The following is a 115,343-nucleotide window of genomic DNA, read 5'->3' as shown; positions in this document are numbered from 1 at the left end:
GCTCGACGTTCCGGTAACGCTGCTTCAGGTCTTGGACAGAGACGCGTCGCCCGACGCACGGCCTGACCCCATCGAGTGCAATCTTCGTCGCCGCGAGGCCATGCGGGTGCTCGATCGTTGTGCTGCGACGATCGAACCGTCCTCATCTCAAACGACCATTGAGCTCGCAGAAGGACCGGCGGCGGAGGAAATCTGCCGGTACGTGCGGGAGTGTGACGAAGGGATGGTCGTGCTGGGCAGGCGCGGACGAAAGGAAGCCGGCCGCGACGGCGTCGGGGGCACAGTCCACAAGGTGCTGTCCCAGGCACCAGGCCCTGTCCTGCTTGTTCCGGTGGAAGCGCCCGTCCCGGGTTCGGCCTATCGACGGATCGTGGTGCCGCTCGATGGCTCGCGCTGGGCCGAAAGCGTGCTGCCCCTTGCGGTGCGCCTCGCGAAGGCAGCCGACGCTGAGCTGCTGCTCGTTCATGTCGTCCCCACGCCCGAAATGATCCAGGCGCGACCCCTGGAAACCGAAGACGAGACGCTGCGCGAAAACCTGATCGAACGCAACGAGCAGGCCGCGCGCAGCTATCTGGATCGGACCAGGTCCAATCTTTCGGCGATGGGCCTTCGCGCTCGCGCGATTGTCATCCGTGGCGGCGACGTTCGCGACACGCTTTGCGCGTTGATCGATCGCGAAGCGGCTGATCTCGCGGTGATGTCCGCACGCGGGCACGGGCATCAGCATGTCAGGGACGTCCCGTACGGAACGGTTGCCTCCTATCTGATGGCCCATTGCAGTGTCCCGATGCTCGTCCTGCCTTCGGCGAGTCGCAAGGCGCAAATGACTTCGCCTGCCGCCAGCCAGAGCGTGAGATTGCCAACGGCCATTCAGGTCTGATTGATGGCCGATTATGAGGAGCGCGATCCGCTCGCCGGGGCGGCGGAGGAGGTCGCCGACCGTCATCGCCTGACAGGACTGCTCGGCAAGTCGGTGCCGCTGCCCGCATGGGCGCATCTCGAGGAGATGAAGACCTGGCTGAGGCAGGCCCGACAGGCGGCCGCCAAGGCCGACAAGCGCGCAGGCGCCGCGGCTGAATGGCTGCTCGACAACGATTATCAGATACAACGCGCCATCCTGCAGATCCGCGAGGATCTTCCCGGAGAGTTCTACGCGAAACTTCCGGCGATCTCCGGGGACGGGCTCGGTCGCCCTCGCGTGCATCAGCTTGCCCATGCCTTGCTGCAGGCTTCTCACCTGCAGGTCTCGCTGAATGGCGCGGTGCTGTTCGTAGAGCAATATCAAAAGAAGATGCCGCTCAGCATCGCCGAGACCTGGGCCTTCCCGACCATGCTGCGCATAGTCTGCCTGGAATTGCTCATCGGAGGTTTCAGCCACCTCTTCCCGGAGGTCGAGCCGCCCTTTGAGATCGTCGAGACGCCCGACACGGCGATGGTTGGTTTTGACGATACGGAATGCGTCGCGCGCGCAATCGCGAACCTTGGCGTGATCGCGACGATTCAATGGAACGACTTCTTCGATCGAACGAGCCAGGTCGAAGCCATCCTCCGGCGCGACCCGGCAGGCGTCTATCCACATATGGACTTCGATACGCGCGATCGATATCGCCATGCGGTCGAGCAGCTTGCCGACCAGTCGGGACTCCCGGAATGGGATGTCGCCGAGCGTGCCTTGCGCCAGTGCTATAGCAGCGACGAAGCGCCATCGGGCCATGTAGGCTTCTGGCTCATCGATATCGGACGGCCTGCCTTTGCCGACGCGATCGATCCTCGTCCATGGACGCCGGGCTCGATATTGCGACGCGCGCTGCGTTATCCAGGCCTGCTTTATGCAGCCGCCTTGCTGCTCGCGGGCCTTGCGGGCTTTGCTCTACCCGCAGCCTATCTGGTTTCCACCGGCGCCACCGCCGGATCCTGGCTTCTAGGGATCGCGCTCACCCTGCTACCCGCATCGATCCTGAGCATCACCTTCGTCAATTGGCTCGTGACCCACATCGTTCGGCCGAACGTACTCCCCAAGCTCGATTTCAAGGACGGCATCCCCGAAAGTTCGGCGACGGCAGTCGTGATGCCTGTCTTGGTCGCGCGATTGTCGGATATCGCGCCGCTGCTTCGGCGCCTGGAGGCACACCGCCTTTCCAATCCCGATGCCGCGCTCGAATTCGTGCTGCTCAGCGATTTCGCCGATGCGTCACAGGAAAGTGTCTCGGTCGATGCCGATATCGTTCGCGCGCTGACCAGCGGGATCGAGGAACTCAACGCGCGCTTTGCCAATGCCAAGGGACATGGGCCGTTCCATTTGCTGCATCGGCCACGACGGTTCAACGCGGCCCAGGGCTGCTGGATGGGCTGGGAGCGAAAGCGCGGAAAGCTTGAGCAGTTCAACGCCTTCATCCTGAACGGAGATGCGTCCCCCTTCAATGTGACCGTCGGTAGCATCGAACGGTTGCGGCGATGCCGTTTCGTGATGACGGCCGATGCCGATACCAGGTTGTCGGCCGGCATCGTCCGGCGACTGGTGGGGACGCTATCTCATCCCCTTAACCGCGCCCACTTCAACGCTGCGACCGGCGCGGTCGAACGAGGATATACGGTTCTTCAGCCGCGCGTTGAGCTGGCGCCGGAAGCGACCGGCCAATCCTTGTTTTCGCGCCTCTATGGCGGTGACACGACCATCGATATCTATTCGCGCGCCGTATCCGACGTCTATCAGGATCTGCTCGGCACAGGCGTCTACGTGGGCAAGGGCCTCTATGATGTGGCGGCCTTTCATCGGAGCCTCGAAGGGCGCGTTCCCGAGAATACACTTCTCAGCCATGACCTGTTCGAAGGACTGCACGGGCGAGCGGCGCTGGTCAGCGATGCGATCGTTTATGAGAGCTTCCCGACCAGCTATCTCGACTTCACCTGGCGCTGGCACAGATGGGTCCGTGGGGACTGGCAGATCCTGCCATGGCTCTTTCCCTTCGTGCCCGGCGGCGATGGCCGATGGCTGCGCAACCGGCTCGGCTGGTTCGATCGGCTGAAGATATTCGACAATTTGCGGCGCAGCATAATTCCAGCGAGTATTGTGGCGCTGCTGGTGGGTGGATGGTTTCTTCTCCATGGGCAGCCCTGGGTCTGGACCTTGCTTGCCGTCATCGCGCCCGGTGCATATCTCTTTACGGACCTCGTGACCGGCCTCGCGCAGGGCCGCCGCCGCGGCGTCATGCAGAACCTGCTGCGACGTCTGGCGGATCACGCGGGTCGCTGGTTTCTCGCTATCGTCTTTCTCGTCAGTGACGCGATGATAGCGCTGCATGCCATTGCCATCACCCTATGGCGTCTCCATTCGGGCCAAAGAAAGCTCGAATGGACGTCGGCCGCCCACATGGCGACGCGCAACGCGGCGCGACATCCGCGACTGGCGGCATGGCGTGACATGGCCGCCTCTCCGGTGTTCGCGCTGATCATCGGCGCGGGTCTGTTCCTTGCGGCGCCCGCTTCCCTGCCTGTCGCGGCTCCCCTGCTGCTGCTCTGGTTCATTGCGCCTGAGATCGCGATCCGGATCAGCCGTCCGATTGAGCCGGCAAAGGACACGCTGTCCGAAAACGATCGAAAGTTCCTGAGACTGATGGCGCGGCGCACCTGGCTCTTTTTCGAGACCTTTGTGCGCCCCGAGGACAACTGGCTGCCACCCGATAACTATCAGGAGCCGCCCGACGAGGAAATCGCGCACCGAACCTCGCCGACCAACATCGGAATGATGATGGTATCGGTCCTCACTGCCTGGCGCCTCGGACATATCGGCCTCAACGAGGTTGCGACACGGCTTCACAACACGCTCGATACGTTGGATCGCCTGGACCGCTACCGCGGCCATATTCTCAACTGGTACGAGACGAGAACGCTCGCGGCCCTGGAGCCCCGATATGTTTCGACCGTCGACAGCGGAAATCTCGCGGTCAGTCTGATCACCGTCGCGCGAGCCCTTCAGGAAGCCAGAAGCTTGCCACCGGTCGCCACGGATTTGTGGCGAGGGTTTGACGACAATATCGAGTTGCTCGCCGAAGCGATTGCGACGATCGACCTCGAAGCGGCCTCCGCCGCCGGCTCGATCCTTGAGGCTATGCGGGAAACCGCCCGCAGGATTGAGGAAGGGAGGCAAGACTGGGCCGAGAGGATCGACGATCTCCTGTCGATCGATCTTCCTCGCCTGCGCGAGCAGATTACCCTGATGGCCGAAAGCGTCGGCGAGGATGAAATCGCCTCCCTGCGGAATGTCCAAGCCTGGCTGGAGCGGCTCGAACATCATCTGTCCGGCATGCGGCGAGACCTTCGGCTGTTCTCGCCCTGGTGGGAGACGCTCGCGGCGCATCCGGCAGAGTGTTCGAACGTCGCGGCAAAAGTCGCCGACCTGTTGGCGAACGACCGGCTGCCGTCCACGCACGCGGGCGCCGCGGCAGCAATTGGCGTCCTCAATGCGGCGAGAGACCAGCTACCGGCGGAAAGCCGGCAATGGGCGCACGATCTCCAGGCGGCGATCGAGGAAGGCCAGGCGGCCCGGCAAGCGCTTCATGACCGCCTCGATGACCTCTCCAGTCGCGCTAACGCCGCCGCGCACGCCATGGACTTCTCGTTCCTGTTCGATGCCGGCAGCCGGCTCTTTCATATCGGCTACAATGTGAGCGCCGATCGAATAGATCCGCACCACTACGATCTGCTCGCCAGCGAAGCACGCCTCGCCAGCTTTTTCGCCATCGCGAAGGGCGACATAGAGCCTCTGCACTGGTTCCATCTCGGGCGGCCCATCACCAAGCAGCACGCAGGCCTGGCGTTGATATCGTGGAACGGCTCGATGTTCGAATATCTGATGCCGAACATCTTCCTGCAGAGCGATCCCCAAACCCTGCTCGGAATGAGTGACCGGACCGCGATTGCTATCCAGATCGCATTCGGGCGGTCACATGATATGCCTTGGGGTATTTCGGAGTCGTCCTTCGCATCGATGGGCGAGGACCGCGTCTACCGATATCACGCATTCGGCGTCCCTGCGCTCGGCCTCCAGCGAGGTCTGGGGCGCGATCTGGTTATCAGCCCCTATGCGACGGCGCTGGCGCTGACGATCCGGCCCGCGCTGGCGACGCGCAACCTTCAAACTCTGGCGGATCTTGGCCTCATCGGCCGATACGGATTTTTCGAAGCGGTCGACTTCACGCCCGAGCGGGCGCCTGACGGTGAACGCTTTGCCGTCGTGCGCTCCTACATGGCTCATCATCATGGCATGAGCCTTGCCGCGCTCGGAAACGCGTTGTGCGATGACATGCTCGTGCGCTGGTTCCACACCGATCCTCATATCCGCACCGTCGACCTGCTCCTTAACGAAAGGATTCCATGGGAGCTGCCGCCCGAGATCGCGCGGCTTGAGGTTCGTGAGCCACAGCCGGAACCCGACGAACTGATTCCGGGCCTTTACGGCTGGGCACCCACTCGGCGCCGTGGGGAGCACGCGTGGCAGATTCTCGGCAATGGCCGGCTTTCGAGCCGCATTCGGACAGACGGTGCAGGTGGGCTGAGCTGGAACCAGCATGCCCTGACCCGTGGGGACGCAGGTTTCTGGATCTATCTGCACGACCGGGATGCAGATGTTACCTGGTCGGCAACGGGCGGCCCCTTTTCTCGACCCGAAGACGCGCCGGAGGTGATCTTCCAAGCGCATCAGGTGGAGTTCCACCAGCGCGCCCACGGCTTGTCGGTCACGACAACGATCAATGTCGCCAATGCCGACGACCTGGAGATCCGGCGTGTCGCTCTTGTCAATGATAGCGATAAGCCCCGGACCATCGAAGTCACGGGCTACGCGCAGATCGTTCTGGCTCCGGCCCAGGACGCGGCGCGCCACCCTGCCTTCAGCAAGCTGTTCGTGGGGGCGGAAGCCTTGCCTGGCAATGACGGCCTGCTTTTCACGCGGCGGCCGCGCAGTTCGGCGGAACGTCCGCCCGTCCTGCTGACCCGTGTGATCGGGGATGAAGATGGCGTTACCCTGCTCGGTCTCGAAGCCGATCGCAGCGCTTTCATCGGACGATATGGGTGCCCCAGGCGGCCCGCATTGTTGACCGGGGAACTGCCTGGTGGCCCGCTCGGCTGGACGCTTGATCCGATCTGCGCGATCAGGATGACGGTGGAACTGCCTCCGCGCGCGCGACGTGAATTCGCCTTCGTCACCATTGCGGCTGGATCCCGGCAATCGGCCCTCGAACTTGCCGAGCGCTTTACCACCCTGCCGTCACTCGACTGGGCTGTGAGCGATACGGCAAGTGCGGCGGCGCGCGAGATGCACAAGCTGGGCCTGCAGCCGCACATCGTGCCGCAGGCGCAGGCGTTGCTGTCCACTCTTCTCACCAGAGCGGCAGAGCCGGGATCGGCCGGCGCGCGCACATTTCGGCGCGGGGACCTTTGGGCGCTCGGGATATCGGGCGACCATCCTATTTTGATGCTGCGTTCCGGAACCGCGGAGCAGCAGGACCTGCTTCGACAGCTTCTCTCCTTCCACAAGCTCATGCGGCAGCGTGGTATGCCGATCGACCTGGTGGTGACGCATGAAGGAACGTCGGGCTATATCGAGCCCGTCCGCGAGCGTCTTCTGGAAGTGCTGAAGGATGCCGGGCTACAGGATCGCCTTGGCACCCATGCCGGGATACACCTCGTCGGCATCGGTCCATCCGATGGCGAGCGGGCGGCGCTTCTCGATCAGGTTGCCCGCCTCATCCTTGACGAAGCCGGCGGCAGCCTAGTCGACCAGCTTGCGCGATACGACCAGCCGCCGCATCCGGGCCCGCTGTTCGCGCCGGTCGGGGCGAACTCCGGTACAATCATGACGGCGCCCGTACCGCGCCCGGCTGATCTGCAATTCGATAATGGGTGGGGAGGCTTCGATCCGGATACGGGCGACTATACTATCTATCTGGAACCCGGTGCGCCGACCCCTGCGCCCTGGGCCAACGTCCTCGCCAACGACGGCTTCGGGACGATCGTGACCGAGGGCGGTCTGGGCTTCACCTGGGCGATAAACAGTGGTGAAAACCGTCTCACGCCGTGGTTCAACGACCCTGTCGAAGATCCTCAAGGCGAACGCCTTTATCTGCGCGATGAGGAAAACGCACGGCTCTGGACGCCGACGCCGCTTCCGGCCGGTGGAGACACGGCATGCCGCATCGATCACGGCCCCGACCGTACGTCCTGGCACCGGCATAGCGAAGGCCTTGAACAGGAGCTCTCCGTCATCGTGCCGACGCACGACACCGTGAAGCTTGTCCGGCTTCGCTTGCGTAATCAGTTGCCGCGTCCGCGCCGGATCACGGCTACCTACTATGCCGAATGGCTGATGGGCGCTGTGCAAGGAGAACAGGCGCCCCTGCGCCGCTCATTCTATGATCCGATCTCGCACGCGATTCTCGGCCAAAATCCCTGGACCGACGAATTTGCCGACCGCATCTCCTTTCTTGCTTCGACACTTCCGGTCCACACGCTCACCACCTCACGCTACGATTTTCACGGCGATGACGCCGACCCCACCAGTCCCCTCGGACTTCTGAACTGGGATCTTGGTCACCGGCAGCATGCTGCCGGTGACGACTGCTGCGCCGCCCTGCAGGTCCATCTTGATATCCCGGCTGAAGGAACCGCAGAAGTTTGCTTTGTGCTGGGGCAGGGCGACGACCTGGATCACGCGCGTGACCTTGTCCGTCGCTGGCAGGACCCATCGGCCTTCGAGACCGCGGCGCGGGAGTGTGCCGGTTTCTGGAAGGACAGGCTGGACGCGGTGCAGGTCAAGACGCCCGATCCCGCCTTTGACCTGATGGTCAACCGGTGGCTGCCGCACCAGTCGCTCAGCGCCCGCATCCGCGCTCGCGCGGGCTTTTATCAGGCGAGCGGCGCTTTCGGTTTTCGCGACCAGCTGCAGGATGTTCTGGCACAGATCCATGCCGATCCGAATGCAACACGGCAGCATATCCTTGCCGCGGCTGCCCATCAGTTCGAGGAAGGCGACGTGCTGCATTGGTGGCATCCGCCATTGGATCGCGGCGTCCGCACGCGCTGCTCGGACGATCTGGTCTGGCTACCGTACGCCGTTGCTCATTATGTTGAGGCGACCGGAGACAAAACCATCCTGAGCGAGCTGGTTCCTTTTCTGCGGGCGCCCCCGCTCACGGCCGAAGAAACCGATCGCTATGCGCGTTTCGAGGTGAGTGACTACACGCAATCCCTGTTCGTTCATTGCGAGCGCGCGCTTTCCCACGCCTACCGCCTCGGGTCTCATGGCCTCCCGCTGATTGGTGCAGGGGACTGGAATGACGGCATGGATCGCGTGGGCAACCGGGGGCATGGCGAAAGCATATGGCTCGCCTGGTTTCTCATCGCGACCATCCGAAATTTCACGCGTCATTGTGTGGATGCGGACCGGAACGAGTTCCGCGACCATTGGAACGGCCGCGCAGAGACGCTTGCGGCCGCGGTGGAACGGTCGGGGTGGGATGGCGAATGGTATTTGCGCGCATTCGACGACGACGGCCGTCCATGGGGCGCGTCGGAAGAACAGGAATGCCGCATCGATTCCATCGCGCAGTCGTGGTCCGTATTGTCGGGTGCCGGCAAGGTCGAGCGTACCCGATCGGCGCTCGCTTCGGCCAGACGATATCTGGTTCGGGATGACGACAGTCTCGTGCGTCTGCTGGATCCGCCCTTTGACCGCACGCCGCGTGAGCCGGGTTATATCAAGGCCTATCCGCCGGGAATTCGCGAGAATGGAGGCCAGTATACCCACGCGGCAAGCTGGCTCGCGCTCGCGTTCGCGCGCACGGGGGATGGTGATGGGGCCAAGGCGCTCTTCGACCGAATCAATCCTATTCAGCATGCCGCGACGGCTCGCAGCGCCGCCCATTATCGAACCGAGCCTTATGTCGTGGCGGCTGACATTGCCGGCATGGAGCCCCACCTCGGCCGAGGTGGCTGGACCTGGTACACGGGTGCCGCAGCCTGGACATGGCGGTTGGCGGTAGAGGAGATTCTTGGCGTTCGGCTCGTGGGCGGCGAACTTCAGGTGCGCCCCGTCTTGCCCAGGGACTGGGAGAGCGTCGAATTGACCCTGCGGCGAGGCCGTGGGTCTATTCATGTGACGATCGAGACGGATGATACTCTGGAGAGCGAAGAACCGGTAATCGAGGTTGAAGGGACGCTCTGGGACGCACGCGGAATCCCGTTCCCCGAGAACGATCATACGCGGATAGTCGTCGTGCGGGTTGCGCAGCGAGCCTGAAGAGCAATCCAGGACCGGGGCCAACGTGTATCCGGTGCTTTACGTAGCGCCCAGTGCTTCAGGCTCGGCTACAGGAACACTTCTCAACACCTTGTTGCCGGGGAGCGACCGATGAGCACCATTGAAGAACTTAAGGCTGATCTTGCCAAGCTCCGGGACGAAGCCAAGGTCCAGGTGCATCTGGGCGCGATGGAAGCTCGCGAGGAGTGGGACGAGCTCGAAACCAAATGGCACCATTTCGTTGCAGAAGCTCGCCTTCAGGAGAGCGGCGGTAACATCAAGGCCGCGCTCCAGGTGCTCGCTGATGAACTTCGTTCGGCTTACCTGCGTCTGAAGAAGGCGCTATAAATCTGCACCGAACCCCAAGCCGATTTCGGTACCTACTGTTCTGAAGGAATCTCCGTGACTGACACAGCCGCCATAGAAGAGCGCCTGACAGAGCGACTGTCGGAACTTCGCGCTCGGCTGACGCGAGTGAATGCGGATCTGGCTGAGCCCCTTAATGCGGACTCATCGGAACAGGCCGTCGAAGTCGAAGATGATGCGGGTCTGGAAGCCGAGGCAAGCTTGATCGTGCGGGAGGCCGCTTCGATCGATCGTGCCCTGGAGCGAATTGCGAAGGGCACCTATGGCGAATGCGTTCGTTGTGGGTCGCAGATTGCACCGGCTCGGCTGGATGCACGGCCGGAGGCAGCATTGTGCATCGATTGCGCGCGCGCCGAACAATGATCGGCATCGCGACCTCACCGGATGGAGAATCCCTTCGGCTGGGGCGACATGCGCGGCCTGCATCATTCCCCGTCACAAATGGCGAACATCCAGGACGTCCATGACTTGCGTTGCGACCGTCTTGCGGTCATCCGCCGCGTTGACGCGGTGCCAGTCGATCTCACCCAGATCATAGCGAGTCTGCAATTCGACAACGGCGCCGTTGGCGTCGGAAGCGTCATGTGTCCGGGCGGATACCCTCGCCGTCAGCATATCGGGTGATGCGTCGAGCCATATCCCATCGAACCGCACATCTCGTCGCAGTGCGACCTGATGGATCTCCGTGCGCTCTTCAGGCTTCGCATGGACAGCGTCGGCCACCACCGAATGCCCGGCGTAAAGCATGTGTCCCGCCAGCCGTCTCAGCTCTGTGTAAATCGCTGCGTTCGCGGACAGGGTATATGCGTCTTTGGGAAGCGGCGATTCTGGCGGCACGCCGGCAAGTCGCTTCCGCAGCACATCGGATCTCAGAATACGCGCGCCTGGAACCTCGCCGAGGGAATGGCCGATCAGTTTCGCTATTGTGGACTTGCCGGATCCGGAAAGCCCGCCAATGGCGACGAGCCGCGCGGGCACCGGTTCGAGCACTGCGCGCGCCAGCGTCAGATAGGCGCTGGCCTTTTGGGTCAGAGCTTCGTCTGAACCATCGCTCGCCTGTGCGGCCGATGTATGGGCGCGAATCCCGGCTCGGATCGAAAGAAACAACGGCACAAGGGCCACGCCGGCATCGTCCTGAGGGGAAATGTCCAGATAGCGATTGAACAGGGCATTCGCTTCGCAATGAAGGCCGCGGCCCCATAAATCCATGAGTAGGAACGCAAGGTCGTAAAGGACATCGCCGGTCGCAAGTTCGGGACTGAATTCCAGGCAGTCGAACAGGACGGGGCTCCCGTCGATCACGGCAATGTTACCCAGATGCAGATCGCCATGGCCATGTCTCACGCGCCCGCTTCGCGCACGTGAATCGAGCAGATCGGAGTGCTGGGCCAGCAGGGCGACTTGCCTGTCGATCAGGTCTCTCACGAGCCGAGCGGGAAGAATGTCGGGGAATCGAGCCATGCTTCGATCATTCCCGGCAATGACGGCTTCCAAACGGCTGCGCCCCGATCCGGACAGGCACGTCTCGGCGCCATCATGAAATGCCTTGATCCGGTCTGCGAGCTGCGTGATCAGCACATCGGTCAGGCCACCTTGGGTTGCCACATGATCGAGCAAGGCGTCATCGGGAAAGCGGCGCATCTCCAGAAGCCAATCGACAGGTTCTCCGTCGCCATCGAGGTTCAGGCAGCCCGCCGAATTCTTGGATACCGGGCGAACCGCCAGGTAGAGTTCCGGCGCGGTCCTGCGATTAAGCCGTAGCTCCGCTTCCAGGGCGGCGCGGCGTCTATCGGCGGTTGAAAAATCCAGATAGTCGAACTGGACGGCACGCTTGAGCTTCCATGCGCGATCGCCGACGAGGAATAGACGCGCCGCATGCGTGTCGATCCGACGCATGGGCTCTCCAGAGCCGAAGGCTCGTCCCTCGAGAAGGGTTATGACGTCGGCTTGCGGGTCTGCGTGGTGCCGAGGTCCCGTCGAAGCCTCCGGCAAACTGCTATGCCTGCCCGATTTCGATCTTCCGACTCCGCGCTGGCGCATTTTCATCCTTGGTCAGTGTGACGGTGAGGACACCATCCTTGAATGCAGCGGTGATCGCGTTCGGGTCAACGTCGCTGGGCAAGGATACCTGGCGCCGGAAGGAGCCATATCGCCGTTCGCTGAATACATAGCCCTTGTCCTTGCGTTCGGTCTCCTCCTTCTTTTCGCCGGCTATCGTCAGGAGACCGTCAGCGACGCTGATATCGATATCATCATCGGACAGGCCAGGGAGCTCGGCGGTGAGGCGATAGGCCTTGTCCTCATCGACAAGTTCAACAGCCGGAACTGGCGCGATTGAAGATCGATTGCCGACACCGAACAGACTGGCGGCGGGGCGGCCAAAATCTTCGAAGAGGCGGTCAATCTCCGTGCGAAGCCAATCAACCGGATGATCGAGAATTGGGCTGATCGGATTGGCCTTGGACGTGGTCGCTGGAACCTGATCATTCATGGCGGACCTCCTGCGAAATGAATGCTCGAGGTCCGGATTGGGCGGGGGGGGATGGCCGATGAATCAGGCCAACAGCGATCCGGCCCTCGAGCGAGGAGGAGGCTATGCGGTTGCCTGGGTGGGCTCTATCCGGAAAGTTACTGAGGGGCGTTTGGGGCGCTCACCATCTCACAATGGACCCGCGGGTCCATTGGTTCAGGTAGCAGCGCGCAAGTCGCACGGATGATGACAATCCGAAGAGCCCGGCCTAAAGAACGCCGACGGTTTGAAGCTCGTGGATGCGACGGTCTGGACATGTTTCCAGCGCTGAACTCCAAAGCAAGTAACATCATCGTTGAGATGGTTGCCAATTTTAATGGATCGCACGAGGCGCTGTTGATAGGCTTGAGACAGAAAGGGGTATCAGCGCTTGCTGCTTCCTTCTGACGACGAAGAGGCAGAGTCATCATTAAAACCGCTCCGCGATCCGGGAAATTCCTCCATTCATGGCAAGCGGGTGCCATTGCGCCACTGGTTGACCGTTCGATCCATGCCCGGCTTTTGACCGCGTCCCTTGCGGGACTGGCTATCGCCGTCATCGCGGTGGTCACACGATGGCAGCTTGGCCGGCAGATCGACGAGAGCGTTCATTATTTCGTCTCTCTCGGCGTGGCCGGTATGGTGCTCGTGGCGCTCAGGCCGGATATCGTGGTGTTGGCGGGCGTCACGCTCGTTACCCTTACGACGCTCGCAATCGTTGACGGTTGGCCGACCGTGGCAGAACAGTGGGTTGCCCTGTTCCTGTTTCTCGCCGCCATGGCTCTGCTTTGGCGGAATCACCATCGTACTCTCTCACGCGCTCGCGATCTCGCGGACGGGACGAGGATGCTGGCCGCAGAACTGAACCTGCTCATCGATGGGGCGGAAGATTATGCGATCTATATGCTCGATGCTGAAGGACGGGTCACGATCTGGAACGGGGGCGCCGAGCGTCTGAAAGGCTGGACAGAGGCCGAGATGGCCGGCCAGCTTACAGATCGGTTTTATCCGGCCGATGTCGTCGCCAGCGGCAAGCCGACGTCCTTGCTTGCCGAAGCACAACACCGTGGCAAGATCGAGATCGACGAGTGGCAGATTCGTAAGGATGGCAGTGAGTTTCTGGCTCACATTTCCATCACCGCGTTGAAAAAACCCGACGGATCGTTGGGCGGTTTCGCGACAATTGTCCACGACATCACCGACCAGCGAGCAACGCTGAGCTCTCTTCGCAACAGTGAAGCGCATCTTCGTTCGATTTTGTCGACGGTCCCCGATGCAATGATCGTCATCGATGAAGGCGGCACGATGGTGTCGTTCAGCACGGCGGCCGAGCGTTTGTTCGGTTACACTCAGGAGGAAGTCCTGGGTTCCAATGTCAGCATGTTGATGCCCTCGCCTTATCGCGAACGCCATGACGGTTTTCTCGAGCGCTATCTGCGTACAGGAGAGAGGCGCATCATCGGGATCGGACGCGTGGTTTTTGCACTGCGAAAGGATGGGACGACCTTCCCGATGGAGTTGTCGGTTGGAGAAGCGGCCGGCGAGAGCCAGCGGCTGTTCACCGGCTTCATTCGCGATCTGACGGATCGCCAAAGGACACAGGAGCGGCTAGAGCAGCTTCAATCCGAACTGATCCACGTCGCGCGCGTCAGCGCGATGGGGACGATGGCGTCGACGCTCGCCCATGAGCTGAATCAGCCGATCACCGCCGTAGCCAACTATCTCGAAGCGGTCCGGGACCTGCTCGACCAGCCAGATCCCGATGATCTGCCCGACATCCGGGAGGCGCTGACAGACGCCGCGGGGGAAGCGATGCGCGCGGGTCATATCGTGCGCCGTTTGCGTGATTTCGTTGCCAGGGGGGAGGTCGAGAAGACTGTCGAGAACTTGCCCAACCTCATTAACGAAGCGGCTGCCTTCGGCCTGATGGGCGCGGGCGAGAAATCGATCGAAACCCGCATGGACATCGATCACGAAGCTGCGACGGTCCTCGTCGATAAGGTCCAGATCCAGCAGGTCCTCGTGAACTTGATCCGCAATGCGGTCGAGGCCATGAATGCGCGCGCCAGGCCTGTGCTCACCATCCGCACCGGTCCCGACCAGGCGGGTTTTGTGCGTGTCACGGTGTCCGATACCGGCACGGGAATGGCCCCCGAGGTCGCTGCCCAGCTCTTCAAGGCCTTTGTCAGCACCAAGTCGGACGGCATGGGGTTGGGTCTCTCGATTTGTCGAACGATTGTCGAAGCCAATGGCGGGCGCATCTGGATGGAGCCTGCGGAAGGGGGCGGCACGCAATTCCATTTCACACTGGTCAGGGCAGATAGGGAGCAATCTTATGGAGGATAAGCGGATCGTCCACATCGTCGACGATGAAGATGCAATCCGTCGATCTGCCGGTTTCATGCTCAAGAAATCAGGTTTCTCGGTCGAAACCTGGTCCTCCGGTGTTGAATTTCTGAAAGACGTGAGGAACGCGGCCGAGGGCTGCATTCTCCTCGATGTGCGTATGCCTCAGATGGATGGGCTCGAAGTCCAAAAGGAATTGAACGAACGCGGTATCGCGATGCCCGTCATCATCCTGACCGGGCATGGCGATGTGTCGATCGCTGTAAGCGCGATGAAGGCCGGCGCAGTCGACTTCATCGAGAAACCGTTCGAGAAGGCGGTGTTGCTCGCGGCTATTGAAAGTGCCTTCGAACGGCTTGCCGACGTTGAAGGCAGGGCAACCCGCGCCGCCGACGCAACGATCCGCATCGCCGCTCTGTCCGGGCGCGAACAGGATGTGCTCAAGGGGCTTGCGCGAGGACTGCCAAACAAGACGATCGCTTATGATCTTGGGATTTCGCCGCGCACCGTAGAGGTGCATCGCGCCAACCTCATGACCAAGCTGGGCGTTCGCAGCCTGTCGGAGGCGCTCCGTATCGCGTTTTCCGCGGGGATCACGGGCTGAGGATCGGGACACTTACGTAGCGACCCGGGGATCGTTTCCTGACATCGTCCGAGGGACCAGCAATGCCGCTGGGCCGATGGTGTGAGATGTCAGGCGAGAATATTGCGGCCCCGTTGCGGGAACGCCCGCGTCTTCTTCTGGTCGAGGATGACGCCGGTGTTCGCCGTTCACTGCAGCTTCTCTTTCGTGCGCAGGGTTTTGACGTCCGGGCCTATGCGGCTGGTGCGGCGCTTCTGGACGATCCGTTATCGGGGGATGCCTGCTGCTTCGTTGCTGATTTTCGATTGGAGCAGAGCGATGGCATCGAGGTGCTTTGCCGCCTGCGCGAACGTGGCTGGCCGGGTCCAGCCATACTCATCACCGCGTTCCCATCGGCCGAACTGACCGAGCGTGCCTTGGCGCAGGGGTTCGCCCAGGTTCTGGAAAAGCCCCTGCGGGAACATGCGCTGACTGGCGCGCTTGCCAGGCTGACGGGCGTGGGAAAGCGCATTTGAAACGACGCTCGACCAAAAGGGAGTGCGCAGCATAACAGGAGAAACGTGTGACAGCAGCGGAACAGAAACAGCAGGCGCCCTATGATCTGGTTGGAGGGGCCGTCGTCGTCCGGAATATCGTAGACCGCTTCTATGATCTGATGGATCAGGAGGACGCCTATCGGGAGTTGCGTGCGCTACACGCCCCGGAGTTGGGGCCGATGCGCGTTTCGCTTGCCGGTTTTCTCAACGCATGGCTGGGCGGACCGCGAGATTGGTTTGATGATCACCCTGGCGTTTGCATGATGTCGGCCCATGCGCGCCTGCCGATCACTGGTGAGACAGCGGATCAGTGGTGTGACGCGATGCGCCGCGCCATCGCTGATTCGACGGTAGATCCTGCCCTGGGCGTCAAGATGGCCGAAGCCTTGTCGAACATGGCGCAGGGCATGGCGGCGCGTGCCGCGTCGGCAGCGTGACCCCGCGGCGCGAACAGGCGAAGAAATCACTATGACCGAGATGTTCGCGATGCAGCTCGAAGCGGTCGGCACGCCGCTGCGGCTCGTTGCGCGACAGGTTCCAACGCCTGGTCGAGGCGAGCTTCTCATCGAGGTCGCTGCTTGCGGCGTCTGCCGAACCGATCTGCATATCGTCGATGGGGAGATCGAATCCCGCCTCCCCATCGTTCCCGGGCACGAAATTGTCGGCATCGTTGTTGCGGCGGGGGAAGGGGTCGCCGATGTCGCGATCGGTGATCGCGTCGGCGTTCCCTGGCTCGGACATAGCTGCGGCCATTGCGACTATTGCCGAACAGGTCATGAAAATCTGTGCGATAGTCCCGCATTCACGGGATGCACCCGGGATGGCGGTTATGCGACCCATACGGTTGCGGACGCTCGCTTCTGCTTCAGGATACCCGACGCCTTTTCCAATGAAGAAGCCGCGCCCTTGCTGTGCGCCGGGCTGATCGGCTGGCGGTCCCTGCGCGCTGCGGGGGAGGGAACGCGGATCGGTCTCTACGGATTTGGCGCCGCCGCGCATATCATCGCCCAGATTGCGCTGTGGCAGGGCCGGGCGGTTTATGCCTTTACCAGGGCGGGAGACGACGAGGGACAGGCTTTTGCGCGATCACTCGGCTGCGCCTGGGCCGGATCATCGGAGGATGACCCGCCCGTGGAACTCGATGCGGCGATCCTCTTTGCCCCCGTCGGTGATCTTGTTCCGCGCGCGCTGCGTGCAGTCCACAAGGGAGGCAGGGTGATCTGCGCAGGGATCCACATGAGCGACATTCCGTCGTTCCCCTATGCTGACCTCTGGGGTGAGCGAACCATTGCATCGGTGGCTAATCTGACCCGCGAAGACGGCACAAGCTTTTTCGAGATCGCGCAGAAAGCCAACGTCAAATCCGTGACGACGGTCTTTCCGCTGGCTCAAGCCAATGTCGCGCTTGAGCGGTTGCGCAGTGGCGCCGTTGTTGGAGCGGCCGTCCTGGTGCCATCGAACTACGCGAAGGCTTGAGTATGCACTCGCCGCGAAGCGCCCTCTTCACGGCCCCAGGGGCGAGTGCGCGTCACGCGGTGCCTCTGTAAAGTTACGGAGTGCGGTCATCAATGGCCGGGGCCATGATGCGATCATGAGCAGCATTTCACAGATCAAACATGTGCTCGTCGTCGTGGACGGTGCAGAGCATTCCCTGACCGCCGTTGATCAGGCGCTTGCCTATGCCGGTATGCATGAAGCGGCGCTTACGATCGTCGTCGTGACCGAAAATCTCGCATTCGCCGCGGCGGCTGATGCGATGGCTTTCGCGCAGGCCATCACGGTATCCGAGGACCAGCGCGACGAACATCTGGCGGCCGTTCGCGAACGAACCAGGAATACCGCGATCGAAGTAGAGGTTCACTCGGTGTTCGAGGCCAGCGGGCTGATACCCGGTCTCGTGAAGGCTGAAGGCCAGTACGCGGATATCGCGCTGATTCCGGGTGTCGGGCGCTGGCAAAGGGATGGCTTGAGGCGCCGTATCTCCGAGGCGCTTCTGTTTACGGGCGTGCCGACGGTCATTTTGCCGGCCTCCTGGAATCCTGGTCCCATCGATCACGCCGTATTGGGCTGGAACGCATCACTTGAATCGTTCCGCGCCGCGAGGGCGCTTCTCAATCTGGCCGAACCCGATGCCCGTATCGACGTTGCGATTGTCGATGATCCGGGTGTCGAATCCGGGGAGCACCGGGGCGGTGTCCAGATCGCCCGCCTTTTCGCGCGACATGGCCATAGCGGCGGCGTTTGTCCGATCAGCTCATCCGGTAAGGATACGTCGGCTGTCCTTCAGAATTACGCAGTGGAGCAGAAAGCCGATGTGCTCGTGATCGGTGGCTATGGGCGTTCGCGCGCACTCGAGTTCGTGCTTGGCGGCGTGACGCGGGAACTGATCGATCATCAGCGCCTGCCGATCGTTTTCGTACACTGACTGGCGAACCCGTCTAACGGTTGAACGGAGGAGATCATGAAAGCTCTCGTTTATCATGGCCCCGGCGAGAAGAGTCTCGAGGATCGCCCGAGGCCGGCCTTGCAGGCACCCGGCGATGCGATCGTGCGGATCACGAAGACCACCATTTGCGGCACCGACCTGCACATCCTGAAGGGGGATGTGCCGACGTGCGAGCCGGGCAGGATCCTCGGACATGAGGGTGTCGGGATCGTGGAGGAGGTCGGAACCGCGGTTGGAGCCTTCAAGCCCGGAGATCATGTCCTGATCTCCTGCATCACCTCTTGTGCCCGGTGTGAATATTGCCGGCGCGGCATGTATTCGCATTGCGTCGAGGGCGGCTGGATATTGGGCAACAGGATCGATGGCACGCAAGCCGAATTCGTGCGCATCCCCCATGCCGACAACAGCCTTCACGCGATCCCGCCGGGGGCCGATGAGGATGCCCTCGTCATGCTGAGCGACATTCTTCCGACGGGCTATGAGTGCGGCGTCCTGAACGGGAAGGTTGCACCGGGCAGCAGCGTCGCGATCGTCGGCGCTGGACCGATCGGCCTGGCGACCCTGCTGACTGCGCAATTTTATGCACCGGCCCGGATCATCATGATCGATCTCGACGACAATCGCCTCGCCGTCGCGCGCAAGTTCGGCGCGACGGACACGTTCAACAGCGGACGTGATCCGGTCGTGAGCCTGGTTCGAGAGCTCACCGACGGCAAGGGGGTCGATACGGCTATCGAAGCAGTCGGGATCCCTGCGACATTCGCGTTATGCGAAGAACTGGTCGCGCCCGGCGGGGTAATTGCCAATGTCGGTGTCCACGGCGCCAAGGTCGACCTCCATCTGGAGGAACTCTGGTCGCGCAACATCACCATCACCACCCGGCTCGTCGACACCGTCAGCACGCCGATGCTCCTGAAGACGGTCGAGGCCAAGCGCCTGCGGCCCGAACAGCTCGTCACCCATCGTTTCGTGTTGTCGGACATATTGGAGGCGTATGAGACGTTCGCGCGCGCAGCCGATACTCATGCCTTGAAGGTGGTGATCGACACGTGATCGGGGTTTCCAGCGATATTCCGGGCGATGCGCAGCAATTCCATCCGAATATAGGGAGTTCCGAACCGGCGGAACCATCGTTCGCGCGCGCGCGCCGGCTGCGCCTTCACACGCATCATGAGCTGGTCGCGATCATGCGGACCGACAGCCCGGTGTGCCATGCCGAGGGCCTTGCCGCGCACACCCAGGTCTATATCCGCAACGGCAGCCAGCCGATCGCGGCCACGCTCTATCAGGTGGAGGGCGACTTCCTGGCCGGCGACGAGATCGGTCTGTCCGAAGCGGCCTGGGTCGCGCTTGGCGTGGAGGAGGGAACCGTTGTCCAGGTCGGTCATGCGCCGCCCCTCGAATCGATCGCCTGCGTCCGCCAGCGCATCTACGGACACAGGCTGAACGGGGCCGCGCTGACCAGCATCGTCGGTGACGTGGTGGCGGGCCGCTATGCCGATGTGCACCTCGCCGCCTTCCTCACGGCTACCGCCACGCTTCCCTTCGACGAGGACGAGACCTACCATCTCACCAGGGCGATGGTCGAGGCCGGCGACCGTTTGCGCTGGCCGAGCGAGATCGTCGTCGACAAGCATTGCGTTGGCGGTCTGCCGGGCAACCGCACGAGCCCGATCGTCGTCGCCATCGCTGCCGCCTGCGGTCTGACCATGCCCAAGACGTCGTCGCGGGCGATCACGTCCCCGGCGGGAACGGCCGATACCATGGAGACGCTCACCCGGGTCGATCTCGACCTTGGCGCCATGCAGCGCGTGGTGGCGGTCGAGGGCGGCTGCCTCGCCTGGGGCGGCGCGGTCTGCCTCAGTCCCGCCGATGACATCTTCATCGGCGTGGAACGCGCGCTCGACATCGATACGGAGGGGCAGCTCATCGCCTCCGTTCTGTCGAAGAAGATAGCGGCGGGCGCGACCCATGTGGTGCTCGACATTCCGATCGGGCCGACCGCCAAGGTGCGCAGCGTCGCGGCGGCCGAACGGCTGGAAGCCACGCTTGGCGCCGTCGCCGCCCGTTTTGGCCTTGTTATCCGCTGTGTCCAGACCGATGGCACCCAGCCCGTCGGCCGGGCGATCGGGCCCGCCCTGGAGGCGCGCGACGTGCTGGCGGTGCTGACAGGCGATGCCGATGCTCCGCCGGGCCTTCGGGACCGCGCCTGCACGCTCGCCGGCGTGGTGCTCGAACTCGGGAAGGTCGCGGAAGAAGGCCAGGGACGCGCGCGCGCCGAACGCACATTGGCCGACGGCAGCGCCTGGGACAGGTTCCAAAGGATATGCCAGGCCCAGGGCGGCATGCGCACCCCGCCCACGGCCAGGCTCACCCATCCGATCCTGGCGGCGCATAGCGGCCGCGTCACCCATATCGACAATCGCCGGATAGCGCGCCTTGCGAAGCTGGCGGGCGCGCCCGACTCGCCGGCCGCGGGCATGCTTCTTCATGTTCGCCTGGGCGACGACGTTATCGCTGGCCAGCCTTTGCTGACCCTCCACGCCCAGTCGCAGGGTGAAATGGCTTATGCGCTGACCTACGCCGCCGCCAATGCCGACATGCTTGCGATCGTGCCATGACGGCGATGCTGTTTTCCATGCCCGGGAACGAACGGCTGGCCGCATCCATCGCGGAACATACCGGGTGGGCGACAGGCACGCTCGAGGTTCGCCGGTTTCCCGATCAGGAGAGCTATGTCCGGCTCCGCTCCGGGGTGTCGGGATCAGCCGTGGCCGTCATATGCACGCTCGCGCGGCCCGACGACCAGATCATGCGGCTGCTCTTTGCTGCAAGGCTGCTGCGCGAGAGCGGGGCGCGGTCGGTCCATCTCGTGGCGCCTTATCTTGCCTATATGCGACAGGATCGGCGGTTCAAGGATGGCGAAGCGCTGACGTCCCGCCAGTTCGCCCAGCTCCTTTCATCCGAGTTCGATGGGCTCGTGACCGTCGATCCGCATCTCCACCGCTACGCGGATCTGGGGGAGATCTATTCGATGGAGACGGCTTCGCTCGCGGCATCTCCGCTTCTGGCGGACTGGGTCCGGGCCAATGTCGATGCACCGCTCATCATAGGACCCGACAGCGAGAGCGAGCAGTGGGCGGGCGCAATCGCCAGGCTTATCGGAGCGCCCCATGCGGTCTTCGCGAAATCGCGGCGCGGTGATCGGGACGTCCTTATCGCGGCCTCGGACCTGGGGGCATGGAAAGGCCGCACGCCGATCCTCGTCGATGACGTGATTTCGTCGGGACACACCCTTGCCAACGCCGCGCACGAGATCATCGACCAGGGCTTCCCTCCGCCGATCTGCCTGGCTGTTCACGGCCTCTTCGCGGCTGGTGCCGAGGCTTTGCTCAGGGAAGTCGGCTGCCGCATGGTTACGACCGAAAGTATCTCGCATGCCAGTAACGCGATCACTCTTGGCGCACTGCTTGGCGATGCGCTGGCCCGGCAGATGGAAGGGGGCGCCGGTCGGCTACGTATAACACCCGAATGAATCCCATCACGGCGCTGGGTAGCAGGAATAGCTCAAAGCTGGAGGGACATATGGCTATCAAGGACATTCTCGCCGTCGTCGATACCGGAGACAAGGACGAGCGGTTTTTGCGCGATGCGCTTGCCTTTGCCGAGTTCCACGACGCCAGCCTTGCCATCGTCGTGCTGTCGGCTCTCCCCGCGAGCGACTATGCCCTGACGGTTGCACTGCCTTATGTACTTCTTCCCGATTATACTGAAGCGGTGGAGGCGAAGCAGCAGCGGATCGCGATGCTCGCCCGCTCCACGAACGTAGAGGTGAGGACGATTTCGGACCAGCCGGCGGTGATCTTCGCCAAGACCGCGGTCTATGCCCGTTATGCCGACCTCGTCCTGTTCGGTCCTTCGGACAATTACGACCATCCGCCAATTCGACGTGATACGCTTGAGCGTTGCCTGTTCGCATCTGGGCGTCCCGTTCTGATCCTGCCCACCGGCTATAAACCGGCCGCCATCGATCACTTGGCGATCGGCTGGAATGCGACCCGCGAGGCGACGCACGCGCTGCGCGACGCGACCATGTTCGCGGCGCCTGGGGCAAGGATCGATATACTCATCCTCGATGCGAAGCCGACGGTCCAGGGCCACGGTTCCGAACCGGGAGCCGATGTCGCCCACCATCTCGCCCGGCATGGCTTTACGTCGACCGTAGTTCCCATCCAGGGCGGTGACGTGTCGGATGCGGAGGCGCTGGTCGAAGCGGCTCACCGGCGTGGCGCCGGGATGCTCGCGCTTGGCGCTTATGGCCACTCTCGCCTGCGCGAGATGATCCTGGGCGGCGTCACGCGCGACCTGCTCACTGGCGCGCCGCTGCCGCTGCTGTTTGCGCATTGAAGCCCATTCAATCGGCGGCACGCAAGCGCGGAACCGCGGGCCGGGAATGAAACCGGTCCGCACGGTCTTCGCTCCGCATGCTCAACACGAGATGGTTTGATGTAATACGAAAGAGATTTGATGTCAGGACCCATGGAAACTTCCGAAGTGCGCTGGCATATGCTGTCAACCAGCGAAGTTGCCACGGCACTCGACGTCGGTTGTGCGGGTCTCTCTTCTCCGGAGGTGGATCGGCAATCGGCCCGCTTTGGGCCGAACGCGCTACCCCGGTCGGCGCGTCGCAATGTGTTCCTTAGGTTCCTCGCGCAATTCCATAACACGTTGATCTATGTGCTTCTTGCCGGGGCATTGGCCGCAGCGCTGCTCGATCACATGATCGACGCGGTGGTCATCGTCGCCGTCGTGATCGTGAATGCGGTGATCGGGCATATCCAGGAAGGAAAGGCTGAACAGGCGCTTGAGGCCATCCAGCAGATGATCGCGCCCAAGGCCAGCGTGGTGCGTGACGGCGTGAGGCAAACGATTCCCGTCCGCGAGATCGTGCCCGGCGATCTCGTGATGATCGAGGCCGGTGATCGCGTTCCCGCCGATCTCAGGCTTCTCCATGCGCGGCGAATGCTTATCGACGAGGCGCTGCTGACGGGCGAATCGGTGGCTGCCGAAAAGCAGGAAGCGGTGCTGCCCGAGCAGACCGATTTGGCGGATCGGCGTAATATGGCCTTTTCGGGCACGATGGTTGCGGCTGGGCACGCAAGCGGGCTCGCTGTTGCCACCGGATCTCGCACGCAGATCGGACGGATCAGTTCGCTTATCCAGTCGGTCGAACAACTGGCAACCCCGCTGCTGAAGCAGATCGACGGTTTTGCCCGGCGCTTCACCTGGTTCGTACTCGCGGGGGGGCTTGCGCTGTTCGCCTTTGCCGTTCTGGCGCGGAATTACGATTGGATCGACGCGCTGATCGCCGTGGTCGCGCTCGCCGTGGGGATCGTGCCGGAAGGGCTGCCGGCGGTCATCACGATTACTCTCGCGATCGGCGTGCGGCGGATGGCGGGGCGCAACGCCGTCATCCGAAAGCTCCCGGCCGTCGAAACGCTCGGCGCGACCTCGGTGATATGCACCGACAAGACCGGCACGCTCACACGCAACGAAATGACGGCCCGCCGCGTCATCACCGAGCGGCATACGATGATCGCGAGCGGATCCGGCTATGTTCCCGATGGTCAAATCCGGATCGTCGGGTCCGGGGACCAGGCAGAGGCTATGGCCGATGCGATGCCACTGATCCGCTGCGGGCTGCTGTGCAACGATGCCGCGCTGCGCAAGGTCGGTGCGGAATGGCGTGTCGAGGGCGATCCGATGGAGGGGGCCCTCTTCGCCCTGGCAATGAAGGCGGCCATCGATCCGGAGCAGGAGCGGGCGGAATGGGAGCGGCTCGACGAGATTCCCTTCGACGCCGCGCATCGGTTCATGGCGACGCTCTGCCGGGGTTCCAACGGCACGCGCTTGCTGTTCGTGAAGGGCGCGCCCGAAGCGCTCTTGGCGATGACCGCGCCCGACAATTGTTCCTATTGGGAGAGTTCCATCGCTACCGCCGGAAGCGATGGCGAGCGCGTTCTCGCCTTCGGCGCGAAGGAAATGCCTGCCGGCAGCGAACGGATCTCGTTCGAAGATCTCTCGACTGGCGTGTGCCTCCTGGGCCTTGTCGGCTTCATCGATCCGCCTCGTGCGGAGGTCAAGGACGCCATCGCCGAATGCCGGTCCGCCGGAATCGGCGTCAAGATGATCACTGGCGATCATGCGGCGACGGCGCTGGCGATCGCCCGGCAACTCGACCTTGCCGACGACCCGCGCGTGCTGACCGGGCTGGAACTGGAAAAGCTTCCGGACACCGAACTGGAGCAAGCGGTCGCGGATGTCTCGGTCTTTGCCCGGACCAGCCCGGAACATAAATTGCGGATCGTCCGTGCGCTGCAGGCTCAGGGAAAGATCGTCGCGATGACGGGGGACGGCGTGAACGACGCGCCGTCCCTCAAGCAGGCCGACGTCGGGGTCGCCATGGGCATCAAGGGCACCGAAGCGTCGAAAGAAGCGGCTTCCATGGTGCTGCTCGACGATAATTTTGCCTCGATCGTCAGCGCCGTTCGCGAAGGCCGAACGGTCTACGACAACATTCGCAAGGTCATTTCCTGGGAAATCCCTACGAACGGCGGTGAAACACTGGCGGTCGTATTGGCGATCCTGCTGGGCTTCGCGCTGCCGATGACGGCGACGCAGATCCTCTGGGTGAACCTCGTCCTCGCCGCCACGCTCGGCCTCGTGCTGGCGTTCGAGCCCACGGAACCCGGTGCGATGTTGCGCCGGCCACGGGAGCGCGGCGCGCCGTTGCTTTCGCCGTTCCTGCTTTGGCGTGTCCTTCTCGTCTCTGTGCTGTTCGCGGCCGTCACTCTCGGAATCTTTTTCCATGTTCTGGCGCAAGGCCGGAGCCTGGAGATGGCGCGCACCATGGTCGTCAACATGTTCATCATCGCGGAGATCTTCTACCTCTTCAACGTCCGCTATCTCCACATGACGTCCCTGACATGGCGCGGCGCGATCGGTACTCCCGCCGTGTTGATCGCGATCGGCGTTCTCGTCATCGGCCAGGCGCTCTTCACCTATGCGCCGTTCATGAACGCGATTTTCCACTCGCAGCCGCTGGGCTTCGCGGACTGGGTGTTGCTGGTGGCGTGCGGCATGCTTCTCATGCTGTCGCTGGAGGTGGAGAAGCATGTGATGCGGCGACTGGGCTGGTTTAGCGAACTTAATAATCAGGAGGACATGCCATGACGCGTGACGGTTTCCCTAAATGCATCGCGCTCGCGACCGACCTCAGCCATCGTTGCGACCGCGCCTTCGATCGCGCCCTGCTGGTAGCCCAGGCATGGCGGGCGGAGCTTATGGTCATCCACGCGCTGAACCCGCCGGAAGACGGGATGCTGTCCGTCCGACTCGGCGATCTGCCGTCCTGGCGTCGGCCTCTCGAAGACCCGGTGCGGGCGGCGCGCCATCGCATCTACCACGACCTTGTTCGCGAGGCGCCGCCAATCGACATTTCGGTCCACGTCGAAACCGGCTCGCCGGCACCGGTCGTCCTCGATATCGCCGGAAAGGGCGAGGCGGGCCTGATCGTCACCGGCGTGGCTCGCGATGGGCCGCTGGCCCGGATGCTGCTCGGCGATACCGTGGACCGGCTGATCCGCAAGGCGCCCGTTCCGATCCTGATCGTACGCGACCGCGCTTTCGAGCCTTACCGCGCCATGGTGGTCGCGACAGATTTCTCCGCGCCCGCCCGGATCGCTCTGGAGACCGCCGTCCGCTTTTTTCCCGATGCGGCTATCTCCCTTTTCCACGCCTACGATGTGCCCTTCGCGGGCTATCTCGGCCGATCGGAAATCGAACGGCAATTCGAGGGTTATGGCGAGGCTGCGGCCGACAAGTTCCTTGCCGAAGCGGGACTGTCTGATGTGGCGGCCCGGAACGTCACGCGCATGATCGAGCACGGGGTTCCCGAAGCGCTGCTTCGCGACCGTGCGGAAAATGCCGCACGTCACCTGACGGTCGTTGGAACCCATGGCGGTGGCCTCGTCTATGAGGCTATGATCGGCAGTACGGCGCGCAAGATCCTTGATGCGGTCCCGGGCGATGTCCTCCTCGTACCCGATCCCGCCAGGCGCAAGGTGAACCCGGCCGGATGACGCTGGCGATCGTTTCCAGCCTCATGGGGCTCGCCGCCCTGATCGCTGGTGCGGAGTGGCTGGTGAGGGGAGGCTCGGCGCTGGCCGCGCGGCTGGGCGTTTCGCCGCTGCTCATCGGCCTCACGATCGTGGCGCTGGGAACGAGCACGCCCGAACTCGCCGTCGGGATCGAGGCGGCGCTCCAGGGAAACGGCTCGCTCGCGGTTGGCAACATCGCCGGCACCAACACCGTCAACATCCTCCTTATCCTCGGCCTCAGCGCGATGCTGCAACCACTTGCCATTCGGATGCAGACGCTGCGTCTGGAACTGCCTGTCATCGTCATCGCGTCGGCCGCGCTACTCGTCTTTGCCTGGGACGGTGTGCTCTCGCGCCTTGAGGGGCTGTTTTTGATCACGATGGGAATGGCCTTCACGCTGACCGTCATTCGCGTCGCCCGGCGGGAAAGCATCACGGTGAAGCTGGAGTTCGCGCGGGAATTCGCGGCGCCGCGCTTTTCCCGCCGCCACGGTTTCTCCGCAATGGCGATGCTGGCCATCGGCCTCGTCGTGATCGTCGTGGGCGCCAACTGGCTGGTGGATGGTGCGGTCGCGCTTGCCCGGTTGTGGAACGTATCGGACGCCTTTATCGGACTGACGATCGTTGCGATCGGTACTTCCGCTCCTGAACTCGTTACGACGATCATTTCGACGATTCGTGGCGAGCGCGACATCGCGATCGGCAATCTGATCGGCAGCAGCGTTTACAATATTCTGGTGATTCTCGGCGCGGCCTGCCTGTTTCCGTCGAACGGGATCGAGGTCAGCGCGCAACTGATCCGGGTCGACATCCCGGTCATGTTGGGGGTCGCGCTGGCCTGCATTCCCGTATTCATCAGCGGACGCCAAATTTCGCGGTTCGAGGGTGGAATGTTTGTGAGTGCCTACTTGCTATATCTTGCCTATTTGATCAATGATCGGATTTAACCGATAAGGAAAGCGCGAGGGCATCTTTTGACAACGCCGCGATTTTCCCGCCTTTCGTCTATTATCCAGTGATTTTGGGTCGCAGGCGGTGGCTGCTGCTGTCAGGTTGCTAACGCGGGTCTTTCGATCCCGGTAGAACTTCGCACCCTTTCGATCGGAGCCTTCGCATTCGTGGACCCGCGATAGCGTAACGATTAGGGAAATCCCGGATAGACCCGAGCCCATCCGGGTCCCTCAATGGCGGCCATGATGAACATCGCGACCCTCACCCTGAACCCGACGATCGACGTCGCCTATGAAGTCGATCATGTCTACCACACCCGTAAAATGCGGACGAAGACAGAATTCTATTCGCCGGGTGGCGGGGGAATCAACGTGGCCCGTGTCTATGTCCGGCTCGGCGGGAACGCGCGGAGCTACTATCTTTCGGGCGGTGCAACCGGCCACGCGCTCGATGGTCTGCTCGACCTGCACCAGCTGGTGCGCAACCGTATCCCGATCAAGGGGCATACCAGGGTGGCCACCGCAGTGCTCGAGCGCGAAAGCGGGAAGGAATATCGCCTCGTTCCGTCCGGACCGATGGTCGAACCTGCAGAATGGCGGCAGTGCCTCAATCAGCTCCAGACGGCACAATGTGACTATCTGGTCGCGAGCGGTTCGCTCTCACCCGGCATTCCGGATGATTTCTATGGCCAGGTCGTCGCGATGATGACGGAACGCAATATACCGGTCGTGCTCGACAGTTCAGGCGCTGGCCTGCGCGGAGGCCTTGAGCAAGGCGGCGTCTTCCTCGTCAAGCCCAGCATTGGCGAGTTGCGCCAGTTCACCGGTCGGGATCTTCCCGACACGGAGTCGGTGGGACGGGCGGCCATGCAGATCGTCGGGGGCGGTCATGCGCAATATGTGGCGGTGACGATGGGGCACGAGGGCGCTCTCCTTGCCTCGGCCGAGCGCCAACTCCTGCTTCCCGCAGTGGACATCGAGGTCAGAAGCGCGGTCGGCGCGGGCGACAGTTTCCTTTCGGCGATGGTCTTTGCTATCTCCTCAGGCTGGGAGATCGAAGAAGCGTTCCGCTTCGGCATCGCGGCAGGCGCGGCGGCCGTGATGAATCCGGGGCACGATCTTGCGCGACCCGAAGACATCCGGCGGCTCTATTCGCAGGTCCGTGCAGCCTCCTGAACCTTGCGTTGAACTTGAGCGTACTCCACCGACCAGTTCATGATCGTGGTTCCCGGTCGCGAAATTCGCGACCGGTTCGGCGCACTGCCGGTCAAGTGTTCGGCTGTTTCGATTTCACGGCGTATTATTGTTTCGCTTGATCGGAGAACTGATCGAAGGCCTCGACCGCCTGCGCGGCATACATGAGGCTGGGGCCAGCGCCCATGTAGAGCGCCATGCCCATCGTCTCCATCACTTCATCGCGCGTGGCGCCATGCTTGACGGCGGCCTTCGAATGGAAGGCAACGCAGCCGTCGCAGCGGATGGCGACCGAGATGGCAAGAGCGATCAGTTCCTTGGTCTTGGCATCGAGCGCCCCGGCCTTGGTGGCCGCAGTCGCCATGGCGGAAAAGGCCTGCATCACGTCGGGCGTGCCGAGCCGCACTTCCTTGATGGCGCCATTCAGCTCGGTCGCCATTTTCGGCCAGTCCTTGTGCATATCGTCTCCTGTAAAGTTCAGCGTCCGAGAAGGGCAAGCAGTCGGTAAGCCGCGACGATGCGATCGCTTCGCGCGCGAGCTTCGCTGACCGCTGCGGCGGTTGCCTCGCGTTCGGCATCGAGCAGATCGAGCTGGGGCTTCATCCCCACGCGAACCTCGTGGCGCACGCTGTCGCGCGCCTGTCCGGCGGCAAGGGCTTGCTGGGAAGCAGCCGCTTCGACCAGGGCGGCCGAGCGCACCCCGGAAAAGGCGCTGATCGTCTGTTCATCGACGGCGGCGCGTGCGGCGCGCATACGCGCATCGGCGGCCCTGACCGCACTATCGGATTCGGTAATCTTGGCTGAGACTCGCCCGCCCGCGAATATCTGCCAGCGCGCCCGCACGCCGACCGTGGCGGCATCGGAGCGATAATCGGGAAAGAACTGGTCACGCACCGTCGAACCTTCGGCGAAGGCGCCGATCGTGGGCAGGCGTTCGGCCCGCGCGCCCCGCGCGCCGGCCTGGGCGGCATCCAATGCCGCTTCGGCTTGCGCCAGCGCCGGGTTGTTCCCGCGGGCGCTGTCGAGCGCTTCATCGAGCGAGGCAGGCAGGACCGGACTTGCCGGAATGGGCTGGAGATCCTGCGGGGCAAGGCCAGTGAGGTTGGTGAATCGCGCATCGGCCGAGATGGCAAAGCCGCGCGCGCCTTCAAGGGCTGCCTGTGCTTCGGCAAGGCGCGCCGCCGCCTGCGCAACATCGGTGCTGGGGCTTTCGCCTGCCTTGAAGCGGAGCCGGGCCTGGCGCTGGATCTCCTCCATCTGGCCGACCATCTGTTCATAGAGCGCTATCATTCGGTGCGTGGTCAGCACGTCGCCATAGGCTTGGACCGTCGCGACAACGATCTGGCTGCGGGTCATCGTTTCACCGGCGCGTGCTGCTTCGCTGCCCGCTTTCGCCTGTGCGATCCCGGCGCTGACCCTGCCGCCCATAAAGAGGGGCTGTTCGATAGTGAGCTGCGCCGCGCGCGGCGTGACGTTGGCCGCCGGAAGCCCGAAGAAACCCTGCGGATCGAGTCGTCCATAGCCGATCGTCCCGCTCAGCGTCGCGGTTGGCAGACCCTGGCCGCGTGCTTCCCTGATCCGGGCGTCGGCCGCATCGGCATCGGCCCCCGCCGCCTCGATTTCCGGCGCGTGGTTCACGGCGGCCGCAATGGCTTCTTCAAGCGTCGTTGCCTGCGCGGGCATGGCGACACTCGCCAGCAGGCCGGCGAGCAGGGGGAGGGGGATCGTCCGCCTGAGCGTCATTTGAAGGCGGTTCCCGGACGGACGCCGAACGCCTTGAACACCATCGCAGCCGGGCAGAAACCAGTGAAGCTTGCCTGAAGCATATTGAGGCCGGCAAAGGCGGTGAGCGCGATCCACCAGGGATGCACGGTCAGCGACAGGACGACGCCGAGCAGTACGACACAACCGGCGAACGCCATCACGGCACGATCGAGAGTCATCAGTCTCACTCCTTCGCTTGGGAAACCAGAAGCCGGGGCATCAGAAACGCAGCTTGCGGATGCCCATCGCGTGCATGGCGAGCTTTTCGTAGAAGGGCTCGCTCTCGCCCTTGCGGACCTTGCGCAGGAAATATTTCTCAAAGCCGACCTTGGCCAGATGGACCCATTTGCCGCTGGACGACCAGTTGACGTTGCGCGGCGGGATCTGCGGCTGGGCGACGAAGGCGACGCCTCCGTCGCCAAAATCGGCGAGACACACCGCGTTCCACGTCGCTTCCGCCGTCGGCTCCTGGCCGTCGAGAACCAGCGAGAGATTGGCGGCGATCGCCGTGACCATGGATTCGATCATGAAACCGGTCTTGGGCACGCCCACCGGAACCGGCGTCGGGCCGGTCGGCGGGATGGCGACACAGACACCGAGCGCGAATATCTCGGGGAAGGCCGGATTGCGCTGGTGCTTGTCGACGATGATGAAGCCGCGCGGATTGGCCAGCCCTTCGATATTGCTGACCGCGGGCACGCCCCGGAACGCAGGGAGCATCATCGAGAAGCCGAAGGGCAGGTCGTGCGTCTTCTTCACCGCGCCGTCCTCGCCGACTTCCTCGACGTGCATGACGCCGGGCTCGACCTTGGTGACGCGGGCGTTGGTGATCCATTTGATGTGGCGATCACGCAGCTCGCTCTCGAGCAGCGACTTGGTATCGCCGACGCCGTCGAGCCCAAGGTGGCCGATATAGGGTTCGGGCGTCACATAGATCATCGGCACCTTGTCGCGGATCTTGCGCTTGCGCAGTTCGGTGTCGAGGATCATCGCGAATTCGTAGGCCGGGCCGTAGCAGGACGCGCCCTGCACCGCGCCGACGACGATCGGGCCGGGATTTTGTGCAAAGGCATCGAACGCATCGGCGGCGGCTGAGGCGTGGGGCGTCTGGCAGATGGAGAGGGTATGGCCGCCATGCGGACCCAGCCCCTCGATCTCGTCGAACGCGAGTTCCGGGCCGGTAGCGATTACAAGATAATCGTAATTGATGGATGAGCCGTCATTGAGTTCGAGTCGCTTTTCGCCGGCATGCAGCCGCTTCGCGCCGACCGAGGTGAAGCCGATCTTCTTTTTGGCGAACACGGGAGGGAGGTGGACCTGGATGGCTTCAGGCTCGCGCCAGCGCACGGCGACCCAGGGATTGGACGGGATGAAGTTGTAGGTATCGCTATCGGATACCGTCATCACGTCGGCGCGGTCTTTGACGGCAGCCTTGATCTCATAGGAGGCGATCGTGCCTCCCAGACCCGCGCCCAGCACCACGATCAAAGGCTTGCCCATCTGCGATCCTTCCATGTCTCAATGGCATTGACGAATATCATCATTACACGTTATATGCAAATAACAAAGTTGAGGAAGCTGCCATGTTCGGATTCAAGAAACGTGATGCCCACCGTGAGATCGGCCCCGCCGAGCTGGACGCCATGCTGAAGGGCGGCAAGGCGCTCCTGATCGACGTGCGCGAGACAGGCGAGTTCGCCGCCGGCCACATACTGGGCGCAATAAACATGCCACTGTCGGGCTTTTCACCTCGTAACATCCCTGATCCCAAGGGCCGGACTGTCGTGCTGCAATGCGCGGGCGGAAAGCGCTCGGGCCAGGCACTCGATCAATGCGCGGCGGCGCAGAGCGCGATCGACACCCACCTCGCTGGCGGGATCGGTGCGTGGAAAGACGCCGGCTTCCCGGTCGTTGGTGATTGAGAGCCTGAAAGAGAACCAAAAAAGAGGGGTATCGGCGGCATGATGAGCGGCAGGGGCAAGTGGCTCTGGTTGGCGGGCGCCGCGCTGGCGCTGTCGGCATGCGGGAGCAAGCCGGAGCAGGAGCAGGCGGCGGCGACGCTACCCGCCGGGGAAACTCTGCGGCTCGCCGCAACCGAAATCCCGGACATGAAGGTAGTCGGCGCGGAGATCGCCACGCGCGACCAGGCCGAAGTGCTCGCCCGCATCCCCGGCATCCTCACGTCGCTTTCCGTCCGTGCCGGCGACACGGTGCAAAAGGGCCAGCGGATCGGCATGATCGTCGATTCGCGGCTCGGCTATGAGACAAGCGCCTATGGCGCCCAGACCGCCGCCGCCCAGGCCGAAGCCGCGCGGACCAATGCCGATCTCGCCCGCATTCGCGATCTCTATGGCCAAGGCGTCTATGCCAAGGCGCGCCTGGATCAGGCCGTTGCGGCCGCGCGCGCGGCCGATGCGCAGGTTGCTGCCGCTCGGGCGCAGCAGGGCGCAAGCGTCAGCGTCGCGGGGCAGGGGGCGGTGATCGCCCCGGCGAGCGGTCGGGTGCTTCGCGCCGATATTCCCGCCGGATCACCGGTGGCGCCGGGCATGTCGATCGCGACGGTTACCGCGGGGCCGCCGGTGCTGCGGTTGATGCTGCCGGAGTCGGTTGCCGGACAGGTCCATCCCGGTGCGCGCGTGATCGTCAATGAAGCGGATATGCCGTCCGGGCAGCGCGAAGGCAGTGTGGCGCAGGTCTATCCCGCGATCACTGGCGGCCAGGTCCGCGTCGATGCGACTTTGCCTGGGCTTTCCACCCAATTCATCGGCCGCCGCGTGAGCGCGTCGGTCGAGATCGGCACGCGCAAGGCGCTGGTCGTGCCGCGCTCCTTCATCACCACGCGCTATGGCATGGATCAGGTGCAGATCGTCGCGGAAGGCAAGCGGCTCAGCATGGTGCCGGTCCAGATCGCGCCGACGGCCGATCCCGCCCTGGTCGAGATATTGAGCGGTGCGGCCGCCGGCGACGTGCTGTTCGCCCCCGGTAAGCCGGCCAAGGCTCCGCGGCCATGAATCTCGGTGTTTCCGGTCGCCTCACCAGGGCCACTATCGCTTCCCCCCTGACGCCGCTGTTTCTGCTGGCGGCGATCGCTGTCGGTCTGCTGGCTCTTCTTTCCATCCCAAGGGAGGAGGAACCGCAGATCAGCGTGCCGATGGTGGACATTCAGGTGATGGCGCCCGGCCTGTCCGCCGCCGATGCGACCGAGCTGGTGGGCATTCCGCTCGAAACCATCGTCAAGAGCGTCGACGGGGTGGAGCATGTCTATACCCAGGCGCAGGACGATGGCGTAATGGTGACGGCGCGCTTCCTCGTCGGGTCGAACCCGGAGGATGCAGCGATCCGCATCGAGGAGAAGCTGCGCGCCAATTGGGATCGTAAGCCGGTCGGCATCCCCGATCCCAAGGTGACGGTGCGCGGCATTAACGACGTTCCCGCTGTCGTCCTGACCCTTGCCCCCAAGCCCGGCGCGGCAGGGCAGTGGAACGATGCCAGCCTCTACGAACTCGCCGCGAAGCTGCGCACCGAGATCGCCAAGGTCGACAATGTCGGGATCAGCTTCCTCGTCGGTGGCCGCCCCGAGGAAATCCGCATTGCGCCCGATCCGGCCAGGCTCCGCCAGTATGGCGTGCCGCTGGGGAGCGTGATCGAGGCCGCGAGCCAGGCCAATCGGTCCTTTCCGCTGGGTAATATCCGCGAGGACGGCAAGGCGGTCGGCGTCACGGCGGGCCGCACCCTGTCATCGGCGCAGGAGGTCGGACTTCTGACCGTGCGCTCTGCCTCCGGCTCGCCCGTCTATCTGCGCGACGTTGCCAGCGTAACGCAGGGGCCGCGCGAGGATCAGGCGCGGGCGTGGCGCTGGGCGAAGGAGGAAAACGGCAAGTGGCATAGCGCCCCCGCCGTCAGCATCGCCTTCGCCAAGCGCGCCGGCGCCAATGCCGTGGTGGTGTCCGATGCGATCCTCGAGCGCGTCGAGAGCCTGAAAGGCAAGCTCATCCCCGATGACGTCACGGTCGCCGTCACCCGCAACTATGGCGAGACGGCGAACGAGAAGGCCAACGAGCTGCTGTTCCATCTGGCGCTGGCGACCGTCTCCATCGTCGTGCTGATCGGCTTCGCGATCGGGTGGCGCGAGGCGGGCGTGACCGCCGTGGTCATTCCGACGACGATCCTGCTGACCATGTTCGCCTCGAACCTCATGGGCTACACCATCAACCGCGTCAGCCTGTTCGCGCTGATCTTCTCGATCGGCATCCTCGTCGACGACGCGATCGTCATGATCGAGAATATCGCGCGCCATTGGGCGATGGACGATGACCGCAACCGTACCCAGGCCGCGATCGAGGCGGTGGCGGAGGTCGGCAATCCCACGGTGGTCGCGACATTGACCGTGGTTGCGGCGCTGCTGCCGATGCTGTTCGTTTCCGGCCTGATGGGCCCCTACATGGCTCCCATCCCGGTCAATGCGTCGGCGGCGATGATCTTTTCCTTCTTCGTCGCCGTGGTCATTGCGCCGTGGCTGATGATCCGTTTTGCCCGCAAGACGCTCGGCTCTGGCCACGGCCATGACGAGAGCGGCGGCAAGCTGGGGCAGCTCTATGCCCGTGTCGCGCATCGCGTCATCGATACGAAGAAGTCCGCCCGCAATTTCCTGATCGCGGTGGGCGTGGCGACACTGGTCGCCTGCTCGATGTTCTATTTCAAGGCCGTTACCGTGAAGCTGCTGCCCTTCGACAACAAGTCGGAGGTTCAGGTCGTGGTCGATATGCCCGAAGGCACCGCGCTCGAAAACACGGGCCGCGTGCTGGAAGATGTTGCCGGCGTGGTGCGAGGCTTGCCCGAAGCGACGGCGATGGAGGCCTATGTCGGCACATCGGCGCCGTTCAACTTCAACGGCCTTGTCCGCCATTATTTCCTGCGCTCGCAGCCCGAGCAGGGCGATGTGATGGTGACGCTGCTGCCCAAGGGGGATCGCAGCCGGTCCAGCCATCAGATTGCGCTCGACCTGCGCCAGCGGCTGAAGGCGCTGCGCTTGCCCAATGGCGCATCTATCAAGGTGGTCGAGACGCCTCCAGGACCGCCCGTCCTCGCGACCCTGCTGGCCGAGGTCTATGGCCCCGACGAAGTCACGCGCCAGAAGACAGCGTCCGAGCTGGAAAAGATCTTCAAGTCCGTCCCCTTCATCGTCGACGTGGACAACAGCTTCGGCGAGGCGCGCCCGAAGCTCCGCCTCGACGTGCAGCGCGACCGGCTCGATTATTACGGCCTTTCCCAGCGGCAGGTCGCCGACAGCATCGGTATGCTCATGGGGAGCCAGACTGTCGGCTACGCGCCGCGCGGCGATGGCCGCAGCCCACTACCGATTACAATCGCGCTGGAACAGAAGGACCGCAGCTGGACGCAAGCCTTGTCGAGTATGCCTGTCGCACAGACGCCGGGCGGCCAGCTCATCGACCTTGGCGCGGTGGTCGAAGCGCGCACCGAGACGGGGAGTCCTGCGATCTTCCGCCGTGACGGTCGATATGCCGACATGGTCACGGCCGAGCTGGCCGGAGCCTATGAAGCGCCGATCTACGGCATGATCGAAGTGAACCGCGCGGTCGATGCCTATGACTGGGCGGCCAAGGGCCTCCAGAAGCCGGAAATCCGTCTCAACGGTCAGCCCGAGGATGAGAGCGTGCCGTCCCTGCTCTGGGATGGCGAATGGGAGATCACCTGGGTCACGTTCCGCGACATGGGCGGCGCCTTCATGGTCGCGCTGCTGGCGATCTACATCATCGTCGTCGCGCAGTTCAAAAGCTTCCGCCTGCCGCTCGTGATCCTGACGCCGGTGCCGCTCACGCTGGTCGGGATCGTCATTGGCCACATGCTGTTCCGTGCACCGTTTACGGCAACCTCGATGATAGGGTTCATCGCGCTCGCCGGTATCATCGTGCGCAACTCGATCCTGCTGGTCGACTTCATCCGCCATTCGGCCACGCCGGACAAATCGCTGCGCGACGTGCTGCTGGAAGCCGGCACGATCCGGTTCAAGCCGATCGTTCTCACGGCCGCCGCGGCGATGATTGGCGCGGCCGTGATCCTGACCGATCCGATCTTTCAGGGTTTGGCGATCTCGCTGCTGTTCGGCCTTGCGTCCTCGACGCTGCTGACCGTGCTGGTTATTCCGGCCATTTACATCGTGCTTCGAGATGATGGGAAACCCGCGACCAGATGATGCCGCTTGAGACGCCCCTTGCACAACTCGCCGAGCACGCCGCCCATGCGGCGAGCGTGCTGAAGCTGCTGGCCAATGAACAGCGTCTGCTGATCCTGTGCCGGCTGACCCAGGGCGAATTCTCCGTCGGGGAGATGGTGGAGTTGTGCGGGCAATCGCAATCCAGCGTGTCCCAGCATCTGGGGAAATTGCGAGAAGGGGGTCTGGTCAAGACCCGGCGCGAGGCGACGACGATCTACTACAGCCTTGCTGACAGCGACGTCCGCAAGTTGATCGACATGCTCTGCGATCGCTTCGGTCCCGGTGCTGGACAATCCTGAGAAATCCGATGCGACGCGCCGTCCTTCCGCTCCTGTCCATGGTCTCTCTCGGGGCTTGCGCCTCGAATGAGCCGCCGTCGGATCCGGCGGTGATGGTGCAGGAGGCACAAGCGCGCTCCGATATCCTGGCCGACCGCTTCCAGAAGGAATTATTGAGCGCGCTGACCGCCGCGATGGCGGCGGATGGTCCGCAAGGCGCGATCAGCGTCTGTTCGAGCATAGCGCCCGCGCTCGCCGCGCAGATCTCCGAGGAAAGCGGAGCGACCGTCCGGCGCACGGCGCTGCGCACGCGTAATCCCGCTGCCAGTCCTGACGCTACCGAACGCCGCGTCATGGAGAGCTGGGCCGCCGCGCCGTTTGGCGTCGACGGCAAGCCCAGGCGCTGGTCGGCGTATGAGGGCGGGCAATATCGCTATATGCGCGCCATACCGACCATGCCCATGTGCCTCGCTTGCCATGGCGAGAATGTCGCCCCGGAGGTGATGGCGGCGATCCGCGCGCATTATCCCGCAGATCAGGCGACGGGTTTTGCTTCCGGCCAGCTTCGGGGCGCCTTTTCGATCCGGTGGGAGGAGGCAGCCCTGGCGCGTGCGATCAAAGGCGGGGAGGGCGCGCAGCGAGGTCTGCACCCATGACGATCTTGCGCGCGCTTGCGCTGGCCCGATTTTACAGCGCTGCGGCAGCTGTCGCCTACCGCTCAGCGGCGCCGTGATCGCCAGAGTGCTTTGCCATCAGGTTCGGCCCGGCAGCATTCGGCGCAAGGTATCATCCTTGACGATGTAATGATGGAAGAGAGCGGCAAGGGCGTGAAAGCCGATCAGGAAATATCCGATGGTCCCGACTGTCTCGTGCCAATCCTTCATCTGTCCCGCCAGGGCTTTGCTCTGGCCGACAAGAGCCGGCAGTTCCAGACCGAAGAATGGAATCGGCTTGCCCGACGCACTCAGGATCACCCAGCCCGCCAAGGGCATCGCCAGCATGAACGCGTAGAGTGCGAGATGCGTCGCATTGGCTAAAAGCGTCTGCCATGACGGCGGTTCCGGCGTGATCGGGGGGGTGCGCTGGCTGAGGCGTGCCAGCAGGCGGATGATCGCCAGCGCCAGAACGGTGAGTCCGAGTATGAAATGCCAGGTTTTCAGCCCCTCGCGGATGTCGGTTCCCTTGGGATAGTTCTCCCGCAGGAGAATGGTAGCGTAAACGACCGAGATCAGCAGCACCATGAGCCAGTGCAGAGTGATCGACAGGGAAGAGAAGCGGTTACGGATATCGGTTGTACTCATGGCGAACCTCCCATCAATTTTCATATTGCCAGCGAGATGAGAAAAATGCCTTGATCCTTCTCAAGAAGCTTTGCGCCGAACAACCGCAATAACCGGTCAGCTGCGCTTGCGGACAAATTCCGCACGAAGCACCAAACCTTTGATGCCTTCATACCGGCAGTCGATTTCCTGCGGGTCATCCGTGAGGCGGATCGACTTTATCAGCGTTCCCCGCCTCAGAGTCTGGCCGGCGCCCTTGACGACCAGATCCTTGATCAACGTGACCTGGTCGCCGTCGGCAAGCAGGTTGCCCACGGCATCGCGGACTTCGATCCGGTCCGCGGTGGCGCGCCGTTCCTTCAGTTCGGATGCAGCCATCCATTCACCGGATTCTTCATCGTAGACATATTCATCTTCGCTCATGGAGTTCTCCATCGGTCAGGAATGTGCGTCAGGCACCGAACAGATCGCGTTCAATCAGCCAGGCGCGCATTGCCAGCAATGCGGCGACGAGGGCAGCCACGGCAAAGGCTCTGGCGTCGAGCGTGATCCACGCAACAGCGCCTGCAAGCCCGCCAATAAGGAAGACCAGCCAAAAGGATGCATGCAAGCCAAGCTGGCGATAGTTCGCGTGATGCCGTCCGCCGGCCAATGCCTCCCCGAACCGCACGACCTGCGTGGAGGGCGAAATAGCCTCCTGCAGGTCGGGATCATCCCTCTCAAAAGTGCAATGAGCACTACCCATGGCCATCGCGATCAGCACGGCCGGGATGATCGCCAGATGCGAGAGGAATGTCAGATAGGCGGCGGCCAACGCGATTGCGGTACAAACGAGCGCGATTGTGCGCCGGTACCGGCCTAGCCAGTGCGTAATCAAGGTCGTGAGGACCACACCCCCCACGAAGCTGAAGATCATTCCGCCCACAAATTTCGTGATACCAAAGCCACCGGGAAGGCTCGTGCCCAGAACAGTGGCGTTGGCCTCGGGCGAGGCAAGGAAGACGTGCCCGAATGCCAGAAAGCCGGCTGCATTGATCGCGCCGGCAAGGGCCGCCAGCATGGCGGCCAGTTGGACCAGCGCGCGCTGCGCTCTGCCGATATCCAGGGAGCTGGGCCGTCTGCCTGTCCGATCCGGTTCGCTCATGCTCGCCTCTTACGCATCCTGGCTCGGCAATCGCTCGATCACGAGTGCAATGCCTTGTCCGCCGCCAATGCACATGGTCACAAGCCCGTAGCGGCCGCCAATACGCTCGAGCTCGTAAAGCGCCTTGATGGTGATGATGGCGCCGGTTGCCCCGACGGGATGCCCAAGTCCAATGCCGCTGCCATTGGGATTGACCTTCTCGGGCGGGAAATCGAGCAGTTTGGCGACCGCGCAAGCCTGCGCGGCAAAAGCCTCGTTCGCCTCGATCACGTCGATGTCGTCAAGCGATAGTCCGGCCCGCTTGAGGGCGATGGGCACGGCTTCGACGGGACCGAGCCCCATCACTTCGGGGGCAACACCGGCATGTCCCCAGCTTACAACCCTGGCGCGGGGTGTCAGGCCGTGTCTCTCGGCGGCGGCGGCGGAAGCCAGCACCAGAGCCGCGCCAGCGTCGTTGATGCCGCTGGCGTTGCCCGCCGTTACGGTCCCGCCATCCTTGCGGAAGATGGGCGTGAGTGCGCCGAGGCCTTCGCTGGAAACGTCGGTGCGCACATGCTCGTCGGCCTCGAACATAAAGGTGCCGCTACGGCCCTTGACCTCGACGGAAACGATCTGCTCGCGAAAACGGTCTTCCTGCTGTGCTCTTGCTGCCCGGCGATGGCTTTCGGCCGCCAGCGCGTCCTGCTCGGCCCGGGTGATGCCATGACGTTCGGCAACGTTCTCGGCAGTGACCCCCATGTGACCTGCACCGAACGGATCGCTCAGCGTCGCGTTCATCGCGTCGATCATCATTTCATCGCCCATCCTGCGCCCCCAGCGCAGGCCCTTGAGAACGTGTGGGGATTGGCTCATGCTCTCGACACCGCCAGCAACGGCGATGTCACACTCGGCCAATGCGATCATTTGGGCGGCGGAAATAATCGCCTGCACACTCGATCCGCAAAGGCGGTTCAGGGTGAGCGCCGGGGTCCGATCGGGAATCCCCGCCGCGATAGCGGCAATTCGCGAGACATATGCATCGCTGGGTTCGCTTTGAATGACCTGGCCAAGGACAACATGCTCGACATGGCCTGGTTCGATTCCGGCCCGCTTGATGGCTTCGGCAATGACGATGCGGCCAAGCTCCCACGGCGCGACGTCCTTAAGGCTGCCTCCAAAATCCCCGATAGCGGTGCGCACACCCGACAGGATCACGACGTCGTTCAAATTTCCTTCCTTTCGACAATATGTTCGCCCGAACCGCAGCAGGGTGCGCCGATCAGTGCGGCTGAGTTTTGGGCGCTTCGAGCAAGCTGACCGCGAGCGACTGGGCGCTGGCGAAGTCCGCGGCATAGAAAAGCTTGTCCGAACCAGCTTCCAGGTGAACGCGCGCAAGCATCGACTTCGGTTGCGGCTGCACGCCGGACAACACGACCGTTGCGCCGGCGACGCGCGCTTGTTCGATGAACTGTTCGAGCGCCTGGACGCCGCTTGCATCGAGCAGGGGAACGAGCCGCATGCGCAGGATGATGACTTTGGGCGACTGACCGACGCGGCGCAGCGTATCGAGCAGTTCGCCTGCTACGCCGAAGAAGAACGGGCCGGTGATCCGGAACACCTCGACACCCTCCGGCAACGCGTCGCGCTGGTGAACGTCTTCGGAATCGAGATCGATGTCCTGCCGGCCGCTGCTGTCGACCTCGACAGCCTCGCTCATGCGGGCCATGAAGAGGAGCGAGGCCAGAGTTACGCCGACGCCGATTGCGACGGTGAGATCCACCAGTACCGTCAGGCCGAATGTCAGTAGCAGCACGGCCCGGTCGCTGTTGGGCATGTGCAGCAAGGCAATGAACCGCTCATATTCACTCATGCCCCAGGCGACCATGAACAGGATCGCGGCAAGCGCGGCCATGGGTACGAATGCCATCAGGTCCGTGGCGAACAGGATGAACAGAAGAAGGAACACGGCATGCATGATTCCGGCAACCGGGGTTCTGGCCCCGGAGCGGATATTGGTGGCGGTACGCGCAATCGCGCCCGTCGCGGGTAGCCCACCGAACAGGGCGGATCCGATATTGGCGACGCCCTGGCCGATCAATTCCTGGTTGGAGCGATGCCGCGTTCCGGCCATGCCATCGGCGACGACGGCCGACAGCAGGGCTTCGATGCCGGCGAGAAATGCAATGGTGAATGCCGAAGGCATCACCGCATTGATCTTGGCGAAGGTGAATTCCGGCAGGGACGGCATCGGCAGGCCGGAAGGAATGTCCGGGAAGCGGGAGCCGATAGTGTCGACCGGGAGCTTGAGCAGAGCGACGGCGAGGGAACTTACCACGACCGCGATCAGGAACCCGGGCAGTCTGGGCGCGAGTTTGCGCAGCACGATGATGGTCGCAAGTGCTCCGACCCCGACGCCTAGAGTTGCCCAACTGGTGCTCGGCAGAGCGGCGAGATAGGACTGCCATTTGGGCAGGAACTCAGCCGGGACCTCGGTCATCGAGAGCCCGAGGAAGTCCTTCACCTGACTCGAGGCAATGATAACGGCGATCCCCGCGGTGAATCCGGTGACGACCGGATGGGGGATGAATTTGATCATCTGCCCGAGGCGAAACGCACCGGCGGCAATGAGGATGATGCCTGCCAGGAGCGTCGCGATCAGCAGCCCATCATAGCCGTGCTGGGCGATAACATTGAAAATGACGACGACAAAGGCGCCCGTGGGTCCGCCGACCTGGACCCGCGATCCGCCGAGCGCGGAAATCAGGAACCCCGCCACCACGGCCGTGACAAGCCCCTTGTCGGGAGAAGCGCCGCTGGCGATGCCCAGGGCCATGGCAAGAGGCAGCGCGACGATCGCGACCGTCAGGCCCGCTATGGCGTCGGCGCGGAAGGTCTGAGCGGTGTACCCTTCGCGCAAGGTCGTGATGAGCTTGGGCGTATAGGCTTTCGCGCTCACCTGACCGGTTCCTCCGCCTTGTCATAGAGAAGCGACTGCCCCTGGCCGCCGGACTTTCCCGCGGTCGTTTCGCGCAGACGCACACCGCGGCCCACGCCCGTGCTGGGCGCATTCTCGCCCAGCAGTTCGATGCCTGCGCCTTCCAGCGCGGTGATCACCTTGACCAGCGTGTCGACCACACCGCGCACTTGGCCATCGGATGATTCCATGCGCTGGATGGTCGGCAGGGAGAGGCCGGCCAGCGCGGCGAGCTGGCGTTGATCAAGTCCGAGGAGGGCGCGCGCGGCGCGCATTTGCTGCGACGTGATCATGTTGGCTCCATGATGTTTAATACATCAAATATCACTCTTAACAAATTAGGAGGGAGTTGTATATGTGCATTGTACCGGATAATCGATCACACGCGCTTTGTCGGGGTGAGGTATTTCCGCGTCTGAGAAAGCCGATGGTCTTGAGGGCTGCGACCTTCGAGCCTCCAGATCGGAGATGAGCAAATGATCGTGGAGAAAAAGCACCGCCGCAAAGGTGCAGGTCGACAGGCGCCGCCATCGGATGCCCCGGCGGCGGCGAGTCCGGTGTCGCAACCCGATCGTCTTCGGCGCCCGAAGCTCAGGCTGAAACTTCCCGTCGGAACAGGTTCGGGCGACGCCCGATCCGCCTGCTTCCTTCCAACCCGATCCGAAAGGCCACACAGCAAAATCACGCAGATCCCCGCAGCTTTGGACATCACGGTCAAATCCGGTGGGACGCTTCACGAAAATCTCGATACGCCCGAACTCGTCGAGATCGCCTTGCGGCGCGGTGAAGGCCGCCTGTCCGAGCATGGCGCCTTCGTGGTTGAAACCGGAAAACATACCGGCCGTTCGGCCCAGGACAAATTCATCGTCCGTGATGAGGTCACCAGGGATGATGTCTGGTGGGGGGCTTCCAACAAGCCGATGTCGGAAGAAGCCTTCGCCAATCTGCGCGAGGATTTCCTCAAGCATCTTGCCGCACTCGACGACGTCTTCGTCCAGGATCTGTTCGGCGGCTCGCAGCCGGAATTCCGTGTCGGAGTCCGGGTCGTCACGGAACTGGCCTGGCACTCGCATTTCGTGCGCACCATGCTGGTTAGGCCGACGGCGGATGAACTCACGCATTTCACGGCGGATTACACCATCATCGACTTGCCCGGCTTCCGCGCCGATCCCGAACGCCATGGCTGCCGGTCGGAAACCATCATCGCGATCGATTTCACCCACCGGCTGATCCTGATCGGCGGCACCGGCTATGCCGGCGAGATGAAGAAGGCGGTGTTCTCGGTGCTGAACTATGTGCTGCCGCAAAAGGGCGTCATGCCGATGCATTGTTCGGCGAACATCGGTCCCGATGGCGACACCGCGATCTTCTTCGGCCTCTCGGGCACCGGCAAGACCACTTTGTCCGCTGATGTTTCGCGCACGCTGATCGGCGACGACGAGCATGGCTGGTCGGACAGCGCCGTCTTCAATTTCGAAGGCGGCTGCTACGCCAAGATGATCCGTCTCTCGGCCGAGGCGGAGCCTGAAATCCATGCGACCACCCGCCGCTTCGGTACGATCCTCGAGAATGTCGTCATGGATCCGGAAACCCGCGCACTCGACCTCGACGACGCCTCGCTCGCCGAGAACAGCAGGGGCGCCTATCCGATCCACTTCATCCCCAATGCCTCCGCCGAGAACATGGGGCCGGTGCCGAAGAACATCATCATGCTGACGGCCGATGCCTTCGGCGTGCTCCCGCCCATCGCGAAGCTAACGCCCGAACAGGCGATGTATCATTTCCTGTCCGGCTACACAGCCAAGGTCGCGGGCACCGAACTCGGTGTCACCGAACCCGAAGCGACGTTCTCGACCTGCTTTGGCGCGCCGTTCATGCCGCGGCATCCCAGCGTCTACGGCAATCTGCTTCGCAAGCGTATCGCCGCGGGGAATGTCGATTGCTGGCTGGTCAACACCGGCTGGACCGGCGGCCAATATGGAACGGGATCGCGGATGCCGATCAAGGTGACGCGCGCACTGCTCAATGCTGCGCTTTCCGGGACTCTCGAAGGCGCACAGTTCCGCACCGATCCCAACTTCGGCTTCGTGGTCCCCGTTGCTGTAGAGGGTGTGGATTCGAGTATTCTCGACCCGCGTTCCACCTGGGCTGATGGGGCCGCCTATGACGGCACGGCGCGTTCCCTGGTCGACCGCTTCAAGCGCAACTTCACGCAGTTTGTCGCTCATGTCGACGAAAGCATCCGCGCGGCGGCCCCTCCCGGATGGTTCGATGCCTGACCTCATCCGGTTCCCCTTTGACAAGTTTCACGAAAAGCCAGAATCCATGCCCGCTCATGAACAGGGATCGGTAACCGGCAAGCTTGTCTTGCCGGTCACAGGTTGGGCCGCGATCCTGCGCGGGTTGCGCGGGCGATGCCCCCGGTGCGGCGAGGCGCGCCTGTTCATGCGGTTCCTGAAACCGATCCCTCATTGCCCGCAATGCGGCCAGGACTGGACGCATCAGCAAGCTGATGATTTCCCGGCCTATGTCTCGATCTTCGTGACGGGGCATCTGATGGCGCCGCTCATTATCGCCGTGACCAGTCGCGCGGAAATGTCCGTGCCGATGTTGATGGCGATCCTGCTTCCGTTGGCGTTGCTCCTGATGGTCGGGCTGCTTCAGCCCGCCAAGGGAGCCATCATTGCCTTGCAGTGGTGGTTCGGCATGCATGGGTTTCGCAGGGAACGCCCGGGAGCAATTCCGGACGACGCCGATACATGATCTTCAGCTTCGGCCGTGGCCAGTCTCGAGATTGACCAGGGTATGAGGCTGTCGGGCCGATGCGCGACTTCTCAAATTCAACTTTTTGCCGGAGAACTTTGTCTTGCCTCAGAGCAAAGTCCTGACGCGTTACGTGAACGCCATTTCAACGGGTCAGCTGCGCCCTGACGACGCCCAGCGGCAGGTCGCTCTGCGTTTCGGCAAGGCGGTTGCGGAATTGGAAGCACAGGCGCGCCGTCAGGGCCTCCTGTCGCGTTTCGTCAGGCGCAAACCCGATCCCGTGCGGGGAGTCTATCTCTGGGGAGGGGTCGGCCGCGGCAAATCGATGCTGATGGATCTCTTCTTCGACTGCGTCGAGATCGCCGGGAAACGGCGCGTCCACTTCCACGAGTTCATGCAGGAGGTGCATGACCGGCTACGCTCCGAACGCGCCAAGGAGACCGGCGATCCGATATTGCCGGTCGCCGATGCCATCGCGGCCGAAGCGCGGCTGATCGCCTTCGACGAAATGATCGTAACCAATTCGGCTGACGCGATGATCCTGTCGAGGCTGTTTACCCGGATCATCGGACATGGCGTTACCGTGGTCGCTACATCCAACCGGCCGCCTCAGGACCTCTACAAGAACGGCCTCAACCGCGAACATTTTCTGCCATTCATCGCGCTCCTCAAGGATCGGCTCGATGTGCTCACCCTGGATGGGCCGACTGACTATCGCATGCAGCGCCTTGGAGGGTTCCAGACCTGGCACGTGCCCAATGGCGATGCGGCGACGGAAGCCCTGAGCCGGGCGTTCTTCCGGTTGACCGATTTTCCGGTCGAGGACCGGGAGCATGTTCCCTCCGAAACACTGGCAATCAAGGGCGGACGAGAACTGTTCGTGCCCAAGTCGCTGAAAGGCGTGGCCGTCTTCTCATTCAAGCGGCTATGCGGCGAACCGCGCGGCATTCCCGATTATCTTGCATTGGCCTACCGCTATCACACCGTGATCCTGGTCGGGATCCCCGTTCTCGACGCAAACCGGAAATCGGAAGCGGCGCGATTCAAGACACTGATCGACGCCTTCTATGAAAATGGCGTCAAGCTGCTGGCTTCCGCCGATCGCGAACCCGACGCGCTGTATTGCGCGGCAGACGACGCCTTCGAGTTCGAGCGGACGATCTCGCGCCTCAACGAAATGGGATCGCAGGACTATCTCGCCCGCGGTCATGGAGTGAGCGACGAGGTCGCGCTCGCCGAGGTTCAGCGTCCATCGAGAACACAAAGGCTTATGGAATGATTCCGAAACCGGATCTCAAGCCGGCAGTCCGAAACAGCGATGTCTATCTGAACAGACGTGATGTGTGCCTCGCCGAGGCGAAGGAAATGTACGAGAAAGCGCAGCTGTTCGAGGAACGCCAAAGGCGCTGACGCCGACAGGTCATGCCTCGCGCCCTCTGTCGATGCCATCCACCGTCGATTACGGATCCCAAAAGCAGCCTGTGCCTGAGTGATCGCGATTGAGGGAGGCCGTCACGAACGGCGATCGCGTTCCCGCTCCAGGCATTGCCTGAAAGCTGGAAGGTGGCGCTCGCGCGAGGCGGCCTGCAGGTTTTCCATCACCTGGCGCGCCGCGGGGTCGTCGACCATCGGGATCAGCCGGTCGTAAAGCGCGATATTCTCGATCTCGCCCTGGACCGCGCTTTCGCAAGCCTGCGCGAGAGAAGCTGGTGCCGCCACTTTCCCCGTCCATGGATCGGGCGGTACGTCGATGCCCAGCCGGGCAAGCTGGCGCTCAAGTGCGGCGGCATGGCGCTGTTCGGCCTCTATCCTCTCTTATTCACGACGCTCGGTTTCGGGCCCGCTCTGGGCATTTGCTGCGGCTGGCTGTATTGCGCGGACGACCGGCATCGCTGGCGTTTGTTTCACCGCATTCGGATTGATGGGCTTTTCGGGTTGAAGGGCTGGGCTCGGAGTTCTGCGGCGCTGCCGCATGGGCTACGTCGGCGCAGGCTTCAGCCGGAGAACGAGGGCGCGGAACAGGTCGGCATCCGGACAGGCGGAAGCGAAGGCAATGCGGATGCGGCTAGCACTTTCTACGACGCGCGCAGCGACCTTGAGCAGCCGCAGGCGCAAGGTGGTAAACTCCGCGCTTGCCAGAGCAGCGGTCCTGGGCATCGCCTGCTGGATGCGCCATAGCAGCCAGTATGCGGCAGTGTGCAGTATCAGGCGCATCTGATTGGCATTGGCCGAGCGGCACGAGGTTCGGTCGCTGGCGAGCTGGGACTTGTGGCGCTTGATCAGGTTCTCGGCCTGACCACGCGCGCAGTAGAGCGTGTCGTAGATGTGCTCGGCCGATCCTGTTGCCAACGAGGTGACGACATAGCGGATGTCCATGCCCAGCGTGCTGGCCTCGATCCGTGCAACGACGCGACGCTGGCACTTCCAGGTCTTTGCCCCATAGCGGGTCTCGGCATAGTTGCGCAGGACGGGACACTGACGCTGGGCGCGCTTGACCGCGCAGGCATCGGCGACCGCAACAATGGCGGGATCGGCGCGCAGCGCTGAATTGGTGGGCAGGCCGAACACGTAATCGACGCGGGCCGCATCGCAGTAGGCCATGACCTCGGGTCGACCATAGTGCCCGTCGCCGCGGATAGTGATGTGGGTATCGGGCCAATTACGGCGCAGGTGACGCACCAGGCGTCGGATGTGCCCCGCCGCCTCCTTTCCAGAAGGCGTCTTGCCTGTGCGCAGCAGCATGGCCACCGGCCTGCCGGTCGCGGTGTCGTAGATATGGATCGGTAGGAAGCAGCGCTCCCCATGATGCCCGTTCCAGAACGAGAGCTGTTGATAGCCATGCACGACGTCGCACGTGTCGTCGATATCCAGCGTGACCGCTGTCGGAGGGGCGGGATAGCTGGCGCAGTAGATGTCGATCATCGCGGCCATCATGCTGGCCAGTTCGCGCGTAGTCGGTGCATTTTCCCACCGGCTCATCGTCGGTTGGCTGGCCAGCCCCGCGCCCGATTCCGGCAGCTTGCCGAGCGCCAGGCGGAAGCCTGGATCGTCGCGCAGAGCATCGAGATCATCGGCATCCTCATAGCCGCACGCAATCGCGAACACACGGGCACGCAGAATGTCATCCAGGCGATGGATCACCCGCGCTGGATCGCGCGGATCGGCAATACAAGCCGCCAGGCGCTGGCAAATCCCCATCGCGCGCTCGGCCTGTGCAAGCAGTAGAACACCGCCATCCGAGGTAAGCCGGCCACCGTCGAACGCAGCTGTGATTTTCTTGCGGCCGACTGCTGGGAATCCAAATGAGCTTGCGATATCATCGTTCATGGCGGGTGTGGCCCGTGGCATTTTCTGCCCTGCGGCAGGTTCGGCTTAGACACCCAGTTCCTAATTCAGATCAGAGGCTTACGCCACTCCCGCCAACCCTTCAGGACACTTTTGGTGAATAAGGCGGGCTATGATGTTGGAAAAGGGCCGGACAGGGCCGAACTTTTCGATCACGGCGGCATAGGTCGCCTCCGCCTTCCGCTCGTCTTCGAGCGCATCGAGGAGGATGTTTGCCAGCTTTGACGTAGCCAAGGTCTCGTCCTTTCAATGGCGGCAGTTCGCTAACGGCCCCGGCCTCGCAGAGATTGCGCGGCCGGGGCCAGTCGTTGAGCGTGTCTTACTCTTCGAGCAGGGCGCGCAGCATCCATGCGGCCTGCTCATGCACGCCGATCCGTTGGGTGAGCAGGTCCGCGGTCGGCTCGTCGCTCGCCTTCTCGACCAGAGGGAACAGCGTGCGCGCCGTGCGGGCGGCCGCTTCATGCCCCTTGGCGAGGATGTCGACCATGTCGAGCGCCTTCGGCGGCACTTCCGGCGCGTCGGGCAGGGAACTGAGTTTGGCGAACTGCGCGTAGGAACCGGGTGCGGGCTGTCCGAGCGAGCGGATGCGTTCGGCGATCGGGTCGATCGCGTTCCACAACTCGGTATATTGCGTCATGAACATGGCATGGAGGCTGTTGAACATCGGCCCGGTCACGTTCCAGTGAAAGTTGTGCGAGGTCAGATAGAGAGTGTAGGTGTCCGCCAGGAGGCGGCTCAGGCCTTCGCAAATCGCAACCCGATCTTCCTCGCCGATTCCAATATTCACTTGTCTGGTCATGGTCTTCTCCTTGATCGAAACTCTACTTCAGATCGCGTAGTCCCGCGAGCAGGGCGGCCCGCGAGATTTCACCGACATGGAGCGCACGGATCACGCCTTTGCTGTCGACGAACAGCGTCGCGGGAAGCCCGGCCGAGCCGGTCGCGGCAGCTATGCGCAGGTCGCGGTCGAGATGGACGTGCGCCGCTTCAAGGCGCTTGCTGTCCAGCCACGCACGTACGTTGTCTGCATCCTCGCCCTGATTGACAAGCAGGATCGGCACGGCCGAGTGTGCCGCTTCTACGACCATCATCGGCATTTCACGCTGGCACGGCGGGCACCAGGTTGCCCAGAGATTGACGACGAACGGCTTGCCCCGGCGATCGTCGAGCAGGCTCGTTCCGCTGTCCAGCGACTGGAGAACGATTCCTTGCGGTAGAGGTCGCTGCGCCGAGGCAAGGGCCGCTGCCGTGGCGCCGGATGTGACCGCGACGCAGCCCGCGAAGACGAGTGTCAAAGGTGCTAGGGCGCGAGATCGCCGTAGTGACACGCCCAGCACGATTGCGGCAGTCACCAGACCGGGGAGCGGCGAGAAACCTCCTTGCCAGACATAGAGGATGGTTGCGGGTTCGATGGCGAAGGCATGCCAGTTCTGCGCCACAAAACCCGCGCGAGCTGCAACGAGGCCAGCGAGCAATGCCCGCCACGCGGCCGTATCGCAATCCACGCCGCGACGGCGGCCTATCCAGTTCGCCGCCGCCAGGAAGGCGATGATCCCGAGAATCGCGAACAGCCGTTCCAACGCGAGCGCGAGAGGGCCGATGGCAATCATGATCCGTCGCGGTCAGGCCGCAATGTCCTCATCGGGATCGGCGTGGAATTCATGCCACATGCCGTTGAGGATACCGAACCCGACGGCGAGGCCCACGCCCAGAATCCAACTGAAATACCACATGGAAAGTCGTCCTTTCAGTAATAGTCGGGGTTGGTGTCGACATCGCGCAGCGTGATGCGGCCGAACAGGACCTTGTAGACCCAGGCGGTGTAGAGCAGGATGATCGGCAGGAAGATCACCGTCACGGCCAGCATGATGAACAAAGTCACATGGCTGGACGAGGCGTTCCAGACCGTCAGGCTCGAGGCCGGGTCGATCGAACTGGGCAGGATGAACGGGAACATCGAGAGGCCCACGGTCGCGATGATGCCGATCGCGCCGATCGATGAGCCGCCAAAGGCCAGAACCTCGCGGCCCTTGCGGATGCCGATCCACGCCAGCAGCGGCCCCGCGAAGCCGAGGATCGGGGCGATCAGCATCCAGGGATGGGCGCCATAATTGTTGAGCCAGGCCCCCGGCGCCGCGACCGTTCCCGACAGCAGCGGATTGGACGGGCCGAGCGGATCGGCCGCATGGGTCAGGCGGAAGCCCATGCCCATTTTCGCGACCATGACCCCGCCCAGCGCGAACAGCAGGATCGACGCGACCGCCGCGACCTTGCCGAAGGCGCGCGCGCGGTCATGCACGACGCCGCGTTCGATCTTGATCGCAAGCCAGCTCGCGCCGTGCAGCACGATCATGGCGACCGAGAGCAGCCCGGCGACCAGCGAGAACGGATGGAACAGGCCGAGCAGGCTGCCCTCGTAGAAGGAGCGCAGATCGCTATCGAGCCGGAAGGGGATGCCGGTCAGGACATTGCCGACCGCGACGCCGAACACCAGCGCAGGCACGAACCCGCCGACGAACAGCGCCCAATCCCAGCGCGAGCGCCATGTGGCATCGGGCTTCTTCGAGCGGTATTTGAAGCCCACGGGCCGCAGGATGAGCGCGGCGAGGACGAGGAACATGGCCAGATAGAAGCCCGAGAAGCTGACCGCATAGACGAACGGCCAGGCCGCGAAGATCGCGCCGCCGCCGAGGATGAACCAGACCTGGTTGCCTTCCCAGGTCGCGCCGATCGAGTTGATGACGAGACGCCGTTCGGCGTCGGTCTTCGCGACGAAGGGCAGCAGCGCGGCGGTGCCGAGGTCGAAGCCGTCGGTGAGAGTGAAGCCGATCAGGAGGACGCCCATCAGCAGCCACCAGATCAGCCGGAGCGTTTCATAGTCGATGGGAGGTGCCATGACCTGTTCTCCTTATTCGGCAGGGATGGGCGCGTAGCCGCTGTGGGTTTCGGGGGATGGCGCCGGAGGCCGATGCTGGTCCGGTCCCTTGCGGATTGCCGCCAGCATCAGCCGCACTTCGATGACGGCGAGCGCGCCATAGATCACCGTGAACCCGATGATCGTCGTCCAGAGCTGCGCGACGGTCAGGCTCGAGGCGGCAAGGAACGTCGGCAGAACGCCATCGATCGCCCAGGGCTGGCGGCCGATCTCGGCCAGGATCCAGCCAAATTCGATGGCGATCCACGGCAGCGGGATGACCCAGACCGCCGCGCGCAGGAAGGTGCGGCAGAAGCGGCTGTCGCAGTTCAGCTTGCGGATCGAAGCCATCCAGAAGGCGGCGCCGAAGAAGGCGATGAAGAAGAAGCCGAGGCCGGCCATCACCCGGAACACCCAGAACATCACCGGGACATTGGGCACGGTCGACCATGCGGCCTTTTCGATGTCCTGGGGCGTGGCTTGCCGCGGATCGGCGACGAAGCGTTTCAGCAGCAGGGCATAGCCAAGATCGGCCTTGGCTTCCTCGAATGCCTCGCGCGCGACCATGTCCTTCTGGTCCACCTTCAGCTTTTCCACCGCATCATAGGCCTTGATGCCGTTCTCGATGCGGTCCTGCGCCCTGGCGACCAGTTCGAAGATGCCGGAGACTTCGCCCGTCAGGCTGCGCGTGGAGATGAGACCGAGCACATAGGGGATCTTGACCTCGAAATAGGTCTCGCGGTCGGCGACGCTGGGAAAGCCGACAACGGCAATGCCCGCGGGCGCGGGCTCAGTGTGCCACATGGCCTCGAGCGCGGCGAGCTTCATCTTCTGGTTATCGGTCAGCGCGTAGCCGCTTTCGTCGCCGAGCACGACGACCGACAGCGACGAGGCAAGGCCGAAGGCGGCGGCGACCGTGAAGCTGCGCCGCGCGACCGCGACCCACTTGCCCTTGAGCAGATACCAGGCCGAGACGCCCAGCACGAAAACGGAGGCGCAGACATAGCCCGCGCTCACCGTATGGACGAACTTCGCCTGCGCGACCGGATTGAACAGCACCGCCATGAAGTCGGAGACTTCCATCCGCATCGTTTCGGGATTGAAGCGCGATCCCACCGGATTCTGCATCCAGCCATTGGCGACGAGGATCCACAGCGCCGATAGGTTCGAGCCGAGAGCCACCATGAAGGTGGTGAGCAGATGCCCGACCCTGGACAGCTTGTCCCATCCGAAGAACATGAGGCCCACGAACGTCGCTTCGAGGAAGAAGGCCATCAGCCCTTCGATGGCGAGCGGCGCGCCGAAGATGTCGCCGACATAATGCGAATAGTAGGACCAGTTGGTGCCGAACTGGAATTCCATGGTAATGCCGGTAGCGACGCCCAGCACGAAGTTGATACCGAACAGCTTGCCCCAGAAGCGCGTGACGGTGCGCCAGATCTCACGGCCCGTCATCACATAGATGCTCTCCATGATGACGAGGATGAAGGAGAGGCCGAGCGTCAGGGGGACGAACAGGAAATGGTAGAGAGCCGTCAGGGCGAATTGGAGGCGTGAAAGCTCGATCACAGCCATGTCCATGGCAAGACTCCTTGCGTTCCGGCCCGGCTTCCATGGGTGTCCTGAGTCGGTTGAAAAGATTATGATTATTCGTTACTCGTAATTGAGTATATGAGCAACCCGTTAGATAGACAGGCTGCGGCCCTTTTCTGGATCGGCGACAGCGGCGCGGCGATCCTCATGGCGGCGGCGCTGGCCGGAGCCGTGGCATCAATGGAGCAAGGGGCGGGGCAGGGCCATCTTGCGCTTGCCGCGGGCGGACTGATAGCCGCCGCCCTGCTTCGCGCCGGGATGCAGATCGGTGCGACCAACGCCGGCGAAGCGGCTGCTATGCGCGTCAAGACGAACTGGCGCCAGCGGGTGTATCCAGGCATTCTCGTCGCCGCGCCGGGGGATCGCCGGATGCTGGGCGAGGCGGTCGCCGATGCCGTCGACCGGATCGAGGACCTGGGCGGCTTCCATGCCCGCTTCCTGCCGCTGCGCCGCGCCGCGGTCCTGTCCCCGCTCATAATCGCGATTGCTGCCGTATTTGGGAGCTGGGTCGCCGGCGTGATCATGCTCGCGACGCTGATTCCCTTTGCCATGGGCATGGCGCTCGCAGGAACGGCGGCCGCGCGGGCCGCCGCGCGCCAGCTCGATGCGCTGAGTCGCCTGTCGGGCCTGTTCGTCGACCGGGTGCGCGCGCTCCCGGTGATCGTCGCCTTCGCCGCGCAGGACCGTATCGGCCGCCACCTTGCCGACGCTACCCGCGAGGTCGCCGCGCGCACGATCGATGTGCTCAAGGTCGCCTTCGTGTCGAGCGCGATCATCGAGTTCTTCGCGGCGCTGTCGGTGGCGCTGGTCGCGCTCTATTGCGGCTTCAACCTGCTCGGCATCCTGCCCTTTCCGGCTCCCGAAAAGCTGACCCTGGGCCAAGCCCTGTTTGTTCTTGTCCTCGCGCCGGAATTCTATCTTCCCATGCGCCGCCTTGCCGCCGCCTATCACGACAAGCAGGTCGGGGAGGCTGCGGTGGAACGCCTTGAAGCGCTCGCGCCCGCTTCTCCGCCCGCGCCGAAACCCGCGATCGAAGGGCCGCCAGCGCTGCGCTTTGACGGCGTGGTGATCGACTATGGCGAGACGGCCATCGGTCCCTTCACGCTGGATATCCCGGCGGGCACCAGCCTTGCCCTGCGCGGAAGCACCGGGGTCGGCAAATCGAGCCTGCTCCATGCGCTGCTGGGGCTGGCCCCCATTGGTGGGGGACGGATTCTGGTTGACGGCCGGGATGCGGCCGAGGTTGCGCTTCCCGGCCATGTCGGCTGGGCGGGCCAGACGGTTGCGTTCGTCCCGGGCACGCTGGCCGACAATATCCGTCTTGCGCGTCCCGATGCCGACGATGCGGCAGTCGAAGCCGTGGCCCATCTGGCAGGCCTTGGGCCGATGATCGAAGCGCGCGGACAGGGATTGGCCTTGCCGCTCGATCATCGCGGGTCGGGCCTGTCCGGTGGGGAACGCCGGCGCGTCGGCATCGCGCGCGTGTTGCTCAAGGACGCGCCGCTCTGGCTGCTCGACGAACCGACCGCGGATCTCGACGCGGGATCGGCGGCCGACATCGCCGGGATACTGGCGTCCGCCGCAAAGGGCCGCACGGTCCTGATAGTGACGCACAGCGCCGAGCTGGCCGCGATCGCCACCAAAGAAATGGTGCTTTCATGAGCCGCGCGGATATGGACCTGCTGCTCGCTGAAGCTATCGGCCCCGAACGCCGCGCCTTCCGAATCGCGGGCTTGCTTGCCTCCGCTGCGACAATCGCCGCGGTCCTGCTGCTGGGCCTGTCTGGATGGTTCATCACCGGCGCGGCACTGGCCGGGCTGGGCGGCGTGTTGGCCGCGCAGGGTTTCAACTACCTGGTGCCGAGCGCGATGATCAGGCTGCTCGCGATCGTAAGGACGACGGCGCGTTACGGCGAACGGCTCTATGGCCACCGCGCGGCCTTGATGGCGCTCGCCGCGGTTCGCGCGCGCCTGTTCGACCGCATCCTGTCGGTGCGCGACGTGCGGGCCGTATCGGCGGGCGATGCCGTGACGCGGCTCGTGCAGGACATCGGCGCGCTGGAGGACAATCTGGTCCGTAAGCCGGCATTGCCCGCCGCGTTCGCCGGCGCTGCCATCGGCCTTGCCCTTGCGTGGCTGGCCAGCCCCTGGACGAGCCTTGCCTTGCTGGCGTTGCTTGCCGGTCTTGTCCTCTGGGCGCATCTGGCGACCCCCCGCCTGCTGGCGAGCGCCGCGACCGATATGGCGGAGGCGCTGGCGCGGCTCAAGGCGAGCATGGTGGACTATGCCGCCGCTTCGCCCGAAATCCTTGCCTACGATCTCGCTCCGGCGATCGGGCGAAGCCTCGCGGTCGAGACGGCCGAGTTGGACAGCGCGCGACCTCGGTTCGCGCGCGGCGAAGCGATCATCGATGCGGGCCTCGTGTTGGGTGGGGGCATCGCCATGGGCGCGATGCTGATCTTCTCCCATGCCTCCCTGCCGGTGACGGTCCTTGAGAACGGCGGTGCAAAATTAGACCACGGTGGCGGCGGCGAAGTGCTGCTGCGGGCGGCGTAAAAGTCGTCCACTTTGCCTTCTTTGCGCGAGCAGGGAGGGCGTGGAGATATATACCGTGGATCTTTACCTGAAGGTGCGTCTTGCTTGCGCGGGCGGCATGAGCCAGCGTGAGGCGGCGAAGCATTTCAACGTATCGCGCGACACGGTCCGCAAGATGCTGTCGTATTCGGAGCCCCCCGGTTACCGCCGGACGGCGGCGGTGCGGCGGCCCAAGCTGGAAGCGTTCGTTCCGATCATCGATGCATGGCTTGATGGTGACCGTCAGGTTCCGCGCAAGCAGCGTCATACGGCGAAGCGGGTATTTGACCGCCTTCGCGAAGAGCACGGTTTCACCGGCGGCTACACGATCATCAAGGATTACATCCGACAGCGCGAGCAGCGCAGCCGGGAGATGTTCGTGCCGCTGGCGCATGCGCCCGGCCATGCCCAGGCAGATTTTGGTGAGGCCATGGTCGAGATCGGCGGTGTTGTGCAGAAGGCGCATTTCTTCGTGCTCGATCTACCGCACAGCGACGCCTGCTACGTGCGCGCCTATCCCGCTGCCGTTGCCGAGGCATGGATGGACGGCCACGTGCACGCCTTCGCGTTTTTCGGCGCGGTGCCGCTGTCGATCGTCTACGATAACGACCGCTGCCTGGTCTCGAAGATCCTGCCCGACGGCACGAGGCAGCGCGCCCGGCTGTTCAGCGGCTTCCTGTCGCATTACCTGATCCGCGATCGTTACGGCCGTCCCGGCAGGGGGAACGACAAAGGCAGTGTTGAAGGGCTGGTCGGTTATGCTCGCCGCAACTTCATGGTGCCGATCCCCCGGTTCGCGACGTGGGAGGCGTTCAACCTGTGGCTCGAGGAGCAATGCCGCAAGCGTCAGAACGACCGGCTGCGGGGCGAGAGCGAGACGATCGGCGAGAGGCTGAAGCGCGATCTGGCGGCGATGCAGGAACTGCCGGCTGCCCCGTTCGAGGCTTGTGACCAGACCAGCGGCCAGGTCTCGTCGCAGGCGCTGGTGCGTTACCGGACCAATGATTACTCGGTGCCGGTGCGCTTCGGCCATCAGGAGGTATGGATCCGGGGCTATGTCGGCGAGGTGGTGATCGGCTGCCGGGGCGAGGTCATTGCCCGTCATGTGCGCAGCTACGAGCGCGAGGACGTGATCTTCGATCCCATCCATTACCTTCCCCTGATCGAACAGAAGATCAATGCGCTCGATCAGGCAGCGCCCCTGCAAGGCTGGCACCTGCCCGAAGCGTTTGCAACGCTGCGCCGCCTCATGGAAGCTCGTATGGGCAAGCATGGTCGGCGCGAGTATGTGCAGGTGCTGCGTCTGCTGGAGAGCTTCACGCTTGCCGATCTGCATGCGGCCGTAAAGCAGGCTCTCGATATCGGGGCGATCGGCTTTGATGCCGTGAAGCATCTCCTGCTGTGCCGGGTGGAGCGCCGACCACCCCGATTGGACATGGCGATCTATCCCTATCTGCCCAGAGCCAGGGTGGAGACGACATCGGCGCGCTCCTACATGCAGTTGCTCTCGGGCGATGCGAAGGATGCGGCATGAGCAGTCCGTCCCCCGAGCTGTTACTGGCCAGCCACCTCAAGACGCTCAAGCTACCAACCTTCCTGCGCGAGCATGACAAGCTGGCCCGGCGATGCGCGGCCGAGGGCGCAGATCACGTCCGCTACCTTGCCCGGCTTGTCGAACTGGAGCTGATCGACCGGGAACGCCGGATGGTCGAGCGCCGGATCAAGGCTGCGAAGTTCCCGGCCGCCAAGAGCCTCGACAGCTTCGACTTTGCCGCGATCCCCAAGCTCAACAAGATGCAGGTGCTGGAACTGGCACGCTGCGACTGGATCAACCGCCGCGAGAACGTCATAGCCCTTGGTCCCTCGGGAACCGGCAAGACCCATGTGGCGATCGGCCTCGGCCTTGCCGCCTGCCAGAAGGGCCTGACGGTCGGCTTCACCACCGCGTCCGCGCTGGTCAGCGCGATGATGGAGGCACGCGACGAACGCCGCCTTCTGCGCCTCCACAAGCAAATGGCCGGATACAAGCTCCTCATCATCGATGAACTGGGGTTCGTGCCGCTCTCGAAAACCGGCGCGGAACTGCTGTTCGAGCTGATCTCGCAGCGTTACGAGCGCGGCTCGACGCTGATCACCAGCAACTTGCCGTTCGACGAGTGGACCGAAACGTTCGGCTCCGAGCGCCTGACAGGCGCGCTCCTCGACCGGCTTACCCACCACGTCTCCATACTCGAGATGAACGGAGAGAGCTATCGTCTGGCCCAAAGCCAGGCGCGCAAGGCACGCTCCAACCCCTGACAGAAAAGACCATCCGTGTGTTGGCGACCCCCACTCGGGCTACGCCCTCGCGGCGCTCGCCAGCACACGGATCACCCGGCCTGATTTTGCGCCGCCCAATGGCCGACTTTTACTCCGCCGTTGACAGTGCTTGCCGTGCTGGCGGCGGCGGGTGCGATCGAGGCCCTTTCCGGCTATGTGCGCGGCGTATCGCGAAGCGCGCTGGTCGCGGCCGCCCTCTCGCGATTGGAGGGCATGGCGGGTCAACCCTCTGCGCTTGTCCGCAAGGCGACGGCATCCATGGCGCCCGCGCGGAGCATTGCCTTTGATCGGGACGGCCTGCATGTCCGGATCGTGGCGGGCGAGCGCTTGGGGATTTCAGGCAAATCCGGCAGCGGCAAGACCAGCCTTCTGGAAACGCTCGCTGGTATTCGGCCCGCTGGCGAGCATTGTGGCATTGCTCTTGATGACCAGCTTCTTGCTTCCCTGCCGTCCGAGGACGTGCGAGCGGCATTCGCGCTCTCGCCCCAGGATGCCCAGCTCCTGTCGGGAACCATCCGCGACAATTTGCGTGTGGCGCGCCCCGGCCTCAGCGACGAACGGCTTTGGGCGGCGCTGGAAGTCGCCTGCCTCGCTGTCGATATTCGCGCGATGCCGCATGGGCTTGACCAATGGGTCGGCGACGGCGGAGCGCGGTTGTCGGGCGGCCAGCGCAAGCGGTTGTCGATCGCCCGCGCCTTGCTTGCCGGCAGGCCGTGGCTGCTGCTCGACGAGCCGAGCGAGGGGTTGGACATGGCGACGGAGGCGCGGCTTGCGGGCCACCTCGACGCGTGGCTTCGCGAGACAGGGACCGGAGTCGTGGTGGTGAGTCATCGACCGACCTTCTTGAGTCTCGTCGGCAAGGGTCGAACAATCAACTTGAAGGATCGCCGCTAATATAGGGATATCTGTAGCTGGCCTGGGGGCGGATCGATTTGGCGCGCGTAATCAAATCCATTCAATCCACGTCGCGCATAAGGAGGAGCCTATCTGCCGCGTTCATACTACCGTTCCCGATCGATTACCTTGCCGTGGAGTGATCATTTGATATCGCTTGATATGGAACTGCTTCGTTCGCTTGCTGCGGCGCTCGCGGTAGGCGTGCTGATCGGTATCGAGCGAGGCTGGCGGCAGCGCGAGGCAGCGGATGGCAGCCGGGTCAGCGGTTTGCGCACCTTTGGCCTGCTCGGTCTTGCCGGCGGCCTTGCCAGCCATATGCCCGAAAGCCTTGCGGCGGTAATCGGGCTGGCGGTCACTGCCAGCCTGGTTCTTGGATATCGCAGCGAACAAGCCCGCACGGCCAGCCTGTCCATCACCAATACGTTGGTCGGCATTATCACCTTCGCCTTGGGATATATGGCCGGGCAGGGCCTGGTGAGCGAGACGCTGGCCGTCGCGGCGGTAACCACCTTGATCCTGACGCTCAGGCAGCAATCCCACGCCATGCTCAAAGGGATGAGCCACAAGGAGGTCGAATCGATCGCCACGTTCGCGATCGTCGCGTTGGTCATCCTGCCGCTGCTGCCGGATGCGAGCTACGGCCCCTTTGAGGCCTGGAACCCGCGGCAAATCTGGATGGTCGTCGTCGTCGTGCTCGGACTCTCCTTCGCCGGCTATGTCGCCAGTCGTCGGCTCGGCGCGGACAAGGGGGTCATGATAACCGCTTTGTTCGGGGCATTGGTATCGTCCACGGCGGTCACTGTTGCCTATGCCCGGCGTTTGCGCGCCAATGATGGTCCGCAAGGCCCCTTGATTGCTGGTATTGCGCTCGCCTCGCTCGTGATGTTCGCGCGCGTCCAGATACTCTCTTTTACCCTCATCCCCTACGCCAGCACATCGCTCGCGCTTGCAATGGTTCCGGCTTTCGTCGTCGGCGGTCTGACAACCCTTCTGGCGCTACGCTCCAAGGTGGATGGTGATGGCGCCAGCGAGGTGAAGCTGGGCAATCCGCTGGATTTCGGGCCGGCGCTTCTGCTGGCGGGCGCGGTTGCGTTGATTGCTGTCCCGGCACGTTGGGCGCTCGCGCGGTTCGGCGATCAGGGCATTGTCGTTGTGCTTGGCCTTACGGGCATGTGGGATGTGGACGCAGCCGTACTCACGCTCGCGGGGCTGCCTGAGGATATGCTGAAACCCGACACGGCCGGACTGGTGCTTGCGGTGCCCGTGCTCGCCAACACGATGTGGAAGGCTGTACTCACGCTGGTACTGGCAGGGCCATCAAAGCAAGGCTGGAAGGCGTCCGGCCCACTCTTCGCATCAGTTCTGGCATCTGCTGCCGGTATCGCCGCGCTCATGGTGTTTCGCTAGGAGCGATGAGCGGGCAGCTCGTGACTGGTTCGAAGCTGGTTCAGGTCCATTCCTGAGCGGGGATGCGCGCTTTCGTTGCTGGCCGTGAATTTGTGGCGACGCAGAGCCATGGCCGGCTATTGTCGTAAGGGCCGAACGCGCGGCATCCGGCCCTTGGGCAGATCAGGCGGCCTGCGACAGGGCTTCGGCGATCTGATCCTTGATCGCGAGGCGGCGCTTGCGAAGTTCGGTCTCGTGATCTTGCGAGGTCGGTTCGATATTGGTTTCAGCCACGTGGATTTCGTCATTCACGACATCATAATCGAGAAGAAGCTGCGCGAAGCGAGAGTCCGAAGCCTTCAAGGCGTGAATCTTGTCCATCTGACCGGGGAATTCCTCGCTCAGGGTGTGGGGGGTATTCGACATAATTACTCCTTTGATGAAACTATGATATATAGCGAATTCGCGGGTGGCCGCACCCGTTTATGTCTGGGGCTGGTCACTTTGTTTTCGCCGATCAGCTCGATCGGCTCTTACGATGCTCGCGATAGGCCTGATAGGAATGCAGAATCTCGGCCATGCGGGCGAGTGCCTCGCGCCGGCCCGACGCGCTCTCGATATTCTGCAGTTCTTTTTTCAGATGGGTCGAAAAATCCGCATAGTCATTCTGCCAATCGCGGCCGACAGCCTCCTGTAGTTCCGGCTTTCCGGTCTTCAGGCGCTTGGACGGGGCGCGTGACGGCAGTGAATAGGTTTCCCCGATCTTCGGCGTGACAATCGATGCCGCGGCATCGTCCGCCTGCATCAGGCGGCGGAACGTCTCGATCGAGCCCTCTTCGCCGTGTCCCAGGAACAGGCTGCCATCGATCGGCTTCCGCGCCCTTATCCAGCGCTGCAGATCCTTCTGGTCGGCATGCGCCGAATAAGTGTCGATCCGCCGGATCTGCGCGCGCACCGCGACGTCCTGCCCCCAGATGCGCACGCGGTTCGCGCCATCGAGGATTGTCCGGCCAAGGGTGCCTGCGGCCTGGAAACCGACGAACAGGATCGTCGATTCACGGCGGCCGAGATTGTACCGCAGATGGTGACGGATGCGTCCCGCTTCGCACATGCCGGATGCCGCCATGATGATGGCTCCGGACATGTCGTTGAGCCGCATCGATTCCATCGTGCTGGCAGTGTAGTGGAACGAGGGGTGACGGAAGATTTCACCCGAGCCCATGTCTTCGAGTTCCCCGGCATGTTTGGCGAACACCTCTGTCGCGCGGGTCGCAAGTGGCGAATCGATGAACACCTGCGGATGCGCCAGGCGTCCGGTGTTGATCAGGGTCGCGATATCGAGGAGCAATTCCTGGGTGCGTTCGAGCGCGAAAACGGGAATGACGAGGTTGCCGCCGCGCGTAAGCGCTGCATTGATCTCGGCTTCCAGCAAAGTCCGGCGCTGCTCGATCGTCACGTCCTCGCGGACGCGGTCGCCATAGGTGCTCTCGCAGAACACATGATCGAGTCCTGCCGGACCCTCGGGATCGGCATGAAAGGCCTTGTGGTCTGGACCCAGGTCGCCGGAGAAGAGCAAGTGCACGCCACCGACCTCGATCTCCACGGATGTGGAACCCAGGATATGGCCCGCATTCCACAAGCGCGCCCGAAAACCGGCGGCAGGTGCGAACCAGTCGTGCAGCGCTACTGTCTCGACCTGTTCATAGGCCGCTTTGGAATCCGCTTCGGTATAGATCGGTTCGATCGGCTCCTCGTCCCGGCGATCCTGCCGTCGATTGCGGCGCTCCGCATCGCCCTCCTGAATTCGTCCGGCGTCGGGCAGCATGTAATACAGAAGGTCGCGGGTTTGCGGTGTCGCGAAGATCGGCCCGCGATACCCTTCCGCCGTGAGCCTGGGCAGCAGGCCGCTATGGTCGATATGCGCGTGCGTCAGGACAACGGCGTCGATCTTGCGCACGTCGAACGCGAAGGGGTCGCGATTGAGTGTTTCCAGCGTCCGGGATCCCTGGAACAAGCCGCAATCTATGAGGATCGTCTTTCCGCCATGGCGTAGTTCCATGCAGGAACCAGTGACTGTGCCGGCAGCGCCGTGGAAGGTTATGGTGGGTACGCTACTCATCGGTCCTCTCATTCTCTCGCCGGCGGTCCAATAGGCTGGTTATGCGCGGGTCGCAGGCCAATCATCTGTAAACTCGCCGATCTTCGTCTGTCCTTACGTATGGTTCCGAATTTGATCGGTGAAGCCCGGATCGATAGTGGCGCTGAGATTGATTCCATGGAGTTCTTGCAAGGACGTGGGCGACGTCCGCGAACTGGTTGAGCTCAAGCAGGGAAAATGGAGGACGATGCCGCCCTCGAAGGCCAGACCTCGCTTCTTGACCGCGAAATTGCTCCCATGAGCCGGGCGCTGGAGCGGATCAGGCGAGGCGCTTACGGCGAATGCTTGCAGTTATGGTATTCCACAAGCCTCGAAATGCTCTCTAACGTTGCAGCGATGATGTTCAGAACTTTCTTGGAAGACATCGTCCAGGACAATATCGTCACAAAATCTTGGCGAAGGTAGCGACCGATCCCTGGGGAAAAGGTCGCTTTGTTTTCGCGGCAGTGTCTCCTCTATTTATCGGAGTTCCCGCTAGAGCGCATAGCAATTTCGCTGTTCCCTCCATATTGGCCGATACGATGCTATAGAAAACGAGTTTCGCATCGCGGCGCGTCTGAACCAGTTCCGCCTTGCGCAAAATTGCGAGTTGTTGGGACAGGCCCGGTTGACCGATGCCGGTGAGGGCTTCGAGTTCGCCTACAGACTTCTCGCCATGTTCGAGGAGCGTCCGCAGGAGCTTCAGGCGGACGTCATGGGCGATCGCCTTGAGGACGCTGGCAGCCTCTTCAAGCTGCGTATCGGTGAAAGTCATCACTTGCCTGTCTTCCCATGCTTGTCGGGCTGCGTGCGGTGGAACCAGCAGCCATCGCCCGCCGCATCGAGCGCACCGTGCTGGTCCTGATAGGGCGGAAGAAGCACGTCATCGCCGGGATGCCAGCCTTCGGGGGTCACTATGTTGTCGTTGTCGACCCGTTGCAGCGCGGTCAGGACTCGAAGCAGCTCCTCCACCGATCGCCCGATGGTGGCTGGATAGCAGAGCTTGGCGCGGACAATGCCTTCGGGGTCGATGAAGAAGGTCGAGCGCAGCGTGGCCGCGTCGGGGGCGTTGTCCGCGAGCATTCCATAGGCGCGGCCGATCACCATCGAGGGATCTTCGACGATCGGGAAAGCGATGGTCACGCCGAAATGCTCGCGGATCGCCCTGATCCATCCGAGATGGGAATAGAGGCTGTCGACCGACACCGCGACCAGGTCGCAGCCGAGCGCCTTGAACCGATCGCTGGCGCGCGAGAGGGCGACGAATTCACTGGTGCAAACCGGCGTAAAATCGGCGGGATGAGAGAACAGCAGTACCCAGCGGCCGCGATGGCCGGACAGGGTCATGTCGCCCATCGTCGTGCGGGCGCGGAAATCAGGCGCGGGATCGCCGATCTGGATAGGGGAGCACACGGCATTGTCGTCTGCGTTCGAGTTCAACTTTCTCACTCCTGCAGAGAGGCAAGTCTTGAACCCTCTCCCTTACACGGTTACATCATGCGGGTAAACGATTAAGCGGTATTGGCGTTCCACAGGAGAGAAGCGCATGTCCGATGTCCCGCTGGTAGCCTGCCCGGTTTGCGCGAGCATCAACCGCGTTCCTGCAGCGAAGATCGGCGCGGCGCCAATTTGCGGGAAATGCGGAATGCCGCTTTTCCAGGGACAGCCGGTCGATGTCGACCAGGCGGCATTCGATCGGCATGTAGGTCGCGGAAGCCTGCCGGTTCTCGTCGATTTCTGGGCGAGCTGGTGCGGACCTTGCCGCGCCATGGCGCCGGCGTTCAAGGCGGCCGCTGCGGAGCTGGAGCCGCATGTCCGGCTCCTGAAGGTCGATACCGAAGCTGAGCAGGGTATTGCCGGGCGCTACCGCATTCAGTCGATTCCGACGCTGATCCTGTTCAGGGGTGGCCGCGAGGTCGCCCGACAGGCCGGGGCGATGGACCGTGCGCGACTCGTCGCCTGGACAAGGCAGGCGCTCGTCACCGCCTGATTCGGGGTGTGATGACCCCATACTTAGCATAAACGATGCTTTGACGTGTTCGCGCCTCTGGTCCCGTGCGCTGCGAATCCGGCCTAATTCGGCCGATTGCAGAAGTGATTGAAAAATCCGATCAAAGGAATTAGATTTATCGTGTTATCACGATTAATAGAAATGTGTATTCAATATCTGTCACTCACTCAGTCATAGGAGACGATAAAATGACAGACCAGGTCACTCCCTCCATGCCGCGGATCAACGAACCCGCGCCTGCCTTCAAGGCCAAGACGACCCACGGCGAACGCTCGCTCGACGATTACAAGGGCAAGTGGCTCGTTCTCTTTTCCCACCCCGCCGACTTCACGCCGGTCTGCACGACCGAATTCATGGGCTTCGCCAAGGCCGCCGACCGCTTCAAGGCGCTCAACTGCGAACTGCTGGGCCTCTCCATCGACTCGGTGCATTCGCACATCGCCTGGATGCGCAGCATCGAGGAGAAGTTCGGCGTCGAGATCCCGTTCCCGATTATCGACGATCTGTCGATGAACGTCGCCAAGGCCTTCGGCATGATCCATCCCGGTGCCTCGGACACCTCGGCCGTTCGCGCCACCTTCATCATCGACCCCGAAGGCATTGTCCGCGCGATGGTCTATTATCCGATGTCGAACGGCCGCTCGGTCGATGAATTCGTCCGCCTGCTCACCGCGCTCCAGACGTCCGACGCCAACAAGGTGGCGACGCCTGAAAACTGGCAGCCCGGCGAGCCGGTGATCGTGCTGCCGCCCGCGACGGCTGAAGCCGCCAGGGCCCGCAAGGACGAAGGTTACGACTACACCGATTGGTATTTCAGCAAGAAGACCCTCTGAGGCAGCTGGGCCGGCTTCGCGTCCCAAGTGCGAAGCCGGTACGCCGGGCCAGACAGGAAAGGACAAGGCCCATGGCCGACCCGCAAATCCGTGAAGCCACCCGCATCGTCGAGGCCGCGAGTAATGCGCGGCCCGCGGTCATCCGCAGCTTCTTCGACGAGGACACGTTTACCGTGACCCACGTCATCTCAGATCCCGCCACGGCCAAGGCCGCGATCATCGATAGCGTGCTCGATTTCGATCCGGCTTCGGGGCGCACCTCCTTCGCGTCGGCCGACAAGGTGATCGACTATATCCGGAGCGAAGGGCTCGAGGTCGAATGGCTGCTGGAGACGCACGCCCATGCCGACCATCTGTCGGCCGCGCCCTATCTTCAGGAGAAGCTGGGCGGCACGCTGGCGATCGGTCGCCATATTCTCACCGTGCAGGAGGTCTTCGGCAAGATCTTCAACGAGGGAACGCGCTTTGCTCGCGACGGCTCGCAGTTCGACCGGCTGTTCGATGACGGCGACCGTTTCAGGGTCGGCTCGATCGAGGCGATCGCGCTGCATGTGCCGGGCCATACGCCCGCCGACATGACCTATGTGATCGGCGATGCGGCGTTCATCGGCGACACGCTGTTCATGCCCGACTACGGCACGGCCCGCGCTGACTTCCCGGGCGGCGATGCGCGCACGCTTTATCGGTCGATCCGCCGCCTGCTGTCGCTCCCCGATCAGACCGGCCTTCATCTTTGCCACGACTACAAGGCCCCCGGGCGCGATACCTATGCCTGGGAAACGTCGGTCGGCGAGGAGCGAGAGCATAATGTCCATGTTCGCGACGGGGTGAGCGAGGACCAGTTCGTCGCCATGCGCGAGGCGCGCGATGCGACGCTCGGGATGCCGCGCCTCATTCTGCCGTCCATCCAGGTCAACATGCGCGGCGGCCACCTGCCCGAGCCGGAAGACAATGGCATGCGCTACCTCAAGCTGCCGATAAACGCGCTGTAAGGCCATGGCACTCGAACCCATCCAATATCTGCTTGGTGCCGGATCGGGCTCGCTCGTCGGATTCACGCTGGGGCTGGTGGGCGGTGGGGGCTCAATCCTCGCCGTCCCGCTCATGGTCTATCTGGTCGGCGTCGCCTCGCCGCATGTCGCGATCGGCACCAGCGCGCTGGCGGTCGCCGCCAATGCCGGGGCCAATCTCGTTCCCCACGCGCGCCAGCGGACGATCAAATGGCGTTGCGCCGGCATGTTCGCCGCCGCTGGTGTCGCCGGCGCCTATGCCGGATCGACGCTCGGTAAAGCGTTCGATGGACAGAAGCTGCTGTTCCTGTTCGCTCTGCTGATGGTCCTGGTTGGCGGGCTGATGCTAAAAAGCCGGGGCGATCCCGGCAATCCCGATGTCCAATGCCGGCGCGAGAATGCGCCCAAGGTGATCGGTTATGGGGCCGCCACTGGTCTCTTTTCCGGGTTCTTCGGCATCGGCGGGGGCTTCCTGATCGTGCCGGGACTGATGGCTTCGACCGGGATGCCGATGCGCAACGCCGTCGGATCGTCGCTGGTCGCCGTCACCGCTTTTGGTCTGACTGCCGCGCTCAACTATGCCCTTTCCGGCCTGGTTGATTGGGGGCTTGCTGCGGCGTTCATCGCCGGCGGCGTCATCGGCGGCCTTGTGGGCGCGGCGCTCTCTCGGCGGCTGTCGGCGCACAAGGGGGTGCTCAATACGATATTCGCACTGCTGATCTTTGCGGTTGCCGCCTACATGCTGTGGCAAAGCACCGCCGCGATCCTGGGCTGATTCTTGTAACGACGATGGGAATACATCGATGAACGATGCTGGGGAGAACAGGGAAGGTTTGGCCGCGCACGATTGGGCCGGCCAGGCGGGCATGCGTTGGCTCGCCCAGCTCGACCGCTTCGAAAGCATGATCGAGCCGATCGGCAGGGCGTTGCTTGCCCAGGCCGCATACAACTTCGGCGAAACGGTGGTCGATGTCGGATGCGGCGGTGGCTGGACCACGCGGCAGATCGCCACGGCCGTCGGCAACACCGGATTTGTGCTCGGCCTCGACATCTCACCCGATCTGGTGGGGATGGCCAGGGAACGGGCACAGCGCGCGGGCCTTGCCAATATCCGCTTTGAGCAGGGCGATGCCGCCACTGCGATGCCGAAAGAAGCGCCGTTCGATCGGCTGTTCTCGCGCTTCGGTTCGATGTTCTTCGCTGAGCCTTATCCCGCTTTCGCCAATCTGCGCCGGATGTTGCGCGATGGCGGGCGGCTCGACATCGCTGTCTGGGCGCCCATCGCTGACAATCCGTGGCAGCTTAGTGTCATGGGCATCATCAAGGAGCATATGGACCTGCCGACGCCGCAGTCGCGCGCGCCGGGACCATTCGCGCTCGGCGAGCAGGACTATGTGATCGACCTTCTCCAAAGCGCGGGTTTCTGCGAGGTCAGATTCGATGCCTGGACAGGTGAGCAGCGCGTGGGCGGCCCCGGCAGTGATCCCGAGAGCGCCGCTCGCTTCGTGCTTGAGGGGATGCAGATCGGCGATCTTGTTCGACAGAACGGGGCAGAGGTACGCAAGGCCATTCACCAGCATCTTGTCGAGCTGTTCGAGCGCCATTGCGATGAGAATGGCGTTCATATGGGGGCGAAGGCCTGGCTGGTGAGCGCACGGGCCTGAGAGCATTCAAGAAAAGGGTGATAATATGGCGCGCAAGAAGCTATCGCTTCGGCTTCCGGGGAAAGGTTCATCCGATGGTGACGCTGCCAATTCCGAGGAAATAGCGGCGGCGCTCGCACTGATCGAGACGCATGGGCAACGTGCCGGACAGGCTCTTGTCGATGAGGCGCAGGCTCCCATCAAGGCTCGCGACGATCACCGTGTTTTGTTTCTGGAACGTGTGCGCGTCGCCCTATTGACGATCGAGCCATCCTCGTCCGCCATGCGGCCTCAATGAAAGCTGAATGGTATCGTAAAGACCAACTGCTCGCTTTCCACGCCCATAGGCGGTGTTGGAAAAGGAGCAGCATTGCGCACCGTGCGGAGCGCCAGGCGATCGAGCGCGGCATTCCCGCTGCTGCCGGCCAGCTCGACGGCAATCAGCGCGCCGTCAGCCCCGACGATGAAGCGGACCGTTGCGACCCCGTCGAGGTGGATCCCCGCGGGCTTGCGCGCGGCTATTCGCGCCCAGAGCTGGCGCTGATAGGCCGCAAGCGCGGACTGTTTCTTATCATCCTGGGCTTGCGGCGGCGCGACCTCGGGTTCCGGCGCGGGCGGTCTGCTTACCGGCGCGACAGCGAACGGAGAGGCGATTGCTGGAGCAGCGGGTATAGGCGACGAAGCTGGTCCGCCTCTTTCTCCCGTCGTAGCCAGCTCAGGCGGGTGCGCAGGGCGCCGCTCCGGCGATAGGCGGGCCTCGTCTGTCCGCGATCGCGACAACGTTGAAGGCGGTGGTGACGGTGGCGACGGGGTAAACAACCGGAAGCGGCTCACCTGCACAGGCTGCGTCATTCGCAGCCGTCCCGATAGATTGGCATTGAGCGCCACTAGCACCAGCAGGCAGCATGACGCGGCGGCAAGGCCCGCGCCCAGGCGCTGCGACCAGGCCGAGGGCTGGCCATAGCCTGCCCTCGGCTCCTCGTTCATGTCGTGCGAGTTCGGGAGCATGGGCGCTCAAAACGCAATCGTGATCCCGGCGTTGACCGATCGCCCCCGGCCCGGAACCGGGCGGCGCACGCCGGTCGCCTTCAGATCGCCGAGCGACATGCCGCTAAGCGGAGCATAATAGGCCTTGTCGAACAGATTGTCGGCGCCGAGCGTCAGGCGAACCTTGTCGATGCGATAGGCGAGCTGGACATTGAGCAGCGCGTAGCTGCCCGTCCGCGGTTCGTTGCGGGTCGGATCGGCGCGATCCTTTTCCGTCACGATGTCGAGGTCAATCCGGGTTTCGAGGCCGCCGATCCGATGCTCGAGGCTCAGCGCCGCATTGAACGGCATCTGGTGATAGAGCGGTGCGTGGTCGGTCAGATTCTGGCCGTGCAGCCAGCTCGCGCGCGCGGTCAGACGCGCGGTGCCGGCCGACGACGATGACCATAGCGGCACGGCGCCCGATATGTCGATGCCGTAGATCTCTGCCTTCTGGTTGGCGAACTGCAATTGAACGAACCCGGTCGGACTGCCCATCATGTCGGTGAAGTCCGCCAGCTTAACGGCGTCGATATATTCGTCGACATGGGTGTAATAGGGCGCGATCTTGAACGACCAGCCATCCTTGCCGCCTCCGGAAATGGCCAGGGCGGCGCTCAGCGTATCGGCCTTTTCGGGGCGAAGGTCGAGGTTGCCGACATAGCCGTTCCCGTCGCCGAACCACCCGATCATGCGGCTCGCCATGCTGCCCCGGCCCCAGCTATAGCGCTCGTAGATATTGGGCGAGCGAACCTTGCGGGCATAGCCGATCTCGATATCCGCCCCGTCCGAAAGCGCGTAGCGGACCAGCAGGCTGCCGCTCCAATTGCTGTCGTGGCGCTTGCGGTCGGCCTTGTTGAACGCCGCTGCCGCCATGACATCGGCCATCTGCATCATGCCGGTGCCATAGGGCGCGACCTTGCCGGTGTTCATCCAGACCTGATCGTTACGGATGCCGGCGATGAGGGAGAAACCGCTATCCCAGCGCGTTTCCCACTCGAGGAAGGTGCCGAGCCGATCGCGCTTGGCCCCGTTGACGTTGATGAACGCATTCGGCCCCATCATCATATTGCCCACAACGGGCGGCCAATAGTCGTTGAGCCATTGATGCTGGAATTCGCTGCCCAGGCGCAGCGTGCCGCCGCCGAGCAATATATCCGCCTGGACGGTATAGCTCGCGCTGTGGACCTCCGTGTTCATCGGCATCCCGCCGGTCGCGGTCCCGCCCTTGTCGGCGAGGAAGTTCATGACGTGGTCGGTGTCGCGCCAGCTCGCCCGCACATCGAGATTGCCCCAATCGAAGACGCCGGCATAATGGCCGTTCAGGAACCATGATTTGTTGGACGTCATGTCCATATATTGGTTCGGGAAACCCTCATAGGGCGTGAAATGATAGCCGCCTTTCAGCTCGATCAGGCCGTTGCTGACTTGCGCTGCGAGATTGAGGCTGTGGTCGGTCTTGGCATATTCGCTGGACCGCACGCCCCCCAGCGAGCCGCCGCCCTTGAAATTGCCGGCCTGGGTATAGGAGCCGCTATAGGTCAGGCTGAGCCTGTCGCTTGCGGCCGTCACGGACAGCGCGCCGCCGAACCCGTCGCCATTGCTTCGATAGAAGGCCGATGCTTCGCCGGTCAGCAGCGTTTCGCCCTGTTTCGCAAAGCGGGGCGGAGCGCTCTCGACGCGAATGATCCCGCCGATGCTGTCGCCGCCATAGCTGACTGGCGAAACGCCGGTAATGACGTCGATCGCGCTCACGGTTTGCGGATCGGTGTAGGACAGGGGCGGATTCATATCGTTCGGACAGGCCGAGGCAATCGCCACGCCGTCGACCAGCACGGTCAAGCGCTGCGCTTCAAGGCCCCGGATCACCGGCAAGGTCGAGAAGCCCCCGGCCCCATAGCCGCTGACGCCGGGTACGCTTTGCAGGATCGCTGCGGTATCGCTCGAGCCGACCTGAAGGTCGCGCAGGCGCGAGGGGGAAAGCCGCTCACCCGAAACCGTCGACCCCGCCTCGCTCGCCGAGCTAACGTCGACCTCTGGCAGCGGCGTCCCGTCCTGGGCGAAGGCTCGCGAGATGGGGGCGCCCGCCAGCACAGCGACGAGTGCGGGAAAAGCGAAGCTCCCGGCGAGGCGAACCTTGAAAGTTGGTTGCTTGCTGGTGGAGCGAGCGAAGGCAGGCATGGTGGTTGCCGCGCAATGCGCGGAATCAAGCATAATCGTCATGTCGGAATCCTGATTCACATGCGGCGCCCCGGCGAGGGGCGCCCATCAACGGGGAATGTCGAAGGAATCAGGTGGTGGGAGGACCGATCGCCGGCGGGCGCAGATAGGTGCCGCGCCGGAGGACTATGCGGTTTGGACGCCGAAAAACCGTTGCGAGGATGAAGGCGAGGGCGACGGCTAGGAGCAGCGCATCGACGGCCGCGAGCGATGGCGAGGACAGGCCGGTAAAGGCGCAAGGCGCTTCCGCCTTCTTGTGCTCGTCATGGTCCTGCTCGCCGCCTTTGCTCGGCAACTTGATTGCGATCTTCTGAGGCCCTTGCCCCGAGCACAGCTGGACCAGGATCACGCCATTCGAGACGACCGGCATGAAACCCGCCGGCACCAACGCCTTCACGAGCAGCGCAGCGCCTAGCAGGAGCGCGCACAGCCAATGGTGCCGGACAAGGAATTTGCGAGCTTCGGTCACGCAGCATCCTCTAAGTGCAGGCTCGTTTCATGTCGAGAATGTTTGCTTGCCGTATGTTAGCTAGTCGTGCCCCGCTTCATCTGGTGCCCAGATGCTGTGGGAATCGATCTGGATCTTGAGCAGAGCACGATCGGCTTCGGAGCGCGCCTCGATTTCCATTCGGCGCGCGTCATTGGCCTGCCGGCGGGCATAGAGCATATCGGAGAGGTCGATCTGCCCGAGTTGGTAACCGCGCACCGTCCTTTCGGCGGCGTCGCCGGCGCTGCGCGCCGAAGCGTCGGCATTGCGCCAGGCATCGAGCCGGGTGTGCGCGTTGGAAAGGTCGGCATTGGCGGTCGCCTCGATGCTGCGCTGCACGGCCGCGAGTTCCATGCGCGCGGCATTGGCCTCGGCTGACGCCTGATCGGCTGCGGCTCTGCGATAGCCACCGCCGAGCGGGATTAAAGCCACCACGCCCGCGCCGGCTTCCGCGCCGCCGCGCTCGCTGAACAGGCGGACGCCGAAGCTCGGGTCTGCGATGCGATCCGCTCGCACCCGACGCGAAGTCACGTTCAGACGCTGCGCTTCCTTGTCGGCGGCGCGGATCTCGTGACTGCGCTCGATTACCAGGTCGCGCATCGCTTCCAGCCCCTGGGCGGGCAGCATGGGGTCGGCCAGTTCTGGTGGTTCGGAGGGGAGCGGGATTTCCGGAAAGGACGCTGCGAAGGTCACGCGCGCCTGTTCGCGCAGCGAGAGTGACGATGCGGCCTGCGCGCGCGCCTGAGCCAGCGCCGCCTGCGCCTGGTCGAGGTCGAGTTGGGCGGCGTCTCGCAGCGTGACCCGCCGCTTTATGGCGGCGATTGCCTCCTCCAGCCCGCGGACGCTGTCGAGATCGTTGCGATAATGGCTTCCCGCAGTGAGCCAGTCGTGCCAATAGCCGGCCAGCAGCAGCGCGGTTTGATGGCGGACATCCTCCATCTGGTTTTCCGCGACCTCAATGCCGAGCGCACCGGCTTCGCGGTCGAGCGCGGCCTTGCCCGGCAGGCGGAATGGGCGGCTGATTGTCGTATCGAATTCGTCGAACCCGCCTTCGCGATCGACGGTTCGGCGAATGTAGCTGCCGCTCACCGTCACTTCGTGGGGGCCTTTGCGCAGCATATCGCCGCGTGCCCGTGCGGCTTCGACGCGCGCAATTGCGGCGGCGACGCTGGGGTGATTGTCGAGCGCTTCGTTGACCTTGTCGGCAGGCGGCAGATCGGTATGCTGGGCCAGGGCAGGCGCGGCCGTCAGAAGGCCGAGAGCGGCGAGTACGATCCGCATCAGGCGATCCTTCCATGATCGAGCAGGGGCGTCGTGCGCCACCGGACCGGCAGATCGCGCCGCGCGTCTTTTACGGTGCGGAGCAGGTCGGGCACCGCGTCTGCGCTCACGATCAGTTCGAGCGTCGAACGCTTCAATTCGCCCGACACGCGCTCGGCGGTTCCCGCATCGCCAAAATCGCGACCTCGCACAGCTTCCCCGCGGACATGGATTGGCGTGGGGGAGACGGCGCGGATCGCGTCCACGAGAAGCTCGGTATCGCGGGTGGCGCAATGGAGGGTGAACAGCAGGTCAGGCATTAGCGGCCTCCCCGGCGCTTTCCCCGAAGCGCTCGAACAGGATCGGCAGTAGGACCAGCGTCAGCAAAGTGGAGGTAATGAGGCCGCCGATCACCACGATCGCGAGCGGCCGCTGGATCTCGGACCCCGGCCCGCTGGCGAACAGCAGGGGGACGAGGCCGAAGGCCGTGATGCCGGCAGTCATCAGCACCGGTCGCAGCCGACGCTGCGCGCCCAGGCGCACGGTCTCGGCCATACCCACCCCGTCGGCGCGCAACTGGCGGAAATAGGCCACCAGCACCAACCCATTGAGCACGGCGATGCCGAGCAGGGCGATGAACCCCACCGACGCCGGGACCGAGAGATACTCGCCCGACAGCCACAGCGAGATCAGCCCGCCGACCATCGCGAAGGGGATGTTGGAGAGGATCAGCAGCGCGGCGCGCAATGAGCGCAGCGCCGCCAGCAGGACGAGGAAGATCAACACCAGCGCTACGGGCACCACCATCATCAGCCGGGCCGATGCGCGCTGCTGGTTCTCGAACTGACCGCCCCAGACGATGCTGTAGCCTGCCGGTAGCCGTACCTTGGCGGTGACCTGCGCCTTCGCCTCATCGACATAGCCGACCAGATCGCGGCCGGAGACGAAGGCCTGCACCAGCGCGAAGCGCGAGCCGTTCTCGTGATCGAGCTTCACCGGTCCCTGCGTGCGCTCCACCCGCGCCATGTCGCTGACACGCGCCAGCGTGCCATCGGGCGTGCGCAATTGCAGGTCGGCGAAACGGGCCGGATCGCTCCGGATGCCGTCGTCACCGCGAATGACGATCGGAATGCGTTTCTGACCTTCGGCCACGACCCCGGACCGCACGCCCTCGACCTGTGCGCGCAGCGCGTCCTGGAACTGGTCGACCGGCATCCCGAACCGCCCCGCCGCCGCGCGGTCGATGTCGAGTTGGAGATAGTCCACATTGTCGTTGGCGACCGTCAGGACCTCCGATGAGCCGTGGATGCCGGACAGGATATCCTGGATCCGACCCGCGAGCTCGGCGAGCGTTGCGGTGTCAGGCCCGAAAATCTTGACCGCTAGATCGCCGCGCGCGCCGGTGAGCATCTCCGAGACGCGCATCTCGATCGGCTGGGTGAAACTCGATTGGATACCGGGCAGGCCGTCCAGCGCCTTGCGCATTTCCCCGACGACGAAATCCTTGTCCCCGCGCCATTGCGAGCGCGGCTTCAACTGGACGAAGCTGTCGGTCTCGTTCGGTCCCATCGGATCGAGACCGATCTCGTCGGAGCCGACGCGGGCGATCACGTCCTCCACCTCCGGCACGGTGCGGAGCGCGCGCTGCACCGCCATGTCGCCGGCCACCGATTGGTCCAGGCTGATCGAGGGCAGCTTGGTAAGCTGCACGATCACCGAGCCTTCGTCCATCGTCGGCATGAAGGTCTTCCCGGCCGCGCCATAAGCGAGGCCCGCCAGCACCAGCCCGGTGGCGGAGAGACCATAGACCAGCTTCTTGTGCGCGAACGCCGCGTCGAGCAGCGCCTGGTAGCGTGGGCCGATCTGCCGCATGATCCATGGCTCACCATGATGGCCGCTCCTGAGGCTGAAGGAGGCAAGGACCGGCACCAGCGTCAGGGCGAGCAGCAGGGAGCCCGCGAGCGCGAAGACGATGGTGAGCGCGACGGGCGCGAACAGCTTGCCCTCCAGCCCCTGCAGCGAAAGCAGGGGCAGGAACACGAGCGCGATGATGACGATGCCCGCCGACACCGGCACGATCACCTCGCTGGTTGCGCGGAATACGTGGTTGAGTCGGGGCGTGTCCTCGCCCTGGGCATGGCTCAGGCGCTCGACGACATTCTCGACCACCACCACCGCGCCGTCGACCAGCATCCCGATCGCGATGGCGAGCCCGCCGAGGCTCATGAGGTTCGCGGACAGCCCCATGCCGCGCATGAACAGGAAGGTGATGAGCGCGGCCATCGGCAGGGTCGCCGCGACGATCGTGGCCGCACGCCAGTCGCCGAGGAACAGGATCAGCAGCACGACGACCAGCACGGTCGCTTCCAGCAGCGCCTCCTCGACCGTGCCGACCGCGCGCCCGATCAGATCGGAGCGATCGTAGAAGACATGGATCTGCGTGCCTGCGGGCAAGCTGTGCTGAAGCCCGGCAAGCCGCGTCCGCACGCCATCGACCACCGCCCGCGCATCCGCGCCGCGCAGCGCGATCACCAGGCCCTCCACCGCCTCGGCCTTGCCGCCGCGCGTCACCGCCCCATAGCGGGTGAGGCTGCCGGTGCCGACTGTGGCGACGTCGCCCAGGCGGACGATGCGGCCGTCCCGGCTGGCGATGACCAGCGTTTGCAGATCCTCCACGCTGCGGATCGCGCCCACGGCTCGGACGATCAGCGATTCCTCGCCATCGGTCAGGCGCCCCGCGCCGTCATTGCGATTGCCGCTTTCGATCGCGGTGCGCAGATCGGAGATCGAGAGCTTCGCGCTCGCCAGCGCCACCGGATCAGGCCGGACCTCGAAGGTACGAACATAGCCGCCCAGCGCGTTCACGTCCGCGACGCCGGGCACTGTGCGCAGCGCCGGGCGGATCGTCCAGTCGAGCAGTTCGCGTTTCTGCTGGAGAGACAGCGGCCCTTCGATCGTGAACATGTAGACGTCGGACAGGGGCGTCGAGATCGGCGCGAGACCGCCGGTCACGGCAGCAGGCAGATCGCCCGTCACGCCCGCCAGCCGTTCGGCGACCTGTTGGCGCGCCCAGTAGATGTCGGTGCCGTCGGTAAAGTCGATGGTTATGTCGGCGATGGCATATTTGGCGCTCGAGCGCAGGATCGCCTGGTTGGGAATGCCGAGCATCTCCGTCTCGATCGGCGTGATGACGCGGCTCTCGACCTCCTCCGGCGTCATGCCGGGGGCTTTGAGGATCAGCTTCACCTGGGTCTGCGCGATGTTGGGATAGGCATCGACCGGCAAGTTGACAAAAGCCCAGACCCCGAGCCCGGCCGTGGCGGCGGCAAGGATCAGGACGAGCAGACGATAGGACAGCGCGGTGGCGACAAGCGAACGCAGCATCGGGAGAGCCTATTGCGCGGTGGCGAGCGCCTTGAGCGCGCTCGTACCGGAAACCACCACCTGTTCACCGGGCCTGATCCCGGAGAGCAGCACCGTGCGGCCATCACTGCCGCCGCCGCCGGTCACGGCGCGCACGGCAAAGCCGCCGCGCGCGGTCACGAACACAACCGGCTTGCCGTCGATCATGGTGACCGCCGTATCGGGCACGCTGACCGCGCCCGCCGGCGCCGGGCCGACGATGACGATGCTGGTTGCGCGCCCCGCGACAACACCGGGTCCGGCCGGAATCTCCGCCTTGAGGCCGGCCGAACGGGTCGCGGGATCGATGGCCGTTCCCACCGCGACGATCCGGCCGGTGAGGTTGGGAAGTAGCCGCACGCTCATGCCGGGGCGCACTTGCCCGATCAGCCGTTCGGGCAATTGGCCGACCACTTCATAGCGATCCGTCGCGTCGATCACATAGGGCGCGGTGGTGCCGTCCACCGGATTGCCGGTCTGGATGGAGGCGCTGGTGACGCGACCCGCGATAGGAGCCGTCAGCGTATAGGAGCCGCTGGCGCCATGACCGCCCACCATCGCCAGGATGCGCGACTTTTCCGAAACGTCGGCGCGAGCCTCGGCTGCGATGGCATTGGCTTCGTCAGCGCGCGCGCCTGCGATGATGCCTTCGCGGCTGAGCAGGGAGAGCCGCGCGGCATTGGCCTCGGCTACGCCACGCCGCGCGTTCGCGCGGCTGAGGTCCGCGCCGATCGTCAGCACGTCGCGGCTGGCGATGATCGCCAGCGGCTGGCCCCGCCGCACGCTGTCGCCCTCGACCACGAGAGTCCGCAACACGGTGCCGGGAAAGGTCGCGGCCACCGCCACCCGGGCGTTGGCGGGAGGCTCGATCATCGCGGGGATGGTGGCGAGCGCCGCATCCGCGGCTGCCGTCGCGGGCATAAGGCGGATACCCATCTGCGCGGCGCGGCGCGCATCCACCGCCAGGATCCCATCTGTCGGTTGGGCGTTGCTTGCCGGCGCGGAGTTGCCCGTCTCGACCGGTCGACTGGCGAACCACCACAGGCCTGATAGAATCAAAGCGATCGTCGCGGCGCCCGCAATGAGGGTGTATCGTCTGGACATGCGCTCGGGCTAGGGAGCGTTCCTGACCGAACCCTGACGGGATATGAGGATTGAAGATCAGGTCGCGGGAAAACGCAGCACCAGTTCACGGTCGGCCGGATCGGTCTCAAGCGTGCCGCCATGGGCCGCCATGATCCGGTCGACGATAGCGAGGCCGAGGCCGGCGCCATCCTTGCTCGCATGGTCGGCGCGGCGGTGGCGTTGCACAAGGTCGCGCAACCTTTCGAGCGCCAGCCCAGGGCCCTCGTCCCGCACGCCCAATAGCGCGTGGGGGCCGGCGAAGACCTGGATCGTGCCACCAGCCGGCGTCACGCGCGCGGCATTCTCGATCAGATTGCGCAGCGCTGCCGCAATCGCTTCGCGCCTGCCGTTCACGACCGCAGCCTGACCGCGGGTATCGAACGCGATCAGCTTGCCTTGTGCGATGATCCCCGGCGCCACGGCGCTGACGACCTCGCTCGCCACATCCGCGAGTGACACCTGTTCGGGAGCGGTCTGGGCGGCCTCCGCCGCGTCGATCTGCGCGAGCAGCATGAGTTGGTCGATCAGCCGGCGCATGGCCGCCACGTCTTCCTTGAGGCGCGCGGCGTCGTCATAGTCAAGCCGGTCGAGTTCGAGAGACAGGAGGGCGAGCGGCGTGCGCAACTCGTGCGCGACGTCGGCGGCGAACGCTTCCTGCCGCCGCGCGGCCTGATCGAGCCGCGCCAACAGATCGTTGACCGCATAGACGAAGGGTAGCGCCTCGGCGGGCATTTGCGACGCATCGATGCGGAACCCTCGTTCGTGGCCCTGTGCAGCCTCGATCCGGGCGGCGGCATCTTCCAGCGGTGCGAAGGCCTGGCGGATCACTCGGAGCACCATGATCGCGACGGGAACGAGCAGGACGACAAGCGGCAGAGCGACATGCTCAAGCATTTCCTTGATCGCGCGGATCATCGCCGCGCGTGCATCGAGATGTGTGAAGGTGACACTGTAGAAGAAGGCGACCGCCGCCAGCAGCAGAACGGTGCCCGCCACACCAATCAGGCCCAAACCGCGTTTGAGGCGCCGTGAGATGGAGCGCTGCACGGTCATGCCTTCCCGTCCTTCAGCATATAGCCGACACCCCGAACGGTATGGAGCGCGCCGGCCACGCCCGTGTCTTCGAGCTTGCGGCGCAGACGCGAAATGGCGGCTTCGACCGCATTGGGGGTCACCGGATCGTTGAAGCTGTAGAGCGCGTTCTCGATCACTTCGCGATGGACCACCGTGCCGGCTCGCCGCATCAGCAGTTCCAGAAGGTCCGCCTCGCGGCGCGAAAGGTCGATCTCGCGATCGCCAATGCTGGCAGAGCGGCTTGCCGTGTCGAAACGCAGCATGCCGACTTCGATGACGGGCTGGGTTCGAACGCCAGGCCGGCGCAGCAGGGCGCGGATGCGCGCGGCGAGCTCGTCGATCTCGAAGGGTTTGACGATATAATCGTCTGCGCCGGAATCGAGACCGGTGACGCGATCCTCCAGCGCCCCACGCGCGGTCTGGATGATGGCAGGCGGCATCTGCTGATATTTTCGGCGGCTCGCGAGCCAGTCGATCCCGTCGCCGTCGGGCAGGCCGAGGTCGAGTATGATGGCATCATAGCTCGCGCTGCCCATCGCAGCGTCGGCTTGTGCGAGATCATGGGCAACATCGCACACGAAGCCCCGGCGCTGAAGACCGTCGGCGATCAGTGCCGCCATTCGCTCATTATCTTCGACGATGAGAAGGCGCATGGGTTTAATGTAGACTTTCCACCAGGAACGAAAGGCAAGAAGGATTGAAGCTTTCTACCAGACCATCAACCGATGTTTTCAATCCCTTTCCTCGTGCGAACCGTGATGGGAATGGCGTTGCTGCGGCGCGAAGGCGGTCGGATCCACCATGACAATGGCGATGATTGCCAGAACGATCGCTGCGGCACCAAGTAGAGCCGCAAACAAGCCTGGTCCCCGAGCCTCACGCACATTCGGATAGAGGCTGTTCTTCTTGCGGCCGCTGATCATCGCGCGAACAAGGTTTTCGCCGGTGAGCAGCGACATCAACAGCACGGCGCCGACATGAAGCCCGATCAAAGCAAGCAGGCTGTAGGCGAGGGCTTCATGAAGGTCTTTGTCCATGCCGCCTGCCGCAACGCTGCTGCCGCTCCAGATGACGATTCCGGTCAATCCGATCAGCGCCACGACTGCGATCGCGCCCAGTGGATTATGACCCACGGAACGTCGAGGATGGCCAGCTAGAAGGTCGCGTGCATGGGTGGCGATTGCTGTTGGCCGAATGAAATTCACGAACCGGGCATGCTCGCCTCCGACGAAGCCCCAGATCAGACGGAACGCAAGCAAGGCAGCAGCAGACCATCCTGCGACCATATGCCACGATGCGATCGGACTATCGTCGTCGGAAGAGAGAAACGCGATCGAGATCGCTAGGACCAGCAGCCAATGGAATAGCCGTAGCGGCGTGTCCCAAACCTTGAATGTCCTTGTATATTCAGAATTTGTCATCACGTTCGCCTTTCCAGCTGGAAGGGCTACGGGTGTTCACTGACCGAATCCTGACGATGTGAGCAGCGTGGTTCAAACCACTGTTCCGAACAGCCTCCCGATGCCCGCGGTCGCAGCCAGGGCCAGCGCGCCCCAGAATGTGACCCGTAGGATTGATTTCATGGGGCGGGCGCCCCCGGCCCAGGCGCCAAGCGCGCCCAGCAGTGCGAGAAACAACAGGGTTGCCGCGACCTCGATTGCGACGAGGCTATCATGCGGAACGACGGCGACCAACATCAGGGGCATGAGGGCGCCTGTGCTGAAAGTTGCGGCGGATGTGAGCGCGGCCTGGATAGGGCGGGCGGTCACGACTTCGGAAATGCCGAGTTCGTCGCGGGCATGCGCGGCCAGCGCATCCTTTGCCATTAGTTCGTCGGCTACCTGCCGGGCCAGTTCCTCATTCAGACCGCGTTTGACATAGATGTCCGCCAGTTCCTGATGCTCGAGCACCGGTTGAACGGCGAGTTCACCTCTTTCCCGGGCGAGGTCGGCATTCTCCGTGTCCGCCTGAGAGCTGACCGAGACATATTCGCCGGCGGCCATCGACATGGCGCCTGCCACCAGCGCCGCCATCCCTGCGACCAGGATATTGGCCTTGCCCGCGCCGGAGGCTGCGACGCCGACGATGAGGCTCGCGGTCGAAACGATCCCATCATTGGCTCCCAGCACTGCCGCGCGTAGCCAGCCGATGCGTGACACCGCATGGCGTTCGGGATGGGATCTTAGTCGGCTCATGGTGTCCTTCGTAAAATGCCGTGAAAAAGTTCAACAGTCTTTCCTGACGAAACCCTGACGATGATTGGTAGCCGGCATAGCTCAGCAATCCCTACTTGAATCGGTCTACATTTGTCGCACCACGCTGAAATCGGCACTCGGTGAAGGGGCCGTCACGCTTGAATCCATAGAGATTGGAGAGACCCGGCCTAGTTCATGTGATCATGGCCTCCTGCAGGCGGCTCATGAGAGGCAGCGCCAATTCCAGATCATCCGGTTCGACGGCTGCCTCCAATATGGTTTCGACGTGCATGACGGCTATGTTCACAGCTTTGGCCTTCGCATGACCGCGGGGATCGATTTCGGAATCCGTCTTCTTGCGAAACTTCGGGGTGAAGAGACTGCAAAAATTACGTAACTCGCGATCGAATATGATCCAGCCCCCCGTTCGATACGGGTCGTCCACGTAATGCGAGTCCTGAACTAATCGCGACAGCGCGTGCGATTATGGGTGAGGATGCGGCCTATCAGGCCGCTTTGATCGCTGCGGAACGTCGCGTATGAGTGAGAGGCGCGTTAGAGGGGCTTACAAGCCGCATCAGCTTCCAGCCCAGGAAATAGCGGAACGGGAGCCGAACTGGGCAAGGATAACTTGCACTGCGTCGCTCAATAACTGCGGCAATCCCCATTCGGATAACGGAAACCGAGCGTATATTGCGAGATGAAGTGATACGGCCTTCCGCTCGAACATGATCGCCGTCGCTGGACAATGGAAGCCGTGGACCGAAAGGGAGGTCCACGAAATCGTAGCCCGATCACGGGAAAGGAATTATCTTTCCCGATTGCTGACCCACATGCTTGCCGTTTTTCGCTGGCGGATGATCGAACAAGATTGGCGGCGCCTCCTCTCGCTGCTTGCTCCGTCAAAGTGAGCGGTTTCGCGCGGGCATCGTCCCCAGTCTACCGTTTCGGCGCCTTTGGGCGCTGCGCGCGGATTTCCGCCAGCAGCACGCCAAGATATTTCTCAGCTTCGGCAGCTTCGCTTTCGGGATAGGCGGCCGTCATGCGTCCGCTCCAATAGCCATAGTCGACTGTCGTCAGGCTGGAACGCCATGGTTTGCCGTCGCGATAGCCGGTGAAAGTTCCGCGATAGGCCTTGAGGCGGCGATTGGTTGGGATCGTCGCCGGTCCTTCCGACACGATGGTCGGCGCGGCAAAATGGGACATCGTAGCCTGACGCATGATCATATAGTGGTCGCGTGGCGGCATCTGGTCGATATGGACCACCGCCATCCGCACCACGATGCGATCGTCGCCGGTGCCGAGTGGCCGGTCGTAGCCGATGGCGATATACTCGCCGCCCGGATCGAATGCCCGTTCCCTGAGGCGGGTAAAGCCCTCGAATTCCTCCGGGAAGCGCAGGCCGCTGGCCACGTGGACAAGAGTTGTGCCGTCCGGCGCCAACTCAAATCCGTCGGGTACCGCGATTGCCGTGGCGTCGGCCGAAGGTGGCGCAGCGGGCGCGGTTTCAGCCAGTGACGGAGCCGCCGAGGACAGCCCCAGCAGGATGGCGGCGGCAAGGGAAACTGGAACGCGCAATGATCGGGACATCGAAGTCAAATCCTCTGGTGAGTATGTCGTAATTAGGCCGGTCTTCGCAATTATGGCAGGGGGCTGTTTGGAATCAGGCGGTAAGACGCTGCGATGGACGCGAAGTCGGGATTGCGCAACGTCATCGTTCGTTTGTATCCGCTTGGGCATCCTCGCCCGTGAGCACGGTCAGGGATGTGCCTGTACTCCCGCTTTCGAGGGTATCGGCCGTGACGATCAGCGTGCTTCCCGGTTTGAGCACCGACAGCAGGCCCCGTCTGAAGTCCTCGGGAAGGATTAGCCGCTCCCGGTCCTGCCGCGAGACTTCCCCCGTCTGTGCACCGCCAAATACAGGGAGGAACATCCAATGCGTCCCGTGTTCGTCGATGGAGGCGAGGTTGAAGGCCTGAAGGCCGGAGATCTTGCCGCGGATGGCGACAGGCGCCGAACCGATTTCGATGCCGTTTCGCAACACCACGGCGCGCTGGTCCGCCGCGCTGACGATTATGGAGATCGGCCCTGTGAGTGCTTTCTCTGGCTGCCAGACCGTCAAAAAGGCATTCCCGAACGACGAGCGCCGGGCCGTATCCTGCAGGATACGGGGAGCTGGGGCAAAGCGCGGAATCTCGCTTGCCTGCGTGATGATGACCGTCAGGCCAAGCTGCGTGACATCATAGAGGTGCTCGGCGAACGTCAGGGGAAACCGGATGCATCCGTGCGAGGCGGGATAGCCCGGAAGATTGCCGGCGTGCATGGCAATCCCGTCCCAGGTGAGGCGCTGCATGTAGGGCATCGGCGCGTCATTGTAGAGGTTCGATCTGTGCGCGACTTTCTTTTGGAGGATGGTGAAAACCCCGGTGGGCGTTTCGTGGCCGGCTGCGCCGGTGGAAACGGTCGAGATGCCGATCAGGACGCCGTTGCGATAGACATAGGCCCGCTGCCTGGCGAGGCTGACGATGATGACCACCGGACCATCGGGAGCCGTTTCGGGCGCCCACAGGAACTCTCCTGGCCGTAACGCTTCCACGCTCGCCGCGATCGATCCTGGATCAAGCGCCATAGCGCGGATCGGAGCGGCGGTCAGGCAGAGCGCGGCAGTCATGGTGCCGGCAAGAAGCGTTCGGCGCGAGAAGCGTGTCGATGGTGCGTGGGATGCGCCGGCCGTTGCCACGGCAGTGAGCGTCGGGGTTCGCAATATGATGTCTGGTGTTGTGATCTTATCCATCCTCTTCTGATCAGGCCATAATATCGGTCTGCTTCGCGACGGCCAGCGAATCCTTGCCGAAGAACATTTCTGTCCGTCCTGCAAATACACGGCGACACGTTCCTTGGTTGGCGGACCACTGCTGCTATGTTGCGTCGATATGACCCCGCGAACGATTCTGTTTCCAACCGATTTTAGCGGTCGCTGCGACCGAGCCCGCGACCGCGCGATACAGCTGGCGAGCGAGTGGCGCGCACATCTGGTTCTTCTCCATGTTCAGAGGGATCCCGATCCCGCAGACATGCTCGACGGACTGCAGGCTGCCGAGAGTCGCCTTCATGCCCGCTTGCGGGCGGAGGTGGCGGACCCGGATATTCCGGTCGAGACACGCCTCGCCACCGGCGCCGTCTCGCAGGCGGTGCTGGAAGCGTCAACCGCATGCGGGGCGGATCTCATCGTGACCGGCATCTCGCGCCATGACGATATCGGGGATTTCCTGATCGGCACGACCGTGGAGCGCATGATACGCCATGCTCATGCGCCGGTGCTTATCGTGAAGGAAAAGACTCAGCACCACTATCGCCGGGTCTTGGTCGCAACCGATTTCTCCGGCTGCTCGGCCCAGGCGCTTCGCACGGCCATGGCCGCATTCCCCGCTGCCGAGATCACTCTCGTTCACGCCTATCACGTGCCGCTGGAGGCACTTCGGGGCCGGGAAGGGCCGGCAGCTGCGCTGCAGGCCAGGATAGCCTATGATCTGGATGCCTTTCTGGACAGGACCGATCTGCCCGCCGACGCACGCGACAGGCTGGATATCAATGTCGACTATGGCGAGGTTTGCGAGGTTGTCCGCAATCATGTGAAGCTGAGCGAAACCGACCTGGCCGTGATCGGAACGCACGGTCGATCGGCCCTGACGGTGGCGGTGCTCGGCAGCACGGCGCGGGCGCTGCTCAGCCGTCTCGATTGCGATGTCCTGCTCGTGCGCCAGCAGCCGCAGGCGGATGCTGCCGTCTGATCCGGATCGTCATCCTTGCCTGCCTGGGCTTCGTCGCGGCGTCGATGCTCGCGACCTGGGTCTACGGCCTGTTCGCCAGTCGCGCGCAGGGGGAGCCTTCCTACGCACTGTCGATCGAACGCGGCCGGACGCCGCTCGATCAGCGTATTGGCGCCACGACGGATGCGCACCCCGGTGAGAGCGGCCTGCTTTTGCTGGACGAGAATCTCGACGCCTTCGCGGCACGTGGATTGTCGGCGCGCAAGGTCGAGCGCTCGCTCGATCTGATGTATTACATCTGGCACGACGATCTGACCGGCCGCCTTCTTCTGGCCGAGGCCCTGTCCGCGGCCGATCGCGGCGTCAGGGTGCGGATCCTGATCGACGACATCGGCACCAGCCATACATCTGATGCGATGATCGCCATGGCGCATCATCCGCATATCGAGATCCGTATCTTCAACCCGACCCGGGCGCGGCAGGGCGGCTTGCGGCGCGGCATCGAAATGATGCTGCGCGCCTTCAGCGTGACCCGGCGCATGCACAACAAGGCCTGGATCGCTGATGGCCGCGTCGCCATCCTTGGCGGGCGCAATATCGGCGACGCCTATTTCGATGCCGCGACGCAAACCAATTTCCGCGGCATGGACGTGCTGGTGATGGGGCCAGCCGTCGCCCAGACGGAGAAGATCTTCGACGATTACTGGAACAGCGGCCTGGCGTTGCCGGTCGATAGGCTTTCGCCCTTGAAAGATCCTGGCGTGGCGCTGACGCGGATCGCCGCCGAATTGAGCAACGCTGCCAATGAGGCTGCCGCGCGCCCCTATCTGGAGCGCATCGCCAAACGGCTCTCGCTTCTCGATCCCGAGACCACGCGGCCCGACTGGACTCGCGCCGCCCGCGTGATCGCCGATCCGCCGCGCAAAGTGCTGGGCAAGGAGGGCAAGAACTGGCTGATGCACGACCTGCTGCCGGTCTTCGATGCGGCGCGGGAAAGGCTTGAAATCACTTCGCCCTATTTCATCCCCGGCGAGGAAGGCACGGCGGCGCTCGCCGCGATTGCGGCAAAGGGGGTTTCGGTCTCGGTCCTGACCAATTCTCTTGCGGCAACCGATGTCGCCGCGGTCCATGGCGGTTATGCGCGCTACCGTGTTCCGCTGCTCGAGGCAGGGATCAAGCTCTGGGAATTGCGGCCCGAGCATCAGGAGCGGGACTTTTCCCTGCGAGGATCGAGCCGGGCAAGCCTGCACACCAAGGCTTTCACTGCCGACGGGCATATGGGGTTCATCGGCTCGATGAACCTGGATCCTCGTTCGGCTTCCCTCAACACGGAAATGGGCGTCCTCTTCGAGTCCGAGGCCCTGGCCCGGAAGATGGCTGCCATCTGGCAGCGCGATACCGCGCCCTCCCGCAGCTATGAGGTCTGTCTGACGTCGGATGGCGACGTGGAATGGGCCGGGAGCCGGAACGGCGTGCCCGTCCGATACGACCGGGAACCGGAAGCCTCGTTCTGGCGCAGACTAACCGCACAGGCCATTGGCCTTCTGCCGCTGGAATCGCAGCTTTGACCCAAGCAGGCTTTCGGCGCCGTCTTCAATTTTGCGTGTTGCCGACGAATGGACCGTCTGCGACGGGGACCTGTTTCCTTGAGATCATGCGCTTGAGCGCGGATCGTTGTCGGAGCGCAGAAATCTGCTCCAGTCGATCTGGGCGAGCGCAGCAAGCAGGATGATCATGCCGATCTGCATCGCGATGCCCCACGGACTGGTGAGGCGCTCGGTAAAGACGTCACCCAGGCTCGATTTGCGGATCACGCCTGCTGTCGCGGCATAGATCGAATAGGAGACGAGACGCCCGACGAAAAACGCTGCTGTGAACTTCCCCAGCCTGATACCCGCAAGGCCGGCCGCTTCGAACAGTTGCGCCGAGGGAAGCGGAGAGAGAGCGAACAGTGCGAGCCCGAAAATCGCGCTTTTCGGTCGGTCCTCGACGACTTTTTTCGCTGCTTCGAGGTTGCGCTTTTGTTTCGCGGGCAAATAGTCCTTGAGAAATCGAAAGCCCCAGGCAAGCAGCAAACGTCCAAGAGCGGCCGCGAGCGCGCCAATGAACACGATCAAGGCGACAGGCAGATCGGTCGTCAGGCCATAGAGAACGATGATCGACCATGTCGGGGGACCGAACGCGGGCAACAGGTTGATACCAAGGACGATCAGGAAGAGAATCAGGCACGCGGTCATTTCGCCTTCGGCGTTATCGCATTTGCGCAGGGTCAGCGAGCCGGATGGGAGAGATGTCTTTCAGCCTGTCAATCCATGCGTCTACTTCTCGACGCGCGTCCAGATCTGCGACCGGCACCCGATGCGCCCGACGAGGCAGCCGTTCGCCTCGAGCCTGTTGCTGTCGAGTACCGTGACGCGCCCGGTGAAGGTCCGGCCGATATCGGGCACGAAAACGCGGCCGCGCCACACGCCGGGCTGCTCCTGCTCGAAATCACGAAACAGCTGTGCGCCCACCAGAGGATCCGGGCTGCCCTTGCGCGCATCGGCTTTCGCCTTGTCGTTAGCCCAGACGACGACACCGCACATCCTGTCGTCGCACGGTTGCGCGCGGATATGCACACTGTTTGCAGGGTTGCGCCAGATAGTCCCGGAAATGCTCGATGCCGGAGCATTTCCGACCGTTGCCGCCAGGATGAGCAAGACCGAAAGCGGTTTGTATCCTCCGATCATCCTGGCGTTTCCTTTGTTGTTCGGGGCAGGGCACCCTTGCCGCACTAAGTCTATAGCTTACCGATGCGGCGCAGACCCATGGCGAGGATGATGAGGAAGGTTCCTCGCAGCAGGAAGCTCAGGCCGACCGCCAATGCCAGGAAGGCAAGTCCGGTCGCGGGATCGCTGAACAGGAGGAGACCGCCCAGAACAGTGTCGAGAACGCCGAGTAGCAGGCGCCAGCCCCGGTCATGCGCAGACTGGAATGCGCCGACGATTTCGAAAACGCCGATGATGAGCAACCAGGCGCCGATCAGCGCGACGAGCGTCAAGGCCCCGGCGAAGGGATTGAAGAAAGTGATGGCGGCCGCGACGAGGCTCAGCACGCCGAGGAGGATCTCGATCCAGCGTGCGCGCCGGGAGAGCGAGGACAACCCGGCCGCGATAGCCAGTATTCCGTATATGAGGAGCGCCACGGCAAGGAAAACACCTGTCGCGAAGCCCGTCGCGATTGGGTTGAGGAGCGCAAAAACGCCGATCAGGATCACGAGCAGCCCATAAGCCAGGACCCAGCCCCAACTGGTCTCCAATGCCGGGTCGGCCATACCATAGGGGCTGGAATAGCGCCTCGATTGTGACGGCATGTGAAGGGCTCCTTCTTGGTGACTCGGAACTTTTGCTGTGAGCGTGTCGACTATTGCCAGAGTGCAACCTCAAGTCGAGCAGGAAGCGCTGATGTCGCAGGAGGCGTCGCTCAAGTGCGTGATGTGCATGAAGGCGGGTTTCAACGCACCAGTGCCACGCCCAGACGAAAACGGGTCGTATGGCGATCATAGTCGAGCAGATTCTCGCCATAGCCGATGAAGCTCTGGCCGAAGAGATAGAAGTCGGGTCCCCCACCCAATAGCCGCGAGAGCGGATAGGAAAGATCGGCGGCGAGTGCGCCTTTGCCGCTGGAGACGCTGAACCGCGTGGATGTCGTAAGGCGTAGGCCGTCATCTTTCCCGACTTCCAGGAAGAGCGAGCTATTGCCTCTGTAGCGGCGGATATCGGGATTGTCGGATTTGTCGCCGACAAGGAGGGAGAAGCGCGGAGCTACCGACAGGCGATAGCCGCCGCCGAGCGGGAAGGCGGCCATCGGCGCCACATAGAGCGTGTTGAGGCTGCGGGAATCGAGACCGGAGCGACCGTTGGATTCATGGCGAAAGCCGCCCTGTGCGCTCAGCGAGATGCCGCGTGTCAACGTAGCTGAAGGGGTCAGGTAGAAGAGTTCCGGCTGATAGTCGATGTTACGAAACGGCGAGGAATCCGCGCCAAGATCCCAGAACATGCGCTGGGTATAGGCAAAATGCAGTCCGTCGCGCCAGGAAAGTGGCAAGCCCTGGGCGCGTCTCGTTCCGAAAATCTGATATTTGAAGCTGATCTGGATGCGTGCGGCGCTGTCGGTGCCCGGACCATAGACAGCATAGATCGGTTCATAGGCCGACAGGTTGGCGAAAAAGGCGTTGCCCGCCGACCGGTCCGAGGGAGGCGGCACAGCCTTGTTTTCCAACCCCGGCGCGTTGGGAGGCCCGGATTGCGCGGAGGTGTTCGTGGCTATTTGCGCCCCTCGGTCCGCGGGCCGCAATGCCAGCGTGATCTGCCGCGTGCCCCATGCGGGAACGGAGATCGCGGCGCCTTCCAGCGACAGATTGGTCCTCCGCGCAAGCCGGTAGGTCGCGCGCGTGAAACCGCCAGGTGGAATGATCGGGTTTGGAGGCGTCGTCGCCATGCGCTCCAGCCAGGCGGTGCGAGAGACGCCGCTCTGCTCCACCTGCGCTTCGATGCGGTCCGGAAGGGCCATGCCCTGCGGATCGCCGCTGTCATTGAGCAGGCGCAGATCGACTAGGACAGCGCCGGTTTCGTCCTCCTGCCCGGCATCGCTGATCAGGATTTCGACGGGCGATGCGGCATGAGCCGCGGCAGGGACGGCAAGCGCGATGGTGGCAAGGCTTATCGCGCGCCTCATGATGGATTCTCCCCCAGCACGTGCAAGGTGTGGAGCGCGATCATCCGTTCCTCGTCGGTGGGAATGACGCGCACCGCGACATGGCTGCCGGGCGTGCTGACAAGCGGGGCGCCGGCAGCGTTCGCCTGTTCGTCGAGTTCCACGCCCAGCCATGCGAGGCGTGCGCAGATACGCTGGCGCATCGCGGCGTCGTTCTCTCCGATCCCGGCGGTGAAGACGATGCCGTCCAGCCCGCCCATCGACGAGGCGAGCGCGGCCGTCTCGCGCGCGGCGCGCCAGGCGAACAGCGCCATCGCCTCTTCCGCTTCCGGCGCATCGCTGGCCGCGAGCGCCCGCATGTCGCTCGACAGGCCGGACACGCCGAGCAGGCCGGACTGCCGGTAAAGCATGTCCTCCACATCGGCCGCGCTCATGCCCATGCGGAGCTGAAAGTGCAGGATCACGCCGGGATCGATAGTGCCGCAGCGCGTGCCCATCACCAGGCCGTCGAGCGCAGTGAAGCCCATGGTCGTATCGACGCTCCTGCAGTCCCGCATGGCGCAGAGGCTGGCCCCGTTGCCCAGGTGCGCCGCGACCACGCGGCCCGCGGCCAGCGCCGGGTCGATCTCCGCGAGACGCATTGCGACATATTCATAGGACAGGCCGTGAAAGCCGTAGCGGCGGATGCCCTGATCGTGGAACTTGCGCGGGATGGCCAGGCGCGAGGCGACGTCCGGCTTGTCGTGGTGGAAGGCCGTATCGAAGCAGGCGACCTGCGGCAGGTCGGGTTTCAGCTTCGCGATCGCGCGGATCGCCGCGAGGTTGTGCGGCTGATGCAGCGGGGCGAGGGGGCACAGCGTTTCCAGCCTGTCCAGCAGGTCGGCATCGACCAGGCGGGGCGTGACGAAGTCCAGGCCGCCATGCACCACGCGATGGCCGATGGCGATCACGTCCCGCCCTTCCAGCGGATGGTCTCCTGCCCAGGCGAAGAGGTCCATAAGCAGGTCGGCATGGCTGAGCGCGGCGCCGTCCGGCCAGTCCCGCTCGATGAGCGTTTCCCCCGTCGCGGAGCGGGCCCGCAGGCTGGGCGCGATGCCGATCTTCTCGATCTTGCCGCCTGCCGAGAGCGTCAGCCCGTCCCGGCCATCGAGCGTGAACAGCGAGAACTTGATGCTGGACGAACCGGAGTTGATGGCGACGACGGCTTTCATGCGCTCGCCGCTCCCGGCAGGCCGGGCGCGGCCTTGGTGGCGGCGCGCGCCATCAGCACCGCGACCGCGCAGGAGGCGAGGCGGGTGCGCAGGCTGTCGGCCCGGCTGGCGAGGATGATCGGCACGCGCGCGCCCAGCACGATGCCTGCCGCGTCCGCACCGCCCAGGAAGGTGAGTTGCTTGGCCAGCATGTTGCCAGCCTCCAGGTTTGGCACGACGAGAATTTCCGCTTTGCCCGCCACCGGCGAGACGATGCCTTTCTCCTTCGCGGCGGCTTCGCTGATCGCATTGTCGAAAGCCAGGGGTCCGTCCAGCACGCCGCCCGTGATCTGACCGCGATCGGCCATCTTGCACAGGGCAGCGGCGTCGAGTGTGGATTGCATCGCGGGATTGACAGTCTCCACGGCGGAAAGGATCGCCACTTTCGGTTCCGCGATGCCGATGACATGGGCAAGGTCGATGGCGTTGCGGATGATGTCCGCCTTCTCCTCGAGTGTCGGCGCGATGTTGATCGCGGCATCCGTGATGATGAGCGGTGTCGGATGGTTCTGGACGTCCATGACATAGGCATGGCTGATCCGGCGCTCGGTTCGCAGGCCCGTGGCGGAGCGCACGATGGCGCCCATCAATTCGTCGGTATGGAGCGAGCCTTTCATCAACAGCTTCGCTTCGCCGCCGCGCACCAGGTCCACGGCCTTTGCCGCCGCTTCGTGGCTATGGGCGGCGGATACGATGCGGAAAGGCGAAATGTCCTTGCCGGCGTCTTCGGCCGCCTTGCGGATCTTCGCTTCCGGCCCGACCAGGATCGGCATGATGAGATTGGCTTCGGCGGCTTCAATCGCGGCCAGCATGGCGGCCGCGCTGCAGGGATGAGCCACCGCCGTCGGTTCCGGCACGCCATTGGCGGTCATCTCGATCAGCTTGCGGTAGCCGTCATGGTCGCGCAGGCTGACCTCCGGCAGCGCCGCACGGGGGCGGCGGACCTTCTCGGCCGGCGCCTTGACTTCGGCCTGGCCGCTGATGACTTCCTCGCCGTCCTGGTTGACGCAGCGGCAATCGAACAGGATATCATGGTGCGCGCGTTTTTCCGCCACCGTCACCGACGCCGTGATCGTGTCGCCAAGGCCTACCGGCCGCGTGAACTGCAGCGACTGGCTGAGATAGATCGCGCCAGGGCCGGGCAGTTCGGTGCCCAGCACGGCGGAGATGAGACCGCCGCCCCATAGTCCGTGCGCGATGACGCGGCGGAACATGTCGGTCGCGGCATAGTCGGCGTCCATATGCGCCGGGTTCACGTCGCCGGACACGAGCGCGAAAAGCTGGATGTCCTCTTCGGTCAGCGTGCGCGAGATACTGGCGGTATCGCCCACTTTTATCTCGTCGAAGGTGCGGTTCTCGATCATGGTTCCGTCAGTCATTGCTCAATGCTCCAGCACATAATGGCCGGGAGCATCGGCGATCGCCGCATAGCCCTTGTCCGCTGCGCCCATGGGCGGCGGCGCACCAGGTTCTCCCGAACGCGCGGCCAGCCATTCTCCCCACGCCGTCCACCATGAGCCTTGCTTTTGCTCGGCGCGGCTTGCCCATTCTTCGGGATCGTAGGAGGTGCCGTCGACCTCGCGGGTCAACACGCGGTAGCGGCGGCCCTTGTGGCCCGGTTCCGAAACGATGCCGGCATTGTGCCCGCCGCTGGTCAGGACGAAAGTGATCTCGGCCCCGGTCAGCAGGTGGATCTTGTGGACGGAATGCCATGGCGCGACATGATCGCGCTCGGTTCCGACCACGAACAGCGGTTTGCGGATGGAGGCAAGGTTGATGGTTCGCCCATCCACCCGGTATTTTCCTTCGGCCAGGTCGTCGTCGAGGAACAGGCGGCGCAGATACTGGCTGTGCATGGCATAGGGCATCCGTGTGCCGTCGGCGTTCCAGGCCATGAGGTCGTTCATCGGTTCGCGCTCGCCCATCAGGTAGGTGGCGAGCACACGCGACCAGACCAGATCGTTGGAACGCAGGATCTGGAAGGCGCCGCCCATCTGGCTGCTGTCCAGATAGCCCCGGCTCCACATCATGTTCTCCAGCAGGTTGAGCTGGCCTTCGTCGATAAACAGGCCCAATTCCCCCGGCTCGCTGAATTCCGTCTGTGCGGCCAGCAGTGTGACGCTGGCGAGCCTGTCATCTCCGTCGCGCGCCATGGCCGCGGCCGCGATCGAGAGCAGCGTGCCGCCCAGGCAATAGCCCATGGCATGGATGCCCGTCGCGCCGGTGATCGCCGTCACCGCATCGAGCGCCGCCATCGGTCCGAGGTGCCGGTAGGCGTCCATGTCGAGGTCACGGTCGGCACTGCCGGGATTGTGCCACGAAATCATGAACACGGTGAAGCCTTGCGCCGTCAGCCAGCGGACCAGCGAGTTCTCGGGCGACAGGTCGAGAATATAGTATTTCATGATCCACGCGGGCACGATCAGGATTGGCTCGGGCCGCACGGTGTCCGTGGTCGGTTCATACTGGATCAGTTCGATCAGCTTGTTGCGGTAGACGACCTTGCCTTTGGCCGTGGCGACGTTTTCGCCCACGCGAAAGGCTTCGGCGCCGACCGGCGGCAGGCCGCGCGCCATGTGCTGCATGTCCTCGACCAGGTGCCGGAAGCCGTCGACCAGGCATTGGCCACCTGTTTCCGCGATCTTGTGTTGGAGAACGGGATTGGTGGCGAGAAAGTTGGTCGGCGCGAGCATGTCCAGCATCTGCCGTGCGGCGAATTCCACCATGTCTTCATGATGTTTCGAGACACCGCCAATGCCTGTCGTCGCGGCGTGCCACCATTGCTGGTTGAGCAGGAAGGCCTGAGCGACGAGATTGAAAGGTAATTCTTTCCAGGCGGGATCGGCGAAGCGCCGGTCCTGCGGCAATGGTTCGATGGCCGGTTCGGCCTCGCTGTCTTCCATGCGGCGCTGCAGATAGTCGAAAAGCCGGGCATGCTTGCGGATGGCCTTGGCGCCAAGCTGCATTTGTTTGCCCGGCGACGTGGCGAGATGAATCCCCCAATCGGCCATGGCAAGCAGGAGCGTGGCCGGCGAAAGGCCGAAAGTCGTCTGCGCGATGGCCGCCGATGCCGTGCGGTCGAGCGTTTCGCTGATTCCGTCCAGCGGATCGTCGGAAGGCGGAGGGGACGTGGCCATGACTATATACTCCGAGTTCCGCTGGAAGGTGCCTCGTCTCTCCGACAGGATTCCACAGCAGATGTTTGGGCCGCCCCTCCCGGTTCTTCTTATGCCGAACGGTACTGCATAGGTAAGATAGAATGCAAGCCGCACGGAGCTTGGTTGCGACCGGACGGCTGTCTGACGGCCAGTCGCAACCGCGGGCGCGGGGATATTCGGCCATGGCCTGCTGGAGAAAAAGGAGCCTCAATCATTGAGCGTAAAGCCACTAGGTATAGTTCACGATGGCGATGCATTGCCTGGAGATACAGTGTACGGCGGTCGTCATCCCGGGCAATTTTGCGGGAAATTGAAGGAGAATGGATGATCCGCGAGATCGCCATGATGGCAGCGGTTGCGCTGGTGCTGGCCGGCCGGGATGGAGACGCGTACTGACCCGGCTTTTGAGGGACCTTGGCGGAAATCTCGGGCATGATGCCCAACTCGTATCGCCGGCCGCGCGTTCGGAGAGCGAGCCGCTTGCGCCCGCGTCAATCGGACCGGTCGCAGTCGAGCGCGCGCCGACGGTTCTTTCGATCGCCGGGATCGAGAAGTCCTTTGGCAAGCGGAAGGTGCTTGACGATGTCGCGCTCGAAGTGCGGGCAGGCGAAATCGTGGGGCTTCTGGGGCCAAACGGGGCCGGCAAGACGCTCTGCTTCTATGCGATTGCCGGCCTGATGAGCGTGGATGCCGGCAGGATCGAGATTGGCGGTCAGGATGTCACCGCGCTTCCCATGGATCGAAGAGCGAAGCTGGGCCTCGGCTATCTTCCCCAGGAAGGATCGATCTTCCGCGGCATGACGGCTGCGGAGAATATCGCGGCCGTGCTCGAACTGCATATCGCCGATCGCGATGTAGCTGCCGCGCGGCTCGATGAACTTCTTGCCGAGTTCAATATCGCCCACATTCGCGACGTTCCCGCACAGCGGTTGTCCGGCGGGGAACGCAGGCGCTGCGAGATCGCCAGGGCCATGGCGGCAGCGCCCTCGGTCATCCTGCTCGATGAACCGTTCGCGGGCATCGATCCCATGTCGATCGCCGACGTCAAGGCGATGGTGCGAAAGCTCAAGCGAGAAGGCGTGGCGATCCTTCTGACCGACCACAATGTGCATGAGATGCTCGAACTGGTCGAGCGGGCCTATATCATCGATCAGGGCAGGATGCTGTTCGAGGGCGGCCCAGAAGCGGTACTCGACAACCCCGAAGTCCGGCATCGCTATCTTGGCGAGGGCTTCAGGATGTGAGGCGGTTACCGCGCCCTTCGTTCAGGAACGGAATGGCCTTTGCCATGAGGTCGAGCGCTCGCTCGATATAGGCAGCCTTTGTCCGGGTGGTGTTGTGCAGATCATGGCGCTGCAGGATGCGCTGGCGCGGCACGGTGACCAGCGCGTCGAAGAGAAAAGCAGCGAGGAACGGAAGATCGCCTGCTTCCTCGCTGTTCGGTTCGCTCGCCTCGGCAAGGATCGTCTGCATCAGATCGATGCCGAACTGGGTGCCGATCGCGGGCTGTGCCCGCATCATGCCCGGATTGTGGTTTGCCAGCCAGATGATGAGCGCTTCGATGCCCACGACATCGCCTTGAAGCGACAGGTCGAGCATCCTGCGAGCGATATAGGCGATTTTTTTGCGGGTGCTTCCTCGAGGGACCGATGCCGCGATCGGATCGAGATAGCGGGCAAGGCTGTGTTCCATGGCGGCGACGAGCAGGGCGAGCTTTGAGCCGAAGCGGGAATAGAGCGTTCGCTTCGATGTCTGTGCGGCGGCGGCGATAGCTTCCATACTCGTACCCTCGACGCCGCCGGCGATGAATTGGGCAAGCGCCGTCTCGAGGATATGATGTCCAAGCCGGGCTGCGACCTCCTGTGGCGGCCTTCCTCCCCTGGGATCGCGGGCAGGCAGACGCGAGCCGGTTCCCGATGCGGCGCCGTCATCTTTCATGAATCGCTCGCGGCCCATCGCTGCTTCATTCCAGCTTTCGCGCTTGATCGGCAAGTGATACCGGGCAATATCAAAACCACTAAGTGTAGATACTAATAGTCCGGAGAGGTGCTTGCCCATAGGCGTACCGCCTGTTTGAACCAGAATGGAACCGGACTAGATGGCTCGCAGCGCTCATATTACTGGCCGTTTATGCGGGTTCCGGGCCGTCATGGCGGCGATGATCGTGCCATCTTTCCTGTCCGGCTGTTCCTTCGCGCCGCCCAATGTCCGGCCGGCCCAGCCGGTGCCGCAGGACTATCCCGCGCCAGCCGCGCTGGGCGCGTCCATCGCGCGGATCGGTTGGCATGATTTCTTCCGGGAAGAGCATCTGCGTGTGCTGATCGCGGCCGCGCTGGAGAACAACCGCGATATCCGTATCGCCGCGGCCCGCGTCGATCAGGCGCGCGCGGCCTGGCGTATCGAGGGATCGGCGCTCTATCCCGAACTCAACGCCGTCGGCACCGGCACGCGGGGTCGTTCCATCATCAGCCTGCCGGGCGCAGGCACGCAGAGCTATGACATCAAGCAGGTCACCGCGCAGGTGAGCGCGAGCTGGGAAATCGATTTCTGGGGCCGTCTGCGCAACCTGAACGACGCCGCGCGCAATCGTTATCTGGCGACGGAAGAGGCGAAGCGCGCCGTTGCCACCGGCCTGATCGCGCAGGTCGCCAATGGCTATCTGCTGGAGCGCGAATATGAGGAACGCCTCGCGCTTGCCCGGCGGACGATCGTCACGCGCGAGGACTCACTGCGGATCATGCGCCGCCGCTATGAAGTCGGGTCCGGCTCGAAGCTCGAAATGACCCAGGCGCAGTTGCTGCTGGCGCAGGCGCAGGATGCGCTGCAAGCGCTTGAGCAGGACCGCGACGTGAACCGCAACGCGCTGGCGCTGCTGGTCGGGCGGCCCGTGGAGATCGTGCCTGGGCCCCTCGGTCTTGCCGAAACCGGACCGGATATCGCCCTTCCGCCGGGCTTGCCCTCCGACCTTCTGGTCAACCGGCCTGATATCGTGGCGGCGGAATATCAATTGCGGGCGGCCAACGCCGATATCGGCGCGGCGCGGGCGGCGTTCTTTCCCAATATCAGCCTGACGGGTGCCTTCGGCACGGCGAGTTCCGATCTCGACGGGCTGTTCGGCGACGGGAGCCGCGCGTGGAGCTTCACCCCGACGATCGCCCTGCCGCTGTTCAATGCGGGCCGCCTTTCCGGCAACCTCGATCTGGCGAAAGCGCGGCAGGTCGAAGCCGTGGCCAGCTATGAAAAGACCGTGCAGGGCGCGTTTCGTGATGTTTCCGACGCGCTGGTCCGGCGCCGGCAACTGGCGTTGCGGATCGACACCGCGCGCAGCTCGCTGGACGCCTTGCGCGAACGGGCTCGGCTGGCCGGGTTGCGGTTCGACAACGGGCGTTCGGCCTATTTGGAAGTGCTGGACGCGCAACGCGACCTTTTCGACACCGAACAGGCGCTGATCCAGTTGCGCCGCGCTCATCTGGCGAGCGGCATAGCCCTCTACGCGGCGCTTGGCGGGGGCTTTCCCGCCGAAGTCGTCCACGACAGCAACGATCAAGGCGGAGAACACAGGCGATGACGGCGTCCCGGAAGACATGGCTCATCAGGGGCGGCATCGCGGCGGCGCTCGTCGTTGTAGCTCTGCTCCTTTGGCAGGTGCTCAAGCCCGGCGATTTGCCCGAAGGCATCGTCGGCGGTAACGGCCGGATCGAAGCGGTTGAAATCGACGTTTCCGCCAAATCGCCCGGCCGCATCCGCGAAATCCTGGTCGACGAAGGCGCGTTCGTGCAGGCGGGGCAAGTCGTCGCCCATATGGATACGGACGTGCTGAGTGCCCAGAGGGCCGAAGCCGAAGCGCAACTGGCGCAGGCGCTGAACGGCATCCAGATCGCGACCAGCCAGGTCGCGCAGCAGCAGAGCAACCGGGCGGCGGCTCTCGCCGGCGTCCGCCAGCGTGAGGCGGAGCTGAACGCGGCGCGCAAGCGGCTGGCGCGATCGGAAACGCTGGCGCGAGAAGGTGCGACCGCCGTGCAGGAACGGGATGACGATCAGGCCCGCGTCGAAGGCGCGGCGGCGGCAGTGGAGGCCGCTCGCGCCCAACTCGCGGCCGTCGACGCGGCGATCACGACGGCGCGCAACCAGGTGATCGGCGCGCGTTCGCAGGTCGATGCCGTGCGCGCCACCATCCAGCGGATCGAGGCCGATATCCGCGACAGCGACCTCAAGGCGCCGACGGCCGGCCGCGTGCAATATCGCGTCGCCCAGCCGGGCGAAGTCGTGGGTGGCGGCGGGCGCGTGCTCAACCTGGTCAATCTGGGCGACGTCTACATGACCTTCTTCCTGCCGGAAACGGTCGCGGGCAAGGTGGCGCTGGGCAGCGATGTACGCATCGTGCTCGATGCGCTTCCGGATCGTGCGATCCCTGCGAAAGTCAGCTTCGTTGCCGATGTGGCCCAGTTCACGCCCAAGACGGTGGAGACGCAAAGCGAGCGCCAGAAACTGATGTTCCGCGTGAAGGCGCAGATCGATCGCAAGTTGCTCGATCGCTATATCACCCAGGTCAAGACCGGCCTTCCGGGCATGGCCTATGTGCGGATCGATCCGAAATCCGAATGGCCCGCGAAACTGACCGTCAACGTGCCGCAATGACGGAAGCTGTCGCCCGCGTTTCGGGCGTGAGCCTGCATTACGGCAAGGTGCTGGCGCTCGATGATGTGAATCTTGAAATCCCCGCCGGGCGCATGGTGGCGATGATCGGCCCGGACGGCGTCGGCAAGTCCAGCCTGTTTTCCCTGATCGCGGGCGCGCGAGCCATCCAGGAGGGCCGGGTCGAGGTGCTGGGCGGCGACATGGCCGAGGCCCGCCACCGCAACGCCGTGTGTCCGCGCATCGCCTATATGCCGCAGGGGCTGGGCAAGAACCTCTATCCTACGCTCTCCATCGACGAAAATCTCGAATTCTTCGGGCGGTTGTTCGGGCAGGACGCGGCCGAACGCGAGCGCCGCATTGCCGACCTCACCGAAAGCACGGGCCTCGCGCCGTTCCGCAAGCGCCCGGCGGGCAAGCTTTCGGGCGGCATGAAGCAGAAGCTCGGCTTGTGCTGCGCGCTCATCCACGATCCCGATTTCCTGCTGCTGGATGAGCCGACAACCGGCGTCGATCCCATGTCGCGCGCGCAATTCTGGGATCTGATCGACCGCATCCGCGCGAACCGCCCGCACATGAGCGTGCTGGTCGCCACGGCCTATATGGAAGAGGCCGAACGCTTCGACTGGCTAATCGCGATGGACGCGGGAAAGGTGCTGGCCACCGGCACCGCAGCCGACTTCTATGCACGCACCGGCGAACAGTCGCTGGAACAGGCGTTTATCTCGATGCTTCCCGAGGAGCGCCGCCGCGGGCACAAGCCGGTGGAGATTCCGCCGCGCAGCGACGGCGGCGAGGCCGAGATCGCCATCGAGGCGCAGGGGCTCACCATGCGTTTCGGTGATTTCACGGCAGTCGATCATGTCGATTTTCGCATCGAGCGCGGCGAGATCTTTGGATTCCTCGGCTCCAACGGCTGCGGCAAGTCGACCACCATGAAGATGCTGACCGGCCTGCTGAAAGCCAGCGAAGGCCAGGCCTGGCTGTTCGGCCGCGAGGTCGAGAATGACGACATGGCGACGCGCCGGCGCGTTGGCTATATGAGCCAGGCCTTCTCGCTCTACTCGGAACTGACGGTCCGGCAGAACCTCGAGCTGCATGCCCAGCTCTTCCATGTTCCCGCCGGGGAAGTGCCGGCCCGCGTGAGGGAAATGGCGCAGCGGTTCGGCCTGGATGGCATCATGGATGCGTTGCCCGGCGCCTTGCCGCTGGGCCAGCGCCAGCGGCTCAGCCTAGCCGTCGCCATGATCCACAAGCCGGAAATGCTGATCCTGGATGAACCGACGTCCGGCGTCGATCCGATCGCGCGGGACCAGTTCTGGCAGATGATGATCGACCTGTCCCGGCGCGACAAGGTGACGATCTTCATTTCCACGCACTTCATGAACGAAGCGGAGCGGTGCGACCGCATATCGCTGATGCATGCGGGCAAGGTGCTGGTCAGCGACACCCCCGCCGCCATTGTCGAGAACCGCGGCGCGGCGGACCTGGAAGAAGCGTTCATCGCCTATCTTCAGGATGCGAGCGGCGAGACGCCGACAGAAAAGAGGGACGATCCGGTTCCTGCGGGCGCGCCTGCCGCGGCCGATCAGGACATTTCGGCTGCACCGGCCCGCTCCCCATGGTTCATGCGGCGCCGGATGATGAGCTATGCCCGGCGCGAAGGGCTGGAATTGCGCCGCGATCCCATCCGCGCCACCCTGGCCCTGCTGGGCAGCGTCATCCTGATGTTCATCATGGGCTATGGCATCAGCATGGACGTGGAGGACTTGCCGTTCGCCGTGCTGGACCGCGACGGCACGACCACCAGCGAGAACTACGTCCTCAACCTGGCCGGATCGCGCTATTTCATCGAACGGCCGCCGATCACCGACTATAGCCAGTTGGACCGGCGGATGCGCTCGGGCGAACTGAGCGTGGCCCTGGAGATTCCGCCCAATTTCGCGCGCGACCTGCGCCGGGGCGTGCCGGTGCAGATCGGTGTATGGGTCGATGGCGCCATGCCGCAGCGGGCCGAGACCGTGCAAGGCTATGTCCAGGCCCTGCATGCCCACTGGCTCAGTGAAATGGCCGTGCAGGAAACAGGTGCGCGGCCATCGATGGGTCTCGTCAATATCGAGCTGCGCTATCGTTACAATCCGGACGTGAAAAGCCTTGTAGCCATCGCGCCGGCCGTGATTCCGATGATGCTGCTCTTGTTCCCGGCGATGCTGACGGCTTTGAGCGTGGTGCGGGAAAAGGAGCTGGGTTCCATCGTCAATTTCTACGTGACGCCGATCAGCAAGGTGGAATTCCTGCTGGGCAAGCAGCTTCCCTATGTCGCGCTCGCCATGCTGAACTATGTCTTGCTGGTGTTCCTCGCCGTCACGATGTTCGGTGTGCCGTTGACGGGCAGTTTCCTCGCGATGACGCTGGGCGCTCTCTTCTATACGCTGTCGGCGACGGCCATCGGCCTGCTGTTCTCCATCTTCATGCGCAGCCAGATTGCCGCGATGTTCGCCACCGCCATCGGCACGATCCTGCCCGCCGTGCAGTTTTCCGGCCTGATCAACCCGGTGTCCTCGCTCGAGGGGGCGGGCGCGGTGATCGGATCGATATATCCCGCGACCTGGTTCGTCACCATCTGCCGCGGCGTCTTTTCCAAGGGGCTGGGCTTCGCCGACCTCTGGCCTGACCTTCTCGTGCTGTTCGCGACGTTTCCCGTCATCCTGGCGCTGTGTGTCGCGTTGCTGCGTAAGCAGGAGAGCTGATATGCGCCACGCGGCCAACATCTACCGGCTCGGCATCAAGGAACTGCGCAGCCTGTGGCGCGATCCGATGATGCTGTTCCTGATCCTCTATTCGTTCTCGGTGGGGATCTACGTCGCGGCAACCGCCATGCCGGAAACGCTGCACAAGGCGCCTATCGCGATCGTCGATGAAGACCAGTCGCAGCTTTCCAGCCGGATAACCGGCGCCTTTTATCCGCCGCACTTCACGCCCCCTTCGATCGTGGGACTGAACGAAGTGGACAAGGGGCTGGATGCCGGGCGCTATACGTTCGCTCTCGACATCCCGCCCGATTTTCAGCGAGACGTACTTGCGGGACGCCAACCCGGCTTGCAGCTCAACGTTGACGCTACGCGGATGAGCCAGGCTTTCACGGGCGGCGGCTACATCCAGCAGATCGTGCAGGGCGAAGTTGCCGAATTCATGAAAGGCACGCGTGCGAGCACGCCGGTCCCGGTCGAGCTGGCGCTGCGCGTGCGGTTCAATCCTACGCTGGCGCAAAGCTGGTTCGGCGCGGTCATGGAAATCATCAACAGCGTCACCATGCTGTCGATCGTGCTGACGGGCGCGGCCCTGATCCGCGAGCGCGAGCACGGCACGATCGAACACCTGCTAGTGATGCCGGTGACGCCGTTCGAGATCATGGCCAGCAAGGTCTGGGCCATGGGGCTCGTTGTCCTGGTCGCCTGCGCTTTCGCGCTTTTCGTGATGGTGGAAGGGGTACTGTCCGTTCCCGTCGAAGGGTCGATCGCGCTGTTCCTCGCCGGAGCGGGGCTGCACCTGTTCGCCACGACCTCCATCGGCATCTTCATGGGGACGATCGCGCGCTCCATGCCGCAGTTCGGCTTGTTGCTGATGCTGGTGCTGCTGCCGTTGCAGATGCTGTCCGGCGGTTCGACGCCGCGCGAAAGCATGCCGGAGTTCGTCCAGACGGTCATGTTGGCCGCGCCCACCACCCATTTCGTGAAGATGGCGCAGGCCATCCTTTACCGGGGCGCGGGCTTTGACGTGGTCTGGCCCCAGTTCCTGGCTATCATTGCTATCGGCGCGATCTTCTTCGCCATTGCGTTGGCGCGGTTCCGGCGAACCATCGGCACGATGGCGTGAGGAGGCAGTCGAATGTCAGAACACCAAATTGCGTGGGACATCGTAACGATGCTTCAGACTAACGATTGCCGAACGGTTCCGCGCAGGTTTCGCAGGAGAATAATACCGGCGGCGGTGTCGCGGATCCTGAGCCAGGTTTTCGAAACAGCGAATCCACGATTGCCCTAGCAGCCTCACGCGTCAGCCATAGCGCTGGCTGACGGCTGTGAATGCCCCCTATCTCCCATAGGTATCACAACGGCTTCTTCTGGCACGTTTGCCGGTGCACGGCCAACACAACCCAAGGAGGATGCCATGTATGTCAATGCCAGAATGCGTGAGACACTCTCACGCTTCAATGCCGCTTCTTCAATGGAAGCGCTGCTCGCCGCCTTAGCTGATGCCGCCACGAAAATGGGCTTCCCCTATGTCGCGATGATCCAACATGGCGGCCTCCCACGCTTGGTCGAACGGGCGCTGGTTATTACCAACTATCCGGCGGAGTTCGTGCGTTTCTACACCGAGAGCCACGCGTACGTCATCGATCCAGTCTATGAGGTGAGCCAGTTGCTGGACCGCCCGTTCAGCTGGGACGAGATTCCCGGTTATGTCGATCTCACAGGCACACAATCAGCCCTGTTCGAAGAAGCGCGGCTGCATGGTCTCGTCCACGGTGTCACCGTGCCGCTCCACATACCGAGCGAATCCCATGCGTCTTGCACTTTCGCACGCGCGGAGCCGATCATGGCTTCGCCATCGCTACTGACGACGCTCCACATCGTCGCTGCCTTCGGGTTCAAGGCGGGCCTCAGACTACATCATGCCTCGCGCGGACATGACGTACCCAGGCTCACGCGCCGCGAAGCTCAATGCACGGCATTGGTCGCCGTCGGCAAGAGCGATTGGGAGATCAGCCAGATACTCGGTCTGAGCGAGACCTCGGTGCGCTATTTCGTCTCCCACGCAAAGCAGCGTTACGGCGTCTACAAGCGCTCAGAGCTTGTCGCCAGGGCGCTCATCGACGCGCAGATCCTTCGAAACGACCAAGGGATCATTGAGGCTGGACCCCGCCGCCCGCGCCACAGGGCGAAACGGCGCAGTCCTTGACAGTCCTGTCGGTGTCGCCGTGTTGCGCATCCCGTCAATTGGCCCGCGAATCGCCATGCCTAGGGCGGATAAGTGTATTGACCTACGGTCGCACGATCCAGTTTGCCGAGCTCTGATAATGCCAAGCAAGGCTTAGCCAATTTCGAAATTAATAAACTCGACAGTAGTTTCCCAATCTGTCAAAATGCATAGCATGGCTTCGCAAACATTAGGAAAATTAAACCGGCTGCAACGGGATCTCCCAGAGAGCCTGCTGGTCGACGCGGCATGGATGGAAGCCCATGGTTACTCATCATCGCTGCGGAGCCAATATGTTCGCGCGGGATGGCTCGATAGCCCGACCCGGCGCGTCTATCGCCGCTCGCGTGGACCGCTCACCTGGGAACAGGCCGTTATCTCACTGCAATCCCTGTTGGACCTGCCTTTGACAGTTGGCGGGCGCACAGCGCTCGAACAGCAGGGCTACGCTCATTATCTCTCCATAACGGTGCGCGAAGTCCATCTCTATGGGCCAAGCCGGCCGCCGACATGGCTCGACAGCCTGCCACTCGATGTCTCGTTCCGCTGGCATAACAGCCTCCGGCTGTTTCCAGTCGACGGCGAGATTCCTCCCGAGCCTGCGCCCCGGATGTCCAGCACCGCCGGCACGACCTTGCCGATCCGCTGTTCGAGCAAGGAACGCGCCGTTCTCGAACTGCTCGATGAGCTTCCCCATGAGAGCTTCCATCAGGTCGACATGCTGATGGAAGGAATGAGCGACCTCAGCCCACGTCGCCTTCAGACACTTCTTGAGGCGTGCGCGAGCGTAAAAGTGAAGCGTCTCTTCCTCTTCTTCGCGGATCGCCATGGCCATGCCTGGCGTTCGAAGCTCGATGTTTCCCGCCTGGATCTCGGATCGGGCAAACGCGTCCTGGTCAAAGGAGGGAAGCTCGACCGGCGCTACAACATCACCGTGCCCTCCGACCTGGCGGGAGAATAGCTGTATGGCGTTTCTCGACGGCTACCGGAGACAGGTCGCTCTTCTTCTGCGTGTTATGCCTCACGTCGCGAAGGAGGATATCTTCGCGCTGAAAGGCGGAACAGCGATCAATCTGTTCGTGCGTGACCTGCCGCGACTTTCGGTGGACATCGACCTCACCTATCTGCCGATCGAGGACCGCGCGACCTCGCTCGCCACGATCGATGCGGCGATGCTGCGGATCAAGGAACGCATCGAGGAAGGACTGGTCGGAGCCAGGATTCATGCGTCGCGTTCCGCTGACGAAAAAATCGTCACCAAGCTCATCGTTCGTGCGGATGATGTGCAGATCAAGATCGAGGTCACGCCAGTGTTGCGCGGGACGGTCTATGATCCCGTCGTTATGGGTGTCGTTCCCGCAGTCGAGGACGCCTTTGGTTTTGCTGAGATTCAGGTGGTGTCCTTCGCCGATCTCTATGCGGGAAAAATCGTGGCGGCGCTCGACCGGCAGCACCCTCGCGACCTCTTCGACGTCCGCGACTTGCTGGCGAACGAAGGCGTCACAGACGATTTGCGACGTGCATTTCTCGTCTACCTCGCCAGCCATAATCGCCCGATGGCCGAGGTTCTCGCTCCCGCCCGTAAACCGCTCGCCGAGGAGTTCGAGCGCGGTTTCGTCGGAATGACTCACCAGCCGATCACTCTGGCGGAACTGGAATCAGCGCGTGAAGACATCATCGCGTGCATGGTTGCCGGGATGCCTGACACTCATCGGCAATTCCTTGTCGGCTTCAAGCGTGGTGAACCGGACTGGGCGCTTGCGGGCATTGATGAGGCGAGGCGACTGCCCGCGGTTTTGTGGAAGCAACGTAACCTGGACCGGTTGGACCCTGGCAAGAGGCAGGAGCTTGTTGCCGCGTTGGAGAAGCAATTGCTGCCGGGATAGGTCAGGCGCCCCTCCGACGCCTGCAGGTCAGCCTGTTTGCGGCGAGCAGCGCGGAAGGGTGGTGGTTAGGTGAAGTGCGGGAGCAGCGAGGAAAGGGTGGAGGTGATGGGAGAGGGAGCCGCTCGCGTTTGGGACCAGCAGGTACATTGAAGGCTTACGGTTCGACATGGATTTTGGCGGAATGGCCGGGCAATGTCTTTCCGCCAGCGCTGGCTATATTCTTGGTGATGCAGGCGCGCGAACATAGCGCACAGCGTGGTCGAGGCGCTCCGCCGCGTCGGCCTCGCTGATGCGGAGGCGGCGTGCGATCTGGCCAACGGTAAAGCCGTCATTGCGATGAAGGAACAAGGCCCGCATGGTCAGGTGCGGTAGATCGGTAAAAACAGAATCCCATACCTCGCCTTCTTCCCCCATCTTGCCCGACGACCCCATGACCCTCTCAATCACATCGTGGAGATCGGCAGCAGCGGGTTCCTGCAAGGCGTATAGGATCGCCAAGGACTGCTCCATCATTTCCAGCGCTTGTTCTTTTAATTCGTCGTTGCCCGGCTCGTTACCGCTCCCCATGCTCTCACCTCCTTCTTAGTTGCAGAGGAGCATGACAGAAATCGCGGGATTTTCATCAACAACAACCCCCAACTTGGATATTGTTGTGCGCTGGCTCTTTGCGCGAAGGTGCCATGCGCTATTTTATGGTTTCCGAGCCGTTAGCCGGACTTCAGATTTTGAAAACATCATGACTGCCAGCCTTACAGGTCGCGCCGCCGCTCGCATCAGCGGAGGTGCCGAGAAGGGGGTTGCCCGGGGATGGAGATGCTCGAGATATGGAAAATGCACGGTCTCGTGCCGACCTTGTAAGTCATATGCCCAGCAGAAGCGGCTGAGACGCAGTCCGTGTTGGACACCGCAAAAGCTGTCCCAACCGCGACATTTACCGGAACTGGCAAGAACGACCGTCATGCATTGACATTGGTGACGGTTATTGCGGCGGCGCCAATACCCTCTCTCTGGAATTGACGCCGCCACATCGATCCCTGTTCGCAAAGATGGGTCAATGCCGATAGATTAGAAGCGTTGTTCCCAATCGGTTTCCAGATCGAGCCGATTCACAAATGATGGAACACCGACAGAATTCTGCTATAGTCCTCCAGTGAGGATATAGCGATGAACAACGCCGCCCATATTCAAGCGCCCGAACCGGCATCGCCTCGGCTGAAACCGGCCGATTGGCTTTGGCGTCCGTGGTACGCGAAGCTGTGGTGGTCGGCAATTCCGGTCTGGTGGATCGGCATGGCTGCATCGACCAGGATCGCGCCGCTTGAGGCGTTCTACGACAGCGCGGCGGCCGGTTTTCTCAACGTCCTGTTCTTCCCGATGATGGCGCTTATGGTGCTCGGAATCGGCTATGCACAGCATTGGCTCGCGCAGTTTCCAAAGCAGGGTGACGGAACTTCGCTGTCCGATGAAACGGTAGCTAGCCTCTCTTATTCACGACGCTCGGTTTCGGGCCCGCTCTGGGCATTTGCTGCGGCTGGCTGTATTGCGCGGACGACCGGCATCGCTGGCGTTTGTTTCACCGCATTCGGATTGATGGGCTTTTCGGGTTGAAGGGCTGGGCTCGGAGTTCTGCGGCGCTGCCGCATGGGCTACGCCGGCGCAGGCTTCAGCCGGAGAACGAGGGCGCGGAACAGGTCGGCATCCGGACAGGCGGAAGCGAAGGCAATGCGGATGCGGCTAGCACTTTCTACGACGCGCGCAGCGACCTTGAGCAGCCGCAGGCGCAAGGTGGTAAACTCCGCGCTTGCCAGAGCAGCGGTCCTGGGCATCGCCTGCTGGATGCGCCATAGCAGCCAGTATGCGGCAGTGTGCAGTATCAGGCGCATCTGATTGGCATTGGCCGAGCGGCACGAGGTTCGGTCGCTGGCGAGCTGGGACTTGTGGCGCTTGATCAGGTTCTCGGCCTGACCACGCGCGCAGTAGAGCGTGTCGTAGATGTGCTCGGCCGATCCTGTTGCCAACGAGGTGACGACATAGCGGATGTCCATGCCCAGCGTGCTGGCCTCGATCCGTGCAACGACGCGACGCTGGCACTTCCAGGTCTTTGCCCCATAGCGGGTCTCGGCATAGTTGCGCAGGACGGGACACTGACGCTGGGCGCGCTTGACCGCGCAGGCATCGGCGACCGCAACAATGGCGGGATCGGCGCGCAGCGCTGAATTGGTGGGCAGGCCGAACACGTAATCGACGCGGGCCGCATCGCAGTAGGCCATGACCTCGGGTCGACCATAGTGCCCGTCGCCGCGGATAGTGATGTGGGTATCGGGCCAATTACGGCGCAGGTGACGCACCAGGCGTCGGATGTGCCCCGCCGCCTCCTTTCCAGAAGGCGTCTTGCCTGTGCGCAGCAGCATGGCCACCGGCCTGCCGGTCGCGGTGTCGTAGATATGGATCGGTAGGAAGCAGCGCTCCCCATGATGCCCGTTCCAGAACGAGAGCTGTTGATAGCCATGCACGACGTCGCACGTGTCGTCGATATCCAGCGTGACCGCTGTCGGAGGGGCGGGATAGCTGGCGCAGTAGATGTCGATCATCGCGGCCATCATGCTGGCCAGTTCGCGCGTAGTCGGTGCATTTTCCCACCGGCTCATCGTCGGTTGGCTGGCCAGCCCCGCGCCCGATTCCGGCAGCTTGCCGAGCGCCAGGCGGAAGCCTGGATCGTCGCGCAGAGCATCGAGATCATCGGCATCCTCATAGCCGCACGCAATCGCGAACACACGGGCACGCAGAATGTCATCCAGGCGATGGATCACCCGCGCTGGATCGCGCGGATCGGCAATACAAGCCGCCAGGCGCTGGCAAATCCCCATCGCGCGCTCGGCCTGTGCAAGCAGTAGAACACCGCCATCCGAGGTAAGCCGGCCACCGTCGAACGCAGCTGTGATTTTCTTGCGGCCGACTGCTGGGAATCCAAATGAGCTTGCGATATCATCGTTCATGGCGGGTGTGGCCCGTGGCATTTTCTGCCCTGCGGCAGGTTCGGCTTAGACACCCAGTTCCTAATTCAGATCAGAGGCTTACGCCACTCCCGCCAACCCTTCAGGACACTTTTGGTGAATAAGGCGGGCTAGAGCACCGAAAAAGACTGTACCATAATCGCCATGGTCTCACCGCTCGACATCCACCTTGATCGCACGACCAAGATATCTTTGGCAGAACAGATTCACGAAAGCATCGCCTCGGCAATCCGCGAGGGACGCCTGCTCCCCGGCGCGCGTCTGCCGTCCTGGCGGGATCTTGCTTCCCAGCTGGGCCTCGCCCGGGGCACCGTGCGCATCGCCTATGAGCGGCTGAGCGATGCGCAGCTCATCATTGCGTCCAAGCAGGCCGGAACCCGCGTGGCCACCCTGCCCCCGCTTGCGCCACGTGAGGCAATGCTGCCCGATCCGCGCCCGCTGCCGGAAATATTCCGGGATTTCTCCGCGCGCGCCGGGATGTTCCAGATGGCGGTCCCCGCGCAGGATGCATTTCCGTTCACAAGCTGGTCGCGGATCGTGACGCGGGCGGCAAAGGCCGGAGCAGCAGCGCCCGCCCAATATCCGGATCCTCGCGGTGAGCCGGAGTTGCGGCAGGAAATCGCCGCTTACCTGGCCATATCGCGCGGCATATCCTGTTCGCCCTCCCAGATATTCGTAACCGGCGGCTATGCCGGGGCATTGGGGCTGACTACGCGCGTGCTGGGTGTCGAGGGCAGCAACGCCTGGATGGAGGAGCCGGGCTACCCCATCACGCGAACCGCGCTTACCTTTGCGCATGTGACGCCCGTCCCCGTGCGCGTGGACGGCGAGGGGCTGGACGTCGCGCATGGAATCGCGCTGTGCCCCGATGCGAAGCTGGCTATCGTCACGGCGGGTCAGCAAGCCCCGCTTGGCGTAACGATGTCGCTCGCGCGGCGGCACGCCCTGCTCGAATGGGCGATCCGCCACGGTGGCTGGATTATCGAGGATGATTATCTAAGCGAGCTTCAGCTCAAGGGCCGGGCGGCTCCAGCGCTTGCATCGCTTGATCATGCAGGGCGCGTGATCCATATCGGTACTTTCAGCAAGACCATCAGCCCCGCCCTTCGACTGGGCTTTCTGGTGGCACCGCCGATGCTGGCGAGCCGATTTGGTGAGGCAGCCGCGTGCCTGGCCCCGGCCCCAGGGCCGATCATTCAACTCGCGGTGGCGGCATTCATACGCGAAGGCCATTATCTTCGCCATCTGCGGCGAATGAAGCGCTTGTACGAGAGCCGGCGCGATCTCCTCCTGGCCAATCTGACGGGGAAGCGGGACCAGACCACCGCCGGCCTCGCCATTTTGCTACGGCTGCCAGAAGGCGCGAACGACACCGAAATCGCGCTTCAGGCACTTACGCACGGCCTGGCCCCGGTGCCGTTATCGACATGGTATGCATCGCCTGGTTCGCGGCAGGCGGGGCTTCTTTTGAGCTTTACCAACCTGTCCGCGAATGTTGCCGAATCCTGTGCTCGGCTGGAGAGCATTATTGCCGAATATTCATGATCCTCGCCGGGCGCAGACTTCACACCTTGGCATAGTCTTCCGCTGCTTCAGCTTCTTCCGCATAGAGAGTCGCTTCGCGCTTGATGAGAATATCGGCCAGGAAGCCATAAGCCTCCCCCCATGCCGCGAGCACCTCGTCGGTTGCGGCTTCCCCCAGCACATCCCTGATTGCCGGAAGCAGTGCGGCGGCTACGGCCGGATAATGTTCGGGCTTGATGTGCGTCTCGACATGGCGGGCGGCCATGCTCTCGATCGCGGGGCGCAGGACGCTCAGCTTGTCGACATTCTGCGCAAAGGCGAGAATCGCGCCGGCAAGGCGCTTGGGCTGTTCGCCTGATTTCTGCGCGGCCTGATCGAACAACGCCTTCATCTCGGGATCGACGAACAGGCGCTCATACATGCGCGATGTGATTTCCAGCCCGTATTTCTGAAGCGCCGGTGCGGTTGATTTCACGATTGCCATGGTCTCGCTAGAGAGCGTTGCGGTCATGCGCTGTTTCCTTGAAGCGGCGTGATGCCAGTTGTGAAACACCAGCCGGGCAGGCCGGTGCGGATGGGATGAATAAGCGGCTATAGGGGATCAGTTATGTGCGGATCGGCGCGAGGCGACTTCGCCCGTAGCGGCTGCCCGCCACTTCTTCTCAATATTCCCGCTCAAGATCTGCGCCCCCAAACATGTACTGTGGATGCATCTATACTGCCGGTTTAAAAGATGCAACAACAATGCATATATTTGGACAGGGGCAATTTGCGCCCCCAATCGGAGATCGCATGCGGCTGACGCTCTATACGGATTATGCCTTGCGCGTGCTGCTATATCTGGCGGCTCGGCCAGAAAAACTATGCTCGATCGCGGACGTTTCTGGCGCGTATCGCATTTCGCAAAATCATCTGATGAAGGTGGTCAATGATCTCGCCAACGCCGGCTACGTCGCGAGTGTCAGGGGGAGATCCGGCGGCATCCGTCTGGGCGCCCCACCGGAAAGCATCAATATCGGCGCGGTGATCCGCCATACCGAGGATGGTTTCGATCTGGTCGATTGCGGGAGCTGCGTGATCGCCCCGGCTTGCGGCTTGACCGGAGTGCTGAGCGAAGCGCTGGATGCATTCCTGGCCGTGCTGGATCGCTATTCGCTCGCCGATCTCATGGCGAAGCGTCTCGACATGCGAAGGCTGTTTGAGTTTGAGGAGTATGAAGAAGCAGGAGAGCACGCGCCGGGATAAGATGGCGCTAATCATCGGATTAACGTCCTTTCCGTCATGTCGAGCGAGTGGAATATGGCCCTGCTTTTCTCAACCCCGGAGCCAATCCAGGCTCTGTTGCAAAAATCGTGAAGCTTGAGCATGCTTGGCGGAGATTGGACGGACGGAACGATGACGGATTTCAAGTGGCGCCATTTCCAGGGTGATGTGATCCTGTGGGCGGTGCGCTGGTATTGTCGCTATCCGATCAGCTATCGCGACCTTGAGGAAATGCTGGCGGAACGCGGCATTTCGGTCGACCATACGACGATCTATCGCTGGGTCCAGTGCTACGCCCCGGAGATGGAGAAGCGGCTGCGCTGGTTCTGGCGGCGTGGCTTTGATCCGAGCTGGCGCCTGGATGAAACCTACGTCAAGGTGCGGGGCAAGTGGACCTACCTGTACCGGGCAGTCGACAAGCGGGGCGACACGATCGATTTCTACCTGTCGCCGACCCGCAGCGCCAAGGCAGCGAAGCGGTTCCTGGGCAAGGCCCTGCGAGGCCTGAAGCACTGGGAAAAGCCTGCCACGCTCAATACCGACAAAGCGCCGAGCTATGGTGCAGCGATCACCGAATTGAAGCGCGAAGGAAAGCTGGACCGGGAGACGGCCCACCGGCAGGTGAAGTATCTCAATAACGTGATCGAGGCCGATCACGGAAAGCTCAAGATACTGATCAAGCCGGTGCGCGGTTTCAAATCGATCCCCACGGCCTATGCCACGATCAAGGGATTCGAAGTCATGCGAGCCCTGCGCAAAGGACAGGCTCGCCCCTGGTGCCTGCAGCCCGGCATCAGGGGCGAGGTGCGCCTTGTGGAGAGAGCTTTTGGCATTGGGCCCTCGGCGCTGACGGAGGCCATGGGCATGCTCAACCACCATTTCGCAGCAGCCGCCTGATCGGCGCAGAGCGACAGCCTACCTCTGACTGCCGCCAATCTTTGCAACAGAGCCCTTTGTTCATAGGGTCAGTTTTGGGCTTGACGGCATGTGAGCGCCCTGCGATTTAGACCCATCATTACATCCCGCAAAGAGGGTGAAAAATTGGGGAGGAGTGCTCAGATGAGCAATATTGAAAGGCGCGAGGAACCCATCTTCCGGTGGCTGGCCAGCGCGGAATCATTTTTCCAGTTGGTCACAAATGCCATTCTGGCCGGCCCGATAGCGCCGACCATTTTGGCATGGCGGTATGTCACCGCCCACGTGCGTCGCTAGTCAGATGCCTTCCATGCATAAAATTATCGAAATTCCAGGCAAAAAAATTTCAAATAGGAGAGTATCGCTATGAAAATCGGCACACGTGCGCTCATTGGCGCCAGCATCTCGGCTCTCGCTCTTGCGGGACAGGCCCATGCGCAGCAGGTTTCAGCACCGGCTGAGACCACCGCAGCGCCGACAAGCTCCGAAGCAGACATCGTCGTCACCGCGAATAAGCGCGAGCAGAAGCTGAACGACGTCGGCCTGACGGTCGCGGTCGTTTCCGGCGCTGCGCTGAAAAATCAGCAGATCAACTCACTGTCCGATCTTGCCAATGTCACTCCAAGCCTCTCCTTCACCAACAGCGCGAACGGCACGCCTGTCTACACCCTGCGCGGTGTCGGCTTCTATGAGGTTTCGCTGGGCGCCTATCCGACCGTCAGCACCTATCTTGACGAAGTGCCGCTGTCGTTTCCCGTTCTCTCCAGCCACTCGGCTTTTGACCTCGAGCGGGTGGAAGTTCTGAAGGGGCCTCAGGGCACATTGTTTGGACAGAACGCAACCGGCGGCGCAATCAACTATATTGCTGCAAAGCCAACGAATACCCTGAAAGCAGGTGCAAATCTCAGCTACGGTCGTTTCAACGAGGTCGTCGCCGAAGCCTATATCAGCGGGCCGCTTTCGGACACGCTGAAGGCGCGGCTGTCCGGCAAGTTGGAGCATGCCGATGGCTGGCAGCAGAGCAACTCGCGCCCTGGCGATACCAATGGCAAGGTCCGTAATTATATGGGCCGGCTGCTCGTCGATTTCGCGCCGACCGACACGTTCCGTATGCTGCTGAACGTGAACGGTTGGAAGGATAAGAGCGACACCCAGGCACCCCAGTATGTCGGTCTCCAGCCACAGCAGGTGTTTCTCGATCCCGACACCGCAGCAGCTCAGTTCTCGCCGGAGAAGCCGCGTGCGGCCGACTGGACCCCGGGGCTGCCTTATCGCGACAACAGCATGTGGCAGGCATCGCTTCGCGCCGAACTTGATATCACCGACACCATCACGCTGACGTCGCTTTCATCCTACGCCGACTACAAGCAGAATCAGCGCGACGACGGCGACGGGCTTCCAACGCTGGGCCTCGATCTTGTTGGCGACCGCGGGCGGATCAAGAGCTTCAACCAGGAACTGCGTCTCTCCAACGGCGGCGGCGCTGGCCTCCGCTGGGTGGTTGGTGCGAACTATGAGCACAGTAAGGTCGATCAGTTCATTGACCAGAATTTAGATGACTCGTCGTCGAGCGAAACATACGGTATCGCTCTGGGCTATCCGTTCTTTTCTGTGTCCTATTCCACCCGGCAGAAGATGGAGAATTACGCGTTCTTCGGAAACGTGGAATATGACATCTCTGATCAGCTTACCTTCAAAGTCGGCGCGCGCTACACGAACGCATCAACGAAAGCGAACATCTGTAGCAACGACCCAAGTGGCAATCCGCGTAATACTGGCGCATTGTTCTACGATGTCCTCCTCGGCGGGCGCCTTGGGCCTTATGCTGGCCAATGCTTTGTGATCAATAACCTTCCGCGGACCGTTGATGGCGTCGCGCCGGGTGATCCAGGTGCCTTCGTCGATGAGCTGAAGCAGGACAATATCTCGTGGCGCGCAGGGATTGACTATAAGCCTGCTCCCGGGATCCTGCTGTACGCAAACGTGGCCAAGGGCTATAAGGGCGGCGGGTACCCGGTTGTGTCGGCGTCCTTCTTCAATCAGTATCTGCCCGTCACGCAGGAATCCGTGCAATCCTATGAAGCCGGCTTCAAGGCGACCCTGTTCGACCGGGTGCTTCAGCTCAACGGTGCTGCCTTCTATTATGATTACAAGGACAAGCAGCTCCGTTCGAAGTTGCTCGATGCCAATTTCGGCATTCTCGACGTGCTGCAGAATATTCCTAAATCGAGCGTCAAGGGCTTCGAACTGGAAGCTAATCTGCGACCCGTCAGCGGCCTGACGATCAATTCGGCTTTCACGTTCATCGACGCCAAGATCGACGAGTTCTCAGGGATCAACGCTGCCGGCGTTGCTGCGAACTTCAAGGGCGCTCGGGTGCCTTACACCCCGAAATACCAGCTCGGGGTGAACGCGGATTATGACTTCCCGGTCAGTGGAAGCCTCAACGCCTTCGTGGGCGCCGGCGTGAACTGGCGGTCGGACACTGTTGCCGTGATTGGCGGCGACATCAATCCAACGAACGCCACGCCGCAGGATAAGAAGCTCTTCGGGATCGCAGCCTACACCCTTGTCGATCTTCGTGCCGGCATTCACAGCAGTGATGATCGCTGGCGCGTTTCGGTCTGGGGCAAGAATATCTTCAACGAATATTACTGGAACAACGTCGTTGCGGCGACTGACACGATCGGCCGCTATGCTGGCAAGCCGGCCACATACGGCGTGAGCCTGTCCTACCAATACTAACTACTTGTGGGGCGGGCTTATCGGCTCGCCCCTTTTCTTTGAACTCACAAGAGAGGCCGGTCGCCATGTACAAGGCTATGATTCTCATCAAGCGCAAGCCTGGTATGAGCTTTGATGATTTCGTCGATTATTATGAGAATGTGCATTCCAAGTTGGCGAGCCGCGTTCCCAACCTCCGCCGGTATGCCCGCAATTTCATAAGGCCATATGGCAACGATGTATATGCTGGCGCTGCGGAATTGCCCTTTGATGTGGTGACCGAGATTTGCTTCGACGATGAAGCTGAATTTCACAAGGGCATGGCCTATCTCACCGAACCCGAGACGGCAGCTATTGTCGCTGCGGACGAGGAAAACCTGTTCGACCGCTCATCGATTATCTTTGTAACGGCTGACGAGCGAGTCTCAAATCTGGGCGGATAATGCCTTCGTCTTAACCAGGCTGCGTTCCACGATGCGCAATGTGCGCGAAGACAGCACCAATATGAGGGCATAAGAATGAGCACTGTTGAGGAAAACAAGAAGCTGGTGATCGCAACGTGCGAGGCTCTCGACGCTCGCGATGTGGCGGCTTTGCTGGAATGCGTTCACGATGACGGTTCGTGGTCGATCCCCTATCGGCAAAACATGTTCCAGTTTGCTGGCTTCCGCAAGAAGGCCGACTTTGGTGAGATGATCGCGGGGTTTTTGAGCGGGTTTACCGACTTCTCTTTCAAGATTGTTTCCATGATCGCTGAAGGCGACCGGGTTTCGATCGAGGCGAGATCTGAAGGAACCGGACCAGGCACAGCCACCTATAAGAACATCTATCATGTTTCCTTCCTGATCCAGGATGGAAAGCTTTTCGAGGTCCGTGAGTTTTTCGACCCCTTCGAGGTGCTGGCTTACGTCCAGCAGTGGCCTGCTAGCTGAAAAAGCACTGATCCGAGCGCGACCAGCGCTTGGGTCGAACTTGCTACGGCAAATGCTACCGTGATGGGCGGAGCGGCTCTATCCTTGAACGCATGGCATTTCCCATGCACGATCGCTGCTGATTGCAGAGGTTAAGGGTTAGCATGACAAAGCAGGGGGCAACCGCCGCTTCCAAACGGCAGGCGTCTTTCGATAAGGCTAAGAGCAAACGGCGGGATGATATTCTCGCCGCCGCCGAAGCCCTGATCCGTTCAACGGGCTCGACCGACTTTTCGATGAAGGAACTCGCGGAAGCCGCAGGGATCAGCACATACACGACGTACAACCTGATCGGCTCCAAATCGAC

107 protein-coding genes (2 of these 107 only partly in view) are annotated in these 115,343 nt (G+C 63.1%); 58 read left to right on the top strand and 49 right to left on the bottom strand.

Annotated features, from left to right (window positions below):
* From LDB29_RS08410 to LDB29_RS08395, 4 genes are all read left to right on the top strand, one after another.
* A protein-coding gene (locus tag LDB29_RS08410) for a universal stress protein (RefSeq protein WP_013846856.1) crosses the window boundary here: on the top strand, nt 1-880 show its 3' portion. It extends 134 nt beyond the left edge of the window; only the last 880 of its 1,014 coding nucleotides appear in the window; its start codon lies off the left edge, out of view; its stop codon occupies nt 878-880.
* Between the two features lie 3 nt (nt 881-883).
* On the top strand, nt 884-9,295 hold the full coding sequence (locus tag LDB29_RS08405) for a GH36-type glycosyl hydrolase domain-containing protein (protein WP_030090319.1): 8,412 nt from the start codon (nt 884-886) through the stop codon (nt 9,293-9,295).
* Between the two features lie 111 nt (nt 9,296-9,406).
* Complete coding sequence (locus LDB29_RS08400) at nt 9,407-9,643, top strand: hypothetical protein (RefSeq protein WP_013846854.1); 237 nt, start codon at nt 9,407-9,409, stop codon at nt 9,641-9,643.
* 54 nt (nt 9,644-9,697) lie between these two features.
* Nucleotides 9,698-10,024, top strand: coding sequence for a TraR/DksA family transcriptional regulator (locus LDB29_RS08395; protein ID WP_013846853.1), 327 nt, complete (start codon nt 9,698-9,700; stop codon nt 10,022-10,024).
* Between the two features lie 72 nt (nt 10,025-10,096).
* Here the strand turns inward: LDB29_RS08395 and LDB29_RS08390 are convergent, their stop codons facing one another.
* A complete protein-coding gene (locus tag LDB29_RS08390) occupies nt 10,097-11,557 on the bottom strand; it encodes a bifunctional aminoglycoside phosphotransferase/ATP-binding protein (RefSeq protein ID WP_119034650.1) in 1,461 nt (486 codons plus the stop codon).
* Nucleotides 11,558-11,657: 100 nt separating this feature from the next.
* Nucleotides 11,658-12,152, bottom strand: a complete 495-nt coding sequence (locus LDB29_RS08385) for an Hsp20/alpha crystallin family protein (protein WP_013846851.1) — start codon at nt 12,150-12,152, stop codon at nt 11,658-11,660.
* Nucleotides 12,153-12,692: 540 nt separating this feature from the next.
* Between LDB29_RS08385 and LDB29_RS08380 the strand changes: the two genes are divergently transcribed.
* The 14 genes from LDB29_RS08380 (at nt 12,693) to LDB29_RS08315 (ending at nt 28,366) form a co-directional block, all read left to right on the top strand.
* A complete protein-coding gene (locus LDB29_RS08380; RefSeq protein ID WP_013846850.1) occupies nt 12,693-14,516 on the top strand; it encodes a PAS domain S-box protein in 1,824 nt (607 codons plus the stop codon).
* Nucleotides 14,506-15,120 carry a response regulator transcription factor gene (locus LDB29_RS08375; RefSeq protein WP_013846849.1) on the top strand — a complete coding sequence of 205 codons (615 nt, stop codon included), beginning with the start codon at nt 14,506-14,508 and terminating at the stop codon, nt 15,118-15,120. The genes LDB29_RS08380 and LDB29_RS08375 overlap by 11 nt, the downstream gene beginning before the upstream one ends.
* Nucleotides 15,121-15,182: 62 nt before the next feature.
* Nucleotides 15,183-15,614 carry a response regulator transcription factor gene (locus tag LDB29_RS08370; protein WP_013846848.1) on the top strand — a complete coding sequence of 144 codons (432 nt, stop codon included), beginning with the start codon at nt 15,183-15,185 and terminating at the stop codon, nt 15,612-15,614.
* Between the two features lie 47 nt (nt 15,615-15,661).
* A complete protein-coding gene (locus LDB29_RS08365; RefSeq protein WP_013846847.1) occupies nt 15,662-16,072 on the top strand; it encodes a group II truncated hemoglobin in 411 nt (136 codons plus the stop codon).
* Between the two features lie 31 nt (nt 16,073-16,103).
* Nucleotides 16,104-17,111 (top strand): zinc-dependent alcohol dehydrogenase family protein, encoded by a 1,008-nt coding sequence (locus LDB29_RS08360; RefSeq protein ID WP_013846846.1) that lies wholly within the window; start codon nt 16,104-16,106, stop codon nt 17,109-17,111.
* A 115-nt stretch (nt 17,112-17,226) separates the two neighbouring features.
* Nucleotides 17,227-18,060 (top strand): universal stress protein, encoded by an 834-nt coding sequence (locus LDB29_RS08355; protein WP_013846845.1) that lies wholly within the window; start codon nt 17,227-17,229, stop codon nt 18,058-18,060.
* A gap of 36 nt (nt 18,061-18,096) precedes the next feature.
* Nucleotides 18,097-19,134: a zinc-dependent alcohol dehydrogenase family protein gene (locus LDB29_RS08350; RefSeq protein WP_013846844.1), complete on the top strand. Its 1,038-nt coding sequence runs from the start codon at nt 18,097-18,099 to the stop codon at nt 19,132-19,134.
* A gap of 50 nt (nt 19,135-19,184) precedes the next feature.
* Nucleotides 19,185-20,702 carry a thymidine phosphorylase family protein gene (locus tag LDB29_RS08345; protein ID WP_030090324.1) on the top strand — a complete coding sequence of 506 codons (1,518 nt, stop codon included), beginning with the start codon at nt 19,185-19,187 and terminating at the stop codon, nt 20,700-20,702.
* Nucleotides 20,699-21,616 (top strand): ribose-phosphate diphosphokinase, encoded by a 918-nt coding sequence (locus LDB29_RS08340; RefSeq protein ID WP_051749578.1) that lies wholly within the window; start codon nt 20,699-20,701, stop codon nt 21,614-21,616. The genes LDB29_RS08345 and LDB29_RS08340 overlap by 4 nt, the downstream gene beginning before the upstream one ends.
* Nucleotides 21,617-22,173: 557 nt before the next feature.
* On the top strand, nt 22,174-22,488 hold the full coding sequence (locus LDB29_RS29380) for a universal stress protein (protein WP_373886340.1): 315 nt from the start codon (nt 22,174-22,176) through the stop codon (nt 22,486-22,488).
* 132 nt (nt 22,489-22,620) lie between these two features.
* Nucleotides 22,621-25,314 (top strand): HAD-IC family P-type ATPase, encoded by a 2,694-nt coding sequence (locus tag LDB29_RS08330; RefSeq protein ID WP_162849038.1) that lies wholly within the window; start codon nt 22,621-22,623, stop codon nt 25,312-25,314.
* A complete protein-coding gene (locus tag LDB29_RS08325) occupies nt 25,311-26,222 on the top strand; it encodes a universal stress protein (RefSeq protein ID WP_021246219.1) in 912 nt (303 codons plus the stop codon). The genes LDB29_RS08330 and LDB29_RS08325 overlap by 4 nt, the downstream gene beginning before the upstream one ends.
* Nucleotides 26,219-27,187 carry a calcium/sodium antiporter gene (locus LDB29_RS08320; protein WP_030090329.1) on the top strand — a complete coding sequence of 323 codons (969 nt, stop codon included), beginning with the start codon at nt 26,219-26,221 and terminating at the stop codon, nt 27,185-27,187. The genes LDB29_RS08325 and LDB29_RS08320 overlap by 4 nt, the downstream gene beginning before the upstream one ends.
* A gap of 246 nt (nt 27,188-27,433) precedes the next feature.
* Nucleotides 27,434-28,366, top strand: a complete 933-nt coding sequence (locus tag LDB29_RS08315) for a 1-phosphofructokinase family hexose kinase (RefSeq protein WP_030090330.1) — start codon at nt 27,434-27,436, stop codon at nt 28,364-28,366.
* Between the two features lie 124 nt (nt 28,367-28,490).
* Here LDB29_RS08315 and LDB29_RS08310 read toward each other — a convergent pair whose 3' ends face one another.
* The 4 genes from LDB29_RS08310 to LDB29_RS08295 are packed head-to-tail and all read right to left on the bottom strand — an operon-like array spanning nt 28,491 to nt 31,648.
* Entirely contained in the window at nt 28,491-28,844 is a 354-nt protein-coding gene (locus tag LDB29_RS08310) for a carboxymuconolactone decarboxylase family protein (RefSeq protein ID WP_030090331.1), read from the bottom strand.
* 17 nt (nt 28,845-28,861) lie between these two features.
* Nucleotides 28,862-30,127, bottom strand: a complete 1,266-nt coding sequence (locus LDB29_RS08305; RefSeq protein ID WP_030090332.1) for a TolC family outer membrane protein — start codon at nt 30,125-30,127, stop codon at nt 28,862-28,864.
* On the bottom strand, nt 30,124-30,327 hold the full coding sequence (locus LDB29_RS08300; RefSeq protein ID WP_021246224.1) for a DUF2892 domain-containing protein: 204 nt from the start codon (nt 30,325-30,327) through the stop codon (nt 30,124-30,126). Before LDB29_RS08300 ends, LDB29_RS08305 begins: the two co-directional genes overlap by 4 nt.
* 40 nt (nt 30,328-30,367) lie before the next feature.
* Nucleotides 30,368-31,648, bottom strand: a complete 1,281-nt coding sequence (locus LDB29_RS08295) for an NAD(P)/FAD-dependent oxidoreductase (RefSeq protein ID WP_030090333.1) — start codon at nt 31,646-31,648, stop codon at nt 30,368-30,370.
* An 83-nt stretch (nt 31,649-31,731) separates the two neighbouring features.
* Here LDB29_RS08295 and LDB29_RS08290 point away from each other — a divergent pair, with 83 nt between their 5' ends.
* Genes LDB29_RS08290 through LDB29_RS08270 form a run of 5 tightly spaced genes read left to right on the top strand, consistent with a single transcriptional unit; the run spans nt 31,732 to nt 37,317 of the window.
* Nucleotides 31,732-32,070, top strand: a complete 339-nt coding sequence (locus LDB29_RS08290; protein ID WP_021246226.1) for a rhodanese-like domain-containing protein — start codon at nt 31,732-31,734, stop codon at nt 32,068-32,070.
* Nucleotides 32,071-32,109: 39 nt separating this feature from the next.
* The gene (locus LDB29_RS08285; RefSeq protein ID WP_030090334.1) at nt 32,110-33,159 is read left to right on the top strand and encodes an efflux RND transporter periplasmic adaptor subunit; all 1,050 of its coding nucleotides are present in this window, start codon (nt 32,110-32,112) and stop codon (nt 33,157-33,159) included.
* Nucleotides 33,156-36,362, top strand: a complete 3,207-nt coding sequence (locus LDB29_RS08280) for an efflux RND transporter permease subunit (RefSeq protein WP_030090335.1) — start codon at nt 33,156-33,158, stop codon at nt 36,360-36,362. The genes LDB29_RS08285 and LDB29_RS08280 overlap by 4 nt, the downstream gene beginning before the upstream one ends.
* Nucleotides 36,359-36,682, top strand: a complete 324-nt coding sequence (locus tag LDB29_RS08275; protein ID WP_030090336.1) for a helix-turn-helix transcriptional regulator — start codon at nt 36,359-36,361, stop codon at nt 36,680-36,682. Before LDB29_RS08280 ends, LDB29_RS08275 begins: the two co-directional genes overlap by 4 nt.
* An 8-nt stretch (nt 36,683-36,690) precedes the next feature.
* Nucleotides 36,691-37,317 carry a DUF3365 domain-containing protein gene (locus tag LDB29_RS08270; RefSeq protein ID WP_030090337.1) on the top strand — a complete coding sequence of 209 codons (627 nt, stop codon included), beginning with the start codon at nt 36,691-36,693 and terminating at the stop codon, nt 37,315-37,317.
* Between the two features lie 96 nt (nt 37,318-37,413).
* Here LDB29_RS08270 and LDB29_RS08265 read toward each other — a convergent pair whose 3' ends face one another.
* From LDB29_RS08265 to LDB29_RS08240, 6 genes are all read right to left on the bottom strand, one after another.
* The gene (locus LDB29_RS08265) at nt 37,414-37,986 is read right to left on the bottom strand and encodes a cytochrome b (protein ID WP_231923323.1); all 573 of its coding nucleotides are present in this window, start codon (nt 37,984-37,986) and stop codon (nt 37,414-37,416) included.
* A 72-nt stretch (nt 37,987-38,058) separates the two neighbouring features.
* A complete protein-coding gene (locus tag LDB29_RS08260; RefSeq protein ID WP_030090339.1) occupies nt 38,059-38,364 on the bottom strand; it encodes an alkylphosphonate utilization protein in 306 nt (101 codons plus the stop codon).
* 28 nt (nt 38,365-38,392) lie between these two features.
* Nucleotides 38,393-39,085, bottom strand: coding sequence for a DUF1275 family protein (locus LDB29_RS08255; RefSeq protein ID WP_030090340.1), 693 nt, complete (start codon nt 39,083-39,085; stop codon nt 38,393-38,395).
* Between the two features lie 9 nt (nt 39,086-39,094).
* Nucleotides 39,095-40,291, bottom strand: coding sequence for a beta-ketothiolase BktB (gene bktB / locus LDB29_RS08250; RefSeq protein WP_030090341.1), 1,197 nt, complete (start codon nt 40,289-40,291; stop codon nt 39,095-39,097).
* 52 nt (nt 40,292-40,343) lie between these two features.
* Nucleotides 40,344-42,020 carry a SulP family inorganic anion transporter gene (locus LDB29_RS08245; protein ID WP_037446394.1) on the bottom strand — a complete coding sequence of 559 codons (1,677 nt, stop codon included), beginning with the start codon at nt 42,018-42,020 and terminating at the stop codon, nt 40,344-40,346.
* Nucleotides 42,017-42,331 carry a helix-turn-helix domain-containing protein gene (locus LDB29_RS08240; RefSeq protein WP_030091389.1) on the bottom strand — a complete coding sequence of 105 codons (315 nt, stop codon included), beginning with the start codon at nt 42,329-42,331 and terminating at the stop codon, nt 42,017-42,019. The genes LDB29_RS08245 and LDB29_RS08240 overlap by 4 nt, the downstream gene beginning before the upstream one ends.
* Nucleotides 42,332-42,739: 408 nt before the next feature.
* Here LDB29_RS08240 and LDB29_RS08235 point away from each other — a divergent pair, with 408 nt between their 5' ends.
* The 3 genes from LDB29_RS08235 (at nt 42,740) to zapE (ending at nt 46,080) form a co-directional block, all read left to right on the top strand.
* On the top strand, nt 42,740-44,317 hold the full coding sequence (locus LDB29_RS08235; RefSeq protein ID WP_030091390.1) for a phosphoenolpyruvate carboxykinase: 1,578 nt from the start codon (nt 42,740-42,742) through the stop codon (nt 44,315-44,317).
* A 46-nt stretch (nt 44,318-44,363) separates the two neighbouring features.
* A complete protein-coding gene (locus LDB29_RS08230; RefSeq protein WP_051743820.1) occupies nt 44,364-44,801 on the top strand; it encodes a DUF983 domain-containing protein in 438 nt (145 codons plus the stop codon).
* A 103-nt stretch (nt 44,802-44,904) separates the two neighbouring features.
* On the top strand, nt 44,905-46,080 hold the full coding sequence (zapE, locus tag LDB29_RS08225) for a cell division protein ZapE (protein ID WP_051743818.1): 1,176 nt from the start codon (nt 44,905-44,907) through the stop codon (nt 46,078-46,080).
* Nucleotides 46,081-46,313: 233 nt separating this feature from the next.
* Here zapE and LDB29_RS08220 read toward each other — a convergent pair whose 3' ends face one another.
* From LDB29_RS08220 to LDB29_RS08185, 8 genes are all read right to left on the bottom strand, one after another.
* Complete coding sequence (locus tag LDB29_RS08220) at nt 46,314-46,520, bottom strand: hypothetical protein (RefSeq protein ID WP_257556845.1); 207 nt, start codon at nt 46,518-46,520, stop codon at nt 46,314-46,316.
* 258 nt (nt 46,521-46,778) lie between these two features.
* Nucleotides 46,779-48,128: an IS1380-like element ISSp1 family transposase gene (locus LDB29_RS08215; RefSeq protein WP_013039775.1), complete on the bottom strand. Its 1,350-nt coding sequence runs from the start codon at nt 48,126-48,128 to the stop codon at nt 46,779-46,781.
* A gap of 78 nt (nt 48,129-48,206) precedes the next feature.
* Nucleotides 48,207-48,380 (bottom strand): hypothetical protein, encoded by a 174-nt coding sequence (locus tag LDB29_RS08210; RefSeq protein WP_257556844.1) that lies wholly within the window; start codon nt 48,378-48,380, stop codon nt 48,207-48,209.
* 85 nt (nt 48,381-48,465) lie between these two features.
* The gene (locus tag LDB29_RS08205; protein ID WP_021246237.1) at nt 48,466-48,945 is read right to left on the bottom strand and encodes a Dps family protein; all 480 of its coding nucleotides are present in this window, start codon (nt 48,943-48,945) and stop codon (nt 48,466-48,468) included.
* A gap of 22 nt (nt 48,946-48,967) precedes the next feature.
* Nucleotides 48,968-49,756, bottom strand: a complete 789-nt coding sequence (locus LDB29_RS08200) for a TlpA disulfide reductase family protein (RefSeq protein WP_030091394.1) — start codon at nt 49,754-49,756, stop codon at nt 48,968-48,970.
* 12 nt (nt 49,757-49,768) lie between these two features.
* Nucleotides 49,769-49,879 (bottom strand): cytochrome bd-I oxidase subunit CydX, encoded by a 111-nt coding sequence (cydX, locus tag LDB29_RS08195; protein ID WP_030091395.1) that lies wholly within the window; start codon nt 49,877-49,879, stop codon nt 49,769-49,771.
* 14 nt (nt 49,880-49,893) lie between these two features.
* Complete coding sequence (gene cydB / locus LDB29_RS08190) at nt 49,894-51,042, bottom strand: cytochrome d ubiquinol oxidase subunit II (protein ID WP_030091396.1); 1,149 nt, start codon at nt 51,040-51,042, stop codon at nt 49,894-49,896.
* A gap of 12 nt (nt 51,043-51,054) precedes the next feature.
* Nucleotides 51,055-52,641 (bottom strand): cytochrome ubiquinol oxidase subunit I, encoded by a 1,587-nt coding sequence (locus LDB29_RS08185; RefSeq protein WP_030091397.1) that lies wholly within the window; start codon nt 52,639-52,641, stop codon nt 51,055-51,057.
* 90 nt (nt 52,642-52,731) lie between these two features.
* Here LDB29_RS08185 and cydD point away from each other — a divergent pair, with 90 nt between their 5' ends.
* From cydD to LDB29_RS08155, 6 genes are all read left to right on the top strand, one after another.
* Nucleotides 52,732-54,315 carry a thiol reductant ABC exporter subunit CydD gene (cydD, locus tag LDB29_RS08180; protein WP_030091398.1) on the top strand — a complete coding sequence of 528 codons (1,584 nt, stop codon included), beginning with the start codon at nt 52,732-52,734 and terminating at the stop codon, nt 54,313-54,315.
* The gene (locus LDB29_RS08175) at nt 54,312-55,208 is read left to right on the top strand and encodes a hypothetical protein (protein WP_257556835.1); all 897 of its coding nucleotides are present in this window, start codon (nt 54,312-54,314) and stop codon (nt 55,206-55,208) included. The genes cydD and LDB29_RS08175 overlap by 4 nt, the downstream gene beginning before the upstream one ends.
* 55 nt (nt 55,209-55,263) lie before the next feature.
* Complete coding sequence (gene istA / locus LDB29_RS08170; protein WP_082430708.1) at nt 55,264-56,760, top strand: IS21 family transposase; 1,497 nt, start codon at nt 55,264-55,266, stop codon at nt 56,758-56,760.
* Complete coding sequence (gene istB, locus LDB29_RS08165; protein ID WP_054944222.1) at nt 56,757-57,524, top strand: IS21-like element helper ATPase IstB; 768 nt, start codon at nt 56,757-56,759, stop codon at nt 57,522-57,524. The genes istA and istB overlap by 4 nt, the downstream gene beginning before the upstream one ends.
* A gap of 126 nt (nt 57,525-57,650) precedes the next feature.
* Nucleotides 57,651-58,439, top strand: coding sequence for an ATP-binding cassette domain-containing protein (locus LDB29_RS08160; RefSeq protein WP_257556993.1), 789 nt, complete (start codon nt 57,651-57,653; stop codon nt 58,437-58,439).
* Between the two features lie 147 nt (nt 58,440-58,586).
* On the top strand, nt 58,587-59,849 hold the full coding sequence (locus LDB29_RS08155; protein ID WP_210766563.1) for an MgtC/SapB family protein: 1,263 nt from the start codon (nt 58,587-58,589) through the stop codon (nt 59,847-59,849).
* A 162-nt stretch (nt 59,850-60,011) separates the two neighbouring features.
* On the opposite strand, the gene LDB29_RS08150 is transcribed toward LDB29_RS08155, so the two are convergent.
* Together LDB29_RS08150 and LDB29_RS08145 are read right to left on the bottom strand one after the other, a co-directional pair.
* Complete coding sequence (locus tag LDB29_RS08150; RefSeq protein ID WP_030091400.1) at nt 60,012-60,254, bottom strand: YdcH family protein; 243 nt, start codon at nt 60,252-60,254, stop codon at nt 60,012-60,014.
* 91 nt (nt 60,255-60,345) lie between these two features.
* Nucleotides 60,346-61,947: an MBL fold metallo-hydrolase gene (locus tag LDB29_RS08145; RefSeq protein ID WP_030091401.1), complete on the bottom strand. Its 1,602-nt coding sequence runs from the start codon at nt 61,945-61,947 to the stop codon at nt 60,346-60,348.
* A 216-nt stretch (nt 61,948-62,163) separates the two neighbouring features.
* Between LDB29_RS08145 and LDB29_RS08140 the strand changes: the two genes are divergently transcribed.
* Nucleotides 62,164-62,391: a hypothetical protein gene (locus LDB29_RS08140; RefSeq protein ID WP_030091402.1), complete on the top strand. Its 228-nt coding sequence runs from the start codon at nt 62,164-62,166 to the stop codon at nt 62,389-62,391.
* On the opposite strand, the gene LDB29_RS08135 is transcribed toward LDB29_RS08140, so the two are convergent.
* Nucleotides 62,369-62,743 (bottom strand): helix-turn-helix transcriptional regulator, encoded by a 375-nt coding sequence (locus tag LDB29_RS08135; protein ID WP_030091403.1) that lies wholly within the window; start codon nt 62,741-62,743, stop codon nt 62,369-62,371. The genes LDB29_RS08140 and LDB29_RS08135 overlap by 23 nt on opposite strands.
* Nucleotides 62,740-63,405: a peroxiredoxin gene (locus tag LDB29_RS08130; protein WP_030091404.1), complete on the bottom strand. Its 666-nt coding sequence runs from the start codon at nt 63,403-63,405 to the stop codon at nt 62,740-62,742. The genes LDB29_RS08135 and LDB29_RS08130 overlap by 4 nt, the downstream gene beginning before the upstream one ends.
* Before the next feature lie 106 nt (nt 63,406-63,511).
* On the opposite strand from LDB29_RS08130, the gene trxC reads away from it, so the two are divergent.
* The 6 genes from trxC to LDB29_RS08100 all read left to right on the top strand — a co-directional run bounded on the left by trxC (nt 63,512) and on the right by LDB29_RS08100 (nt 67,760).
* Nucleotides 63,512-63,955 carry a thioredoxin TrxC gene (trxC, locus tag LDB29_RS08125; protein WP_021246250.1) on the top strand — a complete coding sequence of 148 codons (444 nt, stop codon included), beginning with the start codon at nt 63,512-63,514 and terminating at the stop codon, nt 63,953-63,955.
* Between the two features lie 209 nt (nt 63,956-64,164).
* Nucleotides 64,165-64,809, top strand: coding sequence for a peroxiredoxin (locus LDB29_RS08120; RefSeq protein WP_021690804.1), 645 nt, complete (start codon nt 64,165-64,167; stop codon nt 64,807-64,809).
* A 71-nt stretch (nt 64,810-64,880) separates the two neighbouring features.
* Nucleotides 64,881-65,801, top strand: coding sequence for an MBL fold metallo-hydrolase (locus tag LDB29_RS08115; protein ID WP_021246252.1), 921 nt, complete (start codon nt 64,881-64,883; stop codon nt 65,799-65,801).
* Between the two features lie 4 nt (nt 65,802-65,805).
* Nucleotides 65,806-66,594, top strand: coding sequence for a sulfite exporter TauE/SafE family protein (locus LDB29_RS08110; protein ID WP_021246253.1), 789 nt, complete (start codon nt 65,806-65,808; stop codon nt 66,592-66,594).
* A 28-nt stretch (nt 66,595-66,622) separates the two neighbouring features.
* Nucleotides 66,623-67,483, top strand: coding sequence for a class I SAM-dependent methyltransferase (locus LDB29_RS08105; protein ID WP_021246254.1), 861 nt, complete (start codon nt 66,623-66,625; stop codon nt 67,481-67,483).
* Nucleotides 67,484-67,508: 25 nt separating this feature from the next.
* The gene (locus tag LDB29_RS08100) at nt 67,509-67,760 is read left to right on the top strand and encodes a hypothetical protein (protein ID WP_021246255.1); all 252 of its coding nucleotides are present in this window, start codon (nt 67,509-67,511) and stop codon (nt 67,758-67,760) included.
* On the opposite strand, the gene LDB29_RS08095 is transcribed toward LDB29_RS08100, so the two are convergent.
* The 14 genes from LDB29_RS08095 to LDB29_RS08030 all read right to left on the bottom strand — a co-directional run bounded on the left by LDB29_RS08095 (nt 67,754) and on the right by LDB29_RS08030 (nt 83,135).
* Complete coding sequence (locus tag LDB29_RS08095) at nt 67,754-68,470, bottom strand: energy transducer TonB (RefSeq protein ID WP_021690801.1); 717 nt, start codon at nt 68,468-68,470, stop codon at nt 67,754-67,756. The genes LDB29_RS08100 and LDB29_RS08095 overlap by 7 nt on opposite strands.
* A 6-nt stretch (nt 68,471-68,476) precedes the next feature.
* Entirely contained in the window at nt 68,477-70,669 is a 2,193-nt protein-coding gene (locus LDB29_RS08090; RefSeq protein ID WP_096362195.1) for a TonB-dependent receptor, read from the bottom strand.
* A 109-nt stretch (nt 70,670-70,778) separates the two neighbouring features.
* Nucleotides 70,779-71,177, bottom strand: a complete 399-nt coding sequence (locus LDB29_RS08085; RefSeq protein ID WP_021246258.1) for a DUF2946 family protein — start codon at nt 71,175-71,177, stop codon at nt 70,779-70,781.
* Nucleotides 71,178-71,237: 60 nt separating this feature from the next.
* A complete protein-coding gene (locus tag LDB29_RS08080) occupies nt 71,238-72,476 on the bottom strand; it encodes a TolC family protein (RefSeq protein ID WP_021246259.1) in 1,239 nt (412 codons plus the stop codon).
* Nucleotides 72,476-72,775 (bottom strand): DUF3240 family protein, encoded by a 300-nt coding sequence (locus tag LDB29_RS08075; protein WP_021246260.1) that lies wholly within the window; start codon nt 72,773-72,775, stop codon nt 72,476-72,478. The genes LDB29_RS08080 and LDB29_RS08075 overlap by 1 nt, the downstream gene beginning before the upstream one ends.
* Nucleotides 72,768-75,839, bottom strand: a complete 3,072-nt coding sequence (locus LDB29_RS08070; RefSeq protein WP_257556179.1) for an efflux RND transporter permease subunit — start codon at nt 75,837-75,839, stop codon at nt 72,768-72,770. The genes LDB29_RS08075 and LDB29_RS08070 overlap by 8 nt, the downstream gene beginning before the upstream one ends.
* Nucleotides 75,840-75,848: 9 nt before the next feature.
* Nucleotides 75,849-76,961, bottom strand: coding sequence for an efflux RND transporter periplasmic adaptor subunit (locus LDB29_RS08065; RefSeq protein ID WP_021246262.1), 1,113 nt, complete (start codon nt 76,959-76,961; stop codon nt 75,849-75,851).
* 57 nt (nt 76,962-77,018) lie between these two features.
* Entirely contained in the window at nt 77,019-78,035 is a 1,017-nt protein-coding gene (locus LDB29_RS08060) for a HAMP domain-containing sensor histidine kinase (protein WP_021246263.1), read from the bottom strand.
* The gene (locus LDB29_RS08055) at nt 78,032-78,709 is read right to left on the bottom strand and encodes a response regulator transcription factor (protein WP_021246264.1); all 678 of its coding nucleotides are present in this window, start codon (nt 78,707-78,709) and stop codon (nt 78,032-78,034) included. Before LDB29_RS08055 ends, LDB29_RS08060 begins: the two co-directional genes overlap by 4 nt.
* 78 nt (nt 78,710-78,787) lie before the next feature.
* Entirely contained in the window at nt 78,788-79,477 is a 690-nt protein-coding gene (locus tag LDB29_RS08050; protein ID WP_021246265.1) for a cytochrome b/b6 domain-containing protein, read from the bottom strand.
* A gap of 72 nt (nt 79,478-79,549) precedes the next feature.
* Entirely contained in the window at nt 79,550-80,251 is a 702-nt protein-coding gene (locus tag LDB29_RS08045) for a VIT family protein (RefSeq protein WP_021246266.1), read from the bottom strand.
* Nucleotides 80,252-80,444: 193 nt separating this feature from the next.
* A complete protein-coding gene (locus LDB29_RS08040; protein WP_021246267.1) occupies nt 80,445-80,696 on the bottom strand; it encodes a hypothetical protein in 252 nt (83 codons plus the stop codon).
* Nucleotides 80,697-81,190: 494 nt separating this feature from the next.
* On the bottom strand, nt 81,191-81,841 hold the full coding sequence (locus tag LDB29_RS08035) for a hypothetical protein (protein ID WP_021246268.1): 651 nt from the start codon (nt 81,839-81,841) through the stop codon (nt 81,191-81,193).
* 121 nt (nt 81,842-81,962) lie between these two features.
* Entirely contained in the window at nt 81,963-83,135 is a 1,173-nt protein-coding gene (locus LDB29_RS08030; protein ID WP_231923325.1) for a L,D-transpeptidase, read from the bottom strand.
* A 49-nt stretch (nt 83,136-83,184) separates the two neighbouring features.
* Here LDB29_RS08030 and LDB29_RS08025 point away from each other — a divergent pair, with 49 nt between their 5' ends.
* Nucleotides 83,185-84,042, top strand: coding sequence for a universal stress protein (locus LDB29_RS08025; protein WP_021690797.1), 858 nt, complete (start codon nt 83,185-83,187; stop codon nt 84,040-84,042).
* Between the two features lie 44 nt (nt 84,043-84,086).
* Nucleotides 84,087-85,589, top strand: a complete 1,503-nt coding sequence (locus tag LDB29_RS08020; protein WP_257556188.1) for a phospholipase D family protein — start codon at nt 84,087-84,089, stop codon at nt 85,587-85,589.
* 84 nt (nt 85,590-85,673) lie between these two features.
* On the opposite strand, the gene LDB29_RS08015 is transcribed toward LDB29_RS08020, so the two are convergent.
* From LDB29_RS08015 to LDB29_RS07985, 7 genes are all read right to left on the bottom strand, one after another.
* Nucleotides 85,674-86,258, bottom strand: a complete 585-nt coding sequence (locus LDB29_RS08015) for a hypothetical protein (RefSeq protein ID WP_021246272.1) — start codon at nt 86,256-86,258, stop codon at nt 85,674-85,676.
* 81 nt (nt 86,259-86,339) lie between these two features.
* Nucleotides 86,340-86,750 carry a DUF2147 domain-containing protein gene (locus LDB29_RS08010; RefSeq protein ID WP_021246273.1) on the bottom strand — a complete coding sequence of 137 codons (411 nt, stop codon included), beginning with the start codon at nt 86,748-86,750 and terminating at the stop codon, nt 86,340-86,342.
* A gap of 50 nt (nt 86,751-86,800) precedes the next feature.
* On the bottom strand, nt 86,801-87,373 hold the full coding sequence (locus tag LDB29_RS08005; RefSeq protein ID WP_021246274.1) for an HdeD family acid-resistance protein: 573 nt from the start codon (nt 87,371-87,373) through the stop codon (nt 86,801-86,803).
* A 140-nt stretch (nt 87,374-87,513) separates the two neighbouring features.
* On the bottom strand, nt 87,514-88,737 hold the full coding sequence (locus tag LDB29_RS08000; RefSeq protein WP_257556192.1) for a phospholipase A: 1,224 nt from the start codon (nt 88,735-88,737) through the stop codon (nt 87,514-87,516).
* Complete coding sequence (locus LDB29_RS07995; protein WP_030090400.1) at nt 88,734-89,927, bottom strand: acetate/propionate family kinase; 1,194 nt, start codon at nt 89,925-89,927, stop codon at nt 88,734-88,736. The genes LDB29_RS08000 and LDB29_RS07995 overlap by 4 nt, the downstream gene beginning before the upstream one ends.
* On the bottom strand, nt 89,924-91,345 hold the full coding sequence (locus LDB29_RS07990; RefSeq protein ID WP_257556196.1) for a bifunctional enoyl-CoA hydratase/phosphate acetyltransferase: 1,422 nt from the start codon (nt 91,343-91,345) through the stop codon (nt 89,924-89,926). Before LDB29_RS07990 ends, LDB29_RS07995 begins: the two co-directional genes overlap by 4 nt.
* Before the next feature lie 3 nt (nt 91,346-91,348).
* Nucleotides 91,349-93,103 (bottom strand): alpha/beta hydrolase, encoded by a 1,755-nt coding sequence (locus LDB29_RS07985; RefSeq protein ID WP_021246278.1) that lies wholly within the window; start codon nt 93,101-93,103, stop codon nt 91,349-91,351.
* A 341-nt stretch (nt 93,104-93,444) separates the two neighbouring features.
* Between LDB29_RS07985 and lptB the strand changes: the two genes are divergently transcribed.
* Nucleotides 93,445-94,368 carry an LPS export ABC transporter ATP-binding protein gene (gene lptB / locus LDB29_RS07980; protein ID WP_062066091.1) on the top strand — a complete coding sequence of 308 codons (924 nt, stop codon included), beginning with the start codon at nt 93,445-93,447 and terminating at the stop codon, nt 94,366-94,368.
* Here the strand turns inward: lptB and LDB29_RS07975 are convergent.
* Nucleotides 94,358-95,182, bottom strand: coding sequence for a TetR/AcrR family transcriptional regulator (locus LDB29_RS07975; protein ID WP_021690795.1), 825 nt, complete (start codon nt 95,180-95,182; stop codon nt 94,358-94,360). The two genes, lptB and LDB29_RS07975, sit on opposite strands and share 11 nt — an antisense overlap.
* Nucleotides 95,183-95,282: 100 nt before the next feature.
* Between LDB29_RS07975 and LDB29_RS07970 the strand changes: the two genes are divergently transcribed.
* The 7 genes from LDB29_RS07970 to LDB29_RS07940 all read left to right on the top strand — a co-directional run bounded on the left by LDB29_RS07970 (nt 95,283) and on the right by LDB29_RS07940 (nt 104,625).
* Nucleotides 95,283-96,692: an efflux transporter outer membrane subunit gene (locus LDB29_RS07970; RefSeq protein WP_037484510.1), complete on the top strand. Its 1,410-nt coding sequence runs from the start codon at nt 95,283-95,285 to the stop codon at nt 96,690-96,692.
* Nucleotides 96,689-97,762 (top strand): HlyD family secretion protein, encoded by a 1,074-nt coding sequence (locus LDB29_RS07965; RefSeq protein ID WP_021246282.1) that lies wholly within the window; start codon nt 96,689-96,691, stop codon nt 97,760-97,762. The genes LDB29_RS07970 and LDB29_RS07965 overlap by 4 nt, the downstream gene beginning before the upstream one ends.
* Entirely contained in the window at nt 97,759-100,509 is a 2,751-nt protein-coding gene (rbbA, locus tag LDB29_RS07960) for a ribosome-associated ATPase/putative transporter RbbA (RefSeq protein WP_021246283.1), read from the top strand. Before LDB29_RS07965 ends, rbbA begins: the two co-directional genes overlap by 4 nt.
* A gap of 1 nt (nt 100,510) precedes the next feature.
* The gene (locus tag LDB29_RS07955; protein ID WP_021246284.1) at nt 100,511-101,635 is read left to right on the top strand and encodes an ABC transporter permease; all 1,125 of its coding nucleotides are present in this window, start codon (nt 100,511-100,513) and stop codon (nt 101,633-101,635) included.
* Between the two features lie 294 nt (nt 101,636-101,929).
* On the top strand, nt 101,930-102,721 hold the full coding sequence (locus tag LDB29_RS07950; protein ID WP_021246285.1) for an autoinducer binding domain-containing protein: 792 nt from the start codon (nt 101,930-101,932) through the stop codon (nt 102,719-102,721).
* Nucleotides 102,722-102,914: 193 nt separating this feature from the next.
* Nucleotides 102,915-103,700 (top strand): type IV toxin-antitoxin system AbiEi family antitoxin, encoded by a 786-nt coding sequence (locus tag LDB29_RS07945; RefSeq protein ID WP_021690794.1) that lies wholly within the window; start codon nt 102,915-102,917, stop codon nt 103,698-103,700.
* 4 nt (nt 103,701-103,704) lie between these two features.
* On the top strand, nt 103,705-104,625 hold the full coding sequence (locus LDB29_RS07940) for a nucleotidyl transferase AbiEii/AbiGii toxin family protein (protein WP_013846841.1): 921 nt from the start codon (nt 103,705-103,707) through the stop codon (nt 104,623-104,625).
* Nucleotides 104,626-104,838: 213 nt separating this feature from the next.
* Here the strand turns inward: LDB29_RS07940 and LDB29_RS07935 are convergent, their stop codons facing one another.
* Nucleotides 104,839-105,192 (bottom strand): hypothetical protein, encoded by a 354-nt coding sequence (locus tag LDB29_RS07935; RefSeq protein ID WP_013846840.1) that lies wholly within the window; start codon nt 105,190-105,192, stop codon nt 104,839-104,841.
* Nucleotides 105,193-105,789: 597 nt separating this feature from the next.
* Between LDB29_RS07935 and LDB29_RS07930 the strand changes: the two genes are divergently transcribed.
* The gene (locus LDB29_RS07930; RefSeq protein ID WP_257556832.1) at nt 105,790-106,233 is read left to right on the top strand and encodes a hypothetical protein; all 444 of its coding nucleotides are present in this window, start codon (nt 105,790-105,792) and stop codon (nt 106,231-106,233) included.
* Nucleotides 106,234-106,271: 38 nt separating this feature from the next.
* Here the strand turns inward: LDB29_RS07930 and LDB29_RS07925 are convergent, their stop codons facing one another.
* Complete coding sequence (locus tag LDB29_RS07925; RefSeq protein ID WP_373886325.1) at nt 106,272-107,621, bottom strand: IS1380-like element ISSp1 family transposase; 1,350 nt, start codon at nt 107,619-107,621, stop codon at nt 106,272-106,274.
* 210 nt (nt 107,622-107,831) lie between these two features.
* Here LDB29_RS07925 and LDB29_RS07920 point away from each other — a divergent pair, with 210 nt between their 5' ends.
* Entirely contained in the window at nt 107,832-109,184 is a 1,353-nt protein-coding gene (locus LDB29_RS07920; protein ID WP_257556829.1) for a PLP-dependent aminotransferase family protein, read from the top strand.
* A 19-nt stretch (nt 109,185-109,203) separates the two neighbouring features.
* Here the strand turns inward: LDB29_RS07920 and LDB29_RS07915 are convergent, their stop codons facing one another.
* The gene (locus tag LDB29_RS07915) at nt 109,204-109,674 is read right to left on the bottom strand and encodes a globin domain-containing protein (RefSeq protein WP_257556828.1); all 471 of its coding nucleotides are present in this window, start codon (nt 109,672-109,674) and stop codon (nt 109,204-109,206) included.
* 281 nt (nt 109,675-109,955) lie between these two features.
* On the opposite strand from LDB29_RS07915, the gene LDB29_RS07910 reads away from it, so the two are divergent.
* The 7 genes from LDB29_RS07910 to LDB29_RS07880 form a co-directional block, all read left to right on the top strand.
* Nucleotides 109,956-110,408 carry an Rrf2 family transcriptional regulator gene (locus LDB29_RS07910; protein WP_257556826.1) on the top strand — a complete coding sequence of 151 codons (453 nt, stop codon included), beginning with the start codon at nt 109,956-109,958 and terminating at the stop codon, nt 110,406-110,408.
* A gap of 150 nt (nt 110,409-110,558) precedes the next feature.
* Nucleotides 110,559-111,323, top strand: a complete 765-nt coding sequence (locus LDB29_RS07905; protein WP_001389365.1) for an IS6-like element IS6100 family transposase — start codon at nt 110,559-110,561, stop codon at nt 111,321-111,323.
* Nucleotides 111,324-111,485: 162 nt separating this feature from the next.
* Complete coding sequence (locus tag LDB29_RS07900) at nt 111,486-111,638, top strand: hypothetical protein (protein WP_257556824.1); 153 nt, start codon at nt 111,486-111,488, stop codon at nt 111,636-111,638.
* 69 nt (nt 111,639-111,707) lie between these two features.
* Nucleotides 111,708-114,086, top strand: a complete 2,379-nt coding sequence (locus tag LDB29_RS07895) for a TonB-dependent receptor (protein ID WP_257556822.1) — start codon at nt 111,708-111,710, stop codon at nt 114,084-114,086.
* Between the two features lie 77 nt (nt 114,087-114,163).
* The gene (locus LDB29_RS07890) at nt 114,164-114,508 is read left to right on the top strand and encodes an EthD domain-containing protein (protein WP_257556820.1); all 345 of its coding nucleotides are present in this window, start codon (nt 114,164-114,166) and stop codon (nt 114,506-114,508) included.
* Between the two features lie 75 nt (nt 114,509-114,583).
* Nucleotides 114,584-114,997, top strand: a complete 414-nt coding sequence (locus tag LDB29_RS07885; protein WP_257556818.1) for a nuclear transport factor 2 family protein — start codon at nt 114,584-114,586, stop codon at nt 114,995-114,997.
* A gap of 143 nt (nt 114,998-115,140) precedes the next feature.
* Nucleotides 115,141-115,343: the beginning of a TetR/AcrR family transcriptional regulator gene (locus LDB29_RS07880; protein WP_257556816.1), read on the top strand. The gene runs 517 nt beyond the window's last position; 203 of the gene's 720 nt are visible here — the first part of the coding sequence; it begins with the start codon at nt 115,141-115,143; its stop codon lies off the right edge, out of view.

It is taken from the genome of Sphingobium sp. CFD-2, from assembly GCF_024611135.1.
In the GTDB taxonomy this organism is placed as follows: domain Bacteria; phylum Pseudomonadota; class Alphaproteobacteria; order Sphingomonadales; family Sphingomonadaceae; genus Sphingobium; species Sphingobium fuliginis.
This window is presented reverse-complemented; position numbering and strand designations above follow the sequence as displayed.

Coding starts and splice junctions, on each gene's coding strand:
- LDB29_RS07890 (WP_257556820.1), top strand. CDS start 114,164: ATGATTCTCATCAAGCGCAAGCCTGGTATGAGCTTTGATGATTTCGTC.
- LDB29_RS08290 (WP_021246226.1), top strand. CDS start 31,732: ATGTTCGGATTCAAGAAACGTGATGCCCACCGTGAGATCGGCCCCGCC.
- LDB29_RS08020 (WP_257556188.1), top strand. CDS start 84,087: ATGCTCGCGACCTGGGTCTACGGCCTGTTCGCCAGTCGCGCGCAGGGG.
- LDB29_RS07885 (WP_257556818.1), top strand. CDS start 114,584: ATGAGCACTGTTGAGGAAAACAAGAAGCTGGTGATCGCAACGTGCGAG.
- cydX (WP_030091395.1), bottom strand. CDS start 49,879: ATGTGGTATTTCAGTTGGATTCTGGGCGTGGGCCTCGCCGTCGGGTTC.
- LDB29_RS08005 (WP_021246274.1), bottom strand. CDS start 87,373: ATGCCGTCACAATCGAGGCGCTATTCCAGCCCCTATGGTATGGCCGAC.
- LDB29_RS08055 (WP_021246264.1), bottom strand. CDS start 78,709: ATGCGCCTTCTCATCGTCGAAGATAATGAGCGAATGGCGGCACTGATC.
- LDB29_RS07905 (WP_001389365.1), top strand. CDS start 110,559: ATGACGGATTTCAAGTGGCGCCATTTCCAGGGTGATGTGATCCTGTGG.
- LDB29_RS08300 (WP_021246224.1), bottom strand. CDS start 30,327: ATGACTCTCGATCGTGCCGTGATGGCGTTCGCCGGTTGTGTCGTACTG.
- LDB29_RS08255 (WP_030090340.1), bottom strand. CDS start 39,085: ATGAGCGAACCGGATCGGACAGGCAGACGGCCCAGCTCCCTGGATATC.
- LDB29_RS08265 (WP_231923323.1), bottom strand. CDS start 37,986: ATGAAAATTGATGGGAGGTTCGCCATGAGTACAACCGATATCCGTAAC.
- LDB29_RS08175 (WP_257556835.1), top strand. CDS start 54,312: ATGAGCCGCGCGGATATGGACCTGCTGCTCGCTGAAGCTATCGGCCCC.
- LDB29_RS08295 (WP_030090333.1), bottom strand. CDS start 31,648: ATGGGCAAGCCTTTGATCGTGGTGCTGGGCGCGGGTCTGGGAGGCACG.
- LDB29_RS08340 (WP_051749578.1), top strand. CDS start 20,699: ATGACGGCGATGCTGTTTTCCATGCCCGGGAACGAACGGCTGGCCGCA.
- LDB29_RS07910 (WP_257556826.1), top strand. CDS start 109,956: ATGCGGCTGACGCTCTATACGGATTATGCCTTGCGCGTGCTGCTATAT.
- rbbA (WP_021246283.1), top strand. CDS start 97,759: ATGACGGAAGCTGTCGCCCGCGTTTCGGGCGTGAGCCTGCATTACGGC.
- LDB29_RS08105 (WP_021246254.1), top strand. CDS start 66,623: ATGAACGATGCTGGGGAGAACAGGGAAGGTTTGGCCGCGCACGATTGG.
- LDB29_RS08385 (WP_013846851.1), bottom strand. CDS start 12,152: ATGAATGATCAGGTTCCAGCGACCACGTCCAAGGCCAATCCGATCAGC.
- LDB29_RS08025 (WP_021690797.1), top strand. CDS start 83,185: ATGACCCCGCGAACGATTCTGTTTCCAACCGATTTTAGCGGTCGCTGC.
- LDB29_RS08355 (WP_013846845.1), top strand. CDS start 17,227: ATGAGCAGCATTTCACAGATCAAACATGTGCTCGTCGTCGTGGACGGT.
- LDB29_RS07995 (WP_030090400.1), bottom strand. CDS start 89,927: ATGAAAGCCGTCGTCGCCATCAACTCCGGTTCGTCCAGCATCAAGTTC.
- LDB29_RS08080 (WP_021246259.1), bottom strand. CDS start 72,476: ATGCGGATCGTACTCGCCGCTCTCGGCCTTCTGACGGCCGCGCCTGCC.
- LDB29_RS08115 (WP_021246252.1), top strand. CDS start 64,881: ATGGCCGACCCGCAAATCCGTGAAGCCACCCGCATCGTCGAGGCCGCG.
- LDB29_RS08285 (WP_030090334.1), top strand. CDS start 32,110: ATGATGAGCGGCAGGGGCAAGTGGCTCTGGTTGGCGGGCGCCGCGCTG.
- LDB29_RS07945 (WP_021690794.1), top strand. CDS start 102,915: ATGGCTTCGCAAACATTAGGAAAATTAAACCGGCTGCAACGGGATCTC.
- trxC (WP_021246250.1), top strand. CDS start 63,512: ATGTCCGATGTCCCGCTGGTAGCCTGCCCGGTTTGCGCGAGCATCAAC.
- LDB29_RS07915 (WP_257556828.1), bottom strand. CDS start 109,674: ATGACCGCAACGCTCTCTAGCGAGACCATGGCAATCGTGAAATCAACC.
- LDB29_RS07965 (WP_021246282.1), top strand. CDS start 96,689: ATGACGGCGTCCCGGAAGACATGGCTCATCAGGGGCGGCATCGCGGCG.
- LDB29_RS08280 (WP_030090335.1), top strand. CDS start 33,156: ATGAATCTCGGTGTTTCCGGTCGCCTCACCAGGGCCACTATCGCTTCC.
- LDB29_RS08320 (WP_030090329.1), top strand. CDS start 26,219: ATGACGCTGGCGATCGTTTCCAGCCTCATGGGGCTCGCCGCCCTGATC.
- LDB29_RS08050 (WP_021246265.1), bottom strand. CDS start 79,477: ATGACAAATTCTGAATATACAAGGACATTCAAGGTTTGGGACACGCCG.
- lptB (WP_062066091.1), top strand. CDS start 93,445: ATGGATGATCCGCGAGATCGCCATGATGGCAGCGGTTGCGCTGGTGCT.
- LDB29_RS08260 (WP_030090339.1), bottom strand. CDS start 38,364: ATGAGCGAAGATGAATATGTCTACGATGAAGAATCCGGTGAATGGATG.
- LDB29_RS08095 (WP_021690801.1), bottom strand. CDS start 68,470: ATGCTCCCGAACTCGCACGACATGAACGAGGAGCCGAGGGCAGGCTAT.
- LDB29_RS08140 (WP_030091402.1), top strand. CDS start 62,164: ATGGAGGACGATGCCGCCCTCGAAGGCCAGACCTCGCTTCTTGACCGC.
- LDB29_RS08110 (WP_021246253.1), top strand. CDS start 65,806: ATGGCACTCGAACCCATCCAATATCTGCTTGGTGCCGGATCGGGCTCG.
- LDB29_RS08035 (WP_021246268.1), bottom strand. CDS start 81,841: ATGTCCCGATCATTGCGCGTTCCAGTTTCCCTTGCCGCCGCCATCCTG.
- LDB29_RS08150 (WP_030091400.1), bottom strand. CDS start 60,254: ATGTCGAATACCCCCCACACCCTGAGCGAGGAATTCCCCGGTCAGATG.
- LDB29_RS08405 (WP_030090319.1), top strand. CDS start 884: ATGGCCGATTATGAGGAGCGCGATCCGCTCGCCGGGGCGGCGGAGGAG.
- LDB29_RS07935 (WP_013846840.1), bottom strand. CDS start 105,192: ATGGGGAGCGGTAACGAGCCGGGCAACGACGAATTAAAAGAACAAGCG.
- LDB29_RS08270 (WP_030090337.1), top strand. CDS start 36,691: ATGCGACGCGCCGTCCTTCCGCTCCTGTCCATGGTCTCTCTCGGGGCT.
- LDB29_RS08305 (WP_030090332.1), bottom strand. CDS start 30,127: ATGACGCTCAGGCGGACGATCCCCCTCCCCCTGCTCGCCGGCCTGCTG.
- cydD (WP_030091398.1), top strand. CDS start 52,732: ATGAGCAACCCGTTAGATAGACAGGCTGCGGCCCTTTTCTGGATCGGC.
- LDB29_RS08275 (WP_030090336.1), top strand. CDS start 36,359: ATGATGCCGCTTGAGACGCCCCTTGCACAACTCGCCGAGCACGCCGCC.
- LDB29_RS08350 (WP_013846844.1), top strand. CDS start 18,097: ATGAAAGCTCTCGTTTATCATGGCCCCGGCGAGAAGAGTCTCGAGGAT.
- LDB29_RS08370 (WP_013846848.1), top strand. CDS start 15,183: ATGCCGCTGGGCCGATGGTGTGAGATGTCAGGCGAGAATATTGCGGCC.
- LDB29_RS08070 (WP_257556179.1), bottom strand. CDS start 75,839: ATGCTGCGTTCGCTTGTCGCCACCGCGCTGTCCTATCGTCTGCTCGTC.
- LDB29_RS08325 (WP_021246219.1), top strand. CDS start 25,311: ATGACGCGTGACGGTTTCCCTAAATGCATCGCGCTCGCGACCGACCTC.
- LDB29_RS08200 (WP_030091394.1), bottom strand. CDS start 49,756: ATGATTGCCATCGGCCCTCTCGCGCTCGCGTTGGAACGGCTGTTCGCG.
- LDB29_RS07895 (WP_257556822.1), top strand. CDS start 111,708: ATGAAAATCGGCACACGTGCGCTCATTGGCGCCAGCATCTCGGCTCTC.
- LDB29_RS08010 (WP_021246273.1), bottom strand. CDS start 86,750: ATGATCGGAGGATACAAACCGCTTTCGGTCTTGCTCATCCTGGCGGCA.
- LDB29_RS08330 (WP_162849038.1), top strand. CDS start 22,621: ATGGAAACTTCCGAAGTGCGCTGGCATATGCTGTCAACCAGCGAAGTT.
- LDB29_RS07940 (WP_013846841.1), top strand. CDS start 103,705: ATGGCGTTTCTCGACGGCTACCGGAGACAGGTCGCTCTTCTTCTGCGT.
- LDB29_RS07930 (WP_257556832.1), top strand. CDS start 105,790: ATGAACAACGCCGCCCATATTCAAGCGCCCGAACCGGCATCGCCTCGG.
- LDB29_RS08215 (WP_013039775.1), bottom strand. CDS start 48,128: ATGAACGATGATATCGCAAGCTCATTTGGATTCCCAGCAGTCGGCCGC.
- LDB29_RS08240 (WP_030091389.1), bottom strand. CDS start 42,331: ATGATCACGTCGCAGCAAATGCGCGCCGCGCGCGCCCTCCTCGGACTT.
- LDB29_RS08120 (WP_021690804.1), top strand. CDS start 64,165: ATGACAGACCAGGTCACTCCCTCCATGCCGCGGATCAACGAACCCGCG.
- LDB29_RS08375 (WP_013846849.1), top strand. CDS start 14,506: ATGGAGGATAAGCGGATCGTCCACATCGTCGACGATGAAGATGCAATC.
- LDB29_RS08060 (WP_021246263.1), bottom strand. CDS start 78,035: ATGACCGTGCAGCGCTCCATCTCACGGCGCCTCAAACGCGGTTTGGGC.
- LDB29_RS07950 (WP_021246285.1), top strand. CDS start 101,930: ATGTATGTCAATGCCAGAATGCGTGAGACACTCTCACGCTTCAATGCC.
- LDB29_RS29380 (WP_373886340.1), top strand. CDS start 22,174: ATGTTCGCGGCGCCTGGGGCAAGGATCGATATACTCATCCTCGATGCG.
- LDB29_RS07975 (WP_021690795.1), bottom strand. CDS start 95,182: ATGGGCAAGCACCTCTCCGGACTATTAGTATCTACACTTAGTGGTTTT.
- LDB29_RS07970 (WP_037484510.1), top strand. CDS start 95,283: ATGATCGTGCCATCTTTCCTGTCCGGCTGTTCCTTCGCGCCGCCCAAT.
- LDB29_RS08100 (WP_021246255.1), top strand. CDS start 67,509: ATGGCGCGCAAGAAGCTATCGCTTCGGCTTCCGGGGAAAGGTTCATCC.
- LDB29_RS08075 (WP_021246260.1), bottom strand. CDS start 72,775: ATGCCTGACCTGCTGTTCACCCTCCATTGCGCCACCCGCGATACCGAG.
- LDB29_RS08015 (WP_021246272.1), bottom strand. CDS start 86,258: ATGACCGCGTGCCTGATTCTCTTCCTGATCGTCCTTGGTATCAACCTG.
- LDB29_RS08045 (WP_021246266.1), bottom strand. CDS start 80,251: ATGAGCCGACTAAGATCCCATCCCGAACGCCATGCGGTGTCACGCATC.
- LDB29_RS08205 (WP_021246237.1), bottom strand. CDS start 48,945: ATGACCAGACAAGTGAATATTGGAATCGGCGAGGAAGATCGGGTTGCG.
- LDB29_RS08090 (WP_096362195.1), bottom strand. CDS start 70,669: ATGCCTGCCTTCGCTCGCTCCACCAGCAAGCAACCAACTTTCAAGGTT.
- LDB29_RS07990 (WP_257556196.1), bottom strand. CDS start 91,345: ATGACTGACGGAACCATGATCGAGAACCGCACCTTCGACGAGATAAAA.
- LDB29_RS08390 (WP_119034650.1), bottom strand. CDS start 11,557: ATGCGTCGGATCGACACGCATGCGGCGCGTCTATTCCTCGTCGGCGAT.
- LDB29_RS08185 (WP_030091397.1), bottom strand. CDS start 52,641: ATGGACATGGCTGTGATCGAGCTTTCACGCCTCCAATTCGCCCTGACG.
- LDB29_RS08145 (WP_030091401.1), bottom strand. CDS start 61,947: ATGAGTAGCGTACCCACCATAACCTTCCACGGCGCTGCCGGCACAGTC.
- LDB29_RS08065 (WP_021246262.1), bottom strand. CDS start 76,961: ATGTCCAGACGATACACCCTCATTGCGGGCGCCGCGACGATCGCTTTG.
- LDB29_RS08230 (WP_051743820.1), top strand. CDS start 44,364: ATGCCCGCTCATGAACAGGGATCGGTAACCGGCAAGCTTGTCTTGCCG.
- LDB29_RS08000 (WP_257556192.1), bottom strand. CDS start 88,737: ATGAGGCGCGCGATAAGCCTTGCCACCATCGCGCTTGCCGTCCCTGCC.
- LDB29_RS08400 (WP_013846854.1), top strand. CDS start 9,407: ATGAGCACCATTGAAGAACTTAAGGCTGATCTTGCCAAGCTCCGGGAC.
- LDB29_RS07925 (WP_373886325.1), bottom strand. CDS start 107,621: ATGAACGATGATATCGCAAGCTCATTTGGATTCCCAGCAGTCGGCCGC.
- LDB29_RS08360 (WP_013846846.1), top strand. CDS start 16,104: ATGACCGAGATGTTCGCGATGCAGCTCGAAGCGGTCGGCACGCCGCTG.
- LDB29_RS07900 (WP_257556824.1), top strand. CDS start 111,486: ATGAGCAATATTGAAAGGCGCGAGGAACCCATCTTCCGGTGGCTGGCC.
- istB (WP_054944222.1), top strand. CDS start 56,757: ATGAGCAGTCCGTCCCCCGAGCTGTTACTGGCCAGCCACCTCAAGACG.
- LDB29_RS08310 (WP_030090331.1), bottom strand. CDS start 28,844: ATGCACAAGGACTGGCCGAAAATGGCGACCGAGCTGAATGGCGCCATC.
- cydB (WP_030091396.1), bottom strand. CDS start 51,042: ATGGCACCTCCCATCGACTATGAAACGCTCCGGCTGATCTGGTGGCTG.
- LDB29_RS08315 (WP_030090330.1), top strand. CDS start 27,434: ATGATGAACATCGCGACCCTCACCCTGAACCCGACGATCGACGTCGCC.
- LDB29_RS07955 (WP_021246284.1), top strand. CDS start 100,511: ATGCGCCACGCGGCCAACATCTACCGGCTCGGCATCAAGGAACTGCGC.
- LDB29_RS07985 (WP_021246278.1), bottom strand. CDS start 93,103: ATGGCCACGTCCCCTCCGCCTTCCGACGATCCGCTGGACGGAATCAGC.